The sequence below is a fragment of the Streptomyces griseicoloratus genome (genome assembly GCF_014534645.1).
Taxonomy (GTDB): domain Bacteria; phylum Actinomycetota; class Actinomycetes; order Streptomycetales; family Streptomycetaceae; genus Streptomyces; species Streptomyces griseicoloratus.
The window spans coordinates 111,978-223,116 of the sequence record NZ_JACVQF010000187.1; the positions used below are offsets into that span (position 1 = coordinate 111,978).

At 70.7% G+C, this 111,139-nt stretch carries 108 protein-coding genes and 6 pseudogenes (1 of these 114 running past the window's edge); 60 read left to right on the forward strand and 54 right to left on the reverse strand.

Annotated elements, in window-relative coordinates; genetic code table 11:
• The first annotated feature begins 189 nt into the window (after positions 1–189).
• Entirely contained in the window at positions 190–1,569 is a 1,380-nt protein-coding gene (locus H0H10_RS14250; protein ID WP_223179862.1) for an MFS transporter, read from the forward strand.
• Between the two features lie 278 nt (positions 1,570–1,847).
• Here the strand turns inward: H0H10_RS14250 and H0H10_RS14255 are convergent, their stop codons facing one another.
• The 4 genes from H0H10_RS14255 to H0H10_RS14270 form a co-directional block, all read right to left on the reverse strand.
• Positions 1,848–2,387: a GNAT family N-acetyltransferase gene (locus H0H10_RS14255; RefSeq protein ID WP_188181482.1), complete on the reverse strand. Its 540-nt coding sequence runs from the start codon at positions 2,385–2,387 to the stop codon at positions 1,848–1,850.
• 637 nt (positions 2,388–3,024) lie between these two features.
• Positions 3,025–5,184, reverse strand: a complete 2,160-nt coding sequence (locus tag H0H10_RS14260) for a SpoIIE family protein phosphatase (protein ID WP_188181290.1) — start codon at positions 5,182–5,184, stop codon at positions 3,025–3,027.
• A gap of 466 nt (positions 5,185–5,650) precedes the next feature.
• Positions 5,651–6,235, reverse strand: coding sequence for a hypothetical protein (locus H0H10_RS14265; RefSeq protein WP_188181291.1), 585 nt, complete (start codon positions 6,233–6,235; stop codon positions 5,651–5,653).
• Positions 6,236–6,508: 273 nt separating this feature from the next.
• Positions 6,509–7,366, reverse strand: coding sequence for a Rieske (2Fe-2S) protein (locus tag H0H10_RS14270; RefSeq protein WP_188181483.1), 858 nt, complete (start codon positions 7,364–7,366; stop codon positions 6,509–6,511).
• A 443-nt stretch (positions 7,367–7,809) separates the two neighbouring features.
• Here H0H10_RS14270 and H0H10_RS14275 point away from each other — a divergent pair, with 443 nt between their 5' ends.
• From H0H10_RS14275 to H0H10_RS14285, 3 genes are all read left to right on the forward strand, one after another.
• Positions 7,810–9,009, forward strand: a complete 1,200-nt coding sequence (locus H0H10_RS14275; RefSeq protein ID WP_188181292.1) for a hypothetical protein — start codon at positions 7,810–7,812, stop codon at positions 9,007–9,009.
• Between the two features lie 10 nt (positions 9,010–9,019).
• Positions 9,020–9,613 carry a hemerythrin domain-containing protein gene (locus tag H0H10_RS14280; RefSeq protein ID WP_188181293.1) on the forward strand — a complete coding sequence of 198 codons (594 nt, stop codon included), beginning with the start codon at positions 9,020–9,022 and terminating at the stop codon, positions 9,611–9,613.
• Between the two features lie 681 nt (positions 9,614–10,294).
• Complete coding sequence (locus H0H10_RS14285) at positions 10,295–10,702, forward strand: hypothetical protein (protein ID WP_188181294.1); 408 nt, start codon at positions 10,295–10,297, stop codon at positions 10,700–10,702.
• Here the strand turns inward: H0H10_RS14285 and H0H10_RS41245 are convergent.
• Complete coding sequence (locus H0H10_RS41245) at positions 10,683–11,222, reverse strand: hypothetical protein (RefSeq protein WP_188181295.1); 540 nt, start codon at positions 11,220–11,222, stop codon at positions 10,683–10,685. The two genes, H0H10_RS14285 and H0H10_RS41245, sit on opposite strands and share 20 nt — an antisense overlap.
• Here H0H10_RS41245 and H0H10_RS14295 point away from each other — a divergent pair.
• Positions 11,188–11,397: pseudogene (locus tag H0H10_RS14295) on the forward strand (LLM class flavin-dependent oxidoreductase); the annotation flags it as partial. The gene H0H10_RS41245 and the pseudogene H0H10_RS14295 overlap by 35 nt on opposite strands.
• Positions 11,398–11,602: 205 nt before the next feature.
• Here H0H10_RS14295 and H0H10_RS14300 read toward each other — a convergent pair.
• Positions 11,603–12,031: pseudogene (locus tag H0H10_RS14300) on the reverse strand (helix-turn-helix domain-containing protein); the annotation flags it as partial.
• Between the two features lie 353 nt (positions 12,032–12,384).
• On the opposite strand from H0H10_RS14300, the gene H0H10_RS14305 reads away from it, so the two are divergent.
• Positions 12,385–13,122: an SAM-dependent methyltransferase gene (locus tag H0H10_RS14305; RefSeq protein WP_188181296.1), complete on the forward strand. Its 738-nt coding sequence runs from the start codon at positions 12,385–12,387 to the stop codon at positions 13,120–13,122.
• 107 nt (positions 13,123–13,229) lie between these two features.
• On the opposite strand, the gene H0H10_RS14310 is transcribed toward H0H10_RS14305, so the two are convergent.
• From H0H10_RS14310 to H0H10_RS14325, 4 genes are all read right to left on the reverse strand, one after another.
• Positions 13,230–14,009, reverse strand: a complete 780-nt coding sequence (locus H0H10_RS14310) for a hypothetical protein (protein ID WP_188181297.1) — start codon at positions 14,007–14,009, stop codon at positions 13,230–13,232.
• Positions 14,010–14,518: 509 nt separating this feature from the next.
• A complete protein-coding gene (locus H0H10_RS14315) occupies positions 14,519–14,728 on the reverse strand; it encodes a hypothetical protein (protein WP_188181298.1) in 210 nt (69 codons plus the stop codon).
• Between the two features lie 781 nt (positions 14,729–15,509).
• Positions 15,510–15,899 carry a hypothetical protein gene (locus H0H10_RS14320; RefSeq protein ID WP_188181299.1) on the reverse strand — a complete coding sequence of 130 codons (390 nt, stop codon included), beginning with the start codon at positions 15,897–15,899 and terminating at the stop codon, positions 15,510–15,512.
• Between the two features lie 302 nt (positions 15,900–16,201).
• Positions 16,202–17,092 carry an SDR family NAD(P)-dependent oxidoreductase gene (locus tag H0H10_RS14325; protein WP_188181300.1) on the reverse strand — a complete coding sequence of 297 codons (891 nt, stop codon included), beginning with the start codon at positions 17,090–17,092 and terminating at the stop codon, positions 16,202–16,204.
• Positions 17,093–17,160: 68 nt separating this feature from the next.
• Between H0H10_RS14325 and H0H10_RS14330 the strand changes: the two genes are divergently transcribed.
• Positions 17,161–17,826: a TetR/AcrR family transcriptional regulator gene (locus H0H10_RS14330; RefSeq protein ID WP_188181301.1), complete on the forward strand. Its 666-nt coding sequence runs from the start codon at positions 17,161–17,163 to the stop codon at positions 17,824–17,826.
• A gap of 234 nt (positions 17,827–18,060) precedes the next feature.
• On the opposite strand, the pseudogene H0H10_RS14335 reads toward H0H10_RS14330, so the two are convergent.
• The 6 genes and pseudogenes from H0H10_RS14335 to H0H10_RS14360 all read right to left on the reverse strand — a co-directional run.
• A pseudogene (locus tag H0H10_RS14335) lies at positions 18,061–18,177 on the reverse strand (lamin tail domain-containing protein); the annotation flags it as partial.
• Between the two features lie 133 nt (positions 18,178–18,310).
• Positions 18,311–18,700, reverse strand: coding sequence for a hypothetical protein (locus H0H10_RS14340; RefSeq protein ID WP_223179866.1), 390 nt, complete (start codon positions 18,698–18,700; stop codon positions 18,311–18,313).
• Positions 18,701–18,866: 166 nt separating this feature from the next.
• Entirely contained in the window at positions 18,867–19,427 is a 561-nt protein-coding gene (locus H0H10_RS14345) for a hypothetical protein (protein ID WP_188181302.1), read from the reverse strand.
• Between the two features lie 152 nt (positions 19,428–19,579).
• Positions 19,580–20,524, reverse strand: a complete 945-nt coding sequence (locus H0H10_RS14350; RefSeq protein WP_188181303.1) for a hypothetical protein — start codon at positions 20,522–20,524, stop codon at positions 19,580–19,582.
• Between the two features lie 620 nt (positions 20,525–21,144).
• Positions 21,145–22,428 carry an FAD-dependent oxidoreductase gene (locus H0H10_RS14355; protein WP_188181304.1) on the reverse strand — a complete coding sequence of 428 codons (1,284 nt, stop codon included), beginning with the start codon at positions 22,426–22,428 and terminating at the stop codon, positions 21,145–21,147.
• Between the two features lie 86 nt (positions 22,429–22,514).
• Positions 22,515–22,709: a hypothetical protein gene (locus H0H10_RS14360; RefSeq protein WP_188181305.1), complete on the reverse strand. Its 195-nt coding sequence runs from the start codon at positions 22,707–22,709 to the stop codon at positions 22,515–22,517.
• 250 nt (positions 22,710–22,959) lie between these two features.
• Here H0H10_RS14360 and H0H10_RS14365 point away from each other — a divergent pair.
• Positions 22,960–23,221 (forward strand): annotated as a pseudogene (locus tag H0H10_RS14365) (transposase); the annotation flags it as partial.
• Here the strand turns inward: H0H10_RS14365 and H0H10_RS14370 are convergent.
• Together H0H10_RS14370 and H0H10_RS14375 are read right to left on the reverse strand one after the other, a co-directional pair.
• Positions 23,222–23,581, reverse strand: coding sequence for a hypothetical protein (locus H0H10_RS14370; RefSeq protein ID WP_188181501.1), 360 nt, complete (start codon positions 23,579–23,581; stop codon positions 23,222–23,224). It lies immediately after the preceding pseudogene.
• Positions 23,582–24,266: 685 nt separating this feature from the next.
• Positions 24,267–24,797 carry a hypothetical protein gene (locus H0H10_RS14375; protein WP_188181306.1) on the reverse strand — a complete coding sequence of 177 codons (531 nt, stop codon included), beginning with the start codon at positions 24,795–24,797 and terminating at the stop codon, positions 24,267–24,269.
• Positions 24,798–25,887: 1,090 nt separating this feature from the next.
• Between H0H10_RS14375 and H0H10_RS14380 the strand changes: the two genes are divergently transcribed.
• The 3 genes and pseudogenes from H0H10_RS14380 (at position 25,888) to H0H10_RS39925 (ending at position 27,443) form a co-directional block, all read left to right on the forward strand.
• Complete coding sequence (locus H0H10_RS14380; RefSeq protein WP_188181307.1) at positions 25,888–26,628, forward strand: hypothetical protein; 741 nt, start codon at positions 25,888–25,890, stop codon at positions 26,626–26,628.
• 360 nt (positions 26,629–26,988) lie between these two features.
• Positions 26,989–27,141, forward strand: a pseudogene (locus H0H10_RS39920) (P1 family peptidase); the annotation flags it as partial.
• Between the two features lie 137 nt (positions 27,142–27,278).
• Complete coding sequence (locus H0H10_RS39925; protein WP_223179935.1) at positions 27,279–27,443, forward strand: hypothetical protein; 165 nt, start codon at positions 27,279–27,281, stop codon at positions 27,441–27,443.
• Between the two features lie 210 nt (positions 27,444–27,653).
• Here the strand turns inward: H0H10_RS39925 and H0H10_RS14390 are convergent, their stop codons facing one another.
• Together H0H10_RS14390 and H0H10_RS14395 are read right to left on the reverse strand one after the other, a co-directional pair.
• A complete protein-coding gene (locus H0H10_RS14390; protein ID WP_188181308.1) occupies positions 27,654–28,013 on the reverse strand; it encodes a DoxX family protein in 360 nt (119 codons plus the stop codon).
• A gap of 190 nt (positions 28,014–28,203) precedes the next feature.
• Positions 28,204–28,698 carry a cupin domain-containing protein gene (locus H0H10_RS14395; protein WP_188181309.1) on the reverse strand — a complete coding sequence of 165 codons (495 nt, stop codon included), beginning with the start codon at positions 28,696–28,698 and terminating at the stop codon, positions 28,204–28,206.
• 81 nt (positions 28,699–28,779) lie between these two features.
• Between H0H10_RS14395 and H0H10_RS14400 the strand changes: the two genes are divergently transcribed.
• From H0H10_RS14400 to H0H10_RS14435, 8 genes are all read left to right on the forward strand, one after another.
• Positions 28,780–29,631, forward strand: coding sequence for a LysR family transcriptional regulator (locus H0H10_RS14400; RefSeq protein WP_309141794.1), 852 nt, complete (start codon positions 28,780–28,782; stop codon positions 29,629–29,631).
• A gap of 288 nt (positions 29,632–29,919) precedes the next feature.
• On the forward strand, positions 29,920–31,683 hold the full coding sequence (locus H0H10_RS14405; protein WP_188181310.1) for a pyridoxal phosphate-dependent aminotransferase: 1,764 nt from the start codon (positions 29,920–29,922) through the stop codon (positions 31,681–31,683).
• Positions 31,680–32,483 (forward strand): phosphatidate cytidylyltransferase, encoded by an 804-nt coding sequence (locus tag H0H10_RS14410; protein ID WP_188181311.1) that lies wholly within the window; start codon positions 31,680–31,682, stop codon positions 32,481–32,483. The genes H0H10_RS14405 and H0H10_RS14410 overlap by 4 nt, the downstream gene beginning before the upstream one ends.
• Before the next feature lie 565 nt (positions 32,484–33,048).
• Positions 33,049–33,555 (forward strand): RICIN domain-containing protein, encoded by a 507-nt coding sequence (locus H0H10_RS14415; protein WP_223179867.1) that lies wholly within the window; start codon positions 33,049–33,051, stop codon positions 33,553–33,555.
• Positions 33,556–34,248: 693 nt separating this feature from the next.
• Positions 34,249–34,539 carry a hypothetical protein gene (locus tag H0H10_RS14420; RefSeq protein ID WP_188181313.1) on the forward strand — a complete coding sequence of 97 codons (291 nt, stop codon included), beginning with the start codon at positions 34,249–34,251 and terminating at the stop codon, positions 34,537–34,539.
• Between the two features lie 372 nt (positions 34,540–34,911).
• Positions 34,912–35,169 (forward strand): hypothetical protein, encoded by a 258-nt coding sequence (locus H0H10_RS14425; protein ID WP_188181314.1) that lies wholly within the window; start codon positions 34,912–34,914, stop codon positions 35,167–35,169.
• Between the two features lie 95 nt (positions 35,170–35,264).
• Positions 35,265–35,609: a hypothetical protein gene (locus H0H10_RS14430; protein ID WP_188181315.1), complete on the forward strand. Its 345-nt coding sequence runs from the start codon at positions 35,265–35,267 to the stop codon at positions 35,607–35,609.
• An 88-nt stretch (positions 35,610–35,697) separates the two neighbouring features.
• Positions 35,698–36,069 (forward strand): hypothetical protein, encoded by a 372-nt coding sequence (locus tag H0H10_RS14435; RefSeq protein WP_188181316.1) that lies wholly within the window; start codon positions 35,698–35,700, stop codon positions 36,067–36,069.
• Positions 36,070–36,205: 136 nt separating this feature from the next.
• On the opposite strand, the gene H0H10_RS14440 is transcribed toward H0H10_RS14435, so the two are convergent.
• A complete protein-coding gene (locus tag H0H10_RS14440; RefSeq protein WP_309141795.1) occupies positions 36,206–36,724 on the reverse strand; it encodes a GNAT family N-acetyltransferase in 519 nt (172 codons plus the stop codon).
• A 433-nt stretch (positions 36,725–37,157) separates the two neighbouring features.
• Between H0H10_RS14440 and H0H10_RS14445 the strand changes: the two genes are divergently transcribed.
• The 4 genes from H0H10_RS14445 to H0H10_RS14460 all read left to right on the forward strand — a co-directional run bounded on the left by H0H10_RS14445 (position 37,158) and on the right by H0H10_RS14460 (position 40,735).
• The gene (locus H0H10_RS14445) at positions 37,158–37,664 is read left to right on the forward strand and encodes a DUF6624 domain-containing protein (RefSeq protein ID WP_188181318.1); all 507 of its coding nucleotides are present in this window, start codon (positions 37,158–37,160) and stop codon (positions 37,662–37,664) included.
• Positions 37,665–38,256: 592 nt separating this feature from the next.
• Positions 38,257–39,501, forward strand: a complete 1,245-nt coding sequence (locus H0H10_RS14450) for a sensor histidine kinase (RefSeq protein ID WP_188181319.1) — start codon at positions 38,257–38,259, stop codon at positions 39,499–39,501.
• Positions 39,473–40,171, forward strand: coding sequence for a response regulator transcription factor (locus tag H0H10_RS14455; RefSeq protein WP_188181320.1), 699 nt, complete (start codon positions 39,473–39,475; stop codon positions 40,169–40,171). The genes H0H10_RS14450 and H0H10_RS14455 overlap by 29 nt, the downstream gene beginning before the upstream one ends.
• A 156-nt stretch (positions 40,172–40,327) precedes the next feature.
• Positions 40,328–40,735 (forward strand): hypothetical protein, encoded by a 408-nt coding sequence (locus H0H10_RS14460; RefSeq protein WP_188181321.1) that lies wholly within the window; start codon positions 40,328–40,330, stop codon positions 40,733–40,735.
• A 902-nt stretch (positions 40,736–41,637) separates the two neighbouring features.
• Here the strand turns inward: H0H10_RS14460 and H0H10_RS14465 are convergent.
• Entirely contained in the window at positions 41,638–42,393 is a 756-nt protein-coding gene (locus tag H0H10_RS14465) for an SDR family NAD(P)-dependent oxidoreductase (protein WP_188181322.1), read from the reverse strand.
• Positions 42,394–42,520: 127 nt separating this feature from the next.
• Between H0H10_RS14465 and H0H10_RS14470 the strand changes: the two genes are divergently transcribed.
• Positions 42,521–42,955: an Rrf2 family transcriptional regulator gene (locus H0H10_RS14470; RefSeq protein WP_188181323.1), complete on the forward strand. Its 435-nt coding sequence runs from the start codon at positions 42,521–42,523 to the stop codon at positions 42,953–42,955.
• 111 nt (positions 42,956–43,066) lie between these two features.
• A complete protein-coding gene (locus tag H0H10_RS14475; protein WP_188181324.1) occupies positions 43,067–45,178 on the forward strand; it encodes a HEAT repeat domain-containing protein in 2,112 nt (703 codons plus the stop codon).
• Positions 45,179–45,580: 402 nt separating this feature from the next.
• Here H0H10_RS14475 and H0H10_RS14480 read toward each other — a convergent pair whose 3' ends face one another.
• A complete protein-coding gene (locus H0H10_RS14480) occupies positions 45,581–45,742 on the reverse strand; it encodes a hypothetical protein (RefSeq protein ID WP_188181325.1) in 162 nt (53 codons plus the stop codon).
• Between the two features lie 383 nt (positions 45,743–46,125).
• Between H0H10_RS14480 and H0H10_RS14485 the strand changes: the two genes are divergently transcribed.
• Together H0H10_RS14485 and H0H10_RS14490 are read left to right on the forward strand one after the other, a co-directional pair.
• On the forward strand, positions 46,126–46,788 hold the full coding sequence (locus H0H10_RS14485; RefSeq protein ID WP_188181326.1) for a hypothetical protein: 663 nt from the start codon (positions 46,126–46,128) through the stop codon (positions 46,786–46,788).
• A 384-nt stretch (positions 46,789–47,172) separates the two neighbouring features.
• Positions 47,173–47,652 (forward strand): gamma carbonic anhydrase family protein, encoded by a 480-nt coding sequence (locus tag H0H10_RS14490; protein WP_309141796.1) that lies wholly within the window; start codon positions 47,173–47,175, stop codon positions 47,650–47,652.
• 17 nt (positions 47,653–47,669) lie between these two features.
• On the opposite strand, the gene H0H10_RS14495 is transcribed toward H0H10_RS14490, so the two are convergent.
• The gene (locus H0H10_RS14495) at positions 47,670–48,518 is read right to left on the reverse strand and encodes a helix-turn-helix transcriptional regulator (protein WP_188181328.1); all 849 of its coding nucleotides are present in this window, start codon (positions 48,516–48,518) and stop codon (positions 47,670–47,672) included.
• A 139-nt stretch (positions 48,519–48,657) separates the two neighbouring features.
• Here H0H10_RS14495 and H0H10_RS14500 point away from each other — a divergent pair, with 139 nt between their 5' ends.
• Positions 48,658–49,437, forward strand: a complete 780-nt coding sequence (locus tag H0H10_RS14500) for an NAD(P)H-dependent oxidoreductase (protein ID WP_188181329.1) — start codon at positions 48,658–48,660, stop codon at positions 49,435–49,437.
• 34 nt (positions 49,438–49,471) lie between these two features.
• On the opposite strand, the gene H0H10_RS14505 is transcribed toward H0H10_RS14500, so the two are convergent.
• The 9 genes from H0H10_RS14505 to H0H10_RS14540 form a co-directional block, all read right to left on the reverse strand.
• Positions 49,472–50,497 (reverse strand): GlxA family transcriptional regulator, encoded by a 1,026-nt coding sequence (locus H0H10_RS14505; RefSeq protein WP_188181330.1) that lies wholly within the window; start codon positions 50,495–50,497, stop codon positions 49,472–49,474.
• Positions 50,498–50,507: 10 nt separating this feature from the next.
• A complete protein-coding gene (locus H0H10_RS14510; protein WP_188181331.1) occupies positions 50,508–51,107 on the reverse strand; it encodes a cysteine hydrolase family protein in 600 nt (199 codons plus the stop codon).
• A 78-nt stretch (positions 51,108–51,185) separates the two neighbouring features.
• Positions 51,186–51,743: a telomere-protecting terminal protein Tpg gene (gene tpg, locus H0H10_RS14515; RefSeq protein WP_188181332.1), complete on the reverse strand. Its 558-nt coding sequence runs from the start codon at positions 51,741–51,743 to the stop codon at positions 51,186–51,188.
• Between the two features lie 11 nt (positions 51,744–51,754).
• Entirely contained in the window at positions 51,755–54,025 is a 2,271-nt protein-coding gene (tap, locus tag H0H10_RS14520; RefSeq protein WP_188181333.1) for a telomere-associated protein Tap, read from the reverse strand.
• A gap of 148 nt (positions 54,026–54,173) precedes the next feature.
• A complete protein-coding gene (locus H0H10_RS14525; RefSeq protein ID WP_223179869.1) occupies positions 54,174–55,259 on the reverse strand; it encodes a thioesterase domain-containing protein in 1,086 nt (361 codons plus the stop codon).
• An 11-nt stretch (positions 55,260–55,270) separates the two neighbouring features.
• Positions 55,271–57,265, reverse strand: a complete 1,995-nt coding sequence (locus H0H10_RS39930; RefSeq protein ID WP_309141797.1) for a hypothetical protein — start codon at positions 57,263–57,265, stop codon at positions 55,271–55,273.
• Positions 57,262–58,842 carry a diaminopimelate decarboxylase family protein gene (locus tag H0H10_RS14530; protein ID WP_188181335.1) on the reverse strand — a complete coding sequence of 527 codons (1,581 nt, stop codon included), beginning with the start codon at positions 58,840–58,842 and terminating at the stop codon, positions 57,262–57,264. The genes H0H10_RS39930 and H0H10_RS14530 overlap by 4 nt, the downstream gene beginning before the upstream one ends.
• 175 nt (positions 58,843–59,017) lie before the next feature.
• Positions 59,018–59,920 (reverse strand): NlpC/P60 family protein, encoded by a 903-nt coding sequence (locus H0H10_RS14535; RefSeq protein ID WP_188181336.1) that lies wholly within the window; start codon positions 59,918–59,920, stop codon positions 59,018–59,020.
• A gap of 503 nt (positions 59,921–60,423) precedes the next feature.
• Complete coding sequence (locus H0H10_RS14540; RefSeq protein ID WP_188181337.1) at positions 60,424–60,705, reverse strand: hypothetical protein; 282 nt, start codon at positions 60,703–60,705, stop codon at positions 60,424–60,426.
• Between the two features lie 266 nt (positions 60,706–60,971).
• On the opposite strand from H0H10_RS14540, the gene H0H10_RS14545 reads away from it, so the two are divergent.
• From H0H10_RS14545 to H0H10_RS14555, 3 genes are all read left to right on the forward strand, one after another.
• Entirely contained in the window at positions 60,972–61,841 is an 870-nt protein-coding gene (locus H0H10_RS14545) for a helix-turn-helix domain-containing protein (RefSeq protein ID WP_223179870.1), read from the forward strand.
• Between the two features lie 311 nt (positions 61,842–62,152).
• Entirely contained in the window at positions 62,153–63,901 is a 1,749-nt protein-coding gene (locus H0H10_RS14550; protein WP_188181339.1) for a sigma-70 family RNA polymerase sigma factor, read from the forward strand.
• 304 nt (positions 63,902–64,205) lie between these two features.
• Complete coding sequence (locus tag H0H10_RS14555; RefSeq protein WP_188181340.1) at positions 64,206–64,715, forward strand: PASTA domain-containing protein; 510 nt, start codon at positions 64,206–64,208, stop codon at positions 64,713–64,715.
• On the opposite strand, the gene H0H10_RS14560 is transcribed toward H0H10_RS14555, so the two are convergent.
• The gene (locus tag H0H10_RS14560) at positions 64,685–64,933 is read right to left on the reverse strand and encodes a hypothetical protein (protein ID WP_188181341.1); all 249 of its coding nucleotides are present in this window, start codon (positions 64,931–64,933) and stop codon (positions 64,685–64,687) included. The two genes, H0H10_RS14555 and H0H10_RS14560, sit on opposite strands and share 31 nt — an antisense overlap.
• A gap of 202 nt (positions 64,934–65,135) precedes the next feature.
• Here H0H10_RS14560 and H0H10_RS14565 point away from each other — a divergent pair, with 202 nt between their 5' ends.
• Positions 65,136–66,170, forward strand: coding sequence for a DUF4331 family protein (locus H0H10_RS14565; RefSeq protein ID WP_188181342.1), 1,035 nt, complete (start codon positions 65,136–65,138; stop codon positions 66,168–66,170).
• Positions 66,171–66,273: 103 nt separating this feature from the next.
• Here H0H10_RS14565 and H0H10_RS14570 read toward each other — a convergent pair whose 3' ends face one another.
• A complete protein-coding gene (locus H0H10_RS14570) occupies positions 66,274–67,155 on the reverse strand; it encodes a LysR family transcriptional regulator (RefSeq protein ID WP_188181343.1) in 882 nt (293 codons plus the stop codon).
• Positions 67,156–67,634: 479 nt separating this feature from the next.
• On the opposite strand from H0H10_RS14570, the gene H0H10_RS14575 reads away from it, so the two are divergent.
• Positions 67,635–68,999, forward strand: coding sequence for a CHASE3 domain-containing protein (locus tag H0H10_RS14575; protein ID WP_309141798.1), 1,365 nt, complete (start codon positions 67,635–67,637; stop codon positions 68,997–68,999).
• A gap of 68 nt (positions 69,000–69,067) precedes the next feature.
• The gene (locus H0H10_RS14580) at positions 69,068–69,430 is read left to right on the forward strand and encodes a response regulator (protein WP_188181345.1); all 363 of its coding nucleotides are present in this window, start codon (positions 69,068–69,070) and stop codon (positions 69,428–69,430) included.
• On the opposite strand, the gene H0H10_RS14585 is transcribed toward H0H10_RS14580, so the two are convergent.
• Entirely contained in the window at positions 69,420–70,079 is a 660-nt protein-coding gene (locus H0H10_RS14585) for a response regulator transcription factor (RefSeq protein ID WP_188181346.1), read from the reverse strand. The genes H0H10_RS14580 and H0H10_RS14585 overlap by 11 nt on opposite strands.
• A gap of 225 nt (positions 70,080–70,304) precedes the next feature.
• Between H0H10_RS14585 and H0H10_RS14590 the strand changes: the two genes are divergently transcribed.
• Positions 70,305–71,273 (forward strand): alpha/beta hydrolase, encoded by a 969-nt coding sequence (locus tag H0H10_RS14590; RefSeq protein ID WP_188181347.1) that lies wholly within the window; start codon positions 70,305–70,307, stop codon positions 71,271–71,273.
• A 28-nt stretch (positions 71,274–71,301) separates the two neighbouring features.
• On the opposite strand, the gene H0H10_RS14595 is transcribed toward H0H10_RS14590, so the two are convergent.
• Positions 71,302–72,078, reverse strand: coding sequence for a TetR/AcrR family transcriptional regulator (locus H0H10_RS14595; RefSeq protein WP_188181348.1), 777 nt, complete (start codon positions 72,076–72,078; stop codon positions 71,302–71,304).
• Positions 72,079–72,232: 154 nt separating this feature from the next.
• Here H0H10_RS14595 and H0H10_RS14600 point away from each other — a divergent pair, with 154 nt between their 5' ends.
• The 4 genes from H0H10_RS14600 to H0H10_RS14615 all read left to right on the forward strand — a co-directional run bounded on the left by H0H10_RS14600 (position 72,233) and on the right by H0H10_RS14615 (position 75,701).
• The gene (locus H0H10_RS14600; protein WP_188181349.1) at positions 72,233–73,240 is read left to right on the forward strand and encodes an aldo/keto reductase; all 1,008 of its coding nucleotides are present in this window, start codon (positions 72,233–72,235) and stop codon (positions 73,238–73,240) included.
• A 67-nt stretch (positions 73,241–73,307) separates the two neighbouring features.
• Positions 73,308–74,048: an SDR family oxidoreductase gene (locus H0H10_RS14605; RefSeq protein WP_188181350.1), complete on the forward strand. Its 741-nt coding sequence runs from the start codon at positions 73,308–73,310 to the stop codon at positions 74,046–74,048.
• A gap of 36 nt (positions 74,049–74,084) precedes the next feature.
• Positions 74,085–74,987: an SDR family oxidoreductase gene (locus H0H10_RS14610; RefSeq protein ID WP_188181351.1), complete on the forward strand. Its 903-nt coding sequence runs from the start codon at positions 74,085–74,087 to the stop codon at positions 74,985–74,987.
• A gap of 429 nt (positions 74,988–75,416) precedes the next feature.
• Positions 75,417–75,701, forward strand: a complete 285-nt coding sequence (locus H0H10_RS14615) for a hypothetical protein (RefSeq protein ID WP_223179871.1) — start codon at positions 75,417–75,419, stop codon at positions 75,699–75,701.
• Positions 75,702–76,282: 581 nt separating this feature from the next.
• On the opposite strand, the pseudogene H0H10_RS41250 reads toward H0H10_RS14615, so the two are convergent.
• Both H0H10_RS41250 and H0H10_RS14620 read right to left on the reverse strand, forming a co-directional pair.
• Positions 76,283–76,393: pseudogene (locus H0H10_RS41250) on the reverse strand (IS5/IS1182 family transposase); the annotation flags it as partial.
• A gap of 40 nt (positions 76,394–76,433) precedes the next feature.
• On the reverse strand, positions 76,434–76,847 hold the full coding sequence (locus tag H0H10_RS14620) for a winged helix-turn-helix transcriptional regulator (RefSeq protein WP_188181353.1): 414 nt from the start codon (positions 76,845–76,847) through the stop codon (positions 76,434–76,436).
• Positions 76,848–76,952: 105 nt separating this feature from the next.
• Here H0H10_RS14620 and H0H10_RS14625 point away from each other — a divergent pair, with 105 nt between their 5' ends.
• The gene (locus H0H10_RS14625; RefSeq protein ID WP_188181354.1) at positions 76,953–77,804 is read left to right on the forward strand and encodes an alpha/beta fold hydrolase; all 852 of its coding nucleotides are present in this window, start codon (positions 76,953–76,955) and stop codon (positions 77,802–77,804) included.
• A gap of 39 nt (positions 77,805–77,843) precedes the next feature.
• On the opposite strand, the gene H0H10_RS14630 is transcribed toward H0H10_RS14625, so the two are convergent.
• Complete coding sequence (locus tag H0H10_RS14630; RefSeq protein ID WP_188181355.1) at positions 77,844–78,716, reverse strand: helix-turn-helix transcriptional regulator; 873 nt, start codon at positions 78,714–78,716, stop codon at positions 77,844–77,846.
• Positions 78,717–78,905: 189 nt separating this feature from the next.
• On the opposite strand from H0H10_RS14630, the gene H0H10_RS14635 reads away from it, so the two are divergent.
• Together H0H10_RS14635 and H0H10_RS14640 are read left to right on the forward strand one after the other, a co-directional pair.
• On the forward strand, positions 78,906–79,664 hold the full coding sequence (locus tag H0H10_RS14635) for an SDR family oxidoreductase (RefSeq protein ID WP_188181356.1): 759 nt from the start codon (positions 78,906–78,908) through the stop codon (positions 79,662–79,664).
• 188 nt (positions 79,665–79,852) lie between these two features.
• Positions 79,853–82,396 carry a M14 family zinc carboxypeptidase gene (locus H0H10_RS14640; RefSeq protein WP_188181357.1) on the forward strand — a complete coding sequence of 848 codons (2,544 nt, stop codon included), beginning with the start codon at positions 79,853–79,855 and terminating at the stop codon, positions 82,394–82,396.
• 148 nt (positions 82,397–82,544) lie between these two features.
• Here H0H10_RS14640 and H0H10_RS14645 read toward each other — a convergent pair whose 3' ends face one another.
• Positions 82,545–82,757 carry a hypothetical protein gene (locus H0H10_RS14645; protein ID WP_188181358.1) on the reverse strand — a complete coding sequence of 71 codons (213 nt, stop codon included), beginning with the start codon at positions 82,755–82,757 and terminating at the stop codon, positions 82,545–82,547.
• Between the two features lie 328 nt (positions 82,758–83,085).
• Here H0H10_RS14645 and H0H10_RS14650 point away from each other — a divergent pair, with 328 nt between their 5' ends.
• Both H0H10_RS14650 and H0H10_RS14655 read left to right on the forward strand, forming a co-directional pair.
• A complete protein-coding gene (locus tag H0H10_RS14650; protein WP_223179872.1) occupies positions 83,086–83,811 on the forward strand; it encodes a hypothetical protein in 726 nt (241 codons plus the stop codon).
• Positions 83,812–84,163: 352 nt separating this feature from the next.
• On the forward strand, positions 84,164–85,000 hold the full coding sequence (locus H0H10_RS14655; RefSeq protein ID WP_309141810.1) for a Sco1979 family transcriptional regulator: 837 nt from the start codon (positions 84,164–84,166) through the stop codon (positions 84,998–85,000).
• Here the strand turns inward: H0H10_RS14655 and H0H10_RS14660 are convergent.
• Both H0H10_RS14660 and H0H10_RS14665 read right to left on the reverse strand, forming a co-directional pair.
• On the reverse strand, positions 84,997–85,611 hold the full coding sequence (locus H0H10_RS14660) for a TetR/AcrR family transcriptional regulator (RefSeq protein WP_188181361.1): 615 nt from the start codon (positions 85,609–85,611) through the stop codon (positions 84,997–84,999). The two genes, H0H10_RS14655 and H0H10_RS14660, sit on opposite strands and share 4 nt — an antisense overlap.
• A 5-nt stretch (positions 85,612–85,616) precedes the next feature.
• On the reverse strand, positions 85,617–86,312 hold the full coding sequence (locus H0H10_RS14665) for a type 1 glutamine amidotransferase domain-containing protein (RefSeq protein ID WP_188181362.1): 696 nt from the start codon (positions 86,310–86,312) through the stop codon (positions 85,617–85,619).
• Positions 86,313–86,504: 192 nt separating this feature from the next.
• On the opposite strand from H0H10_RS14665, the gene H0H10_RS14670 reads away from it, so the two are divergent.
• Together H0H10_RS14670 and H0H10_RS14675 are read left to right on the forward strand one after the other, a co-directional pair.
• Positions 86,505–87,425 (forward strand): LysR family transcriptional regulator, encoded by a 921-nt coding sequence (locus tag H0H10_RS14670; RefSeq protein WP_188181363.1) that lies wholly within the window; start codon positions 86,505–86,507, stop codon positions 87,423–87,425.
• Between the two features lie 192 nt (positions 87,426–87,617).
• The gene (locus H0H10_RS14675) at positions 87,618–88,925 is read left to right on the forward strand and encodes a hypothetical protein (RefSeq protein ID WP_188181364.1); all 1,308 of its coding nucleotides are present in this window, start codon (positions 87,618–87,620) and stop codon (positions 88,923–88,925) included.
• A gap of 58 nt (positions 88,926–88,983) precedes the next feature.
• Here the strand turns inward: H0H10_RS14675 and H0H10_RS14680 are convergent, their stop codons facing one another.
• Positions 88,984–89,955 carry an SDR family NAD(P)-dependent oxidoreductase gene (locus tag H0H10_RS14680; RefSeq protein WP_188181365.1) on the reverse strand — a complete coding sequence of 324 codons (972 nt, stop codon included), beginning with the start codon at positions 89,953–89,955 and terminating at the stop codon, positions 88,984–88,986.
• A 63-nt stretch (positions 89,956–90,018) separates the two neighbouring features.
• Here H0H10_RS14680 and H0H10_RS14685 point away from each other — a divergent pair, with 63 nt between their 5' ends.
• Positions 90,019–90,591, forward strand: coding sequence for a TetR family transcriptional regulator (locus tag H0H10_RS14685; protein ID WP_373566839.1), 573 nt, complete (start codon positions 90,019–90,021; stop codon positions 90,589–90,591).
• A 217-nt stretch (positions 90,592–90,808) separates the two neighbouring features.
• Positions 90,809–91,102 (forward strand): hypothetical protein, encoded by a 294-nt coding sequence (locus tag H0H10_RS14690; protein WP_188181366.1) that lies wholly within the window; start codon positions 90,809–90,811, stop codon positions 91,100–91,102.
• 383 nt (positions 91,103–91,485) lie between these two features.
• Here the strand turns inward: H0H10_RS14690 and H0H10_RS14695 are convergent, their stop codons facing one another.
• Positions 91,486–92,436 carry an alpha/beta fold hydrolase gene (locus tag H0H10_RS14695; RefSeq protein ID WP_188181487.1) on the reverse strand — a complete coding sequence of 317 codons (951 nt, stop codon included), beginning with the start codon at positions 92,434–92,436 and terminating at the stop codon, positions 91,486–91,488.
• A 118-nt stretch (positions 92,437–92,554) separates the two neighbouring features.
• Between H0H10_RS14695 and H0H10_RS14700 the strand changes: the two genes are divergently transcribed.
• The gene (locus H0H10_RS14700) at positions 92,555–93,196 is read left to right on the forward strand and encodes a TetR/AcrR family transcriptional regulator (protein ID WP_188181488.1); all 642 of its coding nucleotides are present in this window, start codon (positions 92,555–92,557) and stop codon (positions 93,194–93,196) included.
• Between the two features lie 123 nt (positions 93,197–93,319).
• On the opposite strand, the gene H0H10_RS14705 is transcribed toward H0H10_RS14700, so the two are convergent.
• Entirely contained in the window at positions 93,320–94,036 is a 717-nt protein-coding gene (locus H0H10_RS14705) for a TetR/AcrR family transcriptional regulator (RefSeq protein ID WP_188181367.1), read from the reverse strand.
• 172 nt (positions 94,037–94,208) lie between these two features.
• Between H0H10_RS14705 and H0H10_RS14710 the strand changes: the two genes are divergently transcribed.
• A complete protein-coding gene (locus tag H0H10_RS14710; protein ID WP_223179910.1) occupies positions 94,209–95,837 on the forward strand; it encodes a CocE/NonD family hydrolase in 1,629 nt (542 codons plus the stop codon).
• A 205-nt stretch (positions 95,838–96,042) separates the two neighbouring features.
• Here the strand turns inward: H0H10_RS14710 and H0H10_RS14715 are convergent, their stop codons facing one another.
• Positions 96,043–97,005, reverse strand: coding sequence for a zinc-dependent alcohol dehydrogenase family protein (locus tag H0H10_RS14715; RefSeq protein ID WP_188181369.1), 963 nt, complete (start codon positions 97,003–97,005; stop codon positions 96,043–96,045).
• A gap of 154 nt (positions 97,006–97,159) precedes the next feature.
• Here H0H10_RS14715 and H0H10_RS14720 point away from each other — a divergent pair, with 154 nt between their 5' ends.
• A complete protein-coding gene (locus H0H10_RS14720; protein WP_188181370.1) occupies positions 97,160–97,804 on the forward strand; it encodes a TetR/AcrR family transcriptional regulator in 645 nt (214 codons plus the stop codon).
• Between the two features lie 144 nt (positions 97,805–97,948).
• Here the strand turns inward: H0H10_RS14720 and H0H10_RS14725 are convergent, their stop codons facing one another.
• Positions 97,949–98,551, reverse strand: a complete 603-nt coding sequence (locus H0H10_RS14725) for a TetR/AcrR family transcriptional regulator (protein WP_188181371.1) — start codon at positions 98,549–98,551, stop codon at positions 97,949–97,951.
• A 160-nt stretch (positions 98,552–98,711) separates the two neighbouring features.
• Here H0H10_RS14725 and H0H10_RS14730 point away from each other — a divergent pair, with 160 nt between their 5' ends.
• The gene (locus tag H0H10_RS14730; RefSeq protein WP_188181372.1) at positions 98,712–99,566 is read left to right on the forward strand and encodes an NmrA family NAD(P)-binding protein; all 855 of its coding nucleotides are present in this window, start codon (positions 98,712–98,714) and stop codon (positions 99,564–99,566) included.
• A gap of 106 nt (positions 99,567–99,672) precedes the next feature.
• On the opposite strand, the gene H0H10_RS14735 is transcribed toward H0H10_RS14730, so the two are convergent.
• Positions 99,673–100,515, reverse strand: coding sequence for a LysR family transcriptional regulator (locus H0H10_RS14735; RefSeq protein WP_188181373.1), 843 nt, complete (start codon positions 100,513–100,515; stop codon positions 99,673–99,675).
• Positions 100,516–100,586: 71 nt separating this feature from the next.
• On the opposite strand from H0H10_RS14735, the gene H0H10_RS14740 reads away from it, so the two are divergent.
• Both H0H10_RS14740 and H0H10_RS41640 read left to right on the forward strand, forming a co-directional pair.
• On the forward strand, positions 100,587–100,904 hold the full coding sequence (locus H0H10_RS14740; protein WP_188181374.1) for a hypothetical protein: 318 nt from the start codon (positions 100,587–100,589) through the stop codon (positions 100,902–100,904).
• 73 nt (positions 100,905–100,977) lie between these two features.
• On the forward strand, positions 100,978–101,268 hold the full coding sequence (locus H0H10_RS41640) for an antibiotic biosynthesis monooxygenase family protein (protein WP_188181375.1): 291 nt from the start codon (positions 100,978–100,980) through the stop codon (positions 101,266–101,268).
• A 116-nt stretch (positions 101,269–101,384) separates the two neighbouring features.
• Here the strand turns inward: H0H10_RS41640 and H0H10_RS14750 are convergent, their stop codons facing one another.
• Positions 101,385–101,942, reverse strand: coding sequence for a TetR/AcrR family transcriptional regulator (locus H0H10_RS14750; protein ID WP_188181489.1), 558 nt, complete (start codon positions 101,940–101,942; stop codon positions 101,385–101,387).
• Between the two features lie 99 nt (positions 101,943–102,041).
• Between H0H10_RS14750 and H0H10_RS14755 the strand changes: the two genes are divergently transcribed.
• The 4 genes from H0H10_RS14755 to H0H10_RS14770 all read left to right on the forward strand — a co-directional run bounded on the left by H0H10_RS14755 (position 102,042) and on the right by H0H10_RS14770 (position 106,132).
• Positions 102,042–102,914: an alpha/beta fold hydrolase gene (locus H0H10_RS14755; protein WP_188181376.1), complete on the forward strand. Its 873-nt coding sequence runs from the start codon at positions 102,042–102,044 to the stop codon at positions 102,912–102,914.
• A 442-nt stretch (positions 102,915–103,356) separates the two neighbouring features.
• Positions 103,357–104,202 carry a DUF8832 domain-containing protein gene (locus tag H0H10_RS14760; RefSeq protein WP_188181377.1) on the forward strand — a complete coding sequence of 282 codons (846 nt, stop codon included), beginning with the start codon at positions 103,357–103,359 and terminating at the stop codon, positions 104,200–104,202.
• Positions 104,203–104,245: 43 nt separating this feature from the next.
• Entirely contained in the window at positions 104,246–104,776 is a 531-nt protein-coding gene (locus H0H10_RS14765) for a carboxymuconolactone decarboxylase family protein (RefSeq protein ID WP_188181378.1), read from the forward strand.
• Between the two features lie 81 nt (positions 104,777–104,857).
• Positions 104,858–106,132, forward strand: a complete 1,275-nt coding sequence (locus tag H0H10_RS14770; protein WP_188181379.1) for an MFS transporter — start codon at positions 104,858–104,860, stop codon at positions 106,130–106,132.
• Between the two features lie 86 nt (positions 106,133–106,218).
• Here the strand turns inward: H0H10_RS14770 and H0H10_RS14775 are convergent, their stop codons facing one another.
• A complete protein-coding gene (locus tag H0H10_RS14775; RefSeq protein WP_188181380.1) occupies positions 106,219–106,725 on the reverse strand; it encodes a carboxymuconolactone decarboxylase family protein in 507 nt (168 codons plus the stop codon).
• Positions 106,726–106,998: 273 nt separating this feature from the next.
• Positions 106,999–108,027 (reverse strand): saccharopine dehydrogenase family protein, encoded by a 1,029-nt coding sequence (locus H0H10_RS14780; protein WP_188181381.1) that lies wholly within the window; start codon positions 108,025–108,027, stop codon positions 106,999–107,001.
• Positions 108,028–108,136: 109 nt separating this feature from the next.
• On the opposite strand from H0H10_RS14780, the gene H0H10_RS14785 reads away from it, so the two are divergent.
• Positions 108,137–109,120 (forward strand): helix-turn-helix domain-containing protein, encoded by a 984-nt coding sequence (locus H0H10_RS14785; protein WP_309141799.1) that lies wholly within the window; start codon positions 108,137–108,139, stop codon positions 109,118–109,120.
• 79 nt (positions 109,121–109,199) lie between these two features.
• Here the strand turns inward: H0H10_RS14785 and H0H10_RS14790 are convergent, their stop codons facing one another.
• On the reverse strand, positions 109,200–109,895 hold the full coding sequence (locus H0H10_RS14790) for an alpha/beta fold hydrolase (protein ID WP_188181383.1): 696 nt from the start codon (positions 109,893–109,895) through the stop codon (positions 109,200–109,202).
• Between the two features lie 76 nt (positions 109,896–109,971).
• Between H0H10_RS14790 and H0H10_RS14795 the strand changes: the two genes are divergently transcribed.
• Positions 109,972–110,544 carry a TetR/AcrR family transcriptional regulator gene (locus H0H10_RS14795; protein WP_188181384.1) on the forward strand — a complete coding sequence of 191 codons (573 nt, stop codon included), beginning with the start codon at positions 109,972–109,974 and terminating at the stop codon, positions 110,542–110,544.
• 64 nt (positions 110,545–110,608) lie between these two features.
• On the opposite strand, the gene H0H10_RS14800 is transcribed toward H0H10_RS14795, so the two are convergent.
• Positions 110,609–111,139: the end of a multicopper oxidase family protein gene (locus H0H10_RS14800; protein ID WP_188181385.1), read on the reverse strand. It continues 1,077 nt past the right edge of the window; 531 of the gene's 1,608 nt are visible here — the last part of the coding sequence; its start codon lies off the right edge, out of view — the gene reads right to left on this strand; its stop codon occupies positions 110,609–110,611.

The window sequence follows — 111,139 nt, forward strand, 5'->3', positions numbered from 1 at the left end:
CCTCGCGCGGACGGACCGTCCGTCGCGCTGAATGACGCCGAAGGCCCCGGCCCTGCACGGCCCCGCCAGGCGTCTGTTCGTCATGCCCGCAATTCCCGGACAAGGGACTCGGCCCCGCTCGTGCGGCCCCCCTCCTTCTCACTGCATTGACGCCGGCACCTGGTCGGCGACCTACCGAGGAGACCTTGCATGTCCACCAGCGCCACCGCCGGACGGCGAAGCGTGCTCGGCTCGAAGGACCGCGTCAAGACCGCGGTCGCCGCGGCCCTGGGCACCAGCGTCGAGAACTACGATTTCATCGCCTACGGCACCGCTTCCGCGCTCTACTTCGGCGCGGTCTTCTTCCCCGAGAGCGACCGGTTCGTCGGCACCCTGCTCTCCTTCGCCACCCTGGCCGTCGGATTCGTCATGCGCCCCCTGGGAGGCGCCGTCGGCGGCTACTTCGCCGACAGGTTCGGACGCAAGCCCGTCCTGGTCACGGCGATGATCGTCATGGGCGCCGCGACCTTCCTCATCGGCGTACTGCCCACCTACGAGCAGGTCGGGGCGCTCGCACCGGTCCTGCTCGTGGTCATCAGGATGATGCAGGGCCTGGCGTTCGGCGCCGAATGGGGCGGCGCGATCACCATGGCCTACGAGCACGCGCCCTGGCACCGCCGCGGCATGTTCGCGGCGATCCCGCAGTCCGGCAACCCCCTGGGCATCGCCCTGGCCAGCGGCGTGTTCGCCTTCAGCGACACACTGGAGGGCAACTGGCAGTGGAGGACGCCGTTCCTGCTCAGCGCCGTCCTGGTCGTCGTCGCGCTGATCGTCCGCTCCCGTCTGTCGGAATCCCCCGAGTTCCAGGAAGCCCAGGCCACCGGCAAGACCGAGAAGAACCCCCTGCTGGCTACCCTCGCCGGCGACTGGCGCGGCATCCTGCGCGTCATCGCCCTGCGCGTCGTGGAGTCCTTCGCCTACTACTCCACCGCGACCTACCTGCTCAACTACATCACCGACCGCCACCCCGCTCTCCGGCCCGTCGCCCTCGGCGCCATCACCGCCGCCAGCATCCTCGCCATCGCCGTGACCTTCCTGGCCGGCGCTCTCACCGACCGCATCGGACGCCGCCCCATCTACATCGCCGCCTGCACCGTGGCGATCCTGTTCGCCTTCCCGATGTACCTGCTCACCAACTCCGCCCAACCCGCCCTCGTGGTCACGGTGTTCATCATCGGCATCGGCCTCATCCACGCCTCGCTCACGGGAACCCAGGGAGCCTTGCTCACCGAGCAGTTCCGCACCGCGACCCGCACCTCGGGCGCCTCACTGGGCTACCAGATCGCCGCGGCCATCGGCGGCTTCGCGCCGTTGCTCGCCGCCGCGCTGGTGGGAGCCTTCGGCTGGCCGGGCGCCGCGCTGCTCTACCTGGGCGCGGCCCTGATCGGCCTTGCCGGCATCCTCTCGACGAAGGAGACCTGGGGCCGCAGCGAACGGGAGCGCGTGTGGCGCCTCGTGGCCGAGGAGAACACCGGCCGGGCGCCGTCGCAGACAGCCGTGCCCCTGCCTGCCTCGTCCGAATCGCGCTGAAGGCGCACCCGACCCGCCCGTGCGCCGGCAACCGCCCCCGCACTCACGCCTCTCGGAGCCGCTGTCCGGGTCCGGGTGCCGCCAGGTCCCGGACAGTGACGCCGCCTCAGCGTCCAGGCCGGCAGCCGGCCGAACAGGCTGGTCACATCCGGCCTGGGCCGACGCAGCGGCTGCTGCGCTACGCCCGCTGTGGACGAGACCGGCTCGTGCAGAAGGGCCGGGCTTCGGCGGGCATCCAGCGGCAGCACTCCGACAGATAGGCGCTGTCGAGCGCGAGCTCAATCGGCGGGTGTCACAGGGGACCGCATGCCGAGCCATTGCTCAGCGTCCCAGGCCCAGAACCGCTCCACCTCGGTGAACCCCAGCTTCGCCGCGAGGCGCATCGAGGCGACGTTGGCGGTCTGGGTGGCGAGCACCACCGGCTCGCCGGGAAGAACGCCGTCGAACCAGTCGAGTGCAGCGGTGCACGCCTCGGCGGCATACCCGAATCCCCATGCCTGCGGCAGGAACAGGTAGCCGAGATCGGCTTTCCCTGCGGCAGCCGGGCGACGGTGCTCCGTTGCTCTCCTGAGCAGGACGTGGCCGATCATCGCTCCGTCGAGATCGACGACGAAGCTCCCGGGCCACCGCTCGGGCACCTCGGGCAACTCACGCTCAAGCTCATCACGCGGGCGGGGTCCGCCGAGGTAGGTGTGCACGTCCGGCGACGCCAGCAGCTCGATGAACGCCGCACGGTCCCGGGTCTCGGGCCCGCGCAATACGAGCCTCTCGGTCCTGATAGGTGCAGGCGGCCAGGCAACGGGCCCGAGATCAGTCATGCCGACCAGCCAATCAGCAGGCTCAGCAGCGATCAAGACTCGCTGACTTTCTTGACTTCTCATCCCTCTGAGATGTCTTGACACGGGCCGTGGTCAAGGAGAAATGCGGCGGGTGCGAGGACAAGAAGGTTGAGGGGATCGTCGAACCTGGACCGGCTCGCCCGAGAGCTCATCCTCTCCACAGGCGGTCGTCGCGAACCGACATGGGTAGTGCGGGGATCACGGCCGCAGCAAGAGGTGCAGGAGCGTGACGACGCCGGCGCCCACTAGGAGGGCAGTGCCGAAGGCGGGGTGAAGGAAGGCAAATAACTGAGCGGGTCGGAATGCACAGCCCTCCATCAGGCTTCGCGGCACCAGGAGATCGGCGTCGCCGTCGAGCAGTTGCTCACCGGAGACATCCCCGAACCGAGCCCGCGGGGACACCGGGAGGGGCAACTGATGGGCAAGGCCAGCCGACGGCGCCAGCGGTGACGCGCGGATCGAAACCTCCAGAACGAGGACGGCACGACCCGGAAGTGCAAGCGGACGATCGCCACGCACGCACTCGGCCTTGGCGGGCTCCCATTCGGTGCCCTTCAGACCACGTTGTCGCTGGATCCCACCGGCAAGAGCCGGCGCTGCGAGGGCGGCACCCTGCTCACCGAGGGGAACCGGCCGAAACGGGAAGGGTCTGCTCGGCCCAGATGACCTTGCCGCCGTCGGCGAAGCGGACGCCCCACCGGTCGGTCAGCTGCGACACGATGTACAGGCCGCGGCCGCTCTCGTCACTGGGCCCGGCATGGCGCAGGTGCGGTGCGGCGCTGCCGTGGTCGCGGACCTCACAAGTGAGATTTCGGTCCAGGATGAGCCGCAGGCGGACGGGGGGTGCACCGTGCCGGACCGCGTTGGTGACGAGCTCGCTGACGACCAGCTCGGTGGCGAAGGCAGTCTCCTGGCCGATCCCCCAGTCGGCCAGCCGTTGAACGGCCGCTTCGCGGGCGATGGAGGCGGCTTGGTCGGAGCCGGTGAGCTCCCAGGTCGCGACGTGGTCGGCAGGGAAGGAGCAGGCGCGGGCCAGGAGGAGGGCGGCGCTGGGCCGGGTGTCCTCTGGGATGGCGCGGACGACGGCGTCGGCCTGCTCCTGCAGCGGGCGGCCCGGACGGCTGAGCTCAGCGCTCAGGACCTCCCAGGCGGTCTGGTCGTCGGCGAGGAGTGAGCCGGTGTGCAGGGCGAGAACGGTGCCCTCGGGTATCTCGAAGGTGCAGCTGCCGAAGGGGCGCTTCTCGACGCTCCCCAGGGGCGGCCCTTCCGGGATGTCGGGCGTCTCGATGCTGCCGTCGGGGCCGGCGATGATGGGGCCGGGATGGTCGGCGCGGCATATCGTGCAGGTGCCGGCGAACGGGTCGAAGAGCGCGTAGAGGCAGCTGGCCGTGAGCGCCTCACGGTGCAGAGGGTCGGCGGGCGGAAGGGCTGCCCGTTCTTGAGCCAGGGCTGTCGCGGTGGCGTCGAGACGGTGCATGAGTTCATCGGGATCCAGGTCAAGTGCCGCGAGAGTGTGGACGACAGTGCGCAGCTGTCCCATGACCATGGCAGCCTCGATGCCCTCCCCCATGACATCTCCGACGACCAGCGCAGTGCGGGCTCCGGGCAGGTCAATGGTGTCGAACCAGTATCCGGCCCGTCTCCCGGGCAGGTTGAGGTAGGCGGACTCCACCGCGGGCTGGGGCGGAGGCCTGCGGGGTAGGGCGCGGCGCTGCATGGTCGCGGCCACCAGCCGCTCGCTGGTGTAGCGACGTGCGTTGTCCAGGCACAGCGCGGCGTGGGCGGCGATCTCGCAGGCGGTGGCCCGGTCCTCGTCGTCGTAGGGCTCTGGGTCGCCGCACCGGTAGAAGTAGGCCATGCCCAGTACGGCACCGTGCACGGTCAAGGGGACGAGCATCATGCTCTGGGCTCCGGTCGCGATGAGCGCCTGGGTGGAGGGGTCGCGGATCTCCGGGTCCCAGAGCGCGTCCGGGGTGAGCGTGGTGATGCGTGGTTCGAGGTCCGAGAAGACCAGTCCGTAGGGCGTGTCACTCGCGGGAGCGCGCGTATCACCCAGCGGATAGGTCGCGAGGAGCTCGTCGCAGCCGACAGAGGCGACGTGCCGCAGTGTGACCTCCGGGTCCACGGGCGCGAGCGGAGGGTCGCCGCCGGACACGACACCGTCCACGATCTCCACGCCGGCGATGTCGGTGAAGCGGGTGGGCTCCGCTCCCGCCACCACGGTGCCGGTGAGATCGGGAAAGCGGACGGTCACCGTGTCGACCAGTTCCTGGCAGGTGGCGGTGATGTCCAGGGTCCGCCCGACCCGCTGCCGCACCGACGAGAGGAGTGCGAGCCTGTTGCGTGCTTTCTCGCGTGCGGTGACGTCCGTCGTCGTTCGAGCGAGGCCGATCACGTTCCCCTGCGGGTCCTCGAGGCGGAAGATGCTCGTGGAATGCACCTCCAGGCTGTCCGCCGAGTGGATCCCTACCAGACGGTCCAGGGCCGGGGTGCCGCTGGCCAGCACCGCGCGGCTGACCGCGACCTCCGCATCGGGGTCGGAGTACTCCATCGCGTCGGTGAAGAAGCACCCCACGATGTCCTCGGCAGACAGCTTCACCACTCTTGGCACGTGCAGTTCGGCCTGGACGATCCGCAGCTGCGTGTCCATGACAAGGAGGTCGACCAGCGGCTGGGACAGCAGCCCCTCGATCAAAGCGGCACCGACGCCGCCGATGCTGAAGTGGCTGTCCGCGTCGAGGATCAGCCCAGTGTCCTCATTGCTCTGCGAACCCACCAGCCACCTCCGTGCGCTCGCTGTGAGCATCAGGCCGGTCGTCGACCACTATAAAGCCCGGAAGTGACCTTCCGCCCGGTGAGAAGCGGTCCAGGACCGTGAGTTGGCTCAGGGTCTCCGGGGTGGCGAGCGCGACCTCCTCGGTCCGGCGGCCTGAGTCCGGGTACGCCGCGGACCCCGTGGGGCCGGATGGACCGCTTCTGCACAGGAAGCCGTGCTCAACGCACTCATCGCGAACGAGACCATGGTCGGCCGAAACGGCCACCGCTCCCCCGGCCTGCCCCACGACCGCCTGCGCGAACTGTCAAGAACAGCGGTACGTACCAGCGCACACCCGGCAGCGCGTCCGGCGGATGCCGTATGGCTGAGGAGTAGCGCCGGCGCTGTGCCGGTGCCGCGCGGGCGCCTGGACGCGCAGGAGCGTTGCGGACGGTGCGGCCGGCCGGGGAGACGCCCGCGTCACTCATCAATCGGACTGCGGCCCGTTACGGTCTGGCCGCCGGCGGCGTGCTGGGGACCACCGTCCGTGGGCGTCCTCGCGGGGCAGTGGGCCCACGTCAGGGTGACGGCCGGGGCGCAGGGCGGCATGGCGTTCACCGGGTCCGGGCCCGCCACAGGCGGCGAGGGCGTCGGCCACGGCGCCGGTGACGAAGGCGTAGACGGCCTTGTGCAGCAGGTCCACGACCAGCTCCTTGCGGGGCCAGCCGGAAGGCGGGGCGCCGACGCCGGTGGCGTTCTCCAGGATCTGGTCGTTCGTGAGGCGGACGACGGCGAACTGGGCGGAGGCGACCGGACCGCGCAGACCGGCGTTGGCCATGACCGAGCGCAACACGCCGAGGAGGGCGGCCTGGCCGTGGTGCATGGCCCAGTTGACCAGCAGTGGCTGCTTGCCGGGGCGCTCGGGCAGGCCGGTCAGGCGTTGGAGGACTCGTGCGGGCACATGGGAGTCAGGCCGGCCGGTGAGAGCCTGCTCGATCTTCTCACCGAGTGTCATCATGACACCTCCGGCTGTCCCCGCGACCAGCCCCTGCCACAGCGACTGCTTGACCATGGCACGGCGAGTACCCCTGTGCCGGCGTGAGACACCGCGCCGGGCCGCCCAGCGGACGCGCCGCCGGCGCTGGTACTGGGAGTGGCTGGTACACCGCCCGCGGCCGGGCCCGACGTACGCACCCGGAAGGCCGCACTCGTCGCGCTGTGCAGCAGGCGGTACGGCCGGCGCCTTCGCTGCGGACTTCGCCCGGCCACCTCTGCGGCACTCGGTCCCCGGGTCATGGCACGGGAGGGCGGGCGGACGGCACGCTGTGAGCGCTCGCTGCCGGTCCTACCGGCGCAGGCGCACCTCGACGTGCCCGTCGACGATGCGGGTGTCGAAGGCGGGCTGCGGTGCGGTGGCGGGGCCACGGACGTTCCAGCCGTCCGAGAGCCGGAAGACGCTGCCGTGCCAGGGACAGCGGACACACCCGTCGGCGACCGTGCCCTCGGAGAGCGGTCCCGCGAGGTGACTGCATCGCTCGGCCAGCGCGTGCAGGGTCCCGCCGAGTTCACGCACGACCAGGACCGGCACGTCGTCCACGCTGCGCCGCACGGACTGGCCGGCGGGGAACTCGTCCACGGTTCCGATCCGGTGCCAGCCGTCCGTGAGGACGTGCGGGACCTCTTCGGCATGGTTGGCACCGCAGGCCAGCCGGTAGGCGAGGTGGCCGCCCAGCATGCCGCCGAGCCCGACCGCCGACAGCCCGAGAAAGCCGTACGCCCGGCCGGCTCCCGTCCGCCCGGTGAGGCGGCAGACGAGCGAGGCACCGTACAGGACCACGGCTGCCGTGTTGGTCAGGGCGTGCACGAGTCCGACCCGCATGTGCTGCCGGTGCAGTTCCGCCCAGTCGACGGCGCCCGCCAGTGCGGCGGGCGCCGCAGCGGCCAGCCCGACGCCCACCAGGAGATCCGCCTCACGGGAGCGGCCGGGCCTCAGGTCCAGTACCGCGGCGGACAGCCAGCTGCCGATCGGCACCTGCACCATCAAGGGGTGCACCGGATGTCCCAGCCACCTGCCGTGCAACAGGTCACGCACGTCGCCGAGCGGCAGACTTCGCACGGCCCTGCCGAGAACGTCGATCACCGAGTCCGTCCGGGTGTTCCGCTCAACGGCGTCCAGCAGCCATAGGACTCTGTTCTGCCGCATCCGGCGGCGGGGCAGGGTGCTCATGGGCGCAGAGTCCCCATCAGTGCGTGGGGCAAACGGAGGCGGCAGGGCGGTGCTCCCTGGTCAGCCGTCCGGCTTATGCGCGTACGCAGCCCCGGGCAAGAAGGTACTCGGCGGACTGGCTGTACTCCTCGCCTCCACCGGTGTGGACGCCGTACCCGTGCGCAAGGCGGTGCCGGGCCGCGCACTCGCCGACGCCGCGAGGGGGCGGCACTGCCCGACGGTTGAGGCGTGAGCGGGGGGTGCGTGGGCCCGGTCAGCCGAAGACCGGTGCTCTGAGGGAGGGACCTCGCCACCGTCCGGGCGTGTGCTGTAGCTGGGCGCCGCCTGATGGCTGAAACATGGCAGGGTGCCCTGGCTCGCGGACTGAAAGACGGCGACGGGGGACTTCGCCCACCCGGACTTCCCACGAGAGAGTGCCCATGACGTTCAATCCTCTGGAGCAGCGGGGCATTCCGCTGGACCGCCAGGTGCGCAGCTGGCGTGAGCTGAATGTGGAGCCCATCGACCCGGACCGCTGTGACCCGTACACCCGGTGCCGGATCATCACGATGAACGGGATCGAGGTGGAGGCGATCCTGTTCAGCCACCAGCTCGCCCGCAACACGGTCGATCCCGAGATCAAGCGGCAGCTGGCGCGGGTGCGGTACATCGAGGCGCAGCAGCAGAAGGTGGTGAACTGGCTGCTGCCGGGTGTGTCGTCGGTGCTGGAGACGACGATCGCCTACGAGCAGGTCGCGGTCGACCTGACCGCCTGGGTCGCGCGGATGGAGCCGGATCCGTACCTGAAGCAGGCGTACCAGTTCGGTGTGCTGGAGGACTTCGACCACCTGTACCGGTACGCGAACCTGTACGAGATGATCGAGCACCGCAAGGCGGAGTCGATCGTCGACAACCTGACCGAGGTCATGCCCGGCCGGCCCACGAAGTTCCACCACCGCGACCCGGTGGACAACGTCCGCGACCCGTACGCCAAGGACGAGACCGACCCGCTGTCGAAGCTGCACGCGCTGACGATCATGTCGGCGGAACAGCAGACGATGAACTTCTACATGAACACCGGCCCCACCTACATGGAGCCGATCGCCCGCCAGCTGTACCAGGAGATCGGGCTGATCGAGGAGGAGCACGTCACCCACTACGAGTCGCTGGTCGACCCGGGTGAGACATGGTGGGAGCAGCTGGTCAACCACGAGTACAACGAGTGCTACCTCTACTACTCCTTCATGGAGCAGGAGAGCGACCCGAAGGTGAAGGCGATCTGGGAGCTGCACCTCAACATGGAGCTCGAGCACCTGCATACGGCCTGTGACCTGATGCGCCGCCACGACGGCCGTGATCCCGCCTCCGTACTGGCACCAGAGCTGCCCAACGTGCTCACCTTCGAACCGAACAAGCAGTACCTGCGCGAGCTGCTGAACACCCAGATGGACCTGACCACGCTCGGCGCGGGCTACGTGCGTGAGGCGCACGAGCGGTTCGAGCAGATGCAGGAGCAGATCCACGGCGGCGAGGAGCCGCCGAGCGAGCGGGTCATGGCCGAGCACGACGAGATGTTCGGCCGCGAGTACCGCGTCCAGTCCGAGGGTGAGCACCCCGACCCCGCCATGCGTGAGAAGTAGGGAAGCCGAGATGTCCGAGCTGCACACCCCGCAGGCCGGGGACGACCAGGCCCAGGACACCGACGTGGTGGCGTTGCTGATGCGCCAGCACGGCGACATCCGCAACCTCTTCGACGAGGTCGAGGCCACCACCGGTGAGGAGCGCCGCGACGCGTTCCGCCGCCTGGTGCGGCTGCTGGCCGTGCACGAGACCGCCGAGGAGGAAGTCGTCCACCCCTTCGCCCGACGCGGCTTCCCCGGCGGCGAGCAGGTCGTCGAAGACCGGCTCGCCGAAGAGCGCGCCGCGAAGGAGACCCTCGCCGCCCTGGACGAGATGGACACCGACGGCCCCGAGTTCATGCCGCAGCTGATGCAGCTGCGCACCGACGTCCAGCAACACGCCCGAGCGGAAGAACGCTACGAGTTCACCCACATCCGCCGCAGCGCCGATGCCACCGCTCTCGCCGCCATGGCCAAGGCCGTCAAGGCCGCCGAAGCCATGGCTCCCACACATCCCCACCCCGGTGTGGAGTCCGGTGCGGCGAACGTGGCACTCGGCCCGATTGCCGCACTGATGGACCGCACCAAGGACACGGTGCGCAAAGCCATGGGCGACAACGGCTGACCGGAAGGAGCGGGCCAGGGCGTCGCCCACCGCCGAGAGCGAACGGTTCTGGACTAAGGAGCGAATGCGTCAGGCAGACGGTCTGTGACGCGACTGGCGCCGCCCGATGAAGCATCGGGCGGCGCCGGCGAACAGGAGACCGCCGCCCGCGTGGGTGATCTCGGACGGTGCGTTCGTGGCCGCACCCCACACGTTGCCGTGGCGGGGTGAAGGAGTCCGCACCCGTACCGGCGGCGTTCGTGCGGGCGTCGTAGCCCCGCTGGTCGGTCGCCTGAGAGGGGTCCCACACGCCCTGCACCGCATTGCTGTACATGTCCGAGAAGTCGACGACCACGACCTGCCGCCCGACCGGGATGCCGTCGCCGGAGGGCGCTTTCATCCCCCGATGCACCGCTTGCCCCTGGCCGGGGCTAGCGTTGTCACACCTTGGACACGTCCGAAATGACAGCTACATGGGCAGTCATTACGTTCATCGCAAGTCGGTCGCTCGGCCGATGTCCGTGAGACGAGAGACGTGACATGCCCACGCATACATTTGCTCTGGCCACTGCCGGCGTTGGCACGGCGGTCCTTGCAGTCACCGGTATCACTTACGCCTCGACCTCCGATGCCACCTCGGCGTCACCCTCTGTGCACCACGCGGCCGCCCCTGTCCAGCGTCCGGCTCAGCCCGCCCAACGTGTGACCAAGCCTGCCCAACGAGCCGCCCCTACTGGGGTTACCGAGGGCGACGGCCACTCAGGCAGCGAAAAGGAGGACGAGGGCCGCGACCGCGAGGGCGGCGAAGAGGGCTACAGCCATGAGGAAGAGGGAAGGATCTACTTCAACGAACGTACGTACTCGGCCTCCGCCGACGGCTGCATCTCCGCGGCCAGCGGACTGGGTTCCAGCAGCTTCAGTATTTTCAATGACAGCCGGAAGACCGTCGAGGTCTTCCGCGGCTTCACCTGTGACAACGGCGCTCCGGTCGCCACCGTGGGTCCTCACGGCTCCACCCACGGCGTTGTGACTCGTACCGTCCAGGGGAGCCTGTTCGGTGACGACGGCGTCGCGGGCAGCTTCCGGGTGATCAGCGACGAGGAGTGGTGACAGCGTTGCTCGGAGCACAGGAATGATCCCGGCACCGACGTGATCGGGCCGATGTTACCGACGTCCTGGTCGCGCTCGCTGGACCGCTCAGGACCGGCGCACGGCCCGCTCCGGATCGGCGGCCGCGGTGACGGCGACGCGGCAGATCCTGGCCGAGGCGGTCCGCGAGGGCGAGCGCCCGGCGATGGTCGCGGCCCCAGACGTGGAGCTGGCGGACCGGGCGTACGAGGGTGAGGGCGCGGGCCTGGAGTTCGGCCTGCCTGCCGGTGCCGAGGACGGTCGCGCGGGTCGCGTCCGGGCCGGACAGCGCGCGGGCGCAGACAGCTCCGGCGGCGGCCGTGCGGAGGTCGGAGAGGTGGCGTTCGTCCTCCAGCACGGTGGAGACGGCGCCGGTCGACGCGTCGAAGAGCGCGCGCCCACCCTGCGCGGCGCCGCACCAGCCGCGCCCGGCGGGCCGAGCTGCGCGAACAGCTCGACGCCTGATCTTGCCCTCCCCCTCCTCACAGACAGGAACCGCCATGACCCGCACGATCCAACTCGCGCTGCACCCCTACGGTGTGGGCGGCCCCGGCCGGCACGGCCTGTGGAAGGACCCGCGCGCCGCGAAGAACGCCAGCATCGACATCGACTACTACATCAAGCAGGCGCAGGCCGCCGAACACGCCCTGTTCGACGCGCTGTTCATCGTCGAGACGCCGGCGCGCCTTCGACGGCATCAACCTCGCCTTCCGCGCCCACGAGGAGCTTGACCTCTTCGTCGACGGCCTTGTGCCGGTTTCCGCCGGTCAGCGACACCGCGAGTGGGATGCCCTGGCCGTGGGCGAGGAATGGGATGGACGCCGTCGCCTTTGAGACGGCCGCACTTGTGCTCAAGTCTCGTCGGTGATCACCTGCCTGCGATCACTTGCGAAGTCGGGAACGGTACTCGCCCGGGGGCATGCCTCGGGCGCGTCGGAAGGCACGGCTGAAAGCGTGCGGAGAGGCGTAGCCGACCGCGCCGGAGATCGACTCGACCGGCTCGTCGGTGTCGCGGAGCCGGACGGACGCCAGGTCCATGCGCCACTGCGTCAGGTACGCGCCCGGCGTCTGTCCGAGGGCGGACCGGAAGTGCCTGGACAGCGTCGTCCGGGAGACCGCCGTGGCGGCCGCCAGGGACTCGGTGGTCCAGGGGTGTTCCGGTCGGGCGTGGACACATACCAGGGCGTCGCGCACGACCGGATCACGCATCGCGCCCAGCCATGAGCCGGACTGCCTCTCCGGGTGGCGGGCCGACCAGACGCGTATGAACTGGATGAGCAGAAGGTCGACGATGCTGTGGGATGCGCCTGAACACTCGGCGCGGCAGTGGAGGGAGTGCGCGGATGCCGCACTGCCGCCTCCTTGAGACCCTACGCAGGACCAGCGCAGCGACCAGCCCCGTGAGACCGATCAGTTGACGATCTGTGTCAGTGCGGCTCGCGCGCGGCGACCAACTCTGCACGCATTCGGTTCCGGGACTCAGGTCGCGTACGAAGCAGTTCGTATGTCTCCATAGGGGTCATCGGTCCGCATTCCGTACAACACCTGCCGGTCGGGCAACGGGGTGGTTGTCGAATCCTGTGGATCGGTGGTTGCCTGTGCGGCGTTCCGGCTCTGGAGGAAAAGCAGGTGCGTGCCGCCTCAGCCCATGGCAGGCTCCGCCGGTGAACCGTGAACAGATCTCCAGGCTTGCCCATGCGGATCATCCGATTGCGGCCCCGCTCGACGACGACTCCGTGCGCCGACTGCTGGAACACGGCATCCCACGCGGCGACGAGCGCATACTCGACCTCGGCTGCGGCGGCGGAGAGTGGCTCGTGCGTGCCCTGACCACGCATCCGCAGCTGCGGGCCGAGGGCGTCGACGTCTCCGAGAGCGCGCTGGCCCATGCCCGTAAAACCGCGCGCACCCTCGGCGTTCACGAGCGCCTCGTCCTCCACCACGAGGACGCCGCAGACTTCGCCGCCTCCCACGCGTTCGACCTGGTGCTCAGCGTCGGGGCCACGCACGCCTTCGGTGGCCTGCTCGCCACCCTCACGGCGGCACGCAAGCACCTGGCCCCCGGGGGACGCGTCCTGATCGGTGACGGCTTCTGGGCCCGCGAGCCCTCCTCCGAGGCCGTCGACATGCTCGGGAACCTCTCCGATCTGCCGACCACCATGGACCGCGTCATCGCCGATGGGTGGACACCCGTCCACGGGCACATCAGCACACGCCGAGAGCTCGACGACTACGAATGGGCCTGGACGGGCGCACTGGCCTCATGGGCCCTGGACCACCCCAACGATCCGGACAGTACCCAGGCGCTCGCAGCAGCCACCACCCACCGCGACCAATGGCTGCGCGTCTACCGGGACGCCTTTGGCTTCCTCTGCCTGATCCTGCGCCGGACGTCCGGCTGAACCGGAGTGGACCGCCCCACCACCTCAGCCCGGCTCCCGGCACATGGCCGGCACCTGCCGGGCCGAGGCGGAGGCGGGGTGCAGGCGGCGGTGCCGGTCGCACCCGATCAGCCGGCCGAAGTGTTCTGTGTCGCCTCGTGTGCTTCGGCGAGCGCTCGCTGCCTGAGGTTGCTGCCGAACAACTGAATCGTGGTGGCGGTCAGGATGTCATCCCTGCCGATGGTCCGCCCGTCCCCCTTGTGGGTGGACAGGGCCTGGAGGGAATCCTTGAGGAACGGAGGTGAGGCCGGTTCGCCCGACATCACTGGGGTGACCGTACCGAAACGTCTGGCCCCGCCCTCGCGGACGACCACGGCCGCGTCTCGGGCGAGGTCCGTCAGGAACACGCTCGCGATTCCGTCAAGGTCGCGGACCATCGCTGGGACGGCCGTCACCCCCTGGCTCCGCAGCAGCTTCTTGACTCCGGCCTCGAACCTGTGGGCGCCGACCACAGCACTCGTTTTGCGTGACCTGCTGCGCTTACGGGAAGGCACGATGACACCCGCGGTGTCGTACAGGACCCCGGTCAGGTCTCGGAACGTCGGGCTGTGGTCGTACCACTTGCTCCCCACCTCGAGCTCGACGTTCCGGTCGATCGCCGAGAGAAGGTCCCCGGGAATCAGCTTCTTCCGAGCCTCCTCCGCCGCCGCTCTCCTCGCACCGTCGATGATCTCCGTCAACACTGTCCGAGTCACCGACGCGGCGGCCCACGCGGCCGACCGGGAAACGTGCATCGAGGTCACGTCCCTGAACACCGCTTTGACGAGAGAAGGCTTGAACGGCGAGACATCCATGACCGAGGCGGTCCTGGGACCGCCGCGCTCAGGGCGTGCGGGCTGTATGGTCATCGGAGGAAACGCTCCTTGCTGCCGGAGTTACCAGAGACCCACACTTCACCACGCAGCCCCGCTCTCTTCCCCATCCTCCGTCGAAGCGGCACCCGGTCAAGGCTGAGCACCTCGGCGGCCTTCCGGGGCAGAGCCCCCGCCAGCCCTTGAACCGGGGGCTGCCGGCGTTCTCGCCCGATGCCGGCTCGGCGCCGGGTCCGCAGACTGCCCCGACCACAAGCCCCACCATGTCGTCGTCTGCACCGGCCACGCCACCGTCTTCGACACCAAACGGCACCGCTCCCTCGCCGTCGCCCACGCCGGCACTCTCCTCATCCCCGGCCCAGTTCGCCGGCCAGGAGACAGAGAAGACAGCTGATGCCCAGCCGAACCCGAAGAAGGCCGACAAAGTCGGAGGCAGGGGAAAGCATTGACCGATGCGGTTGGGCTTCCGCACAGCCCGAATCCGCCAACAGCGCGCCCTCACCGTCGGGCCGGCAGGGGCGCGCCGGCTGGCTTTCAGACTGTCATCAGACGGAGACGCTGACGCCGGCGTGGTTGTACTGGCCGGCGGTGGTCAGGACCTCGTTCTTGACGGCGTCGATCTGGGCCAGGACATCCGCGTCGCTGACCGCCGTGGGGCCGACTACGAGGCTGGCGTGCGGGTCCAGGCCGCCGGAGACGTTGTCGAGCTCGGCGTCGGAGATCTCGACGGTCTCGACCTGGGGAGCGGAGTGCATGATGAAACTTCCCTTCGTATGGGTGATCCACAGGGGGTGGCCCCGCTGGCGACAGACCGCGGGCCTCGGCCGCAGGCGCGCGGCACCCGTTTCCGGAGCCTGTCGCACAGCCCTCGCGGCGCAGTGGATCAAAGCACGGAGCACGTCCGGTATCCAGCCAACCTGGCCTGAATGCCTGCCAAGTTGAGGGACAGGCAACGCATCCGTGCAGGTAGGCGTACGGGTCGGGGACAGCATCTCCACACGCCGCGCAGCACCGGTCCCCGGCATGTGCTGCGACCACGGTCGCGAACGGGACACTCCACACAAACAGAGCTCCATGCGGCAGACCCTGGCGCAGATCCCTCTCGCCCTGTGCCCTGGCTGCGGATTCGCTGTGCAGATTCACTGAACCCGGAGCTCCGCCACGGGGCAGCGTCCCCCGTTCAGCCCTCCGCCGCGACTTACTGGCTCCAACAAAGGCTGTTGATGATATGGCTGTCGGCTTGTCCGCTCGCTGGTCTGATCGTGGGGAGAGACAGCGGCGGCCGTGGATCGTGTCGGATGAACTGTGGTCGCTGATCGAGCCGTTGCTGCCGGAACCGGTGCCGAAGCAGGTCGAAGGACGGCCTCGAGTGCCGGATCGACAGGCCCAGTGGCAGGTCCCCGCCGGCCCCGGTCCGGCCACGGCAGGACACCCCCTCGGCCCGGAACGGGAAAGCCCCGGCCAGTGGTCCGGGGCGCTGCTCAGGTGCTCGGGAGGTACCTGCCCGTGCCATGCGGTTTTCGCGTGCCATCACGGTCACGCCGACGCCGGTGGCAGAGGCCATGACAGCCCCTTGGGATCCCGTCCCCGCCACCCCGGCCGGGACCACCGGCGACTGGGAGGCAGCCGGAAAGCGGGGCAGACCTCCGGGTCGCCGTCCGCGTAGAGGCAGGTGCGCCCGTCGCCCTGGGCGATCGTCAGGGAGTCGAGGGTGTCCCCGTTCAGGAAGCGCTCCGGGGCGGTGAAGGAGAGGGACAGGTGCGCGAACTCGATGGCCGAGGTGCCGCCCTGCACCACGGACCAGGTGCCGGACCCGTCGAAGGTCTCGCCGAGTTCGCTCCGGTACCAGTCACCGGTCGGCCAGTCGTACACGGTGACCGTGCCGCTGTCCGGCTTGTTCTTGGACCCCTTCAGGGTGAGCGTCACGCCCTCCGCGTCGCCCTCTCCCCGGTAGGCGCCGACGAGTTGCCCGGAGGCCGCGCCGACAGCCGTCGGGGTCCTGGCCCTTGACCGTGTAGTTCAGGTTGTACGAGCCGGTGAACGCCTCGCCCAGATGGTCCTCGTCGCCGGTGGCGATCGTCGGCAGGTCCGTGGTGACGAGCTTCTTGGACGCGCCCAGCTTGCCGCTCTCCGAGATCGAGTACGCCACACTGCCCTGGGGCTGACCGGTGGAGCCACTGCTCCAGTGTGTCCAGACCGCGCGTTGGGTTTCATCAGCGTCAACCTGTTCAGGTCTCCTGCGGCGGCAGTTCCACGGGGTACGGCTCGGCGAAGTCGGCCGAGCGGCTCACCTTCTCCCAGGCGCTCGCCTCGGCCAGTTGGCGGCGGGAGTAGTCGAGTGCCATGGTCACTGCGTTCACGCCGAGCAGCAGATGGCTCGGGACCGGGCCGCGCCGCACCGTGCGCACGATGATCTCGGCGGCCCGCTCCGGGTCGCCGGCGCCGCCGGACGTCCCCTGGCGGACCAGTCGGTTCATCGCGCCCACGGTTTCGTCGTAGGCCTCCGGGACGGGGTGGACGGTCATGGACGAGCCGGCCCAGTCGGTGGCGAAGCCGCTCGGCTCGACGACCATGACCCGCACTCCGAACGGCGCGGTCTCCGCGGCCAGCGACCGGCTGAAGCCGTCGACCGCGAACTTGGCCGCCTGGTACGAGGCGATACCCGGGGATCCGCCGACGCGCCCGCCGATCGAGGAGAACTGCACCACGGTGCCCGACCCCTGCCGGCGCAGGGTGGGCAGCGCCGCCTTGGTCACGTTGTAGACGCCCCAGAAGTTGGTCTCGAACTGGGCGCGGAAGTCGTCGTCGTCCGAGGTCTCGACCGGAGACACGTTCGCATATCCCGCGTTGTTCACGAGGACGTCGATACGGCCGAAACGGGCGAGCGCGGCGTCGATCGCTGCGTGTGCCGCGTCGGGGCTGGTGACGTCCAGCGGCAGGGTGAGGACCCGGCCGGCGTACTCCTCCAGTTCCCTGGCGAGGGCCTCGGGGCGGCGGGCGGTGGCGACGACGAGATCGCCTGCGTCGAGGGCGGCGGTGACGAGGGCGCGGCCGAATCCGCGGGACGAACCGGTGATGAACCAGACCTGCTGCTGCGTGCTGCGTACGTCTTCACTCATGCATTTAGTACAACACCGTTCTCTAAATAACGCAACACCGTTCTGTTAAGTGTTCCTATGATGACTCCATGAGCCAGCCAGCCTTCCAACGAGCGCGCAGCGCCGAGGCCAAACAGGCGCGTGAAGTGGCGATCCTGGACGCAGCACGGGCGCTCGGCCGGGGACGCGGCATCCGCGAGGTCACCCTCACCGACATCGCCACCGAAGTGGGCATGCACAAGTCGGCGCTGCTGCGGTACTTCGAGACGAGGGAGCAGATCTTCCTCGAGCTCACCGCGGAGGGCTGGCGGGAGTGGTCCGCATCGCTCCGCGCCGACCTGGAGGCGAGGGCGGAGGCCACCCCCGCGGATGTCGCCGAGGTCTTCGCCGCGACGCTGGCGGCACGCCCCCTGTTCTGCGACCTGCTCGCGCAGGCCCCGCTCAACCTCGAGCGCAACGTGTCGCTGGAGGCGGCGCGCGCGTTCAAGCTCGTCACGCTGCACGAAGTCGCTTTGATCGGCGGTGAGTTGAGCCGCCTGCTGGGCCTCACCGAGCAGCAGGTCCTCGACATGATCGCCACCGCCACCGGCATGGCCGGCGCGCTGTGGCAGATGGCCAGCCCGGGCCCCCGCCTGCGGGAGCTGTACACCAGCGACCCCCGGCTCGGGCACGCGATCGTCGAGGTCGAGCCCCGCCTGCGCCGCATCCTCACCGCGTTCCTGACAGGAACGGGAGTCGGAGTTCCGGCCCCTTGAGGTACCGCAGGAACCGAGCCGAACCAGACGGCTCTCCGTGCACGGCCGGCGTCGGAGAGCAGAGCATCGTCAAGGCTTCCAGGCGTGCAACACGGCGGCAATCCCACAGGCGGTGCACCTCGGGTCAGCTACCGCGGCTGACCCTACGGAAGGAGGGGCCGGCCGGCCTCTCCCCGGGACGATCCGCTGCGTGCCGGGTCCTGGGGCCTGGGTCACCGGCACGGCCTGCTGGTGTCAGCGGTGGTCTCCGTGGCGGTGGTGGCCCCAGGAGTGGTCGTCGACGGAGCGGTCGCGGTGGTTGCGGAGGGTGGCGGTGTCGGAGCGGTTGTCCCAGACGTAGTGGCCGCGGTCCATTCCCCTATACGGGTTGCGGGCGCAGCCGGGTGCGCGGCTCATCGAGACCGGCACCGACTCCTACCGCCTCGCCACGGCCCGGGCCCGGGGCGAACACCAGCCTGCCGGCTGAACTGAGACGGACCAGCACTCACTGAGCGCCTCCGCAGACCCCGAAGACACGAGCGACCCACTGATTCATCCGGGTCTCGAAGTCCGAAGCAGAGGCGATGTCCGAGGCCGGGAGGGAACCCGCGTCGTCGAGGCCGGCGATGAAGTCCACATCGGCCCAGCCACCCCGGAACAGCACAACCGACAGCTCGGCCTCTCCCGGACCAGAGATGACCACGCCGACCGAGTCGGGGTCATGCACCCGAGCCCTGTCGGTCTCCAGAGGCTGGGGCCACGACGCCTCGGCATCCGTCCAGGTCGCCTGGCCCACTTCGAGGCCGGCCGACCTCCAGCCCACCGTCCGGACAGCCAGAACCGCAGCCACCTCATCAAGATCAACAACCCTGCCCATGAGGGGATCATCCTTCATGGACGAACCCGGCCGCCCGGGAATCCGGTCACCGAGAGCGCGAGACAAGGGCGCCAGCCGGTTCCTCCTTCTCACCGACATCTTCAGGGCTGCCTGCCGCGGACGTTCTCGGAATCCACCGACAACCGTTCCTGCTTCTGACCTACGCAGCCAGGCCGGGCGTCGCTCAGCGTCCCTGCCCGGGCCGCCGGGGCCGGGAGCGCCGGGAGCGCCGCACGGGAGCCGGGTCGCCGGCGCCCAGGGCGGCGGGCGAGGAGAAGCCGCCCGCGATGGACGGCCGCGCGGGGGCAGGCGTCTGCGTGGTGGGGCGTTCGGGGGTGCGGCGGGGTCGTTCGGCGCGGGCCAGGACGGTGGCGTTCGGGATCAGCGGGGCGCAGGTTTCGCAGACTTCTTCGACGCTCCAGACGCGGCGCATGACCGGGTCGTGGCGCAGGATCATCAGGACGGCGCCGGCGCAGTGCGTCTTGACGTCGGGGTGGGCGCCGCACCTCTGGGAGCGGCAGTGGCACCAGGCGTTGGGGCGGACGGTGGCCGCCTTCGCGTGGGCTGCGGCGTGCCGGGCGGCGAAAGCGCGCAGCACGGCGAGGTCCTCGGAGCGGGGCGGCATCCGGCACGCCGCGGTGCTGCAGGTGACCGACGCGGAGGACCGGCCGTGGCCGACGATGCGGACGGTCCAGGCCCGCCCGGGGATGCGCTCGGTGGAAGGTTCGCTGTGCACGGTCGTCACGGCCGCTCACTCCAGGATGCTCAGGTGATCAGTGCTGTGTGGCTCCACTATGTGCTACCCGCAATGGCGTTGGGCAGCAGATTTCGCCCCCCGGGGGCTTCGCGGATCCAAGCGGTGAGCCGGCCATGGGCGGCATTCTCTCCGCTGCGGCATCACTGCGGCTCCTGGCGCCACGGATCAGCAACGCGTTTCAGGATGTAGAGGTCCCAGCTGTCGGGGTCGCCGATGTAGACGAACAGCTTCGGGTGCTCCGAGGTTCCGAATACCTCCCAGGTGTCCAAGGGGCAGTCGTCGACGGACACAGCCACCTCCTGGGACCACGGCCCGGTGCCGGGGTCGTACTCCCACGTCCCGGTGCCAGTGCACGTGTGCACCACAGTTTCGAAGGCGTCGTCGAGCTCGAACGTCTCGACGCGGGTCGCCGTGGCCTTGCCGTCCGTCGTGAGGGTGAGTGTGCCGCCCTTTCCGTCGGACCAGGTCCCGGCCACTCCTTCCGCGCCCAGCCGCGGAGGCTCGTATCCGATTCCGGCGTACAGGCTGATCCCGGCGAGCGCGCCGGCGGTGATGACAGCGAGCGTTCCGTACAGCGCCACCCGCCAGAACATCACGCCCCCGGACAGATGCGGACGGCCGGGGAGCAGCAGCCTGCGGGCGACCAGCGCCGTGGCAGCGAGCGCGGCCGACACCACGAGCCAACCACCGAGGCACGCCAGGACATCCGCCTCCACGAGCACCACCGCGGCCAGGACCGATGGGGAAGTGAAAACGGCCGCCAGCACCGGAACCCACCACCACGCCTCGCGCCCGGAGAACCGGCGGCCGAACCATCCGGCCACGCCCACCAGCGGCATCACCACGCCGATCGAGAGCAGCGCGGCGAAAACAGCTCCAACCGCCGCCATGACCGGCGCCATCAGGACCAGGAGGAAGATCCCCAACCCGCTGTAGGGAAGACCCGGGCTCTCCTGCGTCTGCCCCCAGAGGAAGAGCGCGATGCCCCCGAGCACCGCCTCGACGGACAGCACCGACATCGAAGCCGTCAGCACCGCCCCGAACCGATCCCGCACGCGCGCCTGCGACTGCACCGGCTCCCGCATTTTTGAACGCATTCAAATCCTCTCCCGTCACGCATCCTCCCCCATGCCGTCCGAGCCCCGTAACGCGGCCCCGGCGGGCGCTCTCCCGACACCGGCGTGGGACCGCTCCGGCCGGGTGACAGGACACGGCCGACAGCTACCGGCGCAGTGAAGGAGCGTCTCCGTCAGGACTCAGCCAGCGAGGAAGCTCCCCTGTCGTCACTCATCGCCCTCCCCGGGCTACCGATCAGCCGTGGGCAGTCCGCCCGGGAAAGGTTCAGCGGACCGGCGGACGGTGGCCTGTCTGGCTGCTGTCAGGCGCGGGCTGCCTGCGCAGCGGTGAGGTGGGTGGCAGGAGGGCGGCGCGTTCGGCGGTGGTTGCGGGCCCAGGACGTCGGGGCCCGCGCGCTGGTGGCGGCGCCGGTAGTCGCCGTGCCATACAGGCTTCCGCTCTGCCGGAGGCGCCCAAAGGTTCCTGGCCGCGTCAGCCAGACCTCACCGCACTTCCGCCGCCGGTGCCACCGGCCCAGCGCCACCGGCTACCGGCTACCGGCTACCGGCTACCGAGAAGAGGCGATCACCCGCTTCGCCGCCTTGCCGGGCTGAATCGCGCCCAGGATGCCGCCGGCCCCGTCGGCAGCTCAGGAGGCCTGCGGCGTCTTGACGTGTTCAGGCCGTACGCCGATGCCGACGACGCGGGCCACAACGCGGCGCAGCGCCGGGAACCGGTCGAGCAGCCTGAGCGGCAGCGCCAGCTCGGCCGACGCCGGGTCCCGTACCACCTCTCCACTCAGCACCGCGCCGATCACCCTGTTCTGGATCAGGACCTGGCCGGCCTGCGTGACCCGGGTCGGGAACTGGCGACGCCGCTGCACCCGCGCCAGATCCGCGGTGCTCAGCCGGCCCGCGCGCAGGCGCGGAGCCAGGATGTTGGCGGCCGCGACCGCGTCCTGGATGGCCAGGTTGATACCCACCCCGCCGACCGGCGACATGGCATGGGCGGCGTCGCCGATGCACAGCAGGCCCCTGCGGTACCAGCGGCGCAGCCGGTCCACCCGTACCGTCAGCAGCTTGACGTCGTCCCAGGCGGCGATCTCGGCGACCCGGTCCGCGAGGAACGGCACCAGTTCGGCGACGTCCGAGCGGAACGCGTCGAGCCCGCGCGCCTCGATCTCCTCGCGGGTCCCCTTGTTGATCACATACCCGAGCTGCCAGTGCTCGCCGCGGTTGATCACCACGAAGATCCGCCCCAGATCGAACCGCCCGGTGCTCCGGACCGGGTCGTCCGGCTTACGGGACAGCCGGAACCACAGCACATCCATCGGCGAGCCGAGCTCCCGGATGGCGAGGCCCGCGCGCTTCCGTACCACTGAAGAGCGACCGTCGGCGCCGACGACGAGTCCGGCCCGCACCTCGAGCGGCCCGTCCGGGGTGCTCGCCCGTACGCCGATCACCCGCCCGGCGTCCTCGACGAGGTCGGTGACCCCGGCCTGCCTGATCAACCGGAACCCGGGGTAGGCCGCGGCGCGGGCGGCGAGGAAGTCGAGGAAGTCCCACTGCGGAATCATCGCCACGAAGCGGCACCGGGTCGGCAGGTGACTGAAGTCGGCTACCTCGACCTCGACACCGCCGACCACCGCCGCCAGCTTGGGGACCTCCTGGTGCGGCAGCTTCAGGAACTCCTGCAGCACCCCGAGCTCGCTCATCAGCTCCAGCGTGGAGGGGTGGATGGTGTCCCCGCGGAAGTCCCGCAGAAAGTCCGCGTGCTTCTCCAGCACCACCACGTCCACGCCCGCCCTGGCCAGGAGCAGGCCGAGCATCATCCCGGCCGGGCCGCCGCCGACGACGCAGCAGGTGGTGCCGAGCGTCGCCGCCGCTCCCACCTGGATTGCCGGTGTGCGTGCCGTGCCTGTCTCGTCCGCCATCACGCCCTCCCGAACGTTTGTTTCGCTTTTGGGCGAGCATCGGCTCCGCCGGTGCCTTCATCACCACTGCGCGCCCAGGCCGTGGGTCAGCCGACGTGGTCCTCGGGGTGCGCCGGCTTCTGCAGCGTCCAGAATTCGCCGGAGCAGCCGGATGGCAGGGGTGGGAAGCGGTGGCTCTTCACGTCCGTGCTCCAGTGGTGTTCTCCGCCGCAGTCGCATTCGTAGATCCCGCTGGCAGGCACGATCTCACCGGGATGCCACGACGTCTTCTCCTCGCTCATGGCTTCTGTCTACGACGACACCACGCACTGCGCGACCCGGTTGGTCCCCCGGAGTCCGCACGCTCGGACCGCGCACTCGATGTCTCAGCAAACCGCAACACACCAGATCAGCCGGCACCCCGCACACCAACAAGCCCCCTCCGAGCGTCAGCCCGCGCCCTGGCCGCCATCGCCCCCTGGTGAGACCCGCCCCGGGCATGGCCTGGCAGCACGCCTGCCAACGGACCCGCGCCGAATCCCAAGTCCTCACAACCGGCTCGTCCTGGCGGTCGACGTGACCAACTGGCTGCTCGGACGCCCCGTGCAGTCCCGAGCGGCTGTTCTGCCACGTCTACGGCCGGAACGGACGCTCCAGCGACCAGTTCATTCCCGGCCGGCCGTACTCGTTCGTCGCGGTCCTGGAGACCGGCCGCGCCTCGTGGTGCCAGCTGCTGGACGCGGTCCGGCTCGGCCCGAACGACGATGCCGCCGAGGCCACCGCCGTCCAGGTTCGTCGCGTCGTAGCCGACCTGTCAGTCGATGTGCAGATGCTTGATGTACACGTACGGAGCGGTGCCCGTCTGCCCCTTGGTGAAGTACACCCGCTGCTCCACACCGTTGGCGTCGTCGTAGCTGAACCAGCCGGTGTTCTGCCCGGCGCCCCAGGGGCCCGGCTTCCACATGGGCAGCGTCATCGGAGAGTCGAGGTCACCGTGGCCCTTGAAACAGGTGGTGCCGCTGAACGGGGCGACGAAGTAGAACTGGGTGCCGTTGGCCTCGCAGGCGGCCCGCTGCAGGGTACTCGTCGCGGCACCCGACGGAGCGGCACCGAGCGCGAGCACGGCGCACGCCGCGGCAGCGACGGCCCCGCCCTTGGCGATGGACATGCGCATGAAGGACTCCTCACTACGATCCGGTACTTACCGGATCAGTCTGGCCACGCCGCCACTGCCCCGAACGCCTCCGGACAGCAAGCTGTCAGCGCGGAACCGCCCCCGTCCTGGGATCGGGGGGCCAGGACGGCGGCGGTTGTCAGGAGGCGGACACTCAGCCTCGGTGCAGCCGCCTCTCCCGTGGTCGGACTGTTCGGCGCCCAAAGCCCAGCGCCCATAACAGCCGTGATGGCTGTCTCCCTCACCCTGGGCACCCTGGCGGCGATCGCACCCAGAGCGGCGGGGGACCGGTGATCAGGGCATCTACGCCGTGACTCCGAAGACGCGTGAATCGCCCGCCGCCTCGGCCTGGACCGCAAGACGGACCGCCGCCACCGCGACACCGTCGGGGCGGGTCCGGGGTCGGGCCCGTCTCCGGTGCCGACGACGGGGGTGTCGAGGGAGTCCCGGGCTCGTCCGCCGTCCCCGACTCCGACGCCTCCCTGGACGATGCCGACGCCGACACCGTTGGCCAGGCGGTCTCGCAACCAAGGGCAGCTCTCAAGCACGACGACGCCGTCACGCACGCCCAGGACGCCCGCGACACGAAAGCTGCACGGCCTCACCGGACCCGACCCCGAGCGAAACGTGCGACCGCTCCCCGCGTAGTGCACCTCAGGCGTCTGCCCTCGCTGGCCGGGCGGGTTCACCGGCCGACGAGCACCCGCACCAACTGCACGGGCACCAGGACGACACCGGCGGTGAGGAACACGCAGGTGACGACGGCCATGCCCCCGGTTTCCAGTACGCGGACCAGCAAGGGCAGCGGTGAGACGACCCGCTGCGGATCGTGCGGATCGTACGTGACCTCGATCTGCGCGGCCACGTGCTGGCGGCTGCGGAACTCGCGCACGGCGCCTCGGGCGTCCGTGAACGTGTACCGCCGCGCTTTCCCGCTGTGCCCGGCGAAACGCGCGGTGACCGTGTGACCGCGGCGCCGCAGAACGACCCGGTCCCGCAGGTCGCGCACCAGGATCCTGACCATCAGGACGCCGGGAATGAGGGGCAGGACACCGAGAGCGGGGGCCATCCACTGCATGGGCCGGCCCAGAACGGCGACCGTGACGACGGTCGCGAGGTACGCGAGGGTCAGGACGACGAACAGCGCGCCGGGAGCGGGAGGTCTGTGCGAGCGGGTCGCGGCGTCGCGGCCGGTGTGGTTCGACGATGAGCGCATGATCGTATGACACCCGGGCCGGGGCGGAAGTTGCCCCGTCGGCCGACGGAGGCGGAGTCGGCCGTGGGAATCGGGGCCGGTCGAGGAGCACGCCCGGCTAGGCACCCGCGCCCAGCATCCTTTGCAGCGCATCCGGCAGAGCGACCCGCTCCCCCTCCGCGCCGGTTTTCGCATCGGCAGCGGCTCCAGCGACAGCAGGCTGAGCAGCTTGGCCTGCGCCAACCACGCCAGGCGAATCGACCGGGTACACGTCGAGCTTGGGCTCCGACGGCGCGGCGGCGGACGGGATCGACGACGCGCTCGGCACCCCGAACGCGATCGGTGAGAAGGCGAACGTGACGGCCTTCGTGGTTCCGGTTCGTCGATCGGGGGGCTGATGGTCGACCTGAGCGCAGTCCGGACAGGACGTGGCACCAACCCGGCCAGGTAGCGGAGGTCTGCGCGCGGGAGGACCTGGCCGAACTGGTCGCCGCCGACACCCTCTCGGGCCCGAGCAGGTCCTTGTGGGCCCTGGACCACCCCAACGATCCGGACAGTACCCAGGCACTCGCAGCAGCCACCACCCACCGCGACCAATGGCTGCGCATCTACCGGAACGCCTTTGGCTTCCTCTGCCTGATCCTGCGCCGGACGTCCGGCTGAACCGGAGTGGACCGCCCCACCACCTCAGCCCGGCTCCCGGCACATGGCCGACACCTGCCGGGCCGGGGCGTGGCTCCCGGGCTTGAGTCCTCACTTTCTGGCTGCCGTGTCAAATCGAGTCAGTTCGGTCAACAGGCCTGCCGATGGTCTTGAGCGGTACTGGCGCAGAGCACCTATTCCGTTGCCGTCGTATTCCTGCGGGCGGTGGCAGTTCTTACCTCTGCGCGCTGAACTGCACGTTGATCTGGCGGGGTTCAAAGACCGTCGTGTGAGCTCGCGGCGCTCCGAGGCTGCCGATGGCGGGACATGTCGGCTTGCCGGCCGGTAGTGTCTGCATGTGCGTTGATCTTCCGGGCGGCGGCCAAGCCCGCTGCAGACGGTGAGCGGCCCGATGCGTTCGGGACCGCGTGGCCGGCATTCCCATCATCACCACACCCGGAGCTCAACCATGACTGCTCAGAAGGCCCTCACCTACGACGCGTTCGTTGAACTCGCGACCGCTGACCCGGCTGTCGTCGGTCTCGTCCTGAAAGGTTCTCGGGCCCACCAGGGCATGACCACCGAGCACTCCGACCATGACCTGTACGTCGTTCTCGACGATGACAGGAAGACGCACCTCTCCCGGTTCGCTGGTCACCGCACCACAGAACTCGACCTCGTGATCGTCTCCCTGGACGAGTTCCGCGGCACCGCTGGAATGCCCGGCTTCGACCGCTACGCACTCGCGCGTGGCAAGGTCGTACTCGACCGGCTCGACGGCGGTATCGCCCGGATCCTCGCTGATAAGGCACGGCTCGGCGCCGATGAAGCCTTCCAAGAGGCGGACAAATGGCTCGATGCCTACTCCAACTCCCTCTACCGGTCGGTCAAGAACGCGCGGGACGGCCATGCGTTTGCATCCAAGCTCGATGCCGCCGACAGCATCCGATTCCTGTTCGAGTTGCTTTTCGCTCTCGATCGTCGGCCCCGCCCGTTTAACAAGTATTTGGAATGGGAGCTTGCCCGGTTTCCACTGCCCGGCTGGGACACCGCCGAGCTACTCGACGCCGCGGACAGCATCTCGGCAACAGGTGATGTGTCAACCCAGCGTGGCCTCTTCGCCCAGGTTGAGGCGGTGGCCCGGCGATGCGGGCACAGCGCGGTGCTGGATGCATGGGGTGAGGACTTGCACCTGATGCGACCGCAGTAGGGGCGCGACCGGCCGACCTCATGGCGGGGACCAGTTGTTGTGCGTCTGACGGCCAGCAGGGGCGGGGTGCCGGGCACACCGAGTTCCGTACCGCTCCCGCTCCCACCCGTTCCAGTGCCTTCTCCCTGGTCGGTGCCATCACCACCGGCGCGCAGGCCGCCGGGGGGCAGCTACCGCAACGACTTCTCCCTTCCGGGGGCGGACTCGCAGGCCGCCGCCGACCTGCTCACGGAGCACCGCGCCGCACAGGCCGGCGACAGCATCCAGATTCTCTTCAAGGACGAAGACGGCCTGGCAGGCGCCCGGCCCGTCGTGGCGGCGCTGCTCGAGAAGGCGGAGCGCCTGCCGTCCGCCGCCGGCGTGCGCAGCCCCTACGACGATGCGGCCGCCATCTCCGACGACGGCACCGGCTCCGGCTCGGTCATCGTCATCCTGGGCACCGACGCTCCGCTCCTGCCCGGCCAGTGCAAGGTACTCGCCCGTCGCGCGGCGATCGGCCTCGGCCGCACCGGCACCGCCGGCGGGCACTTCTCCGGCGACATCTTCCTGGCCTTCTCCACCGCCAACGCCGGAACGCTGAGCAGCGAGTTCCCCCGGCCGAGCCGTCCGCCGACGAGTACGAGACGCTGCGCTTCATCCCGTGGGGCCGGATGGACCGCTTCTACACGGTGGCCGTGCAGGCGATCGAGGAAGCCGTGCTCAACGCCCTCATCGCGAACGAGACCATGGTCAGCCGAAACGGCCACCGCTCCCCCGGCCCTCCCCACGACCGCGCCCGCACGCGGCAGCACGTCCGGCGGATGCCGTGTCGCTGAGGAGGGCGTCCGGCGCTGTGCCGGTGCCGCGCAAGCGTCTGGGTGCGAGCCGGGCAGTCCCGGCTCGGGCCGCCGGTTCTTCTCGCCGATGGTCAAGTGGCAGTTCCCAGCGGTTGCGTTGGCCAGTTGGGAGAGTTGGTCCACCATGGGTGGATGGAAGAAACGAGTTAGTGATCACTGACGGTTTCTCCGGTCGAGGACTGTGCTCGATCACAGACTGGTGGCCAGCCAGATGGTCACGGCCGCGGTGGCGGTGAGCACGACGTTGAGTGCGATCCGGCGGTCTCCGCCGGTCAGGTGAACGGCGATCGCACCGGTCTGCAGGAGGACGAATCCGATGGCCGCGGCCGGCGCCAGCGAGGGCGCGATGCCGGTCAGCGGTGGCAGGACCAGGCCGGTCGCGCCGAGTATTTCGACCGTCCCCAGCGCCCTGAGGGCGGGCAAGGGTATGCGGTCGACCCAGGCCATCATCGGGCGGAGTTGATCGCGGCTGCGGATCACCTTCAGCGTGCCTGCGTAGCAGTAGAAGAGGGCGAGCAGTCCGGCGACGATCCAGTAGGCGATGTTCATCGTTCCTGTCCATGGGCCACCGGTTCGCGGGGCCGTGTCGATTGCGTTGATTACGTCGATTGCGTCGATTGCCAGGGAAGCCCTGGAGAAGGCCCGGTCCGTCGTCCGAGGGGGCCAGGCGCCGAAGGGCGGCAGCGCCACGGCCTCACCGGTCGGACGAAGGGTGGCCGGGCCGTTCCGTCCCGTCGCTTCAGGCGGGGTCGGTGGCGGGCTCGGTCGCGTAGCGGCTCATCGCATCGATGTTGGCCTGTCGCGTCAGCGGCCGGCCGTCGGCGAGCACCGCCTGGAGGTCTCGGAAGTACTGCACGTACAGGTCGGGGGTGAAGGTGCTGAGCAGGACGGCGGGCTGGTCGGTCGGGTTGGCGAAGGTGTGCGGGGTGCCTGGCGGAACCATCACCAGCGTGCCCGCGGTGGCGTCGTAGTCCTCGTCCCCGACGGTGAACCGCACGGTGCCGGAGAGGACGTAGAAGCCCTCGTCGTGTCGGGCGTGGCGGTGCTGCGGCGGTCCCTGGGTGTGCGGGGCGAGGACGGACTCGGCGATCGCGAGGCGGTGCCCGGTGTGGCTGCCGTCCTCCAGAACGCGCATGCGCGTGGTGCCCAGAATGATCGTCTCGCCGTCGCCGGGACCCACCACCGATACGGCGGGGTCGGTCTGCGGCTCGCTGGTCCTGGCTTCTTCGGTCATGGTCACGAGTGCACCGCCGGGACCCCGCCGGTGTCCAAGACTCATTCCGCAGTGCCGATACCTCATGGGTATCGTTGCAGCGTGGAGCTACGGACCTTGCGCTACTTCGTGGCGGTCGCCGAGGAACTCCACTTCGGCCGGGCCGCCACCCGACTGCACATGAGCCAGCCGCCGCTGAGCCGGGCGATCAAGCAGTTGGAAGCCGATGTCGGGGCCCTGCTCTTCGCCCGCTCGCCCACCGGCGTCACGCTCACGCCGGTGGGCACAGTGCTGCTCGACGAGGCGCGCGCCCTGCTCGACCATGCCGACCGCGTCCGTGTACGCGTCAGCGCGGCGGCCGGCGCCGCGACCCTCACCGTCGGCATCCTGGGCGACGGCACCGACCCGGGGGTGTCCAGGCTGGCCGCCGCCTACCGGCGAACCCACCCCGGCATCGACATCCGCATCCGCGACACGGACCTGACCGACCCGACGTGCGGGCTGCGCGCCGGACTGGTCGACGTCGCCCTCACCCGGGCGCCGTTCGACGAGACCGCCCTGACGGTGCGGGCGCTGCGGACCGATCCGGTCGGGGTGGTCCTGCGCGCCGACGATCCGCTGGCCCGCCGCGAGCGGCTGCGGCTGGCCGAGCTGAGCGACCGCCGCTGGTTCCAGTTCCCGCAGGGCACCGACCCCGTCTGGCAGTCGTACTGGAACGGCGGCAGACCGCGTGAGGGACCCATCGTGCGCGCCGTCCAGGAATGTCTGCAGGCCGTGCTGTGGAACGGCACGGTCGGCCTGGCTCCGCTCGGACACGACCTGCCCGCGGAGTTGGCCGTGGTACCGCTGACCGACATGGCGCCGAGCCGAGTGGTGGCGGTGTGGAACGAAGGTGACACCAACCCGTTGGTCCGATCCTTCGTCGACATCGCGGCAGCCGCGTACCGCCACTGAGCGCATCTGCTGCCCCTTCTCGGGCTCTGGCACGACTTCTGTGACGCCATCACTGCCCGTCACAACAACGGGGCTCATTTCCGAAGGAGTTGGAAGCCGGCGTGGCCGAACCTCTGTGCCGGTGCACGGCACGGCGCCGGGGGTTCGGCACCTGTCCGTGGGCTCGGCCCTGACCTGGTCCGCTTCCAACTCCTCCGCTGTCCGGCTGAGTACGCGTACTCAGGTGCCGTCTGCCGGACTCCTCCATGCTGGGGCGCGAACGCCGGACCGTCTCAGGGGAACATACGCATGGACCATGCCCTGCAGCTGCGCACTGCCACGCCTCGGGATCACGACTGGATCCACGAACTGCGCCACCGCGTGTACGCGGAGGAGCTCGGCCAGCATCCGGTGGATCCGTCGGGAAGGCTGATGGACGGACTCGACGGCGACAGTGTCTGTCTCGTGGCCGCGCGCGGCGAGACGCGGATCGGCTTCGTCAGCCTCACCCCGCCGTGGGTCGGCCGCTACTCCCTCGACAAGTACCTGACGCGCGAGGAGCTGCCGGTCCTGACCGAGGAGGCGCCGTTCGAGATCCGCATCCTGACCGTCGAGGAGCACTGGCGGTCCACCGCGGCGGCGCCACTCCTCATGTACGCGGCGCTGCGCTGGGTCGCGGCGCGGGGCGGCCGCCGGGTGGTGGCGATGGGACGCACAAAGCTGCTCGACATGTACCTCGCCACCGGGCTGCGGCCGGTGGGGCGCACGGTCCGCTCGGGCGCGGTCTCGTTCGAGGTCCTCAGCGGCTCCGTGGCCGAGCTGACAAGAACGGTCGCGGAGCGCCACGGCCGGATCCTGGAGCGGCTGCGGTCGGGCCTCGACTGGCGGCTCGACGTGCCCTTCGCGCCGCGTGCGGACGGCTGTGAGCACGGCGGGGCGTTCTTCTCGGCGATCGGCACCGACTTCCGGACCCTGTCCCGCCGTCACGAGGTGGTCGCGGCGGATGTGCTGGACGCCTGGTTCCCGCCGTCCCCAGGGGTCCGCGCGGTCCTCTCGGAGGATCCGGGGTGGGCGGCCCGGACCTCGCCGCCGACGGGCGCGGAGGGACTGCTCGCGGAGATCGCCAAGGCCCGCGGGCTGCCGGTGGAGTCGCTGGTCGTCGGGGCGGGCTCGTCCGATCTGATCTTCCGCGCGTTCGGCCGGTGGCTGACGCCGGGGAGCCGGGTGCTCCTGCTCGATCCGGGCTACGGGGAGTACGCCCATGTCACCGAGCGGGTGATCGGCTGCCGGGTCGACCGGCTCCGACTGCGCCGGGAGGACGGCTGGCTGCTCGACCCGGCCCGGCTCGCCGCCGCGACCGGCGACGGACGGTACGACCTCGTGGTGGTGGTCAACCCGAACAACCCGACCGGCCGGCACGCCCCGGCCGACGCGCTGCGCGCGGTGATCGAGGCCTCGCCCGTGCGGACCCGGTGGTGGATCGACGAGGCGTACCTGGGGTATGCCGATCCGGCGGACTCACTTGCCGGGCTCGCCTCGGTCGACGCCCGGGTCGTGGTCTGCACCTCGCTGTCGAAGATGTACGCGCTGTCGGGGATGCGGGCCGCGTACCTGGTGGCCGGCCCGGAGACGGCCGGGGAGCTGCGACGCTGGACGCCCCCGTGGCCCGTGAGCCTGCCGGCCCAGCTGGCTGCCGTGACGGCGCTGCGCGACCCCGCGTACTACGCGGAGCGCTGGGCCCGCACCCATGTGCTGCGCCGGGGACTGGCGTACGACCTAGAGAAGTTGAACGGGTTCTCCTCGGTCGACGAGGGGGTGGCGAACTTCCTCACGGTGACCCTGCCGCCGGACGGACCGAGCGCGGCGCGGCTGGTGCGCGAGTGCCGGCGGCACGACGTTTTCCTGCGTGACCTGTCGCCGATGTCCCCGGCGTACGAGGGGCGGACCGTCCGGATCGCCGTCCGCGACACGGCGGAGAACGCGCGGATCGTGGCGGCGTGCCAGAGCGCCCTGGACGCGCTGCGCACGCCGGCCGCAGTGGTCTCGGGCGCGTCGGGACGGGCCGCCCGGTGACGACAGTCGCCGGTCTCGTGCCGTACCTCGGCGGGGCACTGGCGGTCGGAGGCGTCGCGGTAGCGGCGACCCGGCGCCGTGAACTGATGGTCCGCTGGTGCGTGTGGGCGCTCGGAGTGCCCCTGGTGACCGCCGCGTTCTGGCTCGGTCCACCGGGGATCGCGGTCCTCGCGGCCGTGGTCGGTGTGGTCGCGGTGGCGGAGTTCGGCGGGCTGCTCCGGCTGGGTCCGGTGGACCGGGCGGTGCTGGGCGCGGCAATCGCCGGACTCGTCCTGACCGCCTGGCTGGCCCCCGGGGAGGTGCTCCGGGTGGCGGCGGCCGGGGCGCTTGCGATCGCCGGGGTGCCGTTGCTCTCGGGCGACGCGGAGCACGGACTCCGCCGCCTGGGGGCGGGCCTGCTGGGGCTCGTGTGGCTGGGCGTCCTGGCCGGCCTCGTATCGTCCGGCGCCCTCGGCCTCGTCCTGTTCGTGGCCGTGTCGATCGCCGACATCGTCGCGTACGCGGCGGGCCGCCGTCTCGGCGGCCCCCGGCTCTCCCCGCTGTCGCCCGCCAAGCGGTGGAGCGGCACGCTGGCCGGGGCCGCGGCCGGTCTCCTCACGCTGGCCGTGCTGTCCTCCCTGACGTGGCAGACGGCGGTGGCCGTGGCGGTCGGCGGCCCGCTCGGGGACCTGCTGGAGTCGATGGTCAAGCGGGGCGCCCACGCCAAGGACGCCGGCCGGTGGCTGCCCGGCTCCGGCGGCATCCTCGACCGGATCGACTCCCTCCTCGTCGCTCTGGCGGTGCTGTTGGTCCTGGCGTGAGCCTCGGGGCGGTCGCTTCCTACGCGGCAAGCGGCTTTGGCTCAACTTCTGTGACGCGGCCACTCTGGGAGTGCGCATCATCTCCCCCGGCGGCGGGCAACGCAGTTTATGGTGCGCACCGTGCGCGCACCCACGAGTTGTACGGAGGCCAGGACGTCGACGGCGGCCGGGCGGTCGGGCGGTCGGGCGGTCGGGCGGTCGGGCGGTCGGGCGGTCGGCTACGAACCTACGCAGCCGCTCCGCCTGGAGGCGGAGCGGGACCCCTGCGCCGCGTCGGCCCAGCCGCTGGTCCTCGACCTGGACGACTCGGTGACCCTGGTCCCCCGCCGGCCAACACCGCCCCGCTCCAGGACTTCCAGACCGCCTCCATGCCCACCACGTACGCGGTGCTCTGACACCGCGCGTCGCCCGTTCGACGCATACCTCCGTTCGAGTAGTCCGACGGCAAAAGCCCCATAACCTACCATTTCGCGGCAAAGATCACATCACGAAGACGAGGAGGCCAGACGGCGAAGCGGGAGGCCGCCGCCGGCCGGCCCGGTCGAAGAGAGTGAGGGAAGCTTCCATGAAAAGGACCAGGGGAGCCGCGGTAACCGCTCTGATCCCCGCGGTTTTCCTTGCCGCGAGCGTCCTGACGGGTTCGGGCCAGGCGGTAGCGGAGAGCCGGCTGGTGCTGGAGAACGTCGCCCGCCCGGGCTTCGTCCTCGACAACGACGCCGGCGGCGGGCAGGACTCGAGCGTTCTCGCCCACGACCGGAACGGCGGGGCGAACCAGCTGTGGGAGGTGAGCCCCGACGGCGGTAACCCCGTTCAGATCAAGCAGCGGATCGGCGGACAGGAACTGTGCGCGGCCGCCGTGTTCAACGGCGTCGCCGACGTCTCCATGCAGCCCTGCGACGGCTCGGGCGGCGTCGTACGCTGGCACGAGATCCGGGTGGGTGAGAACCGGTACGTCTACCGGAACGTCTCCCAGGGAACGTGTATCGCCGCCACTCGGGCGAACGGGCCCGTGGACCTCGTCGAGTGCGCGTTCGGCGACCAGGACCAGCAGTGGGTCAAACGGGTCGGCTGACCCGACCATCCACGCTGCGCGCGTCCGTCAGCCCTGCCGGTCCACGGCCTCCTCGGCGGCGGCGAGCACCAGGTGCCAGGGGTGGGCCTCGGGCCTGCCCTGGCTGGGCGGGGTCGGGTCGGAAGCCGCCGGGCCCGCAGAGCACCCGGTCGCCGGCGTCGCCCACCCCCCAGTGAGCGAGCGACCTGGGGGTGTGGGCCGAATCCCGTAAGTCCGCAGGCCCGATGGCCGGTCCGGCACCGACGCCCGAGCCGGCCCGGCCCGGGAGCGGATCGCCCGGCCGCCTCACAGGACGCGCCGGATCTCCCGCAGCCGTCGGGGCGTACGACGTAGCGCCAGGCGGAAGACTGTGACATGCGGTGCGGGCCTGCTTTCGGGGTGGAGCGTGATGCGAACGGCCACGACCGCCCGTCTGCTGATCAGCTGTCGACGGTCAAGGAGTTCCCCACCTCAAGTGGGTTCGGCATCAGATAATTCCCCACCCTCGCGGTCACGTTTCCCCCAGAGGGATGACGGTCGCGCCGGGCGACGTAGCGGCCTCCGCTGTCAGCCGCCGGCTGACTTCTCAGGGGCAAGGCATCGCCTGTGCGCCAGGCACATCGTCAGAACGGCGATCTTCGCTCCAAGCGATGGCGGTCGAGGGCTGTGGCGGACGAGGCCTGTCCTGGTGAAGGACGGCCACGGCCTCTCGGGGTGAGCTCGGGCCTGCTCAATCGATTCGTCAACTCCGTCGCAGGCGGCCATCAGCGGAAGTCGTATCCGGAAGAGGACCCAGTCCTCCTCACCCCCGCGGGCGGCGGCGAGGGCGTCGAGGTGCGCCAGGCCGTCCTCGGGGCGGCCCTGGTCGAGGTACAGGTCGGACAGATTATGGAGGATCCAGTCGTCCCCGTTGCAGGCGTCGGCCTGGTGGCTCATCACCTCGATCGCTTCGTTCCTCCGGCCGTGCAGGGCCGGCAGATCGGCCAGCTGCTCCCCGGCCGTTGACGGAAGTGACGTCCCGGGTGCGGAGCAGGGCGATCCTCGTCGATGCGGCAGGAAAGGCCATGCTGCCCCGGACGATGTAGCCACTCGGCCCACTTCTGAGCGACGGGTGGTTCGGATGGTTCACGCCGGCCATCCGGTGTCCGGACAGAAACCCGGACAAGGACCTGACCAGGTCGGACAGCCCGAGGCCTGTCCGGGACAAGCGGCGGATCTTGTACTCGTCCGGCGAACGGAGCATCTTTCCTCACGGCGACCGAGCAGCCGTGGGGCGGCCGGCGCCGGTCAGTGGTCCCGGGGCGCATGGTGTCCGGCCTTGCGAGGCGACGGAACTTGTCTGCCCGGGCGTCCAGTTCACGGATGAGGAGCCAGGCTGTGCGTATTCGTCGTGCTCTCACAGGCATTGCCCTCGGAGGGGCTCTCGCTCTCGGGGCCTCCGCCGCCCCGGTCCAGGCCCAGCCCCAGGCACAGGCCCAGGCCCAGGCCGCGGACCCGTACGTCATCTACGGCACGTACTCCACCTACGCCCAGTGCGAGGACGTGGGCAGCACCGGTGAGTTCCACGGGCGGTGGATCAGCTGGATGTGCCCCAGGGTGAGCGGGGGTTACCAGCTCTGGGTCCAGTACCGATGAGTCATGACCTGCCGGCTGTTGCCGGCGGTCGACGGTCTGTCCGTCCGGCCATCGCAGGGGCGGAGCACGAGGCAATTCCGGAGGGGGAAGTGAACATGAGGAACTGGCGAGGGCGCACACTCATGACCGCGGTCGCGGGAGCGAGCGCCGCCGTTCTGGCGACGGCCGTTCCCGCGCACGCCGACTCGATCGTCTACAACGGCTACGCCGAGGGCGGATTCATCAGCTACGGGGACAAGGTCTGGGTGGAGCACTACGAGGGCTCCTACAGCTACGTGGAGTGGTACACGAACTACGGCCGCGAGGGTGAGTGCTCGGTGGGCGCCGCCACGGGAGGCACGACCTGCAACTACGACATGCGCGAGAACAGCACGATCACCCTGCGCGTCTGCACCATGCCCGCCGGGGTGTGCAGCACGTGGGTCAGCGACGACACGTAGCGACACGTCGTCCGCAGGCCGGTTAGCCGGTCAGCCGGTCAGGCCGGTTCAGGACCACACCCGCCCAGGGGAAACGAGGGGAAACCGAATGAGATTGCGACGTTCCGTTCTCGGTGCCACCGCGGCCGCCGTTCTCGGCGCCGGCCTTGCCGTCGCGCCCGCGTCCGCCTCCACGTCCGCCGTCACCTGCAGCGGATGGCAGAACGAGGGCACGTTCGAGAGCTACGACCAGGTCAAGGAAGACGGCCGGACGGCGCCCATCCGCACGGGGCCCTACGGCGAGTGCGCCCCTGTCATCACGCTGCAGGGCGGGTACTTCGTCTACATCGACTGCTACGTGACGAACGACTACGGCAACACCTGGACGTACGTGTCCTTCAAGAGCGTCAACGAGCGCCGCTACTACGGGTGGATCTACGACGACCACCTGGTGGACGGGGGCAGCTACGAACGCTGCTGACCGCCTCGCCGGTGAGCCGCCGGGGCCGGTGGGGGGCCGTCGGGCGGGCTGGTACCCGCGCGTGTGGTTCGCGGGTACGAGCCCGCTCGTCCCGTGGCTGTCGACTGCCTCACCTCCAACAGCACCAGTCTCATGCCTACTGCACGAGACTGAGGCGATAGCGCGTGTACTCCTCGAAATCGGCCACCGGCTCGAAGCCCAAGCGCCTGAGCAGGGCGACGCTTTTGTCATTGCCGTGGGTGACGCCGGCGAAGATGTCGGTGGCCCCGAGTTCGCGTGCCGCGTAGACGTACAGGGCGGCGCACGCGGCTGTCGCGTGACCTGCACCGACGTGGGACTCACAAAGCCAGTAGCCCGTGCCATAGCGCGGGGGGTCAACGGCAATCAGATCGACCCGGCCGATGAGTTCGCCGTTCAGTCGGATCCCATAACGTCGGCTGAGGCCCGGGTCCTCGCTCAGGTGTTCGCGAACCCAGGCCGGGGTGGCCTCACTCTCCGCCTGGTAGTTGCCCAGTCGGCTCAGGTGCTTACGGTTTCTGTCCAGCAGTGCGTAGTAGACGTCTGCATCTTGGAGCGTCAACTCACGCAGAACCAGACCCGGGACGTGGGTCGGAATGTCCGGAGCCGGGCCTTGGGGCACCGCGGATGCAGCCACGGCACAGAACTTAAGGCAGGACCTCAGGACGATCAACAGCGTTGGGAGCAGGCCCTGGGGAGACCACGCTGACGTCATTTCCCACGGCCATCCGCGAGTCCGCAGGCCGACGCGGGCACAGAACAGCACGCGGCGCAGCCCGCGGCCTGACCTCCGTCCCACCGTCGTGCCCGGCCGGCGCACGCATTCTCCGTCTCCCTGGGAGGCTCTGTCGCGGCAAGGATGCGGCGCATGATGTCGGCCCTGTTCGGCCCGGACACCGCGTACAGCACCTTGTGGCCGTCGCGGCGATCCGGCTCTGGCTTGGAGGGTAGATCCATTATCCCCGCGCGGGCGGGTGTCTGTCACCGTTCGCCGGAATGATCTTTAACCGGACTTACGTCTCTAGGATTGCAGGCCGGACACAGAGCACGGATCCGACCGGGGAGTTTGAGTGGCGCACGACGTTGCCGCGCTGGCGGTGGAACTCACGGACATGGCTGCGGCCGATCACCAGTGCGCAGTCCGCGCGAACAGCGATGACCCCGCCGAGCAGCTGGCGTGGCGGCGGCTGACCGCACGGCACGGTGACCGGCTCAGCGAGATCATGGATGAGTACGGCTGGCCGACGGCGGAACTGGTCGGTGAGGAGGCCGCACGCGCGGCATGGCTGATCGCTCAGCACGCCGACCGGCAGCTCGAGGTGCAGCGTCGTGCCCTCCAGTTGATGCAGCAGGCGGTGGCGGCAGGCTCGGCCGGCCCGCGCGAGCTGGCCTTTCTGCGCGACCGCACGCTGGTCAATGAGGGCCGTAAGCAGGTCTACGGCACTCAGATCGCCGGTGTGAAGGACGGGGCACCGGTTCCGTGGCCGTGCGAAGAGCCCGAGCGCATGGACGAACTCCGTGCGGAAGTCGGCATCGAGCCCTTCGACGAGTACGTCGCCAAGTTCTCCGTGGCCTGACGCCCCGTTCCCAGCCTCGTCCGGTGGATCATTGCCCGGGCTTCACCCGCCGCGCAGTGATCCGCCGGACAGTCCGGCGCCACCGGCTACCTCCTCGGGAGACACTCACATCGCCGGCCCGTTGCGGTGCAGTACGCCGCACGAGCGCACCGTCGCCACCATGCGCCGCTGCGCGGTGCGCACCTGCGGGGACACTGCCTCTGCCATCGCCCCCGCCCGCCTTCCGCCCCGGCGCCCCGGCGGGCACCGTCCGTGCTGGTCAACGACCGGCGCCACGAGGCCGTCCGGTGCGGCTTTTCCCCGGCAAGCGCCCCGCCGGTCCGGGCGTACGGTCACGGCACGGCCGGGCAGGTGGCGCCGCTGCGCGTACGTCTTCTGCTCCCGGCCGCTGCCGGTGCGTTCCCGGAGCGGGAGGCGGTTGTGCTCCGCGCGGTGCAAGGCCGGCACGAGGCGGTGGCGGCACCACGTACAGCCCCGTCGGACTCTTCGCTTTCCAGGACGCGGCCGAGGGCACCACCCGGGACCCGGGTCATAGTCTGGCGACCGTGGGCGCGGCGATGCCCGATCCAGCCGTCGACCCTACGGTTGTGCCATGGCGGTGATCAACGGTTGGAGGCTGGCAACGCGAGCCCGGGTCCGCGTAGTGGACGCTCTGGGCGCGGCCGTGCTGTTCGTACTGTCGGTTGTGGCTGCGTCGATCGATCCGGACCAGGACCAGTTCTTGTTGCGGTGGTCCGCCGTGGTGCTTGCGGCCGTCGGCTGCTCCGCGCTGGTGTGGCGGCGTCGCCACCCGTTCGGCGCACTCGCCGTCACCGTTGGCTGCGGCGTCGTTTTTCAGGTGCTCGGGTTTCGAGACAGCCCGCTGGTGATCAATCCGGTTCTGGTGTCGGTCTACAACATCGCGGTGCGGACCGACCGGCGTACCGCCTGGACCGCGGCCACTGCCTCGGCTGCCGTTCTGGTGGGGGCCGCCACCGTGCTCGCCTCGAAGTCGTTGCTGGACCCGGACATGGTGGCGACGGTCGCGTGGACGGCTCTGCCCGCCGCCATCGGGGACGGGGTCCGCTCCCGCCGCGCCTATGTGGCGGCCGTCGAGGAGCGGGCGGAGTACGCAGAACGCACCCGCGAGCAGGAGGCCCGGCAGCGCGTGGAGGCCGAACGCGTCCGGATCGCACGCGAGCTGCACGACATCGTTGCGCACCACATCACCTTGATCAACGCGCAGGCAGGCGTGGCCGTCCATCTCGTGGAGCAACGGCCGGAACAAATCCTCACGGCTCTGGAGGACATCAGGGATACCAGCCGGTCCGTGCTGGACGAGCTGCGGGTGACCGTGGGCCTGCTGCGGCAGTCCGACGATCCGGCGCAGCCACGGGACCCGATGCCAGGTCTCGCGCAGGTACCGGCTCTTCTGGCGTCGTTCGAACGCGCAGGGCTCGCGGTGAGCCAGACCCGGTGCGGCGCGGTTCGACCGCTTGAGCCGGCAGTCGACCTGGCTGCGTACCGCATCGTGCAGGAGTCCCTGACCAACGTGCGTAAGCACGCCGGGACGGACACCGCCCGGCTGTTCCTGCACTACGACCGTGAACGACTGGTGATCACCGTCGAGGACGACGGCTCGGCCAGGCCGCATCATGCCTCCTTGGGAACTGGCCTCGGGCTGATCGGGATGCGTGAGCGGGCGGTCACGATCGGAGGCAGGCTGTGTGCGGGACCGCGCCCCGAGGGCGGTTTCACCGTGACCGCGGAACTGCCGCTGCGGCCCAGCCAGGCACGGGATCGGAGAGAACGGGATCGGAGAGAAGGGCATGACGATTCGCGTACTGCTTGCCGATGACCAGGCCCTGCTGCGGGGTACGTTCAGGATGCTGTTCGACGCCACGGACGACATGGAGACCGTGGGCGAGGCGTCCGACGGGCGCGAGGCGGTGGAACTGGCCAGTGCACAGCACCCGGATGTGGTTCTGATGGACATCCGCATGCCCGAGATGGACGGCCTCGAAGCGACACGGCTCATCAGCGAGTCGGAGGACCTCGCCCATGTGAAGGTGCTGATTCTGACCACCTTCGAGGATGACGAGCATGTCGCCGAGGCACTGCGCGCGGGTGCGAGCGGCTTTCTCGGCAAGGGCGCGCGACCCGAAGAGCTCCTCGATGCCGTCCGCACGGTCGCAGGCGGGGAGGCGCTGTTGTCCCCGTCGGCGACGCGAGCGTTGATCACCCGGTTCCTGGCGCAGCCTGATCCGCGTCGTCCGGCAGCCGTGCACGAGCGGCTGCAGTGCCTGACGGCTCGAGAAAGCGACATCACGAGGCTCGTCGCACTGGGCCTGTCCAACGACGAGATCGCCGAGCAGCTGTTCATCAGCCCCCTGACCGCCAAGACCCACGTCAACCGGGCCATGACCAAGCTGGGCGCTCGTGACCGGGCCCAGCTCGTGGTCATCGCCTACCAGTGCGGACTGGTCAGTCCGGCGACGGAACCGGGTCGGTCCCACATATCCGCCTAGCGGCTGCGGCGCACCCGGTTCTGTCGCCCGGTTCTGTCGCCGCGGTAGAGCGGCGGGCCGCATACCGCGGCCGTGGTAGCGGGGAATCGCTGCGCGGGGACGACGCGCCAGGGGCCGTTCCTGGGCGATGGTGGAACCCGGAACGGAGGTTTCGCCATGATCGGAAAAGAAGCCCAGTGCCTGACCAGGAAGCACAGTGACAAGGCAGCCGTCGAGGATCTGTCCTTCACCGTCCGCCCCGGCACCGTGACGGGGTTCCGCAGCCCCAGCGGTCCTCACCGGACGGGTACGGTGCGGCCCCGTCATCTGACGTCCTGCGACGCGCCCCGGGATGAGCACGACTGCCTTGCCGCCGTGGCACCCCACCTGTCTCTTCTCCGCGATGCCCTGGCCCACGGCACCGGTCAGGACCAGCAGAAGCACGGCAACGGCGGAACCGTGCACGGCCACGTGCCACCGCGGCGGAACAGCGCAGCCCGCGTAGCCCTGGCCAGACAGCTCACTCTGGCCGAATGGGTCAGCAGGACCGCGAGCATCGAGCGACTTGATGGTCGTGCCGCGTGATCGGTGACCGGCGGTGCGTCGTGCGTCCTTTCCGGGGGACGCCGTGGTGCCCCGTGTTGCCGAGGACCGGGTACCGCTCACCGGGCCGACCGCTGCTGATCTGGGTGCAGCGGTACCCGCGGTCCCTGCGGCACGAGGTGATCGACAAGCGAAAGCGGAGCCGTCGCTCGTACGCGGCTGCCCGAGTCGATCACACGGGGGTGTGCGGGATGCGGTACGGCGATGCAGTACGGCGTGGTCGTGGAGGAAAACGCGGTCGAGGTCATGGCGGAGCTGCCGCACGGCGGCGGACCGAGCCGGTGCGGTAGCCGTCCGGCAGCGCGGTCAGGGCCCGCGCGGCCGCCGCGGGCTGCGGCAGTCGCGGGGCGGGCCGGGCCCGGTTCCAGCGCCAGGCCGACCACGCGGCGGCGGCGTCGGCGAACGGGCTGGAGTGCTCCCTACCTCGACAGCCCAGGCGCCCGTACGTGAGGAGCCGTCATGCCCGACACCACCATGCCGCTTGCCGCGATGGCCCCGGGCTCGGCCAGCAGCGCGTTCAGCTACCTCCGGCCGCCCAGGCCGACGACGTAGACGCCGCCCGCGAGTTCGTCGGCGCCGAGCCACGGATGCCCGAGCTGCTCGTCGACGTCGCCCAGCAGATGCTCACCGCGCACAGTCTTCGAGCCGTACGTCTTGTCGCCCAGGGATTGGGTGCTCGGTCGTGATGACGTGCAGCGTGGTGTCCTTGCCGTCGCAGGTCAGCTGGTGGTTGCTGCCCGTCTTCCGCCGGTCGGCCGGCGACGGACCGGTCGCGGCTCCCCCTCTTTCGCGCGCGTGGGAGCCGTCCACGCACGCGACGGGTCGTCGGCGGTGCGCACCCCGAAGGCGCGATGTCCTTCGGGGCGCGCGGGAGGGGTTGCGGTTCAGGCGTTGTAGCCGCCGTGGGCGTCCAGGACCGCGCCCGTGACGTACGACGCGGCGGGGCTCGCCAGAAAGGCGATCGCCACGGCGATTTCTTCGGGGTGGCCCATGCGTTGCAGGGACAGCGAGCTGACCAGGGCCTTGAGGGTCTCGGGGTCCGGCCCTTCCATGCCGCCCTCCATCAGTCCGGCCTCCACGACGTTGGCCGTGATGTTCCGGGGCCCGAGGTCCCGTGCGACCCCCATGGTGTACCTCTCGATCCCTGACTTGGTCGCCGAGTAGTCGGCAAGGCCCGGGGCACCGACCCGGGAGCCCAGTCCGGAACTCACCGTGATGATGCGGCCGCCCGCGCGCAGCACGCGGGCGGCGGCCCGGATGACGGCGATCACGCCGAGGTAGTTGGTGGCGTGCATCCGGTCCAGTGCGGCGGTGTCGGCGTCCGGGTCGTCCACCGTGCGGCCCTGCTCCACCGAGATCGCCGCGTTGTTGACGAGGATGTCCAGGCCGCCGAAGTGCGCGACCACGTCGTCGATCAGCGCCGGCGCCCGACTCATGTCCGCCTGGTCGGACTGGAAGGCTACGGCCTTCGTCCCCTTGCCGCGCACCTCGTCGACGACAGCCTGCGCCTGCTTCTCGGAGCTGACGTAGGTGAAGGCGACGTCGGCGCCCTGCTCGGCCAGCAGTCGTACGGTCGCGGCTCCCAGTCCCCGCGACCCCCCGGTGACCAGGGCGACCTTGCCCGTGAGTGGCTTGCTCATGCTTCTCACCTCGTTGTTTGACCTTCCCGACAGTCGCAACGCTAATTGTTACGACAGCCTGTTGCAACCTTCGCTGTTACGACTGCGCTGTCGTAACATAAAGCGTTGCGGCCGAGAGGAGGGGTTCATGAGCGCCAACAGCAGGTTGACCATTGCCGCCCACGCGCTGGCCTGGATCGGCCTCTACCAGCGCCAGGGCCATGAGGTCGCCACCTCCGAGCAGATCGCGACCAGCGCGAACACCAACCCCGTGGTGATCAGGCGGCTGCTCGGCGAGCTGCGCAGGGCCGGGCTCGTGGAGTCCCGCCGGGGCGTGGGCGCGGGCTGGTCGCTGGCGCGCGAGCTGGGGTCGATAACCCTGCTCGACGTGTACGAGGCAGTGGAGCCCGGCCCGCTGTTCGCGATGCACCGCACCACCCCGGACCAGGGATGCGTGGTGGGTTACGGCATCCAGCCGGCGATGCAGGGCATCTACGAGGGCATCGAGAAGACCCTGAGACACGAGCTGGCCCGCGTCACGCTCGAGAACGTACTCCGGGACGTACTCGCGGCACCTCGCTAGTCGGCCGGTGTGAGCGCGCATGGCCCGCAGCCTTCGTACACGCTCGCGCCTGCGTGTTCTGCCTGCGCAGCATGGGCCCCGGTGTCAGTGCCCTGCGCCATAGTGCCGTCCATGATCAACGAACTTGAGGCCATCGACTGGTCGTCGATGAGCCACGCATACGGTCCGGCCGACGACGTCCCGGTATGGCTGCGGGAGATGGTTTCGACGGACCCCGAGGCACGGGAGACGGCGTTCCGGAACTTCTACGGTGCGGCCCACCACCAAGGGGACGTCTACCCGTGCACCGTGGCGAGCCTGCCGTTCCTGTTCGCCCTGGCCGAGGACCCGGCAACGCCCGACCGTGCCTCAGTCGTCGAGCTGCTGCTCAGCATTGGACGTGCGTCTTCGGAGCGTGACATCGACGCCGTCTACTTCTCGCCCGACGGCACCGAGTCGAGGGCCCACGCGGATGCCGTCGCGCAGATGCGCGAGCGCGCCGACGTCTTCGTCCGCTACGCGGCTGACCCGGACCGGCTGGTGCGCCGGGCGGCGATCGAGGGCCTCGGTCTCTTTCTGGACGACGCCGACCGCGCGCTCGGGGTACTGCGCGGCAGGCTGCCGGCCGAGCACGAAGCCGTGGAACGGCTGCTGGTCGTCCGGACGGCGGCCGACCTCGCACTTCGGCTTCCTGCCGCGCATGCCGCCGCCACGGCGTGGCTCGATGCCCTGGCCGGCGAGACGACATCGCCCCCCGACATCCGGCTGGCTGCCCTCGTCCACCGAGCCCGCTGCACCCCACAGGGCATCGGGAGCGACATCGTGCCGCAGGCGATCGAACTGCTCCGGCAGGCCACGCCCACGCCGCAACGCGCACCCGGCGACGACGCGCGCGGGGCCCGTGCCGGTGGGTGCGCGTGCACGTCGGCCTCCCCACCACCGGCGGCCCAGAACGTCCCACCGCAGATAGCCGCCGCCTTCGAGGACCTCGAACGGCACAACCGCGTCCACGCACCGACCACGTCGCTGCTGAGCGCCTTCCATGAGGTGCTGGACGCCCGCGTACCCGAGCGTACGGCTCTGCTCACCGAGCAGCTGCGCAGTTCGGACCCCGCTACCCGCTACGACGCGATCCGCATGACCCGGGACCTGATCCAGGCCTGGCGCGGTGATCACACCAGCCTCGTCCTCCTCCTCGCAGCCTGCCTGCTGCCCGAGGACCCCTACACCGCTGCCGCGGCCGCCGAGGCCCTCAGATCCCTGACCCCCGTGTCCGAACCTGCCCGGGAAGCCCTGGCCTCCTACGTCGTCACGCACCGCACGGCGCACGGCCCCAACGTGTGGGCGACGCCGCAGCCACTGCTGCGCCGAGCCCACCAGGAAGCCGTCCTGGCGCTGGCCCGCCTCGGTGACCTGCGGGCTCTGCCCAGTCTGCTGACCGCTCTGGACGACGATGCCGACGCCTGGCGCGCCCTGCAGGTCGTCGGGCACCTGCGCCCAGCCGCCGGTGAACTCGTGCCCCGGCTGACCCGGCGCCTTGCCGACGCCGACCTCTCCCAGGAGGGGTTCGGGACGAGCGCAGACGCCCTGATCTCCGCTCTTGCCGCGCTGCGTGACCCGGCGGCCGTTCCCGCGATCACGAACGCCGTCACCGCCGCGGTCCGTCACAAGAACTGGCGCACTGCCGCCTCCGCCTTGGATGCCCTTGCCTCCTTCGGTGCCGCGGCCGCATCTGCCCTGGAAGTCGTCCGCCCGCTCGTCGACGCGGAGGACATCGGCCTCCGCACAGCCGCCACCGCCGCTCTGTGGGAGCTCGAACGCAGCCCCGAGACCGTTGTGCCGAAGTTGTACGACCTGCTCGACAGCCACCAGAACCATGCGGCGGCCGGCGTCCTCGGCCGGATCGGCCCACCCGCGGCGATGGTGCTGCCGCGCCTGAGGACCATGCTGACGGCCGACTGCGAGTGGACCCGGGTCCACGCCGCGGCCGCGCTGTGGGACATCGGCGGCGAGGCCGAGGCCCCCACTGTCGTACAGACGCTGCTTGGCGCCTGGGAGAGGAACGAGGCGACCTCCAACCACGTCGTGGCCTGCCTGAACCGCATGGGCCCAGCGGCTGCCCCTGCCCTCTCCCGGGTCCTGGCGGAACTCGCACTCTCCCGCCGCAGCGGCCGCTTCCGAGGCACCGCCGACGACGAGGAGTTGCAGGCAACCTGCCGCGCCATCGTGACTCGCCTCGCCTGATCCACGGAGCACCTCGTCGAATCCCCGCGGCCGGCATCCCACCGAGCCCGTATTCGGCCGGACCGGCCAGCTACAGCGCTCAGTCACAGCCCATCTTCACCGTCCACGCCGCAGTCGCAGCACCGCCGGGCGGATCGCGCACGAGGTCTACGACCAGGCCGCCGCCGCGCAGCAGACCGGACTCGAGATCCCGGCCAAGCGGCCGAACGGCTGGGAGCTCGACTGGAAGGATGCGACCGCCGGCCGCTGCGCCCGTCCCCACCCACCGCCCCGCGCCGGCCGGGCCGGCCTGTCCGGTTCCGGCTGCGGCGCCGGACGGATTGGTGGGGCAGCAGCCCCCGCTGCGTACCCCTCAGCGGGGGCTTGATCGTGTGCCCGGGAGGCGTGGCTGCTGCCCAGCGGTCAGTTCGCGGTCGACGCGAAGCCGGGCGGGCAACCGATCCCGAACATGAGGCAGCCGAGCGGTACGACGTCGGCGGGTTTGGCGGGGGCGGCGTTCGCCGGGCCGGCGAGGAGCCCGACGAGAGCGAAGGCACCAAGGGCCAGGGTCACGATGCGGCGCATGCTGTTCCTTGAGGGGGGTCGAGCCATTTCTGTGGCTGGGTGCTTCGCAGAGTAAGAGAGCCCTGGTGCAGACGAGGCGAGGTCGGGGATCACATCACCCGAATGGGCCGTCGCGCGCCTTCGCCGATGGCAGCGGCGTCGTTCAGCCTGCGGCCGGGCAGGGCCGCCTCTCCTGCCCGGCCGTCGCCACGGCCGTCAGGCGCCGCCGTACTGGTGGGAGGGCCGGTGCACGACGACCGGTGTGCTGGTCACGCCTCCCAGCCTGCCCCGGGGCCGGTTCGAGGGGCGAGCCGGCCGGAGGGCGGCAAGGAGTGTGCGTGCAGAAACTGAGTCCTCGTGGGGCCCTTGCGGCCGCGACGTAACCCGGAACCGGAAGGAGCCGCATGAGTGAGGGAATCGTCTGGATGGGCGCACACAGCACCACAGGGAGCTCAGCCGGCCTGCCCGGCATGCTCGGAGGGATATCGCTCACCTGCGCCCGCGGCGTCGATGTGGACGAGTTCCTCATCGCGCTGGGCGCCGACATCGACGAGCTCGCCGGGCCTACTCCCTGCAAGGACCTCGTCGTGCCGGCGAGGCGACGAGGCGACCAGTCGCCTCACGTGAATCGAGCGATGTACGGGACGTGCGGCGACTGGGTGTACGTGCTGGAGGACTGGGGCATGGCGACGTGGGCCACCGGCTACCGAACGGTGGAGTCGATGCGGCCCGCACCGGACGAGGAGATCGTCTGCGTGACGATGAACTCGTGGAGCCCACCGCAGAGGATCATCCATGCGCCGGGTGACGGGCGCGCCTGGCAGGCCGAGTTCGGGGAGGACACCGGGGAGAACTCGTCCCTCGACGCCGCGCTTCACTCGGCCGGCGCGGTGTTCCCGTCCATCGGAGAGGTGGGTGAGGCCGCCGTGGTGGCGTACTACGAGGAGCACGGGCCCCGACTGCCCGTAGCGGTGTTCACAGCCGTCGGCAACTACTGCGGCCTGTCCATCGATCAGGAAGCCGTTCAGGCCGGTGATCTTCCCGCAGTCCTGCTTCCCATGGTCTGACCGCCGTTGCGGGGAGATGTACGAGAGCCGGTTCATCGTGCTCGGTGGCCCGGCGGGCCGCGGCAAGGCCCTGCTGGTCTGCTGGTTCACCGCGGTCCTCGCGTGCCGGCGCACCGCGCATGCGTGTTCCTTGGCCTCGGGCGGCGGGAGGAAGCCCTGTTGGCAGGCAGGTGGGGGCCGTACGGCGTCGGGGGGCCGCCCCGACCGGGTGTCCGTGCATCGTGCCCGCAGCGTTTGCTCGCATTCGGTGTCTAGACTCCGGCCATGTTGCTCGAACATCGCGGCAAAAGTCCTGTTGTTCCTGATTCCGCCTATGTCTCCCCCGCGGCAGTCCTCTGCGGTGGGGTCGTCCTGGGCGAACACACACGGGTTCTGCATGGCGCGGTGCTCACCGCCGAGGACGGTGAGGTGCGGACGGGGGCGAACGTGGTCGTCATGGAGAACGCCCTGATCCGCGGTCGCGGCCGGCATCCGGCGGTGCTGGGTGACGCGGTGCTGATCGGTCCCCACGCTCACATCAACGGGGCGACCGTCGAGGACGAGGTCTTCGTGGCGACCGGTGTTTCGATGTTCCCCGGTGCCGTGGCCGGGACGGGCTCCGAGCTGCGGATCAACAGTGTGCTGCACGTCAACTCAAGGCTGCTGCCCGGCGTCGTCGTACCGATCGGCTGGGTCGCGGTCGGGGATCCGGCCGAGTTGTACTCTCCCGACCGGCACGCGGAGATCTGGGAGATCCAGCGTGCTCTCGACTTCGAGGGCACCGTCTACGGCGTCCCGGCCGACACCCCGATGCGCACCATCATGGCCCGTCAGGCGGACTACTACGCGGCTCACCTGTACGACCGGCGGCACGCCGGCCGTTGACCCACCTGCGCGGTGAGTTACTCGCGGGCGTGAGCCTTCGCTGCGGGATGGGGGTCACCGCTGTCCGCGCCCAGGCGCGCGAGCAGGCGCAGCCCGTCCTCGGCGGGGCTGCCGGGGGCCGCGGACAGCACCAGCAGCTCCATGCCTGATTCGTCCGGCAGCGTGAAGTTCTCCTGGTGCAGTTCCAGCAGTCCGACCAGCGGGTGCCGGTACGCCTTGCGTCCATGGGTGCGGGCGCGCACGTCCGCGCGGGCCCAGAGGCGGCGGAAGCGCTCGCTGCCCATCGCCAGTTCGCCGATGAGCGAGGCCAGTCGGGGGTCGTCGGGGTATTTGCCGGCGGCCAGGCGCAGGTGCCCGACCGCGTCGAGGGTGCATTTCTCCCAGTCCGCGTAGAGGCCGCGCTCGGCCTCCTCGAGGAAGATGTGCCGGGCGGTGTTCAGGCCCGGCATCGGCCGGCCGTAGAGGAGCGCGGCGAGGCGGTTTCCGGCGAGCACGTCCATGCGGTGGTCCATGAGGAGCGCGGGTGCGTCGGCGACCAGGTCGAGGACGCGCAGCAGCTCCGGCCGGACCCGCCCGGCCGGCGTCTTCGCGCGGCGGCGGCGCTGCCGGGCGAGCCGGTAGAGGTGTCCGCGTTCGGTCTCGTCGAGGCCGAGGACGCGGGCGAGCGCGTCGAGGACCTGCTCGGAGGGCTGGGTCGCGCGGCCCTGCTCCAGGCGTACGTAGTAGTCGACGCTGACTCCGGACAGGTGCGCGACCTCTTCTCGGCGCAGTCCTTCGACCCGGCGGCGGCTGTCGGTGGGGATGCCGACGGCTGCCGGGTCGACCCGGGAACGCCGGGTCCGGAGGAAGCCCGCAAGATCGTCCATGTGTCCCAGTATGGCCTCGGTGGTGCCTGTGAAGGTGGTCCTGCCGTTACCAGGAAGTCCCGTCCGACGGAAGAGGCGCCCCTGAACGCCGGGCGCCGCGGCGCCCAGGATCGAAGGCATCCGATCCGGAGGAGTTCCCATGAAGACGCTGATCGTCTACGCCCACCCGGAGCCGAAGTCGCTCAACGGCTCGCTGAAGGACCTCGCGGTGTCCACATTGGAGACCGCCGGGCACGAGGTACGGGTGAGCGATCTGTACGCGATGAACTGGAAGGCGGTCGTGGACGCCGCGGACTACGGCCCCGACGCCTCGAGTCCGCTGAGGGTCGCCCTGGACTCGGGCCGGGCCTTCGACGCCGGGACGCTCACCCCGGACGTCCTCGCCGAGCAGGAGAAGCTGCTGTGGGCCGACACGGTCGTCTTCCAGTTCCCGCTGTGGTGGTACACGATGCCCGCGATCCTCAAGGGCTGGGTGGACCGGGTGTTCACCTACCACTTCGCGTACGGCGTCGGCGAGCACAGCGACACCCGGTACGGCGAGCGCTTCGGTGAAGGGACCCTCGCGGGCAGGAGGGCTCTGCTGTCCGTGACCGTCGGCGGCCCGGAGCCGCACTACGCCGCTCGCGGGATCAACGGACCCATCGACGATCTGCTGTTCCCGATCCACCACGGCATCCTCTACTACCCGGGCATCGAGGTGCTGCCGCCGTTCGTGCTGTACGGCGCCGACCGGATGACCGGCGATGACTACCCGGACGTCGCCAAGGCATGGGAGCAGCGCCTGCTCACCCTGGAGTCGACCGAGCCGATCGCGTTCCGGCGGCAGAACTTCGGTGACTACGAGATCCCCTCGCTGCACCTCAAGGAGGGGCTGGAGCCCGCGGGCCGCACGGGTTTCGGGCTGCACGTGCGCGGCTGACCGCCGGCGCTGGACGGGTGCTGTTCGTCGGAGATCAGCTCGGGTGGCACGCAGCGGCTGGACCGGTGACCCGTGTCTTCGTGCGAGTGGGCGCGGAAGGAGCGTCGGCTGTGGTGCGGTCCGAGCGGTGTGAGTGTGTCGGGCGTTGCTGGGTGGCTCGTGCCCGTAGCCGGCGCAGCATCCGGGCGTCCTCGAAGCCGACCGCGCGGGCCGCGGCCTCGACCGTGGCTCCGTGGCCGATGAGGTGCTCGGCGCGCTCCAGACGCAGCGTCTGCTGGTAGCGCAGCGGCGTGAGGCCATCGGTGGCGCGGGCGAACAACCGGGTGAGGGTGCGTTCGCTCACGCCCACGGCCGCGGCCAGGCCCGACAGCGGCAGCGGCTCGTCGAAGCGGGCGTCCAGCAGGTCCTGGACGCGGTGCACCGTGTCGTCGAGGTGCGAGCGGTGCCGGAGCATCGCGCTGGCCTGCGGCTCGTGGCCGTTGCGCCGCGCGTAGACGACCATGTCGCGGGCCACCTGGGCGGCGAGTGCGGGGCCGTGCCGGGCGGCCAGCAGATGCAGGGCCAGATCGATACCGCTGGCGATGCCGGCCGAGGTGACCACGCGGTCGTCCGTGGTGTACAGGACGTCGCGCATCACGACCGCCCGCGGATGGCGGCGGGCGAGCTCGTCCTGGACGGCGTGGTGCGTGGTGCAGCGACGCCCGTCGAGCAGCCCCGCCCGGCCGAGGGCTTCGGCCCCGGCGCAGACGCTGGCCACGGTCCCGCCCCGTTCGTGGTGCTCCCGCAGGGCGCCAAGGGCCGCCGCCCCGATGGCAGGACGGCCGGCGGGCCCGCCCACCCGCCAGCCGGGCACCACGATCAGGTCGTCGGGGCCGAGCGGCGGCCAGTCCTGCCGGGCCGCCAGCGGCAGGCCCTGCGCGCTTGGGACCTGCTCCCGTTCGGCGACGTAGGTGAGCGTGTAGGGATGCCCGAAGTCGGCCGCGGTGGAGAACACCTGCGCGGGTCCCGCCAGATCCAGCAGATGGACTTCAGGCACCAGGAAGAAGACGACGTGGCTCACGATCCGGTCATCATGCCTCAGCCCCGGCCGCGGCTTCCAGCTCGGCCACGGTGGCGAGGGTGGCGAACCGTCCGGCGAGGACGTACTCGGTGCGTCGGATGATCTCCTGCGCGCTCAGGGTGCGAGGGTCGGCGAGCAGCTCGGCGGCGCTCAGCCCGGCCGGGGCGTCGCGGTGCGGGATCGGGTTCGTCGCGGTGGCGTCGACGACGAAGGTGACCCCGTAGCCGAGATCACTGGCCACACGGGTGGTGGTCTCCACGCACTGCTCGGTGCGGATGCCGCAGACGGTGAGCTCGCGGATACCGCGCTCGGTGAGGAGCTGCTGCAGGTTGGTGGTGGTGAAGGCGTTGTGCGCGGTCTTGTGGATCAAAGGCTCGCCCTCCTCGCGCCGCAGTTCGTCCATCACCCTGACGTGGCCGAGAGCCGGGTCGAAGGCGTTCCCGCTGCCCGGCTCGGAGTGCAGCACCCACACCACGAGGTCACCGGCCCGGCGCGCGAGACGGACCAGCCGGTCCACCCGGTCGGTGATCTTCGGGTCGGAAATGGTCTCCCACAGCCCTCCGGCGCGGAAGGACTCCTGGACGTCGATGACGATCAGTGCTCGGTTCATGCCCCAAGCCTGGGCGCCGGACGCCTGTGGCGGGAGTCCGCATCGGGTCCGGGGGCGGACCGATCCGGTCAGAGGCCTCTACAGGTCGAACTCCACGTGCTCGACGTCCGTGAAGCGGACTTCCTCCAGCTGGCCGGCGCGGCGGCCGTTGTCCTGGAAGTAGACCTCCTTGAGCGCTTCGGCGGTGATCTGCTGCAGTTGCTGGTCAGTGGCTCCGGTCTGCTGGGCGTCGAAGAGGCGGGCGGCGTACTGCGGCGGCAGGGCGACGGTCAGGTGCCGGATGCGGGCGTCGTCGGTCGTACCGGCCGGTGCGGTGTAGCCGATCCGGGCGCGGGTGTCGATGACGATGCCGCCGGTCGTCGCCGCCCTCTCCTTGGCCTGTGCCCGGATCTGCGGCTGCCACCGGGCCTTCACCTCGCGCTCCAAGCGCGCGGCGAGGTCCGGGCGTGGTTTCCTGATCTGGTTCTTGACGTAGCGTTCGACGGTGCGCTGGGAGATGCGGAGCGTCTGGGCGACCGGTCTGGTGCCCTTGAGCTGCCTGACCAGGTAGCGCATCTGCGCGGGTGCGCTCTTGGGTGCCGGGCGGGTGAACGATTTCTGCACCGCGGCGTCCAGGCCGTCCCCGAAGAGGGTCATGGGTTCCTCTCCTATTCGCCGTTGTCGGTGACGGTGACGGTGCCGTCCTTGATGTAGCGGGCGAGGTTGAGGTCCGGGGCGTCGAAGCGCTCGCGGACCTCCTCGCCCCACAGGACGGTCTGGGTGCCCTCGTGCTTGACCAGGCCCGGGTTGACGCCGAGTTTGAAGCCGCCGGGCAGCGGCTTGCCGTCCCGGTAGGGCAGGAAGTCCAGAGGTGACGTGCCGTCGGCGGCGTAGACGACGCAGTCGGAGAGGATCGCGACCGGGTACTGGCCGGTGAACGCCGCGTGCTTGACGATCTTGCGGTGGAGGTTGACGCGGGTGCGGGAGATGACCGCCGCGCGGATGTCCGGCCGCCACGTCGGCCGGGACAGCGCCCGCCACGGCTCGCCCGGGCGCCAGCCCTCCCCGCGCGGGCGTTCGCGCAGCTTGCCCAGGCCGCCCTTGACCGTCGCCTTGATCGCCGAGACGACGATCGCCAGCTGAGGATCGCGCTGCCTGTAGCCGTCCATGGCCGCGAGGAAGTCGGCCGGCGCCATGTCGGCGTGGACGCCGAGGTCGGCCATCGTGGCAAGGTAGGCGTCGCGGAGCCGCTGGTACCAGGCGTCCAGGTAGCGGCCGTTGTCGTAGCGGACGTACGCCTCGATGGGGCGCACCTCGTAGCCGAGCTCCACCGCGTAGGCGACGGTGGGCGTGGCGTACCAGGCCGGGCCCTGGGGGTGCTCGCCGTTCGGTGTGAACGGGCTGGGCAGCAGCGAGCCGTCCAGCTCCGCCCACTTGTCCTTGCCGGCCTTCACGCGGGACAGGTCGACGTGGGAGAGGTCGACCAGCCACGAGCCGGGCAGCTTCGGGTCGAACGCCGGGTTCGTGACGCGCGTCGGCGCGCCGAGGCCGACGACCAGACCGTTGGCGCCGGCGGCGAAGGCCATGTTCACGTCGATGCCGACGAGGTGACGGTGGCGGCACTCGTCGTCGGTCATGGGCCGCGCCCAGTCGTACGCCTCCTCGAAGAGCTTCTCGCCGGGGCCGCGGACGTGGAAGCGGGGCAGGTCCGCCAGCAGCGGGTGCCCGTCGGGGGCCTCGCACGGTGCGCAGTCCACCGGGTCCTTGCCCAGCGAGCCGGGGTTGTGCTCGGAGTGCCGCTTGCCGTCGGCGTCGGGCTCGGAGGCGCGGGTCGGCGGGTGCAGCGCGGTCATCAGCTCCAGGCCGGTGACGGCGGTGGATCCGCGCGGTGTCATCACCCGGGCCGCGTACACGCCCAGGAGCCGGGCGAGTTCCGCCGGCGGGAGCCGGTCGGCGTCGCCCCAGTGGCGCGAGTCGAGCGCGTGCCAGGACGGGATGCACAGCTGCACGCAGGCCCGCTCCGCACCGGTGGCGGGGCGGTAGATCCGCGCCCACGGCCCGAGGCCGCGCTTCGTCAGCTTCCACTGTGCGCGGGCCAGCTGCTTGACGACCTTGTGGCCCTCCGGGATCCGCCCGGCCAGGCGCTCCTCGTCCGTGAGGGCGACGGGCAGGCCGTAGCGTTCCAGCGCGGCCTCGGTGAGCACGATCAGCGGGTCGGCGTCCTTGCCCGGACCGGACAGCTTCGGCTGGCCGAGCTTCGCCTCGCCCAGTGTCCAGTCGACCAGGGCCGGGAGGGACTTGGCGGGCACGTCCAGGACCAGGCCGCCGGGGCAGTACGCCAGCGCCTGGCCGTCGGGGTCGACGTCGACGACGGCGAGCGGCCCGTTCTCGAAGCGCGGGTCGGTGCCGCCCGTCGCGGCGCCGGCCGGGGCCGCCTTGCGCGCGGCTGGGCGGCGTGACGTCGGCGTACTCCGGGCAGAGCGCTCCGGACGCGGCGCAGCGGCGGTGGGAGCGGCCTGGACATCCGCGTCCTCTGGGACCGGGCCGGCGGGCGGAGCCTGCTCCACCGGGGCAGGCGCGCCGGCAAGCACGGCGGGCACCGCGACGGCCGCGGGCTCGGGCGTGGGCACAGGAGCCGCCGCCGGCTCGGGCGTGGGCACAGGAGCCGCCGCCGGCTCCTGCGTCGGAACAGGAGCGGGATAGAGCTCCGCGAGTCTGTTCAGCAGCCGTGCATACGCCTCGCGTTCCGGGCCGCGCGGCTCGGTCGGTTTCTTGGACGACTCCCAGCCGGACACCGTGGCCCGGCGCACCTTCAGCGCGGCGGCCACTTCGTCCAGCGTCAGACCGTGGGCCTGGCGCAGCCGCTTGCGCTCCCCCGCCGGCGGCAGCGGCGCGCGGGACGCGACCAGCGCGTCGACCGCGTCGAACAACTCGGACACGAAAGCACCTCCTGACCGGCACCCTACTCCGGGAACCGTACGGATCGTGCACATTCACCGTACGCATCGCGTACGAGCAGCGTTCCGGGGAAGGCTCGGGGTGAGACGCTGAGGCACGTCATCGTCCTCGCGTGCTTCGGACGGGGAATCACATCTGCGACTCCGCGATCGTCGCCCGGAGTTCGCGTGCCAGGCGGTCGACGTGGGGCTCGATGAAGAGGGTGACGTGGTCGCCGGGGAGCTCCCGGACGCGCGGCGGCTGCGTCGAGACTTCTTCCCAGCCTCCCGTGGCGGTCTCGCAGAGCGCGGAGTCGTAGGCACGGAAGAACGAGACGGGGCCCGTGTAGACACCCTTGGGTTCGTACCCGGCGCGGCAGATGCGGGCGGCGAGATCCACGAGACGGCTCACGCGGTCGTCGGGCTCGTCCGGTGGGAACATGCTGCGCTCCCTGGCGAGCTCCGTGATGTACGCCGATCGTCGCTCCGGCTCGACCGCGCGCAGCCTCTCGCGCCTCAGCGGGAGCGCCTGGCCGAACCAGGACATGAACCCTCTCCCGAAGAACATCATGGCCTCGAAGGGGTCCTGGACGATTTCCGTGATCTCGTCGCGGAAGAACGGGGCGGGCGCAAGGCCGTCCATGGCGGCGAGCAGGGCCACGCGCTCCCCGCGGCGCTGCAGCTGCAGGGCCATCTCCAGCGCGACCATGGCGCCGACGCAGTGACCTCCCAGGAGATACGGCCCGTGCGGCTGCACGGAGCGCATGGACTCGATGTGGTCCGCCGCCATGTCCTCCACGTGGTCGAACGGCGGTTCGGCACCATGGAGCCCTCGGGTCTGGAGGGCGTGGAAGGGCTGGTCCGGCGCCATCCGGCGCGCGAGCGCGTGGAAGTAGTACACGTTTCCCTCCCCACTCGGCAGGAAGAAGAACGGCCGTTTCGAGCCGTGCGGCTGGAGTGGCACGACGGGCTGCTCGCAGAGCTTCCTCGATCGCGCACGCAGGCGGCAGCCGATGCGCTCGATCGTCGGCGCCTCGAGGAACATCTGCATCGAGAGCGGCGGAGCGTCGAACTGAGCCGCGATCGTGTCGAGGACGGCCTCCGCCTCGGCGTGGTCGCCGCCGAGGGCGAAGAAGTCGTCCTTCACCCCGATGTCGTCCACGTGGAGGAGGTCTGAGCAGATCTGCCAGAGCCGCAGTTCGTAGATGTCCCGGGGGGTAACGGGTCGCGGGGGCATGTCCTTCTTCCTCAGCCGTGCCCGGGAATGGGGGCGCGTGCACGTCGCTCGTGCTCGCGCCGGCCCGGACGCTTTCCACCGGGGCGTCCTTGGCTCGTGCCGGACGGTTCGCGACGGAGCAGGAGTTCCTGGTCGCGCATCCGGCGCTTGACCTGCACCGGCAGCGCGCCGGAGACGGCCTCGCGCGCGAGCACGCTCGCGATGAGGTGCGCGACGCGCGACCAGTCGCAGTAGCCGTCGATCGCTGCCCGCTGGCGCGACTGGATGTCCGGCTCCACCGCACGGCGCAGCGTGTTCAGTGCCTTCTGCGGATCGTCGCCGAGCGTGTCCACGAGGACCGGCAGCGGCGGGTCGGGGTGCTCGGCGCACTGGGTGGCGTAGAGCCGTTCGAGCTGGAACGCGTAGACCGCGCGTTCCATGGCCACCTCCGCCGTGATCGGGTCCACGGTTCCGTCCGGGCCCGCCAGTGGATCGGGCGACATGAGGAGCGGGGGGATGCCGTTCGCAAGCGCGGCGCCGATGCTGCTCAGGCCCGGGCGGCAGACGAAAGTCGCCCGTGGTGTGGCGCGGAGGGCCCGCAGGAACGTGCTCCAGTGCTCGTTGATCCATCCGAGGAGCGTCACGTTCGCGCGGGGCCGGTGCTCGAGCTCGCGGGCCAGCCACGCGCGGTCGTCCGCGCTGCCGCCCGCGAACAGGAACTGCGTCTCCTCCATCCGCGCCGCCAACGCCAGCATCGTGCGCCAGTGCCGGCGGCTGTGGGCGGAGAAGCCGTTGCCCTGCGAGACGAGCGCGACGCCGCGTGCATCCCGGGTGGTGAAGAGGTACCGGAGCGCCGGCCGGCGCCGGGCCAGGACGGCGCCGGCCCGCTCTGCGGCCTGTTCCGGGCAGAGCTCGCTGGCTTGGCCGAGCGGCGGGACGACCACATAGGGCTGCTCGCCCGACTCCAGCGACAGCCAGTCACGCCAGTTGACGGCTTGGTACCAGATCGTTCCGCTCTGAGGCATGCGGGCCATGATCTCCCGGCTGGCGGCCTCGAAGTCGGCCGAGGGATTGCGCCGCGGATCGGTCCCTGACGCGTGCAGCGCGTTCCAGAGTTCGCGTCGCGTGTGGATGGCCGGGGCGGACGCGGCCAGGAGCTCGGCCACTGCCGTCACCGGCTGCGACGCCCGGGCCCGGCCCGCCAGCTTCCTCAGGCACGAGAACTCCTCGAACGCGTAGCGCACGGCATGCAGCGGTACTTCCTTCTGCTGCGCGTGCTCGGCGAGCTGGTGCAGGATCCAGGTCTCCGGCCGGCAGTCGTTGACGATGGCGGCCGCGCCCGCGCCGGCCTGGGCGAGCTCGAGGTTGTCCGCGATCCAGAGGAGAGCGGCCTCGCGGTTCAGGAGCTCCGGTCGCGAGAGGTTGGCGACATCGGCGGGTGTGATCGTCGCCGACTCCGAGTCGCTGTAGTGGAGGGGGATCACATGGAGCCGCGCTGAGTTCTCGGCCTTGCGGCGAGCGTGGGCCGCGTCCTCCTGCCGCCGGATCGCTGCGGTGAAGGGGATCGGTTCCGGGAGCCCGGCGAGGGCTCCGTGCACGGCTGGTACCCAGCCCGTCGTGTGCCCGAAGGCTTGGGCGACGTACAGCGCACCCGTACGGGCGGACGCGCCGTGGACCGTCACACGGAAGTGGCCCGCGCGCCGGGGGTCCGGTCCGGTGGCGTAGAGCGAGGCCTGCGCCTTTGGCAGCGACGAGCCGTCGCATGGGACGAGCACCGCCAGCCTCTCGTCGCGGTCCGAGACAAGGATGCTGTCCGGTCCGGCCGCCAGGGCGAACGCCGCCTGGTCCTGGTCCGGCGGCGCGTCCCCGATCGGCAGCGACTGCCCGGCGACGGTGATCCGCGGTAGTTGTCCGGAGACGAGGTACGTCACCTCGACGCGCCCGAGCGAGAGCGTCACGGCGTTGCCTCGGAGGGCGCGGAACGGCTCGTCCGGCGGCGGATACGCGCACATTGCAGAGGCTGTCACCGGGAGGTCTCGTTCGCGTGGAGGTCCCTGGCGATCATGTCCTCGTAGGTCTCCGGGCGCCGGACGAGCGTCTCGCGGCCGTGGTCCAGGACCACGATGCCCGGCTGGGGAAAGCAGAAAGAGTTGGAGAAGGAGACCAGGTAGGCCCCCGCGTCCATGACCGCGAGCGTGTCTCCGACCCGGAGTGGGGGGAGTTCGACCGTTTGACGCAGGCAGTCCATCGGGCTGCAGGTGGGGCCGTCGAGGGTGTAGGTCTCGCTCCGGGAGTCGCCCCACCGCTCGGCATGGAAGATCTCGTGATACTCGCGGTGCAGGATGTGGGCGATGTTCTCGCCGGCATCCAGGATCGCGTGGGCGGGCCCCGCTCCGGGCGCGTTGAGGCTGTTGACCCGGCAGAGCAGTATCTGGGTGTTCCCGGTCAGCGCGCGTCCGGGCTCCAGCAGGACGCGAGGCGCCGGCCGGCCGGCGCGACGGAAGTGATCCTCGACCTGCTCGACGAGCAACGCCAGGTAGCGTTCGACGGAAAGCCTGCGGCCCACCCGCTCGGCAAGCGGCAGCGGCGAGGCATCGAGCGGAAGCGACGACGCATCGAGCGGCAGCACCGTCGGGACCGCCAGGCTCCCACCGAGGTCGAGCAGCCCCACGCCGAGGCCGAGCCGGGCGTGGAGCGCATCGCAGAACTCCAGCACCTCGCGGACGAAGCGCTCCAGCGTGTCCGCGTCCTCGATGGCCACGCCGCGGTGCGCGTGCAACCCGACGACGCGCAGCGAGGGATGCGACAGGGCCTCCTCGTAGGCTGCCAGCGCCTGCCCTCCGGCGATCGGGATGCCGAACTTGCCCGACCAGCTGTCGGAGGTGGCCACGCGCAGGCCCACGTCGGTGCGCTTGCCGAGCTCCGCGGCGGCCTGTGCGACGAGCGCGATCTCCTCACGATGGTTCAGGTGAGTGAGCAGCAGATCGCTCTGGACCAACGTGCGCGCGACACCCGGGGTCTTGCCCGGGCCGTTGTAGATGATCCTTCCGGGCTCGACCCCGAGCCGCAGGGCGAGCCACAGCTCGTACGGAGAGACCACCTCGGCTCCGACGCCGAGCTGCGAGAGCCTCTGGAGCACGGCCGGAACCGGATTGGTCTTGTAGGAGTAGAAGACGTCGACCCTCAGCGACCGGCCCGGCGGCACCTGCTGGAAGCGCCGGACGTTCTCGGCGAGCCGAGCGCCGTGGACGACGAAGAGAGGGCTCCCCCAGCGATCCGCCAGGCTCGACAGCGACTTCCCCTCCAGGCACAGCCCTCCTTCGGCGCGTGTCAGGCCCCATGTCTCGGGAGGAAGGGACTGCGAAGCTCCGGCCGCTGGGTTCGGGCCCCCTTCGGGAGCGATGACGGAGTGAGCGGACGACGCCGCGCTGCCGGAGCCGGTCCCGGATTCCTTGAGGGCCGCATTCGGTTCGGCGTCGTCGGCGGTGGCCGTACCGGGAAGCCGGCCGGTGTCGATCAGCTCCTGGCGCCGCCACGTGCAGATCGTCTGGTCGCTGATGTCGAGCACCTTCCGCCGGAACGCCGGCGGGTATTGCCTGGGCATGGTCCTCCGTGCAACTGGGATCAGTAATCCTCCAGCACCGTGACTGCGAGCAACAGCGGGAACATCCGTTTGGCGCCGGCACCGGCGGCCGCCGGTACGCCCAGTGCGCCGGCGCCGCCTGCTGAATCTGCCGGTCATCCGACTGACGCACGCAGCGGATTCGTCCTGCCGGATGTCAGTTTCCGTACTGCAGCGGGCGGTAGGCCTTGTACTCGCTGCCCGCCGCCAGTCCGTAGGTCAGTGAGCGGTGGCTGGTGCCGTGAACGCTGCGCTGTTCGTACGCCGTGTAGGAGCGGTGGGCGGCGTCGTTCCACTTCTCGAAGATGACGACGTGGCGGGTGTTGTTGTTGCCGATGGCGTCGATGACGAGGTCACCGGGCTGGAGCTCGCTCATGGCGATGGGCCGGGTGTGCCGGCGGTTCGCCAGCCCCACGGTGTTCGTGCCGGGTGTGGGCAGGCCCAGTGCCATGGAGGCGTAACCGGAGCAGTCCTGCCGGTAGCCGTCCCGCCAGTACGAGCCCTGGTGGTAGGGCACCGGGCGTCCGTTGTCGGCGGTGAGCCAGGTCGCGGCGCGTTGCAGGGTCTGCTGCCGTGAGGCGGGCTGAGGGTCGGGCCGGCCGCCGGCCTGTACGGGGACGCCCGGCAACCGGTCTTCGGGGATGTCCACCGCGACGACGGTGAGGAAGCCGGTGACGGGCTGGGTGATGTGTGCCATGAAGGTGGAGCAGGCGCTGCCCTCGCACACCCTGCGGCCGGTGTCGACCTGGTAGTCGGCGGTGACGCGGTCCTGGCCGGGGGAAGACTGGTTGATCATTCCCACGGCGGGTGAGTCGATGTCCGGCGTGGTGTGCACGACCCAGCGCGTCCCCCAGGTGGGGAAGGATGCGGCGGCCTGCGCGGCGGCGGACCGGGCCTGCGTCGTGCCGGCCTGTGCGGGGGCCGCCGTGGCCGTCGCGTGGGTGGGTGGCGCGAGGCTGCCCGCGGCAAGGCCGGCCAGGGCGAGTGCGGGCAGCACCCGGCGCAGCACGGCGGGGCTCGGTGCGCGGAACAGGGGCGTGCGGTGGGGGAGGATGGACATGGAGTTCCTCTTTCGGGGGCGTGGTGAACGCTTTTTGACGGGTAGGCAGGTCAGGGCTCTCTGTGGCACCTCCGCTCCGGGGCTGCCGCGTCGCGTACGGGTGTGTACTCCGCGGCCGCGGCGCAGCGTGCCGCGGCCGGAGAGAACTGTGCGATGGGACTCGCTCGCGCGCCCGGTACTGCCGGTGCCGGCGGTCCAGACGTGTACGGGGGTCGATCCGGCCGCAGCCGTCCAAGTCCGCACCGATTCCGGGCCGTCGTCCGGCTCGGGGCCTTACGGCGCGCGGGCCGGTCGCCGTCAGCCGCACGGCGACCGGGTGCCTGCGGGGCGGTGCGGCGGTGCGGCTGTGCGCGGCCGCGGGGCCTGCGCCACCGGGCAGACCGCCTGCCGGTGGCTGCGGAAGAGCGGACGGGCAGGCGGTGGACGGCGTGGGCGGGTGCCGGCAGCCGGTGGCCTCCGCGCGAAGTGGTCGCGTGGCGGAGGCCACCGGCGGCGCTAGGTATTCAGCGGTTGGTCCACAGGTTCCACGTCCAGGGCCACATCTTGCCCTCGGCGCACTGGTAGCGGTCCCAGTGGCCGCGGTCGATGCCCTGCTGGCCGGCCGTCTGGCAGCCGCCCAGGGTCATGTACTTGCCGCGGTGGACGTCGAGGCTGTCGGCCGCCTGGACGGCAGCGGCCCGGTGGGACGCCGCGCCGGGGACGGCGACGGCAGGAGCCGCCGCGCCCAGGCCCAGACCGACCACGGCGATCGCTGCGAAGGAGGACAGTGCGGTGCGTACACGCATGGTGAAGATCCTTTCGGTAGGGGTTCGACGTCGGTCCGAGCGGCGTCCGCGGCGCGGTGACGACCACCGGGACGCTCACCCTCGGGGGTGATCTGCTCGGCCGGTATGCAGAGTTTGCGCAGGAAGCTCCGGCGTCACAACCAGATCCCGCTTGCTTCACCGATGTCGGGATAAATACAGTCCTGACCTGCTGGGACGCGTCCGTCCCGGGACATGGGACAGCCGGCGGGACGCCATTTGCCCGCCCTGCGGAAAGGCCCCGATCGATGACCGGCCAACGACCAGACCGTCGCGCGGCAGCCAGGGAGCTGGGAGCCGCGCTGCGGAGCCTGCAGCAGCGTTCGGGGTGCACCCTGCGCAGCCTGGAGGCTCAGGTCCGGATCAGCGACTCGTCCCTCTCCCGCTACTTCCGCGGCGAGACCGTGCCGGCCTGGCCCGTGGTGCGGGACCTGTGCCGGGCGTTGGGCGCGGACCCGTCCGAGTACCGCGCGCTGTGGGAAGCAGCCGGACCGGCACGCCCCGACGAACCGGCCCGGAGCGAGGAGCCGGCCCTCACCGGCGGCTTCGACGGTGCCGACTCCGGCGAAGCCGCCGGTCCCTCACCCCACGCCCGCCCCGCCCGCCGGCGCCTCCTCAACGGGATCCGGTCCCGGCGTCGGGTCCTCGCCGCGGCCATCGCCGCTGCCGCGGTCGCTGCGGGCGGACTCGTGACGGGGCTGCTTGTCCTGTATTCCCCACAGGGCGTGCCCGGTGACGCGCCCGCGCAGGGAGCAGAGGGCGGCGCGGGCACGAGCGCCGAAGCCGGCGTGCTCGTCCACAACGTCGAGAAGGCATGCCAGAAACCGCGCACGAACCATTGCGCGCTGTCCCTGGCCTACAGCCCCTACCGCCCCTACGTCACCTCCAACTCCGCCGACCGTGTCTGGCACCACGACCTGCTCCGCGCCCGCTGCACCGTCGCCAACGGCGTCACCGTGACCGACGAGAACCACAAGCACACCAGCATCTGGGTCCAGGTCGTACGCGACGGAAAGCACCTCTGGCTCCCCGGAATCCGCGTCCGCCCCGACCACCTGGACCAGCTCACCACCGTCCTGCCCGCATGCCCTGTGGGCACCGGCCGGCCGAGCCGGTAGGGGTTGCCCCCAACTACCGCTCACCGGATCGGACCCGACGGCGCCCACCCGCCCCGCACGCAGGGACCTGTGCGAAACTCGCCCCGCGATGGCCGAACACGCGTACGCACGCGTGGGTCCGCACGACGGAGTGGGAGTGACCCGGGCCGTTCTCTGCGTTCGTGAACTCCCGCGGGACGGCCGCCGCGGTTCACCGCGCTGCCCGGCGCGGACACACCGGCGAGGGCTTTTCTGTTATCCGGCCCTGTGCGGCGGCTCTCCTCTTGTGACAGGGCAGAGCGGTCCAGGACCGAGAAGGAGCGTGTACGAGCGTGGCAGTGAGCAGCGGACCCGGCAGGGAGACGGTCGAGGCGGCACAGCGTGGCGATGTGCGAGCCCAGGACGAACTCGTCGCCGGCTGCCTCCCGTTGGTCTACAACATCGTGGGCCGGGCCCTGAACGGGCACCCCGACGTCGACGACGTGGTGCAGGAGACCATGCTCCGCGTCCTCGGCTCGCTCGGTTCGTTGAACGACCCTGCCTCCTTCCGGTCCTGGCTGGTGGCCGTCACCATGAACCAGATCCGCCACTACTGGCGCGATCACCGTACGGATCGGGCCAGTTCGGGCCTGCACGACGCGTACGACGTCGCCGACCCGGGGGCGGACTTCGTGGACCTGACGATCGTGCGGCTCGGTCTGGAAGGCCAGCGGCGTGAGGTCGCCGAGGCCACGCGCTGGCTGGACCCCGACGACCAGGCGCTGCTGTCGCTGTGGTGGCTGGAGGCGACGGGCGAGCTGACGCGGGCGGAGGTGGCGGCCGCGCTGGAGCTGTCACCGCAGCACACGGCGGTGCGCGTGCAGCGGATGAAGGCTCAGCTGGAGACGGCCCGGCTGGTGGTGCGGGCACTGTCCGCGCAGCCGCGCTGCGTGCTGCTGGACGACGTGGTCGCGACCTGGGACGCCGCCCCCTCGGCCCTGTGGCGCAAGCGCATCGCGCGCCACGCCCGGGACTGCACGGTCTGCGCGGGCTTCCAGGCGGAGCTGGTGCCGGCGGAGGGCCTGCTGGTCGGGCTGGGGCTGGTGCCGGTGGGGGCCGGCCTGCTCGGCGGCCTCGGTGCCGGGACGGCGGACGCGACGCCGCTGTCCTACGCCGGGAGCGCGGCGGCCGAACCGGGCACGGCTCCGGGGGGCATGACATCCGGGAACACGGCATTCGGGAACACGGCATTCGGAGCCACGAGGTCCAAAGACACGGGACCGACGCCTGCCGATCCCCTCACCGCGTCCCACGGGCCGGTGGCGGTGGTGGGCCCCCGTACGAGCCGCCGCGCGCGGGGCCGGGAGCGGAAGCGGTCGGGCAGGACCGTAGCGGCCGCGGCCGCGGTGCTGCTGGTCACCGGCGGTGTGATAGCCGGGATCGCCGTCCTGACGCCGGACGGCGAGGGGGACACGGGACGGCCGGCGTCCGCGGGCGGTTCGGAGTCCGCCGTGCCCACCACGCCCGCGGCGCCGGCTCCGTCCGCCTCCTCCCCTTCGTCCTCACCGTCGTCCGGCGCCTCGGCCGACGCGTCCCGCAAGCCGAAGCCCTCGGCCACACCGCGCCCGGACAACTCCGACGCGAAGCCCTCCCCCGCACGCACCTCGACGCCCGCGAAGACACCGGCGCGGCCGGAGGCGGCGCGGCCGTCCGCGCCCGCCGCCCCCGCGGCCGGGGGTCCCGCCGCCCAGGTCCTGGCCGTCACCAACACCGAACGGGCCAAGGCAGGGTGCGCTCCCGTGACACTCGACGACCGTCTGGGCAGGGCGGCCCAGCTGCACAGCGAGGACATGTCCGCCCACGACTACTTCTCCCACACCGGCCGGAACGGCAGCAGCTTCGCCGACCGGGCCGAGGCCCAGGGTTATCCGAGTCCGGGCGCCGAGAACATCGCCCAGGGCCAGAACTCCGCCGCGAGCGTCATGCAGGCCTGGATGGACTCTCCGGGCCACCGCGCGAACATCCTCAACTGCTCGCTCAAGACGCTGGGCGTCGGCGTGGTCACGAACGACTGGACGTGGACCCAGGTGTTCGGCTACTGATCGGCCGACGGATGGTCAGCCGACGGGCAGCACGGCCGGGAGCCTTGCCTCTGCGGGATGGACGACGGCAACGGGCTGGTGCGGCTGGCCATCTTCACCGGAAGTGGTGCCGGTCAGCATGCGCTCGCCCCGCCGTTCATCACGTCGGCGGCGGCGCACTGGCGCACCCCCCTCTCCGTCTCCACATCTCCTTCACCGCACAAGCATGCGATGATCACTTTCCGGTATGCTCCGGGACGCTCCATTCGCACCGCTGAGGGGGGATTCCTCATGCGACGCACCACCACGACATACCCAGGTGATCATGAACGACCTGCACACCCCGCCGCCCGCGCCGCAGCCCAAGAGCAAGAGCAAGAAGGTCTACCGGCGTAAGGGCTTCTGGATCTTCGTTGCCGGTCTCGTTGTCGTCGGCGCGGTGGCCAACGCCACCGCCGAGGACCCCGGCCTCGACAACGAGGCCGCCCCGCAACCGACCGTCACCGTCACCAAGACCAGCCCGGCCGCCCCGGCCGAGGAGGACGCGCCCGCCCGCGAGACCACACCGGAGGCCGCCCCGACCGCTGAGGAGACCTCCGAGGAACCCGCCTCCGAGCCCGCCGTGGTCCCCGACGTCGTGGGCATGAACCACCGTGACGCGATGGGCCTGCTGCACGAGCGGGGCTTCATGGTCAACGAGGAGGACGCGTCGCCCGAGGGCCGCATGATCATCCTGAACAGCGGCTGGAAGGTGTGCCGGCAGGACCCGGCACCCGGCGCCACGGACGTCCTTCGCGTCGCGATCTACTCCGTGAAGCACGACGAGTCCTGCTGACCACCCATCCCGACGGCCGTCTCCCGCGCCGGCACCGCCGTCAGGCGCGTGCACAGGGAGGCGTTGACGTGCTCGTCGACGCAGGCGTTGCCGGAACCGGCCACCCTCAACCACCGGGCCGGCGCCTTCCCCGGCTCGTCGTCCGGACGGTCGGACCGCTGCCGCCAGGCGTCATCGGCGGACGAAGCCGGCGTGGAGTTGACCCCACTGCTGGGCATGGGGCTGGCAGGTGGCGGTTGTAGGGGCCTCTCGACAGCCTTCCCCGGCACCTGTTCAGCAGACTGGGACCACGGAAGAGCGAGGCGCGCGGAGGCCGGCCCGAGGTCCGAGCACCGGAAGCCCTCGTCTCGGTGGTCGGGGCTCCCCGTCGACCGTGGTCTTTCGTGTCTGCCGTTCCCCCGAGAGAGATGCGAGCACGCCATGTCCCACCACCTCGACTCCCCCATCGCTCGCCAGGACCCGCGCCTGGACATCACCGATCTCTACGTCTTCCGTGGCGAGCAGGGGACGGTCTTCGTGACGAACCACAGCCACTCGCTCGCCGGGGAAGACATTCCGCGCGGCCTGCACCCCGAGGGCCGGTACGAGTTCAAGATCGACGGCAATGGTGACGCCGTGGAGGATCTGACCTACCGCTTCACGTTCTCGGACGCCGGCGCGGACGGGGTGCAGGGCTACGAGTTGCGACGCCTGGCGGGGCCGGAGGCCCGCGACGCCTTCGCGGCGGGCACGGTGATCGCCGAGGGCCGCACCGGCGAGACCGTCGAGCTCGCCGGCGGTGGCAGGATCTGGGTCGGCGAGGCGGGCGACCCGTTCTGGATCGAGCCGGATGTGCTGCACGCCGTCGGCCACGCCTTTCAGGACGGCACGACCGTCGACCTCTCGTCCTGGAAACCGGCGGAGGCGAAGAACCTGTTCGCCGGGCACACGGTCTACTCGATCGTCCTGGAGATCGCCGACGAGGAGCTGTTGCCGGTCGCGGGTGAGGACCGCCGGATCGGCGTGTGGGGCCTGGCCTCGCTGGCCACGGACGCCGGCGGGTGGCGTCCGGTCAACCGGGCCGCCCTGCCGATGATCCACCCGCTGTTCACCCAGTTCGACGAGGACCTCGGCGACCGACTCAACGAGAACACGCCGGCCAACGATGTCCAGACCCACGGCAAGCTGCTCACCGGCATGGTGGCGGGCGTGGTGCGCGCCTACGGCACCGCCGAGGACCCGGAGTCCTACGCCCGGACCGTCGTCGACCGGATCCTGCCCAATGTCCTGCCCTACACCGTTGGCACGCCGGCCGCCTACGGCTTCGCGGGGTGGAACGGCCGTTCGCTGACGGACAACGCCCCGGACGTCATGTTCTCCTTCGCCGCCAACACACCCGTCACCCTCGGCATCGGCAAGGAGTCCGTCACGGCCAAGCCGTCCTCGGTGTTCCCCTACGTGCCCTCCGCCTCGTGACGGGAACGTCCCCATGTCCGCGGCCGGCCGGCGGCGTCTCGCAACGCCGCCGGCCGCGCACGCCCGGCCCGCGGTCCGCGAAGCCGGTCGTCGGCACCCGGGTCTACTCCCCCGGCCGCAACGTACTCCGGGCGGCCTCGACGAAGTCGGTGACGAGCGTGGACCGCCGTGTGCCGTCCCAGGCGAGGGCCACGCGGCCCGGCGATACGCCGGTCACGGGGACGTAGGCGATATCGGGGCGCGGGAAGACGGCGGCGACCGGCTCCGGCACGAGAACGACGCCGCGCCCCGCTCTCACGTAGCCGAGGAGTTCCTCCATGTCGTGGAAGGCGGGCCCTCGTGGCGGCTGGGTGCCGTCGGGGCGCGGTACGGCGTTCCAGACGGCCGTCCAGGCGGGCGTCGCGTCGGCGTACTGCAGGACCGGTTCGCCGGCGAGGGCGGTGACGTGCATGCCGGCCTCGTCGGCCAAGGGGTGACGGGCGGGCAGGACCGCGCTGAGCCGCTCCGGATACAGCGGCAGGACGTCCAGCCCGTCGGAGTCGACGGGCAGCCGTACGAAGGCGATGTCGACGGTGCCGTCCAGGAGTGACCGTGCCTGGTTCCACCAGCGGATGCGAACGAGTTCGATCGCCACATCGGGGTGGTTGGCGGAGAACGCGTTCAGGGCGGCGGTGACGTCCGTGCCGAGCATGAAGCCGACGGTGAGCGTGTGCCGGCCGGCGCCTATGCGGCCGGCCCTCTCCTGGGCGGCCTGCGCCGCGGCCAGCAGCGCCCTGGCGTCGTGCAGGAGCTGCTCCCCGGCGGGGGTGAGCGTCACCTCGCGGCTGGTGCGGCTGAAGAGCACGGCCCCGAGGTCGTGCTCCAGCTGCCGTACCTGGCGGGACAGTGCGGGCTGTGTGACGTGCAGGGCGAGGGCCGCCCGGCCGAAGTGCAGCCGCTCGGCCACGGCCACGAAGTACCGCAGCTTGCGCAGATCGAGATCCATCGGGCCATCAGGCATCCCACTCCCGACCCTTCCTGTGCCGATGCCCTGTGGTTATCGAAAGCACCGCATGAGGCATTGGACACGCGTGTGACGACGGCTGAATACTCCCATTGAGCTTCTGTCCCCGGCACGGTAAACGGGCGGCCGTCACCTATGATCCGTCTCCCCTCGAAGGCCTCTGCCACTGGCCGCGCCCGCGGACTCGCTCCGTGTCCGGCCGGTGGGCGCCGTGCCGTCCGGACGGCACGGCACACGGGCCTTCGGCGGAGCGTGCGGCTCCGGTCCCGCCCCGGCCCGTCGGTTCGCTGCCGGCGCTCAACAGAGCGCCCAAGCTGGGGGCGTCTCCCTGGACCTGACCGGTTCTGTCCTTCTTCGAACTTTTCTCTCCGTACCCGGATACCTTCCCCGTCAGGGGAGTCTCGGTCTTTTCCATCGCTGGGCGGAGCATGAGGGTACGCAGACGGTACGGGGGTCCGCGAGTGGGGCTGACGAGCCTCACGATCGCGGCGAGCGGCCTGCTTGCCCTGCTGATAGGTGTCGCGTTCGCCGTCCTGCTGTGGGCGATCGCTGACGCGAACAGCTCCGCATCGGCGAGACGCGCTTCTCGGACGGCCCTCGTCGAAGCCGGAAACCTGGAGCAGCTGGTCCTCGACCTCGAGACGGGACAGCGCGGCTTCGTGATCACCAAGCGGGAGGAGTTCCTCGAGCCGTGGCAGGAGGCGCGGATGAAGATCCCTGCGGAGGCGCGGAGGTTCAGGGAGACCGCTACCTCTGACGGACAGCGGCGCGTCGCCGCACAGATCACGCAGGGCCTCGACTCTTTGGTGAATGACTACTCGGTTCCGCTGGTGGAGGCGGTCCGGCGAGGTGATCCCGCCGCATCCGGTCTGGCGGCGACGGCCGAGGGCAAGCGCCGCGTCGATGTCCTGCGGGCCCGGTTCGACCAGTACACGGCGGACGAACGCGCCAAGCTCGCGGCGCGCGAAGACGCCGCGGGGGCCAACGGGCGGCGGGCGGTGATCGCGGCGGGGGTGGGGCTGGCGGCGTCGACTGCGCTGGTGGCTGCTTTCACCGTGCTCCAGCACCGTGCCGTCGTGCGGCCCGTCCGCGGGGCGGCGGCTGCCGCGGGGCGGTTCGCCGCCGGTGACCTCGGAGTGCGGATCGCCCCCAGCACGGTGGCGGAGATCGGTGCGCTGGGTGCGTCCTTCAACACGATGGCGGCCTCGTTGCAGGACAGCCGCAGGCGCGTCATGGAGAGCGTCGAGGCAGTGCACCGGCGCACGGCTCGGGACCTGCACGACGGGGCGCAGCAACGACTCGTCAGCCTGATGATCGGGCTGCGACTCGCACGGGAGCTGGTCCCCGATACGGAATCGTCCGCCACCGAGCTGCTGGACCAGTCGATCGCCAACGCACAGACGGCGATCGACGAGCTGAGGGAACTGGCGTCGGGGATCTACCCGCTCGTGCTGACGGTGAAGGGGCTGGTGGCGGCGGTGCGGGACCTGGCGTCCCGCTGTCCGATTCCCGCCGTCGTCGAGAGCAACTGTGACCAGCGGATTCCCGCTGCCGTTGAGTCGAACGCCTATTTCGTGGTGGCCGAGGCCGTGACGAACGCGGTCAAACACGCCCGGGCGTCCCGGGTCGACATCTCCCTCGATCTCGGGGAGATCCTGCAGATCCAGGTCGTCGACGACGGGGTCGGCGGTGTGGACGTCACCACGGCCGGCAGTGGTCTGACCGGGCTGGCCGAGCGTGTGGCCGCCTTCGACGGCACGTTGACCATCGCGTCGCCCCCGGGCGGCGGCACCACGGTCCTCGTGAGGATCCCCATACCGGCCTGAGCCCCCTGCGGTGGACGTGGGGTTGGCCCCATGGCCTGCACGTCGCCCCGTCGGAGATGCTGGTCCCCATGTCAGTCAACGTGGTGGTCGTCGACGACGACCCGGGCTTCCGTCGTATCGCCAGGGCACTGCTGGCTGCGCGGGGGCTGCACGTCGTCGCCGAGTCGTCGGACGGGGCGTCGGCGGTCGCGGCGGTCCGTGAGCACCGCCCCGACGGCGTGCTGCTCGATCTTCACCTTCCGGACGAGGACGGTCTCTCCGTCGCCCGGGCGCTCGCGCAGGAGGGACAACCGCTGAGGGTTGTCCTGACCTCCACCGATCCCTGGGCGTGGTCGGCCGAGGAACTCGCCGGTGCCGGCATCGTGAGCTTCGTGGCGAAGGACCGGCTGTTCGACACCGACCTGAAAGCCCTTTTCTCGCCTACCGCTTGAGGTAGTGGAGCACGGCGAGAACGCGGCGGTGCTGTGAGGATTCGGCCTGCTGCAGGCCCAGTTTGAGGAAGATCCCGGTGACGTGCCGCTCCACCGCGGGGACCGTCACGACGAGCTTTTCCGCGATGCCCGAGTTGGAGTGTCCCTCGGCCATCAGCGCCAGAACCTCTCTCTCGCGGGGGGTCAGTCCGTCCAGCGGATCGGCTCTGCGCCCCCGGCCGACGAGCGTGGAGATGACGTCCGGGTCGAGTGCCGAACCTCCGGCCACGACCCGCTGCACCGCGTCTGTGAGGATCTGCGAGCTGGCGACCTTCTCCTTCAGCAGATAACCGACTCCACTCGCATCGTCTCCGACGAGGTCGAGTGCGAACGAGGCGTCGAGGAACTGGGACAGCACGATCACGGGGGTGCCGGGCTGCTCCGCCCGGATCCGCCGCGCCGCCTGAAGGCCGTCGTCGGCGAGGTTCGGCGGCATCTGGATGTCGGTGATCACTACGTCGGGCCTGTGCTCCGCGGCCGCCCTGACCAGTTCCGGAGCATGGGAGACGGCCGCTACGACCTCGATGCCGGACCGCTCCAGCATGACCGTGATGCCCTCACGGGCGATCGGCTGGTCTTCTCCGAGCACCGCACGCAGAGGTTCACCCATGAACGCATCCTAATCGGCGGCGCCGAGCCGGCCGGAGCGTGCGCGGCGACGGCTGCCCGAGGTGGACCGTGGGGTTTTCCCCACATGCGGCCTCAGGGCTGCCGACCCGGGCTGTGCAGTGGGCTCGACAGCGGTCCGGGCGGCCCGTGACCAGACTGGAAGACGTCGCAGGCGGCTCCCCGCCGAGTCGCCGGTCAAGCCCCCGCCCCTTAGTGGAGGAGCATCATGCCCGAGAGGTCGACACCGGTCAGCCCCGTCCTGGAAGCGCCCGCGGCGGCGTTCGCCGAGGCCACGGCCAAGCCGCCGTTCCTGTACCAGATGCCCCCGGCCGAAGGCCGCAAGGCGGTCGACGAGGTCCAGTCGGGCGAGATCGCGAAGCCCGCCGTGGACGAGGAGTGGATCACCGTACAGGGCGGTCCGACGGGCAGCGTCCGCACCCGCATCGTCAAGCCGGCCGGGGCCGTCGGCACCCTCCCGGTCGTGCTCTACCTCCACGGCGCGGGCTGGGTGTTCGGCAACGCCCACACCCACGACCGCCTGGTCCGCGAGCTCGTTGCGGGCACGGGGGCCGCCGTGGTCTTCCCCGAGTACGACCTGTCGCCCGAGGCGCGCTACCCGGTCGCCATCGAGCAGAACTACGCGGTGGCCCGGTGGGTCGTCACCGACGGTGCGGGCAAGGGGCTCGACGCCTCCCGGATGGCCGTCGCGGGCGACTCGGTCGGCGGCAACATGACGGCCGCGATGACTTTGATGGCCAAGGAGCGCGGCGATGTGCCGCTGAGGTTCCAGGTGCTGTTCTACCCGGTCACCGACGCGAGTTTCGACACCGGCTCCTACCGCCGGTTCGCCGAGGGATACTTCCTGACCCGCGAGGCCATGAAGTGGTTCTGGGACCAGTACACGACCGACGAACGGCAGCGCGCCGAGATCACGGCCTCGCCGCTGCGGGCCACCACCGGGCAACTCGCCGGGCTGCCGCCGGCGCTCGTCATCACCGGCGAGGCGGACGTCCTGCGCGACGAGGGCGAGGCGTACGCGAACAAGCTGCGCGAGGCGGGTGTCGCGGTGACCGCGGTCCGCTACCAGGGCGTCATCCACGACTTCGTCATGCTGAACGCCCTGCGCGAGACCCACGCCGCCGAGGCCGCGATCCACCAGGCCGTCGCCGCTCTGCGCACGGCACTTGCCGCGTGATCAGGACGCCACCGCCGCTGCACGGGGTCTACGCCCGGCCCGGCCCGTCGGTGCCGACATCGGCGTCGGCACCGTCCCCGGCGGCGATGCGGTCCAGCAACTCGCCGAGCAGGGCGCGCTCCCCGAAGGTCAGGGACCGCTCCCCGTCGCGCATCAGGGACTTGAGGGCAACGGCGTGCACGGCCGCGTGGTGGGCTCCGGTGCCCGGCCGGGCGTCGACGTGGCCGGCGGGGGCGAGCACGGAGCCGAGCACGGCTTCCCGGACGTTCTCGGACAGATCTTCATAGTGGGAAAGCCTGCCGTCGGCCTGCGCGGCGATGAGGGTGAGCGTCACCCCCATGCCCGAGGAGTGGATCATCGTCGCGGCCGGCTCGACGCCCGTCCGCAGCCGACCGGCCCTGGCCACCCGTTCGACGATGCGCAGCAGCACCTGGTGGGCCTCACCCGTGACCGCGAACTGCTGGCCGGGCCGCGGTTCGGTGTACAGCAGCCTGTACAACGCGGGATTGGCCAGTCCGAACGCCACGTGCATGTCCCAGCCGCGCCGCAGCTGGGCCACCGGGTCGCCGTCCTCGTCCTGAGCCTGCTTGGCGGCCAGATAGGACGCGTACCCCCGCCGGGCCACCTCGTCGAGCAGTCCCTGCATGTCACCGAAGTGCCGGTAGATCGTCTGCGCCTGCACGCCGGCGGCCGCGCTGACCGCGCGCGTGGACACCGCTTCTCGTCCGCCCTCGGCGAGCAGGTCTGCGGCGGCCTGCAGGATCCGCTCGCGGGGCTGCGCCGTCTTCGTCTCGACCGTCGTCATGAATCAACGATAACACTTGCACTACATCGATGATGTGTTAGCGTTGATGCATCAGAGCGGTTATCGCTGATGCGGTGACCGGCAGTGCCGTGCACTTCCCCCTTTCTCTCTCGTCTTCTCTCTCGTCGAACAACTCGTCCCAAGGAGAACCGCCATGGCCATCGCCACCCGCAAGCTCGGCGTGAGCGGCCCCGAGGTGTCCGCCATCGGCCTGGGCGCCATGGGCATGTCCGACCTGTACGGACCCGCCGACGACGCCGAGAGCATCGCCACCCTGCACTCCGCACTCGACGCGGGCCTGAACCTCATCGACACCGCGGATTTCTACGGCTCGGGCGCCAACGAGATGCTCATCGCGCGGGCACTGAAGGAGCGCAGGCGCGACGAGGTCGTCCTGAGCGTCAAGTTCGGCTCCCGCCGCACCCCCGACGGCGGCTTCCAGCCGGTGCCCTACGACGTCTCCCCGGCCGCGGTCAAGGACCGCCTCGCCTACTCCCTGCGCCGGCTGGGCACCGACCACATCGACATCTACCGCCCCGCCCGCCTCAACCCCGACATCCCCGTCGAGGAGACCGTCGGCGCGCTCGCGGAGATGCGGCAGGCCGGCTTCATCCGGCACATCGGCCTGTCCGAGGTCGGGCCGGACACCATCCGCCGCGCCGCGGCCGTCGCACCCATCAGCGACGTACAGATCGAGTACTCACTGCTCTCCCGCGGCCCGGAAGCCTCCATCATCCCGACGCTGCGCGAGCTCGGCATCGGCCTGACCGCCTACGGCGTGCTCTCCCGCGGCCTGCTCAGCGGCCACTGGACCGCCGCGCGCAACCTGGGCGCCGACGACTTCCGCGCCCACAGCCCACGCTTCCAGGGCGAGAACCTCGAGGCCAACCTGCGCCTGGTCGAGGCACTGGGGCGCGTGGCCGAGCGCCTGGGCGCCACCACCGGCCAGGTCGCCATCGCCTGGGTGGCCGCCCAGGGCCAGGACATCGTCCCTCTGGTCGGTGCCCGCCGACGGGAGCGCCTGGCCGAATCCCTCGGCGCGGCCGGCCTCGTCCTCGACGCCGACACACTCGCCGAGATCGAAGCCGCGGTTCCCGCCGGGGCCGCCGCCGGTGAGCGCTACGCGGCCCCTCTCATGGCCACCCTCGACAGCGAACGCTGACCTGCCCCCCGCAACCGACACCAGGCCCACCCGGGTCACAAGACACTTCACCGAAGGACGGATCACCATGACCGACAACTCCACCACCCGCGTCGCCCTGATCACCGGCGGCTCCGGCGGCATCGGCCGCGCCGTCGTCGAGCGCCTCGCCAAGGACGGCATCGCCGTCGGCGTGCACTACGCCGGCAACAAGGCCCGCGCCGAGGACACGGTCGCTGCTGTCACCGCGGCGGGCGGCCGGGCGATCGCGGTCGGCGGTGACATCGCCGACGAGCACGCCATGGCGGAGGCGTTCGACACCGTGGAGCGGGAGTTCGGCGGCATCGACGTCGTCGTCAACACAGCGGGAATCATGCTGCTGTCGCCGATCGCCACGCTGGACCTGGACGACCTGGACCGGATGCACCGCACCAACATCCGCGGCACCTTCGTGGTCTCCCAACAGGCGGCCCGGCGGGTACGCGCCGGTGGCGCGATCATCAACTTCTCGACCTCGGTCACCCGCCTGCAGTTCCCGGCCTACGGCGCCTACGCGGCGAGCAAGGGCGCCGTCGAGGCCATGACTCCCATCCTGGCTCGCGAACTGCGCGGCAAGGACATCACCGTCAACGCCGTGGCCCCCGGCCCCACGGCCACGCCCCTGTTCCTGGAAGGCAAGGACCAGGCCGCGATCGACAAGCTGTCCAAGGCGGCTCCGCTGGAGCGCCTGGGCACGCCCGAGGACATCGCCGAAACGGTCTCGTTCCTCGCCGGCCCGGCGCGCTGGATCAACGGCCAGGTCCTGTACGCCAACGGCGGCGTGGCCTGACCGCCTTCCCCACCGATTCCCCAGGAGAGACCTCCCATGAAGAACATCGTCGTCATCACCGGCGCCTCCAGCGGCTTCGGTGCCCTGACCGCCCGCGCCCTCGCCGACGCCGGCAACATCGTCTACGCCGGCATGCGCCAGACCGACACCCGCAACGCGCCACAGGTCCGGGCCGCCGCCGACTACAGTGCCCAGCACCGCGTCGACCTGCGCGCCATCGAACTCGACGTCAACTCCCAGGAGTCCGTGGACGCCGCGATCGACCGCGTCATCACCGAGCACGGCCGTATCGACGTCCTGATCCACAACGCGGGGCACATGGTCACCGGCCCGGCCGAGGCGTTCACCCCTGAACAGCTCGCCGAGCTGTACGACGTCAACGTGCTCTCCACCCAGCGCGTCAACCGCGCCGCCCTGCCGCACCTGCGCGCGGCAGGCAAGGGCTTGGTGGTCTGGGTGTCCAGCTCGAGCGTCAAGGGCGGAACCCCGCCGTACCTGGCGCCCTACTTCGCCGCCAAGGCCGCCATGGACTCCCTCGCCGTCAGCTACGCCGCCGAGCTCGCCCGCTGGGGCGTGGAGACCTCGATCGTGGTCCCCGGTTCGTTCACCAGCGGCACCAACCACTTCGCCCACTCCGGCCACCCCGCCGACACTGCGACCGAGGCGGCGTACGAGAGCAAGTACCCCGGCCTGATGGAGCAGGTCGCCCAGAAGCTGGCCGCGCTGGCCCCCGAGGACGCGGACGCCTCGATGGTCTCCGACGAGATAGCCCGCATCGTCGCGCTCCCCGCCGGACAGCGCCCGTACCGCGTCCACATCGACCCCGCCGACGACGGCTCCGCAGAGGTCTCGAACGTCGCCGACCGCATCCGCCGCGAGTTCCTCACCCGGGTCGGCCTCTCCGACCTCCTCACCGTGCACCCCGGCGAGCACGCCTGAGGCGGAGGAGGCGGTCGCGAGGCGGTTGTGAACGCTGCATGAGACCGGACAGCAGGCCCCAGGCCGCCGGCCTGGGGCCTCATGCACTCTGCGGACAGCACCGGACGCGGCACCACCGGCGCGAGCGCCTGCACGTTTGCCGGGTTCGACATCGGCAGCAGCAGCGAAGCCGTGTTCGACAGAACACCGCCGGCCATCAGCAGCACCACCGTGGCGTCCCGTCGGCCCTGGCGACGAAGCCCTCCTCCCCGCTGCCACCGTGATCACGACCGCTCTCAAGGACAGCGAGATCATCTCCTGTGGGAAGGCGGCCGTCTCCGCACCGACGACGACCTCGCCCCACGCGCCCACGAGGGGCCTCCCCGGAGTCGGGAGCGGAGGCTGCGGAGGGGCGTTGGGTGCGCAGGCGAACTGATTATGATCTTGGTCATGTCTGTGCAGAGTTCTGACAAGACCCTTTCCCGTAAGCAGAGGCTTCAGGAGAAGCAGCGCCGCCAGTTGGCGGTGGTCGATACCGTGGACAAGACCGAGGCGAAGGTCCGCAAGGCAGAGGTCGAACTGGCTGTGGCCGTCGCCGAGGCTGTGCAGGTGTTCGGCGACGAGCAGTCCGCGTCCGAGGGGCTCGACATGCCGGTCGAGGCGATCCGGCGCTTCCTCGGCATGGCGCAGGATGAAGCGGCCGGCGCAGCCGGCGACGTCGCCGGCGCATCCTGAGCCTGGTCCGCCGCAGGGCGGCCGCGTGCGTGGCCTCATTCTCACGGTGTCGCTGGACGCGGGCCGTCTCGATCGAGGCCGGCGCACCGCAGGTCCTCCACGACAAGTACCTCGGCCTGCGGGTGGCGAACGTTCGTCGAGCAGGTCTCGGGGCTGACTCATCGCTACGGGCAGCGGGCCGCGACGGACTGCGGTCGGCGCTGACCGAGCCCGGTCTCGCCCTGGCCGGCCGCGCCGGTACCCGCCTGGCCGGCGTCTTCGGGGCGAGGGCCGGCCGGAGCATGGCCCTGCGCCTGGTCGATGTGCTTGCGGAGCCTCAACCGAGAATCCCTCGGGTGGTCGGCGTCGACGAGTACGCGATGCGCGATGCCGGTCGGCGTCGAGAGCCGTAGACCGGTAGATCCACCGCCGGATCGCGAGGCGGGCACGCTCGCGGCCTGGCTGACCGGGCGCCCGGGGATCGAGGTCGTCTGCCGGGACCGCGGCCCGTTCTTCGCCGAAGGCGCCCGCATCGGGGACCCACCGCCGTCCAGGTCGCCGACCGGTTCCCTCTGTGGCGCAACCTCGGCGAGGCATCCGCACCCCTCGCCACCGCGTTCCCGGGCCGCCTTCGGCAGCCGCCCGAACTGAGCCACCCGCAGCCCGGTGACCGTCTCCACCCGCACCCGCTCGGCCCTCAACACCCCAGCCATACTGCGCAGATGGCCTGTTCACGGCCTTCTGCAACACCCTTCAGTGGGCGGGTGACTCGTCGGCGAGCTGGTTGTTGCGGTCGATCTCCGGCATGTGTGTCTCGGCCCAGACCCGCAGGGCGGAGAGCGGTCCTTCGAGGGACAGGCCGAGCGGGGTGAGCCGGTAGTGGACGGCAGGCGGCACGGTGGGTTCCACGCGGCGCGCGACCAGGCCGTCGCGGACCAGGCTCTGCAGGGTGGCGGACAGCATCTTCTGTGAGATGCCCGGGGCACGGCGCCGCAGTTCCGCGAATCGGATCTCGTCCGGAGCCTCTTCGGCCAGCACCTTGACCACCATCGACGTCCACTTGGTGCCGATGCGGTCGAGGAGCCGGCGGGTCGGGCAGCGCGGATCCAGCACGTCACCGCGCTCACCGGGCCGCCAGTCGCGTCCTCTGGGCCTCGACGTGGTCACCCGGGGCTCACCACCTGATGCGAAAGTGCCGTCTTGGGCGGACCAGGTTAGTTCCCTAGCGTGACCTTGTCACCATCGTTCACCATGCACCTGGAAGGTCCCCCTATGCCCGAGCTGCGACGCATCCCCGTCAACGGTGTCGAACTGAACGTCGCCCTCGCCGGATCCGGCCCGGCCGTCCTGCTGCTGCACGGCTTCCCGCACACCTGGGAGCTGTGGACGGACGTCATGGCCGATCTGTCCGACCGCTACCGCGTCATCGCACCGGACCTGCGCGGCTTCGGCGCGAGCAGCCGGGCCGCCTCCGGGTACGACGCGGGCACCCTGGCCGAGGACGCCGCGGCCCTTCTCACCACGCTCGGCGTGTCCTCGGCCGCGGTGGTGGGCATCGACGCGGGCACCCCGCCGGCCTTCCTCCTCGCCCTGCGCCGCCCCGATCTCGTCCGGCGCCTGGTCGTCATGGAGTCCCTGCTGGGCAGGCTGCCCGGCGCCGAGGACTTCCTCGCCGACGGGCCACCGTGGTGGTTCGGCTTCCATGCCGCCGCGTCCGGCCTCGCCGAGACCGTGCTGGAGGGCCACGAGTCCGCTTACGTCGACTGGTTCCTGCGCGCCGGCACGCTCGGCGACGGAGTGCGCCCCGCCGTCCGGGACGCCTTCGTCCGCGCATACACCGGCCGGCAGGCGTTGACCTGCGCGTTCTCGTACTACCGGGCCCTGCCCGAGAGCGCGCTGCAGATCGAGCGGGCAGTCACCACTGCCCGCCTGACCGTGCCGACGATGGCGCTGGGCGCCCGGCCTGTCGGCGCCGCACTGGAACGCCAGCTCCGCCCGGTCACCGACGATCTCACCGGACACGTCATAGAAGACTGCGGCCACATCATCCCGCTGCACCGGCCGCGCGCCCTGCTCACGCTGCTGCGTCCGTTCCTGGCCGGCGAGGGCGCCGGAGCGGCCTGACCCGAGCGAGGGGCCGAGGACCGCAACGGCGTTTGTGCGTCAAGGTGCCTTCGGGGATGTGGCACCGGCCGGCCTGTCATGTGCCGTGCCGGCGGTCTCGGACGTGGAGAGTGCGGCGAGGAGCCGCAGTTTCTCGTCGCTGTCGCTGTCCTTGTCGGGGTAGTAGACGACGAGGATGACCTCGTCGACAGGGAGTTTGTCCCGGTGGAGACGTAGGTCACCGACGACGGGGTGGTGGACCGTGGTCGTGCCTCCGTCGAGCCTGCGCACGTCGTGGCGGGCCCACAGGGTGCGGAACCGCTGACTGGACAGTGCGAGTTCTCCGACGAGCTCGACGAAGCGGGGGTCGTCGGTGTCGTCGCCGATGGTGGTGCGAAGGGCGGCGACGAAGTCGGCGGTGGCTTTCGTCCAGTCCTGGTGGAAGGCTCGTTCCTCGGGGTCGAGGAGGAGGGAACGGAGCCGGTTGTGGCCGGGCCGCAGACGCGGGGAGAGCGCGACGGCCATCGGGTTGGAGGCCAGGACGTCGAAGGCGCGGCCTTCGACGAACGCGGGAATCTGAAGGTGGGCGAGCAGCTCGTGCACGCGCGCCGGTACGTGCTCGGGCCGCTTGCGGCGGGGTGTCCTGGGGCGTGCTGACGTGAGGCCGAGCAGATACGCCTGCTCGACGTCGTCGAGCTGCAGGACGCGCGCCAGTGATTCGAGGACCTGAGGTGAGGGGTTCCTGTCACGGCCCCGCTCCAGGCGCAGGTAGTAGTCGGGACTGATACCGGCGAGCAGGGCGACTTCCTCACGGCGCAGGCCCGGCACACGGCGGGTGCCACCCGGCGGGAGCCCCGCCTGCTCCGGGGAGACCAGCTCACGCCGGGCGCGAAGGTAGCTGCCGAGCCGGTTGCCCGGTTCCTCATCCTTCATACCGACACCGTAACGCCAGGCGCGCGTCGCAGAGGGGGCCCTGCCAGGACCAGGGAGGACGGGGGCCCTGCCAGGGCCGGCGGATTCCGTCAAGACTGCGGTGACACCGATTCGAGAAGGACAGCGAACATCACTGTCCGCGCCGCAGGCCTGAACGCCGCCGGCGCCCTGGACCGAAGGGAAGATCTCATGGATCTGTCCGACCGCACCGTCCTCGTCGTCGGCGGGACCTCGGGTATCGGGCGAGAGCTGGCCCGCCGGTTCGCCGCAGCGGGCAGCACCGTGACCGTCGGCGGCCGCAGCGCGCAGGCACTCGCGGAACTCGCCGCAGAAGGCTTCGGCACCGTCGGTATCGACGTCACCGACAGCGCCTCCGTCTCCTCTGCCCGCGACGCCGTACTCGCCCGGTACCCCGAGCTGGACACCGTGGTGACCATGTCGGGCGTCATGCTCCTGGAGGACCTGCGCGACCCCGCGCACTTCGAGGCGGCCAGGACGACGATCGACACCAACCTGGTCGGCACCATCCGGGTCATCGACGCCTTCACCCCCCACCTCATCCGGCGGGGTGCCGGCACCTTCATCACCGTCACCTCCGGCATCGCCTTCCTGCCGTTCCCGCCCATGCCCACCTACGCCGCCTCCAAGGCCGCGGTGCACGCCTACTCCGAGGCACTGCGCGCGCAGCTCGACGGCACCGGCGTCGGCGTCGTCGAGCTCGTCCCCCCGGCCGTCGCCACAGCAGGCCAGGAAAAGGTGAACCCGCACGCACTGCCGCTCGACGACTTCGCCACCGAGGTCATGCACCTGCTCTCGCAGGACCCCACCCCTCACGAAATCCTCGTGAAGGGCGTCCTCATGCACCGCTGGGCCGAACGCGACGGCACCTACGACGACCTCGTCGCACAACGCTCCCAGGCCCTGAACATGCTCGGCCGCCAAGGCTGACCCGTTCCCTGGCTCGGCTTCGCCCTCGAGCCGACCCACCGCCGGGGCCTTGAGCGACTCATCCGCCTCGCCGGACAGGACACGGTCTTGTGGGGCGCATGTGTCACAGGAGACCCTCTTGTTGAGTACGGAATTAACCGGTAGACCTGCGTTTCCGCTCACTTCCGATCATCGGAGGCACGAAACGCATGGGAATGCCCAGACCCGTTCTCATCGCCACCGCAACGCTGGCCGGCGCGCTGCTGCTGGCACCACCGCCGGCGACCGCCGCTCCCCAGAAGCCACAGCCCCCGGTACGTGAAGGCGGCGGCCTGGACAGGGCCGTCGGCGTCGCGCCGGCCGCCGCGGCCAGCCGTGCGCTCGGCGCGCCGACGCCGGTGCTGCGCCACGACACCGGCTATCCGCGCCGCACCGTGCTCGTCCCGCCCCCGGTGAACCCGGCGGACAAGTCGGTCAAGCTGGGCCTGACGCCGTATCACGCCATCGCGCCGAAGCTGAACGAGCTTCAGAAGTCGAGCGACCGGGTCAGCGTCGAGGTGGCGGGGCGTTCGGCGGGAGGGCACGAGCTGTACCTGGTGACGGTCACCGCGCCGGAGACCGCGGCGCAGGCCCGTGAACAGGAGCGGATGCGGGAACGCATCGAGCACTCCCCCGCGGCCGCCGCCAAGGACCGAAGGATCAAGTCGGCGTACAAGGCGCCGTTGTTCATCAACAACAACATCCACGGCAACGAGTGGGAGGGCACCGACGCCGCGCTGAAGCTCATCGAGCGGCTGGCGACGGCGAACGACGCCCGCACGACCGAGCTCCTGTCGAAGAGCCGCATCCATCTCAACGTCACGGCCAATCCGGACGGGAGGATCGCCGGCACCCGCGCCAACGCAGGCGGTTTCGACCTCAACCGGGACTTCATCACCGCCAGCCAGCCCGAGACCCGCGCCATCCGGCAGATCGCCATCGACAAGCAGCCCGTGATGATGCTGGACCTGCACGGATACGTCAACGGCACCCTGATCGAGCCGACCACCCCGCCGCACGGTGAGAACTACGAGTACGACCTCTTCCTCAAGAACTCCTACGCCAACGCGCTGGGCATGGAGGCCGCCGTCAACGGCCTCGGCTACACCCCGCAGAAGGACGGCGTGCAGCCCGCCGTCATCCCCTTCCGCGACCAGCAGGAGGGCTGGGACGACTGGCCGCCGATCTTCACCCCGCAGTACATGCCGTTCCACGGCACGGTCGTGGCCCACACCGTCGAGTTCCCGATGCGGGTCAACGGGCGGGACTACGAAACCCAGCCGGTCGCCGAGCTGCGGCGCAGGTCGGCGATCAACACCGCCATCGCGGGCGCCGCGATGCGGGCCACGCTCGACTACGCCCTGGACCACCGCGCCACGGTGATCGCCGACCAGATCGAGATCTTCCGGCGCGGCGCGGCGGGCGAGGCTCAGAGGCCGGTGTCGGAGGAGACCGTTCCGGGTGTGCCGGGCATCGGCCCCGAGGACGTCTACACCGCCGAGTTCCCCCGGGCGTATGTGATCCCGGCCGGAAGCGGACAGCGGTCCGCGACGGCCGCGGCCCGGCTGGTGGACCATCTGACCGCCAACGACGTGCGGGTCGTACGGGCGGACGAACGCTTCCGGCTGGACGGACGGACGTATCCGGCCGGCTCGTACGTCGTCGACATGCACCAGCCCAAGCGCGGTCTGGCCAATGTGATCCTGGCCGACGGCCGGGACATCAGCGCGGACGTGTCCGCGATGTACGACATCTCGGGCTGGAGCCTCGGGCTGCTGTGGGGCGCGACGGTGGACCGGGTCGAGGACGGCCGGCTGCGTGTCGAGGGACGTACGGTCCAGGCGGCGGCGCCGGCCGGCCATGTCGCGCCGCACGGGGACCTGGCGCTGCGGCTGGACGACCCGAACGAGCTGAAGGCGGCCAACTCCCTGCTGGCACAGGGCGTCCGGGTACGCCGTACGGACGACGGGACGGCGATCGTGCCCGGCTCGGCGCGCGAGCGGGCACGGGTCCTCGCCGACCGGTACGGCGTCGCCTTCCGGGCGACGGAGCGGCGCGGCACGGCGGATCTGCACCGCACCCGGGTCGCCGCGGCGGTGACACCCGGCGAGCTGTTCTCGCTGCGCGAGATGGGCTTCGACGTGGTGCCGGTCTCGACGGACGTACTGGGCGCGGGCTTCGACTGGTCCGCCGTCGACGTCCTGTACGTGTCCACCGGACTGTCGTACAAGGCTCTCGACCCGGCGGCGCGCGCCGCGCTCGACGGCTTCCTGAAGGGCGGCGGTGGCGTGGTCGGCCTCGGCTCGACCGGCGCGGCCTTCAACGCCGACGCGGGGCTTCTCGCCGCCACGGCGGTGGAGGGCCACGGCGACGCCAACGGCGTGGTGCGGGTGGTGAACGCGAGCAGCCCGGTCACCGGCGGCGCCCCCGGGCACAGCTTCGTCTACTCCCCCCTGTGGTTCACCGCTCTGGGCGCGGGCGTTCGCGCCGACCAGTCGTACGGAAGCGGCAATCCGCTGGTCTCCGGCCACTGGCGGGCCCTGGAGAACGGCTCGGGCGGTCCCCTGGACGCGGCGGACCGCGCCTCGGTCGTCAGCGGTACGTCCGCGCAGGGCTCCCCGGTCGTGCTGTTCGGCACCCAGCCGCTGTTCCGCGCTCACCCGAAGGGGATGTTCACGCAGGTCGGGCGCGCGCTGCTGACCACTGGGGAGTGATTGCCGGCTGAACCCCCGGGCCGGGCCCCGGGTACGGCGGAGGGCCGCCCCCGACTGTTCGGGGTGCGGCCCTTCGCACGGACGGCATCCGGCCGCGGCGACGTCGGCCTTGTCGCTGCCGCGGGTTGCGCCGGAGTAGCCCGCGGCATCACTGGATGAGGTGATGAAGTACCGGGACGCTGCCTCCGGCGATCAGCAGGCCCGAGAGGATCGATCCTGCCACGGGCGTGCCGCTGAGATAGGACAGGCCGGCGACGAGTGAGCCGATGACGAACGCCAGCAGCAGCAAGAGAGCCGTGCGCAGTGTCAGAAGCGGCCCGGGACCCTGGGGGTCCGGCGGCGTGGAAGGGGCGGAACTCACGTGCAACTCCTGTGTGTTGGTGCGTCAGGTGGTTGCCTTCTACGTCCGCCTTAGTCCCGTGTCCCACGAAGTCGTTCCCTCCTCTCGGTCCGGGAAAAATCTTCGGAGGAATCCGTGGGGTGCCGCACCGGACGGCACCTACAAGGGGACGACGTAGGCGACCCCCCGTCCAGGTGGGGGCGGGCCGGAGACAACCGAAGGGGGAGGGATGCAGGGCGACGTTGCGGGCGAGCAGTCCGCCGCCACGTCCGCCCGGGACCTACAACCTCCGGACCACGTCGGGAAAAGCGATTTACGCGCGCCGGTGTCCGAGGACGACGTGCGTCAGATGGACGCGCGGCATGAACGGGCGACCCGGCGGTTGAAGGCGAACGTCGAACGGAGGGTGCGGGACCGGCAGCTCGTCCTGGCGTTGGCTCGCGACGGCTTCCAGGGACAGCAGTACGAGCACTTCGTGGAGGAGCTCGCCCGATACGGCATCTCGGTCTTACGCGGCTGGATGCACTCCGGGTACATCTTCCGGCTGACCGCCGAGCGCGGCTTCGGCCTGAGCCCGCACGAGCTGGAGCTGGAGGACCTGTCCCAGGACAGCGAACTTCGTGAGGAGCTGGCGACGATGACCGTGGCAAGCGCACTGCCGTCCTTCCGGCAACGGGCGCTCGTCGAGGGCCGCTGGTCCCACGAGGGCGGTGCGAGCATCACCACCTACTTCATGGGCGCCTGCCTGTACGCCTTCCCCAACGAGTTCCGCCGGCACCGCGCCGCCGAGGAGCGGCACCGCAGGGCCCTGCAGCGGCAGCGGGCCGTCCACGAGGATGTGGTCCACCCCCTCAGCACGTGCGAGGACGTCGCGGGGCGGGAGCGTGTGCTCGAGGAGCTGCGGAGCATCAGGGACCCACGGGCGCGGGCGGCGGTCGCCCTGACCATCGACGGCTACACCCAGGAGGAGATCAGACAGCTCCTCGACGAGAGGTCGGCTCGGGCCATCGAGGGCCTGCTCTACCGGTGGAGAGGAAAGGCACGGCGGCGCCATGGAGGCGAGCAGCGTGGGTGAGCGTGACCGCGACTTCGAAGTCCTGCTGGAGAGCTCGTCCCTGGGCGCAGTGGGCGCCCAGCTCCTGCGCGAACGGACGTCCGTCCACCAGGCCCGTGTCGTTCGCAGGATCGGCGAACTGCGCGACAGGATCAGGACCTCGGACAGCTCCCGCGATGAAACCCTCAGGGATGTCCGCGAGCTGCTCACGCTGCTCGGCTCCCTCGGACACGCCGCGCAGCGTCAGAGCCCGGGAGGGCCACAGACGTCCGCCGCGGACGCGGCCGGCGCCGGGAACCCGTCTTCGGGTGCGGCGACGGCCCGCTCGGGCCGCACGCGCTCCGAGAGGCCCGGCGCGGGAGCGCCCGGACCGGTGGTACGGCGCATTCAGCTCGGCTCGCAGCTGAGACGGCTGCGCCAGGCCCAGGGGATCACGCTCCAGGAGGCGAGCCGCGAGGTCCGCGCGTCCGAGACGAAGGTCAGCCGGATGGAGCTCGGCCGGGTCGGGTTCAAGCGGAGGGACGTCGCGGACCTGCTGACGCTGTACGGCGTCACAGGCGAGGAGGAGCGCGCCGGGCTGCTGGCGCTGACCGAAGAGGCCAACGCCCCGGGCTGGTGGCAGCAGTATGCCGACGTCCTGCCCGCCTGGTGGTCCACCTACCTGGGACTGGAGGGCGCGGCGTCACAGGTCCACGCGTACGAAGTGCAGTTCGTCCACGGCCTGCTGCAGACCGAGGACTACGCGCGCACCGTGTGCCGCCTCGGCGCCCCGGGCGCCCGGCCGGCCGACGTGGAGCGGCGTGTGGCGCTGCGCCTGCAGCGGCAGCAAGTCCTGGTCTCGGACGGCGCACCCGAGCTGCACGTCGTCCTGGACGAGGCCGTCCTGCGACGCCCGTACGGCAGCCGGGCGACGTTGCGCGGGCAGCTCCAGCACCTGCTCGACGTCTCCGAGCGCCCCAACGTGCGGCTGCAGGTCATGCCGTTCCAGTCGAGCGGGCACCCGGTCACGACCGGTCCCTTCACCCTGCTCAGCTTCCCGCAGGCCGAGGTGCCGGACGTCGTGTACGTGGAGCATCTCACCAGCGCGCTCTACCTCGACAAGCCCCAGGACGTCGTAGAGTACACGGCAGTCCTCGAAGGCCTGCGACAGGACAGCCATACGCCGGAGAGAAGCCGGGACCTGCTGCACAGGCTTCTGCTGGCGGCCTAGCGCGCCGCCCGGGCGCCCGGCGGACCAGCGGTGGCTTCGGCGCCCAGGCGCGCTGCACCCAGCAGTCCGGCCACGAGGGCGTCTGTCGCCGGCGGCAGCAAGTGCTGGGCGTCCGTCGCGTTCTCCAGGCCGGCCACGAGGGCGATGCAGATGTCCGCGGCCTCGGCGGGCCCGACCCCGGCGACGGTGCCCGCCTCGGTGAACAGGCCGGTGAACAGGCCGGTGAGCAGGCGGCGCAGGTCGGCGGTGAAGGCGGAACATATCCCGCCGAAGAGGCGGGTCCTGTCGTCGAGGAGTTCGGCCGTGTGGGGGGAGTCCCCGGACAGTTGGAGGACGAGATCGAGTCTGGCGGCGAGGACGCCCTGGATGCGGGCGGCGTACGGGGTGCCGGTGTCGGCCGCCGCCCGGCGGGCCCGCGCGAGCGCCTGGTCGTGCAGGCGCCCGGCGAGCCGCCGGAAGGCGTCGTCCTTGCTGCGGACGTACTGGTAGACCGCGGACCGGGACACGCCCATCGTGCCGGCGATGTCGTCCATCGTGGTGCGCCGCACGCCGTACCTGGTCAGGCAGTCGTACGTCGCGTCGAGGACCTCGTCGAGCCGGTCGGTGCCCATCGGGGTCAGGCCAGCTTCTTGAGCAGCTCGGCGGCGAGCGGTGCGGAGGAGGCCGGGTTCTGGCCGGTGACCAGGTTGCGGTCGACGACCACGTTCGGCGCCCACGGCTCGCCGGCCCTGACGTTCACACCGGCCTCGGTGAGGCGGTCCTGCAGCAGCCACTTCGCCTTGTCGGCGAAGCCGCCCTGGGTCTCCTCCTCGTTGGTGAACGCGGCGACGTCGTAGCCCTTGAAGGAGTTCGAGCCGTCGTCCTTGGTCGCGGCGAGCAGCGCGGCCGGACCGTGGCACACCACACCGAGCGGCTTGCCCAACTCCAGGGCCAGGGTGAGGACCTCACCGGACGTGGCGTCGACGGCCAGGTCCTCCATCGGGCCGTGGCCGCCGGGGTAGAAGACGGCGGCGTAGTCGTCGAGGTTCACGTCCTCCAGCTTGACCGGGGACTGCAGCTCGGTCATCGAGGCCAGGGTGTTCGCGATCTTGTCGGCGCCCTCCTGGCCGCCGTTGACCTGGGGGGCGAGGCTTGCCTTGTCGACGGTGGGGACGACGCCGCCCGGGGTGGCGACGACGATCTCGTGGCCCGCCGCCTTGAATGCCTCGTACGGGGCGACGGCCTCCTCCGCCCAGAAACCGGTGGGGTGCTTGGTGCCGTCGGCCAGCGTCCAGTGGTCGGCGCCGGTGACAACGAAGAGGATCTTCGACATGAGGTGGTTTCTCCGGGGGTGCGGATCCCGTACGGGATCGGGGACGGTGCATCGCGCTGACGTTCTTGAGGTTCTGACACTTCGCACTCGGTCCGTCAGTGCGGTGATGTCCTCGAAGGTAGGACTCCTCCCCCATTGGAATCCAATAGGCTCGTACATGTGAGAGATAGAGGAACCAATGGGAGGCCGGGAATGGCCGCGCCCCAGGGGAGCGGCCTTCCCGACCTGAATCTGCTGCGCACGTTCCTCGCGGTGTACCGGGCCGGCGCCTTCACTGCAGGCGCCCGCATGCTGGGCCTGTCGCAGCCCACGGTCACCACCCAGATCCGCTCGTTGGAGAACCAGCTGGGCCGGGAGCTGTTCGAGCGGCTCCCGCGTGGCGTCGCCCCGACCCCGTTCGCGGACGAACTCGCCGCGCGCGTCATGGAGCCGCTGGACGCGCTCGGCACGGTCGGCGGCTTCGGCGGGCTTTTCGGCGAGGGCGACGCGGACCCCGTTCACCTGGCGGGCCCGGCCGAGTACCTCTCGCACTGCGTGCTGCCGACGCTTGCCCCGCTCATCGACAAGGGTGTGCGCCTTCGCTTCACGTTCGGCCTCACCGACGATCTCCTGGAGGCACTGCGTGCGGGACGGCACGACCTGGTGGTGGCCACGCTGCGCCCCCGCGGCCGCAGCCTCGCCTCGGTTCCCCTGACGGACGAGGAGTTCGTGCTGGTCGCCGCTCCGCCGTGGGCCGACCGCATCGGTTCGCGCCTCGCGACCGAGGGCCCCGCGGCGCTGCACGGCGTCCCCCTCATCTCGTACGCCGAGGATGTGCCGATCGTCCGCCGCTACTGGCGGCACGTCTTCGGCAAGCGCCTGACCTGCACCCCCGCCGTCACGGTGCCGGACCTGCGCGCGGTCAAGAGCGCCGTGGCGGGCGGCGCCGGATACAGCGTGCTCCCCCGCTACCTGTGCGCCGACGAGCTGGCCTCCGGCGCCCTGGTCCTCCTGAACGACCCGGACGATGCCCCCATCAACACCGGTTTCCTCGTCCAGCGCCCCGGCTCATCGACGAACCCGCACGTCGCCCTCGTACGCGACCATCTTCTCCGGTCCGCCCGCGGGACATGAGGCGGACGGGCAGGGGCCCGGCACGGCAGCCGCGTTGTCTCGTGCCCGCCGGGTCGGTCGTCGCCGGGGGAAGACAAGGGCCGCTGCCGTCCGTTGAGCCGGCGGTGGCATTGATCCGTTCACCCGAAATGCGTTGGGGCCCAGGCCTACAATCGGCCGGGATGTCGAGTCCGGTCGAGGGGACTGCACGAAGTGTCGCTGAGGGATGAGCCCCAAGAGGTCGTCGTCTGTGTGGCGGAGGATCACGCCGTCGTGATCGGTGCTCCTTCACGGGCGAAGCGTTCACGTTGGGGGCGCTGGGTTGCCGACCTCACCCCCAGCGAATGGACGGCTCTCGCAAAGACACTGGACCCTGCGGTGCGGGCCTTCATCGAGGCTCGGCGTCTGACCGGCCACCTGGTCGAAGTCGACCAGGTCTCTCGCAAAATGATGAAGGCCGGCAGGGTGATCGCCGAGGAGGGCGGCTGGATCCAGAGCACCATCCGGAACAACCAGGGCCGAGTGACGCGCCTGATGCGTGTCCGTCCCGCCACGGGTGTCGCCGCCGTGTCAGGTGGGGCAGCCGTCCTGGGTGCCATCGCGGCTCAGGCTCAGGCTGCCGAGATGGCCCGCGACATCAAGGCCATCCGACAGCGGCTGGCCGAGCTCTACGACCATCTGCAGTCCGACCACATCGGTGCTGTCGAGAACGCCGTCGAGCAGGTCGAGGATCTGGTGGCGCGGCTGCGTACCCATGGTGAGCGTGGCGTCGAGGCAAGCGACTTCTCGGTCATGAGGAACAGCCTGGGTGACACGAGACGCAAGTGCCTTCGCCATCTTCAGGATGCGGTCACGCGACTGGAAAACGCCGGACAGAGGTCCCTGCGTCAGGCGGAGAAGAGCCTGAGCGAGGGGGCTGTGGAAGAGGTAATGCTGCACCTCGACCTGATGGCGAAGTGCTATGCAGCCACGGTCCAGTTCGGACTCGCCCAGATCGCCTTCGATTACCACGAGGGCAAGCCTGACGTCGCCAGGACCCGAGCTGAGCGGATCACCAGGTCCGTCTCCGAGCTCCGTGCCGAGATCGAGAACATCCACGGCCGGCTCGGCCGGCTCGACGAGGACGTCCGAGCCCGGTTCCGGACCCCGAAGCACATGAACTTGCTGTCTTCGGCATCATCGGTGATCACGGCCGCCACGTCTGCCGCCGCGAAACAGCTGGCAGGGAAATCCGTGCCCCTGGGGCAGTTTCGTGGAACCCCGGTCTCGCTCCCCGCGGCTCCATTCGCCGTCGGTGGCGGCGCACTGCTCCTGGGAGGCCTCGGCGCCATGACGCAGCCCCATGCGGAGAAGAAGCTGGTCGAACGTCTGGGGCAGCTGTCAGGAGCCACGGGCAGAAGCTCCCGGACCCTCCGCCAAGCGGCACCGAACCTCGAGGTGCTCCGAGCCCTGCCCGAAGCCCTTGCCGGACCTGAGGACACGCGAACAGGCGAGCGCGGCGGCGGGCCACCAGGAACGTGAGCCGGCCGATGTCCCGGCATGCGAAGGCGGTGGCGCCGCTTGCTGCGGCGTTGACGGGTCAGGCGCGGAGCAGGTCGGTCGAGACGGTCCAGAGACGCTTGGCGGTGGCGGGATCGAGCGCCCATTCCTTGACACCGTGCGGGTGCTGCGCGAGGTCGGCGTCGTTCGGCACCGTGTAGGCCTCTTGCGCATCGTCGAGGTAGTGGCCTCCGGAGTGGGCGAACTGAGGGGCGACGGCCGCGACGATGCTGGTGGCGGCCCCCTGCTCGACCGTTTTGTACGTGAAGACTCCGGCGGCCTCGGCCGCGTCGAGCGACTCCCGCTGTTCTGGTGTGAAGTTCCGCTGCAGTCCCGTCGCGATACCACCGGGGTTCACCGCGTTGGCGACGATGCCGTCGGACGCCCAGAGGCGGGTCGCCTCGACGGCGAAGAGGGAGTTCGCCGTCTTCGACTGGGCGTAAGCAATCTGCGGGTCGTAGCTGCGGCGCTCGAAGTGGAGGTCGTCGAAGTCGATGCCGGAACGCATGTGTGCCGTCGAACTGACCGAGACGATCCGTGCTCCGTCGCGGTCTGCCGCTCCCAGCGCCAGGGCACCGTGAAGGCCGGTGGCCAGCGCGAAGTGGCCGAGGTGGTTCGTCGCGAACTGCAGCTCCCAGCCCTCATGCGTTCGTTCGAGGCCACCGGTGACCACGCCGGCGTTGTTGATGAGCAGGTGGAGCGGGCCGGCCCACGCGTCGACGAATCGCGTGACGGAGGCTCTGTCGGCAAGGTCGAGCCGGACGACTCGGGGCCGGATCCCTCCGGTCGACTTCGCGATCCTGTCGGCAACGGCGTCACCCGCAGTCGTGTTCCGTACGGCGAGCGTCGTTTCCGCCCCGGCGGCGGTCAGCGCACGAGCCGTCTCGATTCCGAGTCCGGAGGAAGCTCCCGTCACGATCGCGCGGACACCGGCAAGGCCGACGCCCCGCAGTACTTCGTCCGCGGTGCTGGAGGCGGTGAAGGGGGTGGTGATGAGGGTGCGAGTGACCATGACACGGACTATACGCACTGTACTTGATTTGTATAGTTCGTTTCTCGCTCGTATGCTCGCTCCATGAGCAGTCCCGATGCCGGCCATCCGCTGTCGACAGCCGCCGATGCCGACCGCCGAACCCTGGTTCTGGACTCCGCCATGGCCACGTTCGCGCGATTCGGATACCGGAAGACCTCGATGGAGGAGGTGGCACGGGCGGCGCACATCTCCCGGCCCGGTCTCTACTTCCTCTTCTCTTCGAAGGAGGCCCTGTTCCGTGCCGCGGTCACCCAGGCCCTGGAGCGGGACATCACAGCAGTCGAACACGTCCTGGCCGACACCGGCCGCCCCCTTCCGGAGCGCCTCGTGGAAGCGTTCGACCAGTGGGCGGGCCGCTACATCGGCCCGCTGTCGCGCGATGTCGCGGCGGTCATCGAGGACAACCCCGGCCTCCTCGGAGAGATCGTCGAAACCACGCCGCGGCGTTTCGAGGAACTGATCACGAACGCGATCGCCCTCGAGTCGGGGCAAGAGGCGGCCGCCTCCATCGCGCAGACGATGATCAGCACATCTATCGGTCTCAAGCATCAGGCTGCATCACGGGAGTTCTACCTCGACCGGCTGAAGGTCGCCATCGCTCTACTGGTGCGCTGAAGAGGTTCCCGGCATTGGCGCAGGAGAACGGGGCGGCGATGCCTGCGTGGGCGAACGTGGCCGGCGGCGGCGTACAACCCTTCGTGACACCAGGCCCTGCCCCCCGGGAGCGTCCCGCGCGTCTCTGCCGTTGTGCCAGAAGATGACATGGACCGGTCGGACGCCGTCGCCCTCGCAATACGGCGACAGCCCGGCGCAGCGCTCGTAGGATGCCTGGATGCCCAAGCCGATACGGATGAGCCGCCGCGCCTCGGTTGCCGCGTGGGTGGTGCTGTGCGCAGGCGGTATCGCCGCCACCGCCGGACCGAACGCCTCCTCGGCAGCGGACCCGCAGCCCGAGGAGCCTGTCAGCGCCGAGTGCGCCGAGTACATCGCGGACATCGAGAGCCGGCTGGCCAAGGCCGAGCAGGAAGGCAAGGGAGACGGAGTGCTGGCCTTCTCGCGAGTCCGGGTCGGCACCGAGGACGACTGCCGCGACGAGCTCCGCAACCATTTGCGTGGCGATCGGTGAGCCGCCGTACATGGCTCGCCGCGATGGCAGGGCCGGCCTGCGTCGGTGCCGGGGTGATCATCGCCGTGGGCGCCGCATCGGAACCGGAGCCGCGGCCCACGCCGCCGCGGGTGTACTCCTCCTGCCTGGCGGCCGACACGAAGCCGGTGCCTGCGAACGACGAGCCGTGCGACGGCCGTTGAAGACCGGCTACGACCACTGACCGTGGAATCCATCATCCAGGCGCCCGCGCCCGGGGCGATCAGCCCCGTCTCGCAGGCGAAGACGACGGCCTGGACGGGGTCTGCGGTAATCGGTCAGCAGGCGCCTCCCGTGGTCGGCTTGCGGACGCCGGTACGTGCTGCCCGTCCCGCCGCTTGCCGGGTGCTGCGGGGCCGCGTTCCCTAGGACTTGCGTTCGCCGGTCTTCGGCTGGTCGTGTCCGGCGGACTCCATGAAGTCCAGCATGAGGTGGTTCACCTTTTCGGCGTGGTCTATTTGCGGTCCGTGGCCCGTGCCGGCGACGACCTCGACCCGGGCGCCCGGTATCAGCCGGGGAATGCGCTCGGCCTGCCGCTGCGGATGCAGTATCAGGCTGCGCTGTCCGAGTACCAGGTACAGCGGCGTGCGGATGCCGGCCAGTTCGGCGTCGGACAGGGGCAGTGGCGCCGGGCGGCGGATGCGGAAGGCGCTTCTGCTCGCGTGAACCATGGCGCGCAGTTCTGGTACGACCAGTACGGGCTGGTCGAGCCAGGCCGCGAGCCGGGGTCGCAGCGCTCTGGGGGCAAAGGTCGCGAAGAGACTGATGAAGATCCAGGTGAAGAAGCGCAGCCCCACTTTCTCCAGGCCGCCGGGGTCGAGGAGCGTGGCCGAGGCGAGGCGTTCGGGTTTGCGGTGTGCCTGGTTGAGGGCGAGCCAGCCGCCGTAGGAGGAGCCGACGAGGTGCACGTGGTCGAGTCCGAGCGCGGCCAGGGTCTCGTCCAGCCACTGTGCGGCGTGCTCGGGCTGGTGGATCGGGGCGCGCTGCTCGCTGCGGCCGGGGTCGCCCGGAGTGTCGAGTGCGTAGACGGGGCGCACGGCACTCAGTGCGCGGGTGTTCGGGTACCACATGGCGGAGCAGGAGCCCGCGCCGTGCAGGAGGACGACGGGTGTGCGATCGCGGGCGGCCGCATCGGCGGGGTCGTACCGGTAGACGTGCGTGGTACCGAAGGACGTTTCCACGTCCTGCTCCGCGGACGCGGTTGCTCCCAGCGCATAGACCGCGTCGCAGGCTGCAAAGTAGCGCTCACGTCGGACGTCACTGACGTAGCGGCCGACATCAGCCGGGGGACGCGGTACGGACTCGGGCACGGCCACCTCCGAGGGGCTGGATCGTTCGTGATACGAACGTATCACGACTATGGTACGACCGTATCAACAACGAGGCTGTGTGCAGCCTCGGCAGCGTCGGCTCAGGGAAGTGGAGAAGCGGATCGTGCCCAAGCGGGTGGACCATGCGGAACGGCGAACCGAGATCGCGGAGGCCCTGGTCCGCGCCTCCGGGCGGCTCGGCCTCCATGCGGTGGGGATGCGTGACGTGGCGGCGGAAGCAGGGGTGTCCCTACGGCTGGTGCAGTACTACTTCGAGTCCAAGGAGAAGCTGCTCCTGTTCGGGCTGCGGCACGTTGCGGAACGCTTCGGGCAGCGGGTGGCCGCCCGCGTCCGGGCGGCCGGGGACGATCCGGGACCGCGCGCGGTCGTCGAGGCCCTGCTCTGGGCAGCGCTGCCCACCGACGAGGAGAGCCGCGTGTTCCACCACCTGTACACCGCCTACGCGGTCCTGGCGGTCACCGACGAGACGCTTGCGGCCCAGCCGTACATCAAGGAACCCGACACCGCCGAGGCCACCGTCACGAAGCTGCTCACGCGGGCGGCGACGGACGGGCAGCTGCGGCCCGGAGCGGATCCGCAGGCGGAGGCGATCAGCTTGCTGGCCATGTCCGCAGGACTGGGCACCAGCGTCCTGGTGGGCCAACGCAGCGCAGAGTCCGCGGCCGCGGTCCTCTCCTACCACCTCGACCGGATCTTCCTCACCCCCGCGGGCCGGGCCCGGACGCAGCCCGCGCAGAAACCATGAGCCACCTGTGCGCCGGACAGGTGGGCCAGGCCGCCCGCTTGAGGCATCCCGCTAAGACATCCCGTGAGGCGGGCGCAGGCATTCGGCGCTTCGCGGTGCTCATCTGCTCGGGGATGGCCTGGATCAGCCGGTGTCGAGGCCGTCGATCAGGCGGTTGAGGAACCGGGTGAAGGTGGCTTCGGGGGTGAGGGGGCGCCCGGGGGCGGAGAGGGCTTCGGCGAGTTCCGGGTGGTGGCCGTCCGCGGCGACAGCGGCGAGGTAGCGGGCTTCGGCGGCGGCCCGGTCGGGGGACTGCGAGGCTGCGGCCTGCGCGATCTCATGGGCGACGTGTCCGGCCACGAATGCTGTGAGCTGGGCGAAGATCTCCAGCTTCGCCCTGCCGTCCAGTCCGGTGGGCCGCAGGGCGGCGAGCGCGTGTTCCAGGAAGGCCAGGGTGTTGGGTCCAGGGATGCGGCGGGCGGACAGGGCGGCGGGCAGCCAGGGGTGTCGCAGCATGAGGGCGCGCTGAAGGTGGGCGAGGGCCTTCAGGTCGGCGCGCCAGTCGCCGGTGAGCGTGGTGGTGGTCGGCAGTTCGCCGCTGACCTGGTCGACCATCAGATTCAGCAACGTCTCCTTGTCGGGGGCGTAGCTGTAGAGCGACATGACGCCGGCTCCGACCCGTGCGGCGACTTTCCGCATGGTGACCGCGTCGAGCCCTTCGGTGTCCGCCAGGGTGACGGCCGCCGCGGTGATCGCCTCTCGGCTGTAGGCAGGCTTGCGGCCCCTGCGGGGCTGGACGGGGGTCAGCCAGAGTTGCTGAGGGTCGACGCCCGGGGCGCCGGCTCCTCCGTCACGGGACATGGTCACGTTCCTTCTTGATCGGCGGCCCTTGCGGGCCCCAGTCAAGCATCCTCTATTCTCGTACATCGTACGGAAATGCAGGAGGGGAACGATGACATCACGCACGCACGGTCCTGTGCCGAGGCCGGCCTGGGCACCGCCCGCGGGGAAACCGCCCCTTGCCTCACGGATGATGAGGGCGACATGGCGCCGTCTCCCGGCCCGACTGCACGATGCCGGGTGGGAGCCGGGGCTGGTGGTACCGGCCGCCGATGGCAGCCCGCTGATCACGGACCACTACTTCCCTCGCGCAGAGGGTGACTTCCCCACCCTCCTGGTCCGCTCGCCGTACGGCCGAGGCGTGCCGTGGTCCCCCATGTACGGCCTGCTCTTCGCCGAACAGGGCTTTCACGTGGTCCTGCAGAGCTGCCGCGGCACCGGCGGGTCGGGGGGCGCGTTCGACTTGTGGCGCAACGAGGCCGCCGACGGCCGGGCCACGGTGTCCTGGCTGCGCGAGCAGCCCTGGTTCAACGGAACACTGGGGACCGTCGGCCCCAGTTACCTGGGCTACGTGCAATGGGCCCTCGCCATGGACCCGCCGCCGGAACTGAAGGCGATGGTGGTGCAGGTGGGCCTGCATGATCCCTACGCCCTGTTCCACGCGCACGGTGCGCTGCGCCTGGAGACCGCCCTCGCCGTCGGTGTAGGCATGACCTACCAGCACCAGGGCATGGCACCGTTCCTGAGGGCGACGCTGCGCCTGCAACGACGCCTGCGTGATGTCATCACCGCGCAGCCGCTGCGCGGGGCGTACGCGTCGGCCCTCGGGGGCGAAGTGCCCTGGCTGGACGATGTGATGACGCACCCGGACGCCGAGGACCCGTACTGGCGCGGCGCGTCCCTGGCCGAGGCGGCGGAACGACTCGGCGTGCCCACGAGTCTGATCACCGGATGGCACGACACACTGGCCGACCAGACCTTCGAGCAGTACGACCGGCTGCGTCGGGCCGGATGCGAGACCGCCCTGCTCGTCGGCCCCTGGACCCACACCTCCGCTCTGCAGCAGGGATGGCCCGAGGTGTTCGCCGAGAGCCTCGCCTGGCTGCGCGCTCACCTGTGCGCCGATCCCTCCGGCCTGCGTCCCACAAGGGTGCGCGTGCACGTCGGCGGCGAGAACGCCTGGCGGAACCTCGACGACTGGCCGCCGGCCACGGCCGTCAGCCCGTGGTTTCCCACCGCGCAGGGACATCTCACCCGGCAGGCTCCCACGGACTCCGCACCCTTGACGTCCTTCTGCTACGACCCCGGCGACCCCACCCCGTCCCTGGGCGGCCCCCTGCTCTCCCGTACCGCCGGTCCTCGCGACAACAGCAGCCTGGAGGCTCGGGAAGACGTACTGACGTTCACCGGTCCTCCGCTGACCGAGCCCGTGGACATTCTCGGGCCGGTCTCGGCGCGGTTGAGCATCTCCACGGACACCGGTCATGCCGACGTCTTCACCCGCCTGTGCGACGTGGACACACAGGGCCGCTCCGTCAACATCTGTGACGGGCTGGGCCGGCTGCGGACGGATGGGCAGGAGCCGTCGCAGATCACCGTGCCGATGAGCTCGACCGCCCACAGATTTGCCGTCGGTCACCGCATACGCTGGCAGATCAGCGGAGGCGCCCATCCGCGCTTCGCCCGCAGTACCGGCAACGGGGAGTCGCCGGTGGACGCCACCGCCTTCACTCCGGTACGCATCACGGTTCACGCGGATTCGGCGCTGGTGCTTGCGATGCACGCCCGCGGTTCCGGTCTCGGCCCTGCGGGGAACGGCTGACCGGCCGGACCCGACGGCCCGGCCCGGCTCACTCCTCGGCGCGGTCTACGTCGTCCGGGCCGACCGTCTCCGGGTTGCAGCGGCAGCCGGGCACGCCACGCACGTGCCCGGCGCCGGCGGTGGTGACCGTCGGCGCCGGGCGTCAGCTACGAGCTGAGCGGGTCCTGTTTCACTGCCCGGGCCGTGAACGCCGTCCCTGCCCGGTTCAGGGTGCCAGCACGACCCTGCCGAACACCTTGCCCGCGTCCATCTGGTGGTGGGCCAGCGCCGCCTGGTCCAGAGGCAGCACCTCGTGCACGACCGTGCGCAGGTCCCCGTGCGCAGCATCGGCGAACTGGGTCGCCCGCACGGCCTGCCGGTCGGGGCCGGGCACGGTGTCGGAGCTGAAGGTGGCGAACGACAGGGACCTGCGGAAGGCGTTCATCAGCCGCATGCCGAAGTCCGCCGGCGGCTGCCCGCCGACCACACCGACAGCCACGTACCGCCCGTTGGGGTTCAACTTGTCCAGGAAAAGGGGAAGCTGGGGACCTCCCACGACATCGATCACCACGTCGAAGCCCGCCGGTGCGTCCGGGCCGCCCTCGCCGGAGCGGTCGAGGACATGGGTCGCGCCCAGGTCGCGCAGGCGGGCGCCGCGCTCCGCCGACGAGGTGGTGACCGCCACCGCGCCCGCGCCGCCCCTGGCTGCGAGCTGGACCGCGGTGATTCCGATGCTGCCCGCCGCACCGCGCACGAGCACCGTCTCACCGGGCGTGCAACCGGCCCGGTCCAGGGCGAAGTGGGCGACCACGCCGGAGCTGCCGAGGGTCACCGCGTCGGCGCCGGTCAGGCCGTCGGGCAGTGCAAGGACGTCCTCGACCGCGGCGACGGCCCGCTCGGCGTACCCACCGGACAGGCCGGTGAACGCCCACACCCGCCGCCCGATCCACGAGGCGTCCACGCCCTCCCCCACCGCGGTGACCCTTCCCGCGACCTCGCTGCCGAGGAGATGGCCCTCCCGGAAGCCGTAGGCGGGGAGCGTTCCCCGGCGGATCACGGCGTCCACGCCGCCCACCCCGACCGCCTCCGTGGCGATCAGCACCTGCCCCGGGGCGGGGACGGGGGCGGGCAAGTCGACGACCTCCAGACCATCGGGGTTGCCGAACTCCCTGATCACGACGGCTTTCATCTCTGCTCCTCGGGTCGGTGGAGGGACGGATCGCGGTTGCTGCGGTCATGGGCGTCGAGCCGGTCTCCCACAGCGCGCGGTGCCGGCACGGGGCGGTGTCACCGCCATCGGACCGTAACGGACGCCCCCGTCCGTTTGGCTAAAGTGAGAGGCCATGACCGACCGTTTGCCTCACGCCGTGCGCTCCGACGCCCGCGACAACCGTGCCCGCATCCTGGAGGCCGCCCGCGCGGTGTTCGGCGAGGAGGGCCTGAGTGCGCCCATGCGCGAGGTCGCCCGGCATGCGGGCGTCGGCCCCGCCACGCTGTACCGGCACTTCGCGACCAAGCAGGCACTGATCGTGGAGACCTTCGCCGAGCAGCGGCGAGCCTGCCATGCCGCCGTCCGCGACGCCCTTGCGGACCCGGACCCGTGGCACGGGTTCCGGAGCCTGGTCGAGCGGATCTGCGAACTCCACGCGCACAGCCGGGGATTCGCCGACGCCTTCATGACGGCCTTCCCCGAGGCCATGGACTTCGCCGCCGACCGGGAGCAGACGCTGCGCGCGGTCAGCGAACTGGCCCGCCGTGCCCAGGAGACCGGCCGGCTGCGCCCCGGCTTCGTCGTCGACGACCTGGTCCTCATGCTCATGGCCCACCGGGGCCTCCAGGACACGCCGCGCGCGGCCCGGGTCGCGGCCTCCCGCCGCTTCGCCGCCTACGTGATCGAGGCGTTCCGCACCGTACCGGGGACGGGAGCGCCCACGCCGCTGCCGCCGGCACCCCGCCTGCAGCTCACCCACTCCCCCGGCACGCAATGAATCCGGGGCTCGGGTCGCGGTGGTCGCCGCGCACTCCGAGGTCGACTGGGACCATCCAACCGTCACCCGGCTGCACGGATCTCGCGCTGCGCCGGAGCGGGACGAGCCCGCAGGGCGACGCGGGACGCCAGGGCGAGGAAGCTGTCATCGTCCGCCGGAAGCGGAGGAGCGCCCGCGGATTCCGTCCAGGAGGTACATGGTGCGGCGGTCGTAGTCGTCCCGAGGGGGCCGCTCGCCGTGCTTGAGGGCGAGGGCGCTGTCGACGACGAGTGCGTGGAGATCGCCCGCCGTGAACTCCGGCCGCAGCGCATCGGAGGCCCGTGCCGCTGCGATGAGCTCTTCGTTGGCCTCGCTTCCGACCCGGCAGATCTCCATGAGCTGCTGCGAGTGCGGATATGTCTGCAGCAGGACGTCGTTGAAGGCGGGCTGGCGGTACTGGAGGTCGCGGATCGCGGTGATGTAGTACGCGATCCGCTCGCCGGCGTCGTCGATGGTCCGCGTGTGCTCGATGACGGCGAACAGCTCACGCGCCACGACCTCTTCGATGACGGCTTCGATGAGGCCGATACGCCCGCCGAACCGGTTGAAGATCGTGGCCTTGCTCACCCCTGCCGCCTTGGCGACCTCCTCCAGCGGCACCGTCAGGCCCTGCCCCTGGAAGGCGCCGATCGCGGCAGAGCGGATCTGCTCGGAATTGCGCCGGGCGTCGGCGCGCAGCCGGGATTCCGAAGGCACCGCACCGGCCATGGCCCTCACCGTCTCTTCCTGTCGCCCGTCGCCGTAATTTGACTCGCCGGGTCAGCTTACCTACGGTCGCAGATCACAAGAGAACTTGACTCGCGTGGTCAACTTACGATTCCGCCCACCACCAAGTCGGACACCGTGGGCGCTCAGGAAGGTCAAGAACATGATCGTTGTCACCGGCGCCACCGGTGGGCTGGGCGGCGCCACCGTCGAGCACCTCCTCAAGCGCGTACCGGCCGGCCAGGTCGGTGTCAGTGTCCGCGACACCGCCAAGGCGCAGCACTTCGCCGACCGCGGCGTGCGCGTGCGGCAGGGCTCCTACGAGGACCCGGCCACGCTGCGTGACTCATTCGCCGGTGCCGAGCAGGTCCTTCTGGTGTCCGGCAACGACCCGGCCGCCGACATGGTCGGCCTGCACCGCAATGCCGTCGAAGCCGCGGTGGCGGCCGGCGCCCGGCGGATCCTCTACACGAGCCAGCAGGGCGCCGTCCCCGGCAACCCGTACCGGCCGTCGGACATCCACATCGCCACCGAGGCGATCCTCGGCGACTGCGGAGTCGCCTGGACCGCACTGCGCAACGGCGCGTACGGCCCGCTCGATCAGGTTCTCGGCCCGTGGCAGCGGACCGGCGTGATCGCCCAGCCGGAAGACGGCCCCGTACCGTATACCGACCGTGCCGACATAGCCGAGGCCACTGCGGTCGTCCTCGCCGGTGACCGCTCCTTCGACGGCCCCGTCACCCTCACCGCGCCGACCGCCGTCACCTTCGACGACTTCACCAAGATCGCCTCAGACCTCACCGGTCGCACCATCAAGCGCGTCGTCCTGGACGACGAACAGTGGGTCGCCGACCAGATCACGATCGGTGTGCCGGAGCAGATGGCCCGGCTCATGCTCACCTGGTACCAGGCAGCCCGCGCGGGCTACTTCGCCGAAGCCGGCCCTCTGCTGGCCGAACTCCTCGGCCGCGAGCCCCGCACCGCCGCAGACCGGCTCGCAGCCCACATCGCCACCTGAACCGAGCTGCTCTCCGATCGCCTGGTTGTCGATCTGGGCACGCCCTTGCCTGAAACGCAGTGGGCGCGGATCGAGCCACTCCTACGCCGGCCAAGGAGACAGAACCTCAGACCCTGCCGTTCGCCGTTGCTGCCGCTTCCATGAGGGCGGCGAGGGAGTCGCGGTGGTCGTGCTCGTTGCACCCGATGACGATGGAGCTCGGCTCGGCGTCGGCGACGGGGACACAGGCCGTACCGGGCGGTGTCGGGGTGACCAGTGAGCGAGGAAGGACTGCGACGACTCGTCCGATCCTGACCATCGGAATCAGTTCGGCGACATCGTTCAGCTCCGGCCCGTCGGATTTCTCATCGGATACGCCACGCCAACGGGGGAAGGTCTCTCCTTCGAGATCCGCGTAGCCGATGCTGGGGAGTTCGGCCAGGCGATGGTCTTCGGGCAGCACCGCGACACGGTCCTCGACGTGGAGCGTTCTGGTCGTGAGGCCGGTGAGGTCGTCGAAGGGTGCGTACAGCAAAGCGGCGTCGGCTCGGCCGTCACGCACGAGGTCTGCTCGTTCTCGACCGGCGTGGAACATGATGTCCACCTGTCTGGCGTCAGGAGTGTTCGCGTACTCCGCGAGCAATCCGGAGAGCAGCCCGGCGTCACCTCCCGGCTTCATGACGAGGCGCAGCGGCCCGGACTCGGCCGCCTGCCGGGTGCTCTGCACGGCGACGGCCATGGCGTTCAACGCGTGCCGGCCCTGCTCGAGCAGGACCGCACCGGCGTCTGTGAGCTTGACGCTCCGGCTGGTCCGGATGAACAACTGCACGCCCAGGCGACCCTCGACGCGCTGGATCGCCTTCGACAGCGCGGGCTGCGCGATGCGCAGGCGCGATGCCGCGCGGCCGAAGTGAAGCTCTTCTGCGACGGCCACGAAGTATCTCAGCTCTCGCACTTCCAGCAGATCCATGCCTTCAGGTTATCAGTTTGCGTTCGGGTGGGTATTGGACGACGTAATCCGGAGCGTGCTTGAGTTGAAGCATGTTCACGCACACCATGCTCGTGTCCTTCGAGAACCGGATCTCAGACGCGGACCTCGATCAGTTCCTGTCCGATATTGAAAAGTCCATGAAAGAGACGGGAGTCGTGCGGAGGTACTCCGCACGGCGCCATGTCCCGGTCGCCGGCGAAGAGGCGATCCCGGCGTTCATCGCAACCGCGGTGCTGGAGTTCGGTGTCGACACCGTCGAAGACCTCGCGACCATGTTCGCCGCGCCGGGCGCCGGCGAGGTGATCCACACCTGGCAGGCACGTCACCCCTACAAGGTGGCGTGGGTGAACCACGAGACCGAGGCATGACGCGACGCGTTCGGCGAGCAGGCACCCGGCGCCCGCTCGGGGACGCCCCGCGAGGCAGAAGGCCGTTGTGCCCATGAGGAGACCACGGACTCACCTCACGGGCGCTCCTCGCCTTGGGGCAGGGGCGAGTCCTCCCCGGTACAAGCTCGCCATCGTCAACTGGCTGGCGATCTATCCGCTGATCACCGTGTTGCTCTGGGTGGCAGCACCCCTGGTGGAACGCCTTCCGGTCTTCGTCACGACCCTGGTGCTTTCGGCCACGCTGGTATCCCTCATGACGTTCGTGGTCATGCCGTTCATGACGCGCCTGTTCGCCCCCTGGCTCGCGCGGACCGGCGGGCGGCAGCGCACCGACAGGTCCTGATCCGCACACTCCCACAGGACTCGTGACGACGCCTGAGCGGACCCCCGGGAGCCGGACCTGCATTCCTCGGTCCGCCTCCCGGGGGTCCGCTCGTTCACAGCACGCGGCCCTCCGGGTCAGCGCACGGTGTCGAGAAGGACGCGGGCGGCGGCCTTCGCCTGGGCGGCCGGTTCGGGGGAGCCGGTGATGCCCGCGACGGCCATGGCGCCGTTGGCGAGCAGGGACAACTGGTCGGCGAGGACGGGCGGGGCACCGAGGGCGTCGGTCTGCTCGGCGAAGTACGCCCGCAGGGCCTCCTTGTGGTCGCGGGAGATCGCGGCGACCGCCGGGGAGACCCCACCGAGCTCCCCGAAGCCGTTGATGAAGGCACAGCCACGGAACCCGGGCTCCGCGAACCAGTCGGCGAGCCAGTCGAAGACCGCGAGGGCCCGCTCGTACGGCCCCTCGGCGGTCCGCGCGCCGTGCGCGGTGAGTGAACTCCGTACGGCCTCGTCGCGGCGCCGCAGGACGGCCTCGACCAGGAGGTCCTTGGAGGGGAAGAGCTGGTAGAGCCGTTTGAGCGAGACCCCCGAGGCGCTGCGGATGGCGTCCATGCCGACCGCCTGGATCCCGCGTGCGCCGAAGAGCCGCTCGGCGGTGTCGAGCACCTTCAGTTCCGCGGTTTCCGCGTCCAGCATCCCTCACCCCTTGCGCAGAGAACCATCGTTCTCCTACTCTACAGGGCATCGGGAGAACGATCGTTCTCCCGGCCGGTCACGGAACGGGGAGCACCCATGCCCACCTTCGCCGCACGCGCCCGCACCACCACCGTCGACGGCCTCGACGTCTTCTACCGGGAGGCCGGCGACCCGGCCAACCCCACCCTCGTCCTGCTGCACGGCTTCCCGTCCAGCTCGCACATGTACCGCGGACTGATGGCCGACCTCGCCGACTCGTACCACCTGATCGCACCCGACCACATCGGCTTCGGCTTCTCGGCCGCACCCTCCGTCGAGGACTTCGCCTACAGCTTCGAGAAGCTCACCGAGATCACCCTCGGCCTCGTCGACCAGCTGGGCATCGACCGCTTCGCCCTCTACATCCAGGACTACGGCGCCCCCATCGGCCTCCGCATCGCCTCCCGCCGGCCCGAGCGGATCACCGCGATCGTCACCCAGAGCGGCAACGCCTACCTGGAGGGCTTCACCCCCTTCTGGGACGTCCTCTTCGCCCACGCCAAGGACCGGGAGGCCAACGAGGCCGCCGTCCGCGAACTCCTCACCGCCGAGGCCACCCGCTGGCAGTACACCCACGGCGTCCCCGCCGACCGGCTCGACCGGATCGGCCCCGAGACCTGGACCCTCGACCAGGCCGGCCTCGACCGGCCCGGCAACAAGGAGATCCAGCTCCAGCTCTTCTGGGACTACCAGTTCAACCTGGACGGCTACCCGGTCTTCCAGGAGTACTTCCGCACCCACCGGCCCCCGCTGCTCGCCGCCTGGGGACGCGGGGACGAGATCTTCGGCCCCGCGGGCGCCGAAGCCTTCGCCCGGGACCTGCCGGACGCCGAGATCCACCTCCTGGACGCCGGGCACTTCGCCCTGGAGACGCACGGCCCGGAAATCGCCGCGCTGGTCAGGGACTTCCTCGGCCGCCACGTGAAGTGAGGCGGGGCCGCCGGGACATACACACAGCGCGACACCGTCGAGCGGCGCATCAACCTGGCCGGAAGGCATGGAGGTACACGTCCGTGGCCGTGTCCCTCCTCGAAGCCCGCGCCACGCCGCCCGTCACCGACCCTGCCCCGAGACAACCGACCGCGGTCCAAATCGGCAGCGGATACATGCAGCAGCTCTACGTCTGCCCGACTTCGCCGGAGCGTCCCCATACCGAACTGATGCAGTAGCGCACCGACCACCAGAACACTCGAGGCCGCTCGCACCGGTGTCCGTCTCGCCGCCGCGCCCGCGGAGCGGTTCGTCCCGGGAGCCGTGCCCTCTCGCAAGATTCCGCCTCCGAGGTACCGGAATACCCCCGGGGGGTATATGGTTGCGATCAACGTCCTGAACGGACAACGCCACAAGGCGCATCGCACCCATGGGAGATGTCATGAGGAATTCCTCCGGCCACGGCCAGACCAACCACGGTGTCCACGGCGTCCACGGCGGAGGCCGGCCCGGTGGGCTGTCGGTCTCCGAGCACGGGTACACCCTTGAGCTCGACTCGACGATCCTCACCGCCGGCGTGCAGCCGGTCAGCTTCCGGGTGACCGGACCCGACGGGCAGGCAGTGACCGAGTTCGTGCCCGAGCACGAGAAGGAACTGCACTTCATCGCCGTCCGGCGCGACACGGCCGGGTTCCAGCACGTACACCCGGTGAGGGACGAGAAGGGCACCTGGAGCGTCGAACTGGCCCTGGAACCAGGGGACTGGAGGTTCTTCGCCGACGTCCACCCGGCCGGCCACGACGGGGCCATGACGCTGGGCATCGACGCCGCGGTCGCCGGGCCGTACGAGCCGCGGCCGCTCCCCGAGGCCACCGGGACCGCACAGATCGGCGAGTACACCGTCGCGCTCGACGGCGCACTGCTGCCCGGTGAGGCGAGCGAGCTGACCCTCACCGTCAGCCGGAACGGCCGCCCCGTCACCGACCTGCAGCCCTACCTGGCCGCGTACGGGCACCTGGTGGCACTGCGGGTCGGCGACCTGGGCTACCTCCACGTCCACCCGGAGGGCGAACCCGGTGACGGCACCACCGCACCGGGACCCGAGATCGCCTTCATGGCGGTCGCGCCTTCGGCCGGCACCTACCGCCTGTTCCTGGACTTCCAGCACAACGACGTCGTCCGGACGTCCGAGTTCACGGTGCGGACCACCGCGACCGCACCCCGCCCGGACGCGGCATCCCAGGCCGCACACGAGCACAAGAGCCACCGCCACCACGCACACCACTGACCGTACGAACGCCGCTGATCAGCTGCTTCGGAAAAGGAGCGTCATGCCCCGCCTGACCCCACTCACGCCCGACACGGCGGTCGGCGCCTCGCGCGGCCTCCTCGCCGACCTGGTCTCCCGCCATGGCCAGATCGGTGACATGGTTTCCACGATGGCGCACTCGCCGGCCGTACTGGGCGGCTACCTCCAGCTCAGCCGGGCCATGGGACGAGCCAAGCTCGACCGCAGGATCAGCGAGCGGATCTCGATCGCCGTCCAGGTCCTGCAGGGATGCGGGCTGTGCCTCGACGCGCATGTCGGTGCCGCCCGCGCCATGGGGGTGGACGAGGAAGAGATCGAGCAAGCCCGCGCGGGTACCTCGGCCGATCCCGCGATCGCGGCGATCATCACCCTCGCCCTCCAGGTCTACCGCGAGCCGACGTCGATCACGGACGAACAGGTCATCGCGCTGCGTGAGCACGGCTACAGCGACCGCGCGATAGCCGATGTCGTCGGCGTCGTCGCACTCAACATCCTCACCGGCGCCTTCAACCTGCTCGCCGGCCTCACACCGGAGAGTGACACCGGTGCCTAGAGACACACCCGCCTGTACTCGCGGGGCACGGCCTCCACCCGGGGCCCGTGCCCCGCCGCATGGACACGGAAGGAACCCGCCATGCGTCTGTTCGCCATCCGCGACTACCGCCACCTGTTCGGTGCCCAGGTCATCGCCCTGTTCGGTACCGGGCTGACCACAGTGGCCCTCGGCCTGCTCGCCTACGACCTCGCCGGTCCGCGCGCCGGTATGGTCCTCGGTACGGCCCTGACCATCAAGATGGTCATGTACGTGGTCATAGCCCCGCTGGCCGCCGCGTACGTCGACAGACTCCCCAGGAGAACTCTCCTGGTCCTCCTCGACGTGGTCCGCGGTGCGGTAGTCCTGGCCCTGCCGCTGGTCACCGAGGTCTGGCACATCTACGTCCTGATCGGCCTGCTCCAGTCCGCCTCCGCGGCGTTCACACCGACGTTCCAGGCAGTCATCCCCGACATCGTCGCCGACGAGTCCGACTACACGCGCGCCCTGTCCGCCTCCCAGGTCGCCTACACCATGGAAAGCCTGCTCAGCCCCGTACTGGCAGCCCTCGCCCTGACGTTCATGAGCTTCGACCGGCTGTTCCTCGGCACCTCCGCCGGATTCCTCGTCTCCGCCCTGCTCGTCCTGTCGGCGCGCGTCCCCGACGCCCGCCCCAGTGTCCACACCAGGGCATGGGACAAGGCGGCAGCGGGGATCAGGACCTTCCTCGCGACGCCGCGGCTGCGCGGCGTCATGGCGCTCAATCTCGTGGTCGCGGCGGCAGGGTCGATCGTCGTCGTCAACACCGTCAACTACGTCCGTGACGAACTCGGCGGCTCCCAGTCGGACGTCGCCTGGATGCTCGCCGCCTCCGGCACCGGAACCCTCGTGGCCGCCCTCGTACTGCCCCGCGTTCTCGACCGGATAGCTGCCCGCACCGTCATGATGACCGGCGCCGGAGTCCTCGTCGGCGGCACCACCGCCGCGGTGACGCTCATCGCGGCCGGTCTCACCGCCTGGACCGGTACGGCGATCATCTGGACCGTGATCGGCATCGGCATGGCACTGGTCATCACACCGACCGGCAAGGTCCTGCGCGACTCCATCGGACGGAACGCGATCCCCGAGGCGTTCGCGGCCCAGTTCTCCCTGTCGCACCTGGCCTGGCTGATCACCTATCCCGTCGCAGGGTGGCTCGGCACGAACGCCGGCTTCACCCTCGCCTGGTCCGTCCTCGCGGTCCTTGCCGGGGCGGGAGCGACCGGTGCCCTCCTCCTGTGGCCGCGCCACGATGGACGAGGAACCATGACCGGACCTGCGGCACACGCCCGGCACGCGCCCGGCACGGACCGGTCAACCCTGGCCAAGGCCGCGTGAAGCGCCACGGCCTCCTCTCGTGCGAGACCGGACACGGGAAGCGGGCATCGAGCCTTCCCGGGGTGCCCTCACTTCCCCGGGTGGCCTCACTTCCACGGGTCGGTGAACGACCGGCCGGGCACCGGCTTGGCGATGAGCGCCACGGGGATGAAGAAGTTGACCTGGCCGATCGCAAACATCAGCGTGGCGAGCGCCTTGGCCTCATAGTGCTCGGCTGCCTTCGCATACAGCTCGTCGGAGACCCTCTCTCCGTCGGCGGACGGCTGAAGCACCGCTTCCACCAGTGCCAGCGCGGCACGCTCGGCACCGGTGAAGTACGGAGAGTCCTGCCAGGACGCCACCGACGTGATCCGCTCCTCCGACTCCCCTGCCTTGCGCAGGAAGCCCGTGTGCAGAACGGTCAGGTAGGTGCTGCCGACGATCTGACCGGCGCGCAGCTGGACCAGGCTGATCGTGGAGCGCGGTACCGAACCGTTGCCGGTGACCTTGAACAGCGCCGCCGACACCTCGGCCAGCTCGGGAACGAGCTCCGCGGGGTCTTCGGACATCCGCGGAGCCATCGGGACCTCAGCCGCGATCGAACGTGTTTCCATCACCGTCTCCTTCGGGCTTTCATGCTCTTGTCACTGCCCTGACGGATCGCCACACAGAAATGTGACAGGCGGAAGATCTGCCACCGTGAGGTGAGCCTCGGTCCGGCCCGGTGGGTTCCTGAGCGCTGAAGGGGGTGAGGTGATGGAGGTGGTAGGCCAGGCCTTGCGCGAGGTTGCCCGGGGACGTGCGCAAGCCGGACCTTGTCGGCGCCGATGGCCTCGGCGACGGCCTGGCGGTCTCCGTCTGGGCATGTCGCGTCAGTGGCCTGCTTGCTACGGGCGCAGTTCCAGGGCGATGTGCGGGGACAGCGCGCGGAGGAAGTCGGGGGCGTCGAAGATCTCGCCGGCGGAGGCGACTCCGGTCGTTCTGGTGCGTCCCGTGAGGATGCGGTCGAGCGCTTCCACGACCAGCGGCGCGGTGACGGCGTAGATGTCCCGGCCCCTCGCCACGGCACGCCGTTCACTCGTGCCGGAGCGCACGACCGCGTCGACGAGGAAGGTCTGCCCGGACCGTCCGCGCTCGTCGGCCGCGGCCGGTGCCGGCGTGTCCGGGGCCGCGATGTCCCGGGCCGCCTCGACCGCCATGTAGGTGCGTACTTCGGGGATGGACAGGTGGCTGGGAACGGTGACGACGTCGGCCATGGTGAACTCCCCGATGACGGCACGGGGGCCCATCGGGGCGGGGAAGGGCCATTGCAGGGTGGGCAGGTCGTCCTGGTGGTACTCCAGCCGTCCGTTCCGGTGGCGGACGCTCCGGCCGTCGCGCCGCTGCCGGGACACCACGCCCGCGGCACGCGTCCCGGCGGTGGGGTGCCAATTGCTCAGCCCGTAGGCGATGTGCGCCTCGTCGGCCGCCGTCCAGTCGCCCATCGCCGTGGTGACCAGCAGGTCGCCGAGGCCGCCGTAGAAGGCCATCGCAGGAACGATCACCGCTGCGGCCTCTCGTGCCCGGTCGGCGAAGTGCGCGAAGGTGTCGGCGTTGGCCTCGATCTCGGCCGCCACGTCCACATACGGGATCCCGGCCCGCAGGGCCGCCTCGATCACCGGGACGGCCGTCGTGGCGAAGGGCCCGGCGCAGTTGACCACGGCCGCCGCACCGGCCAGCGCCCGGTCGAGCGAAGCCGGGTCGTCGGCCGACGCCGGGCGGGCGTCCAGCCCGGTTGCGGAGGCCAGTGCCTTCAGCTTGCCGGCGTCGCGACCGGAGAGCACCGGGGTGAACCCGCGCTCCCGCAGCTCCGCCACCACGAAGCGTCCGGTGTGTCCGTACGCGCCGTACACCGCGACCCTGGGCCTCGTCGTCATGGGTGCTTCCCCCGCTCGAATGATCCGTTCGGCTCCGTCGCGACCATCCTGGCGGGGGCAGGGTGCGCGCACGAGTGTCCGGAACGACATGACCCGTACACTTCCGGACGTGGACACTGTCGCGCTGGCCGTCACCGACGGGATGCTTCACTTCGAACTGGCCCTGGCGTACGAGGTCTTCGACGCCGCCCCGGACGGCGTGGCGGGTCCCTGGTACCGCCTCGTCGTCTGCGGGCCCGGTCCGGTACGGGCCGGCCGGTTCCTGCTCGAGCCCGATCACGGACTCGACTGGCTCCCCCACGCCGACACCGTGATCGTCCCGGGCTGGGCCGACGTCGACGAGGACCCGCCCGCCGAGCTGGTCGACGCGGTGCGCGCGGCCCATGAGGCGGGCGCACGCCTGGTCTCCCTGTGCACGGGCGCCTTCGTCCTGGCCTCCGCCGGCCTGCTGGACGGCCTGCGCGCGACCACGCACTGGGCGCACACCCGGGCCCTGGCCGACCGCCATCCGAAGGTCGAGGTGGACCCGGACGTCCTCTACGTGGACAACGGCAGCGTGCTCACCTCCGCCGGCAAGGCCGCCGCCATGGACCTGTGCCTGCACCTCATCCGCCTCGACCGGGGCTCGGCGACCGCCAACGCCGTCGCCCGCCGCCTGGTCGTGCCGCCGCACCGGGACGGCGGGCAGGCCCAGTTCGTCACTGCCCCGGTGCCCGCCCCGGACCATCAGCCCCTCGCCGAACTGCTCCCCTGGGTGCTGGAACGGCTCGACCAGCCGCTGACGGTGGAGGATCTGGCCCGCCGGGCGCGGATGAGCTCGCGCCACCTGGGCCGCCACTTCAGGGCCGCGACCGGTACCACTCCCCTGCAGTGGCTGCTCATCCAACGGATCCGCCGCGCCCAGGAGTTGCTGGAGACGACCGACGACAGCGTCGACGCCGTCGCGGCGGCCACCGGCATGGGCACCGCCACAACGCTGCGCCGGCACTTCAACCGCACGGTCGGCCTGCCCCCGAACACCTACCGCCGCACGTTCCGCAGGCGGAACCGGTCCGGCCGCGACGACGGCCGGCAGCAGCACCAACGGCCCTGAGCCGGCCGCTCACTGGGATCCGGTCCCGGACCGGCGGCGTGCCGTGATGGTGGCCGCCCCGGCTCGTCCGCGGCTGCCGTCACAGGCTCAGCAGCAGGTCCCGGACGGCGGCGGGCTGGGACAGGAACGGGTGGTGGCCGGCGTCGAGTTCGACGACGCTGCCGGCCCGGCGGGCGAACTCGCGCTGCAGGCGCGGCGGGGTGCCGCGGTCCTGGGCGCAGACGAGATACGTCGAGGGCACCTGCTGCCATGCGGCCGCTTTGACCGGCTGCCCGGTCACCTGCACGCTCTGCCGGGCGAGGTGGTCCGCCGCCTGTGTCCGGACCGCGGGGTCGCAGTCCTGCAGGAACGTGTCCACGAGCAGTTCGGGGCGAACCCCGAAGGTGCCGGCGTCGGGGTCGACGTCGAGGAACGGGGCGGGGCCGGCGTCCCCGAAATCCGACAGGCTCTGCCCTACCTCGGGCAGGTAGCTGGAGACCAGCAGCAGGTGGCGTACCGACCCGATTCCCGCGGCGGCTTCCGCGGTGACGATGCCGCCGTAGCTGTGGGCGACCACGACGGTCGGCTCGTCGCCGGCCTGCAGCACCTGCCGCACCGCGGCGACGTCCTCGGGCAGCCCCGGACCGCCGGCGCCGCCGGGCAGGCCCGTCTCGCCGCAGCTCGGCAGCGCCGGTGCCGCGCTCGGCACTCCTCGCTCCTGCAGCAGTTCGGCGGTGCGGTGCCACCACCATGACCCGTCCCGCACGCAGGCCCCATGCACGAACACGACCCTCATCGCTGCCTCCACGTCCGCCTCGACCGCCTTTCGGTCAACGGTAGACGTAGCTGCCGTTACGTGAAAAAGTGAGGCCGTGGGCAGACGACCGCAACCGCACATCAAGGAGAGGCTGCTCGATGCCTGCGCTGATCACGCTCTCGCGCACGGCCTCCCCGACCGGCTCGAGCCGCTGGCCACCGCCACCGGCACCTCGGCCCGCATGCTGATCTATCACTTCGGCACCCGCGACGCCCTGCTGCGGGCCGTCCTCGGGCGTGCGCGGCAACGCCAGCTCGACACCTTCGGTGACCTCCTGCGGGCGCGCCCCGACGAGCCCTACACGGCCACCCTGGAGCGCGCCTGGACCTCCATCACCGGCCCGGACGGGCGGCCGTACCTGCGCATGTTCGGTCAGCTGCGCGAGAGTGCCGAGCAGCAGTTGTGGCCCGGCTTCCGGCGCACCGCGACGACCGACTGGCTCGGGCCGCTCGAGGACGGTCTGCGCAGCATCGGCCGGCCGGATCTCGCGACGCTCGCTCTCGCCGTCATCCGCGGACTCCTCATGGACCTCGATGCCACCGGCGACACCGCGCGCACCGACCAGGCCTTCCGTGACTTCCTCGGCGCAGTGGAGCGCCTGTCGGGCGTCGGGCAGTCCACGCAGTAGGCCGGACGGGCAGGGGTGGCTGCCGTGAACCGCTCGTCGTCCGTGTCTGTCGTCGTCCATCACGTCAGTGCCCTGCGTGCGCGTCGTCCCGGACGGCCGGCCGGCCGGCTCGCTCGCCCTTCTCGACCACGACGAACTGGCCCATCATGCCCAGGTCCTCGTGGTACAGGAGGTGGCAGTGGTACATGTACGGGGTGTCCGGATCGGGCGGCCCGTCGAAGCGCATCGCCAGCTTCATGGTCGTGCCGTTCGGCAGGAAGACGGTGTCCTTGGCGCCGCGCAGGTGTGCCGGCGGGGTTTGTCCGTTCACCTCCAGGACGCGGAACTGTACGTCGTGGACGTGGAAGTTGTGCGGCATGCCGTTGGTGTTGCGGACGGTCCAGGTCTCGGTGGTGCCGCGGGTGACCGTCTCGTCGACTCGGTCCATGGCCATCTTGCGCCCGTTGATGCCGGACATCTTCAGGTCGAAGTGGCGGGCGCGGACCGCGTCCGAGGCGTCCGGCACCTCCAGTTCGCCCATACGGCCGGGCAGTTCGGGCGAGGGGCGGAGCGTCGTCGCCGCCCGCAGTTGCAGGACGTCGAACGAGTCGTCGCC

Excerpts from the sequence above, each read along its gene's own strand:
- H0H10_RS14495 (WP_188181328.1), bottom strand. The coding sequence starts at position 48,518 with ATGGACGATCTTGCGGGCTTCCTCCGGACCCGGCGTTCCCGGGTCGAC.
- H0H10_RS14570 (WP_188181343.1), bottom strand. The coding sequence starts at position 67,155 with ATGGATCTCGATCTGCGCAAGCTGCGGTACTTCGTGGCCGTGGCCGAG.
- tpg (WP_188181332.1), bottom strand. The coding sequence starts at position 51,743 with ATGACCCTCTTCGGGGACGGCCTGGACGCCGCGGTGCAGAAATCGTTC.
- H0H10_RS14270 (WP_188181483.1), bottom strand. The coding sequence starts at position 7,366 with ATGCGGCAGAACAGAGTCCTATGGCTGCTGGACGCCGTTGAGCGGAAC.
- H0H10_RS14350 (WP_188181303.1), bottom strand. The coding sequence starts at position 20,524 with ATGCGGGAGCCGGTGCAGTCGCAGGCGCGCGTGCGGGATCGGTTCGGG.
- H0H10_RS14585 (WP_188181346.1), bottom strand. The coding sequence starts at position 70,079 with ATGGGTGAACCTCTGCGTGCGGTGCTCGGAGAAGACCAGCCGATCGCC.
- H0H10_RS14465 (WP_188181322.1), bottom strand. The coding sequence starts at position 42,393 with ATGAGCAAGCCACTCACGGGCAAGGTCGCCCTGGTCACCGGGGGGTCG.
- H0H10_RS14565 (WP_188181342.1), top strand. The coding sequence starts at position 65,136 with ATGTCCCACCACCTCGACTCCCCCATCGCTCGCCAGGACCCGCGCCTG.
- H0H10_RS14715 (WP_188181369.1), bottom strand. The coding sequence starts at position 97,005 with ATGAAAGCCGTCGTGATCAGGGAGTTCGGCAACCCCGATGGTCTGGAG.
- H0H10_RS14780 (WP_188181381.1), bottom strand. The coding sequence starts at position 108,027 with ATGACGACGAGGCCCAGGGTCGCGGTGTACGGCGCGTACGGACACACC.
- H0H10_RS14510 (WP_188181331.1), bottom strand. The coding sequence starts at position 51,107 with ATGAACCGAGCACTGATCGTCATCGACGTCCAGGAGTCCTTCCGCGCC.
- H0H10_RS14325 (WP_188181300.1), bottom strand. The coding sequence starts at position 17,092 with ATGAGTGAAGACGTACGCAGCACGCAGCAGCAGGTCTGGTTCATCACC.
- H0H10_RS14540 (WP_188181337.1), bottom strand. The coding sequence starts at position 60,705 with ATGCGTGTACGCACCGCACTGTCCTCCTTCGCAGCGATCGCCGTGGTC.
- H0H10_RS14480 (WP_188181325.1), bottom strand. The coding sequence starts at position 45,742 with ATGCGCCGCATCGTGACCCTGGCCCTTGGTGCCTTCGCTCTCGTCGGG.
- H0H10_RS14545 (WP_223179870.1), top strand. The coding sequence starts at position 60,972 with ATGACCGGCCAACGACCAGACCGTCGCGCGGCAGCCAGGGAGCTGGGA.
- H0H10_RS14340 (WP_223179866.1), bottom strand. The coding sequence starts at position 18,700 with ATGAAGGATGATCCCCTCATGGGCAGGGTTGTTGATCTTGATGAGGTG.
- H0H10_RS14775 (WP_188181380.1), bottom strand. The coding sequence starts at position 106,725 with ATGGAAACACGTTCGATCGCGGCTGAGGTCCCGATGGCTCCGCGGATG.
- H0H10_RS14430 (WP_188181315.1), top strand. The coding sequence starts at position 35,265 with ATGAGGAACTGGCGAGGGCGCACACTCATGACCGCGGTCGCGGGAGCG.
- H0H10_RS41245 (WP_188181295.1), bottom strand. The coding sequence starts at position 11,222 with ATGGCGGTTCCTGTCTGTGAGGAGGGGGAGGGCAAGATCAGGCGTCGA.
- H0H10_RS14690 (WP_188181366.1), top strand. The coding sequence starts at position 90,809 with ATGCCCAAGCCGATACGGATGAGCCGCCGCGCCTCGGTTGCCGCGTGG.
- H0H10_RS14450 (WP_188181319.1), top strand. The coding sequence starts at position 38,257 with ATGGCGGTGATCAACGGTTGGAGGCTGGCAACGCGAGCCCGGGTCCGC.
- H0H10_RS14310 (WP_188181297.1), bottom strand. The coding sequence starts at position 14,009 with ATGACCATACAGCCCGCACGCCCTGAGCGCGGCGGTCCCAGGACCGCC.
- H0H10_RS14580 (WP_188181345.1), top strand. The coding sequence starts at position 69,068 with ATGTCAGTCAACGTGGTGGTCGTCGACGACGACCCGGGCTTCCGTCGT.
- H0H10_RS14555 (WP_188181340.1), top strand. The coding sequence starts at position 64,206 with ATGAACGACCTGCACACCCCGCCGCCCGCGCCGCAGCCCAAGAGCAAG.
- H0H10_RS14455 (WP_188181320.1), top strand. The coding sequence starts at position 39,473 with ATGACGATTCGCGTACTGCTTGCCGATGACCAGGCCCTGCTGCGGGGT.
- H0H10_RS14685 (WP_373566839.1), top strand. The coding sequence starts at position 90,019 with ATGAGCAGTCCCGATGCCGGCCATCCGCTGTCGACAGCCGCCGATGCC.
- H0H10_RS14710 (WP_223179910.1), top strand. The coding sequence starts at position 94,209 with ATGAGGGCGACATGGCGCCGTCTCCCGGCCCGACTGCACGATGCCGGG.
- H0H10_RS39925 (WP_223179935.1), top strand. The coding sequence starts at position 27,279 with ATGGACCGCTTCTACACGGTGGCCGTGCAGGCGATCGAGGAAGCCGTG.
- H0H10_RS14560 (WP_188181341.1), bottom strand. The coding sequence starts at position 64,933 with ATGCCCAGCAGTGGGGTCAACTCCACGCCGGCTTCGTCCGCCGATGAC.
- H0H10_RS14265 (WP_188181291.1), bottom strand. The coding sequence starts at position 6,235 with ATGGTCAAGCAGTCGCTGTGGCAGGGGCTGGTCGCGGGGACAGCCGGA.
- H0H10_RS14360 (WP_188181305.1), bottom strand. The coding sequence starts at position 22,709 with ATGAGCGAGGAGAAGACGTCGTGGCATCCCGGTGAGATCGTGCCTGCC.
- H0H10_RS14705 (WP_188181367.1), bottom strand. The coding sequence starts at position 94,036 with ATGTCCCGTGACGGAGGAGCCGGCGCCCCGGGCGTCGACCCTCAGCAA.
- H0H10_RS14595 (WP_188181348.1), bottom strand. The coding sequence starts at position 72,078 with ATGACGACGGTCGAGACGAAGACGGCGCAGCCCCGCGAGCGGATCCTG.
- H0H10_RS14610 (WP_188181351.1), top strand. The coding sequence starts at position 74,085 with ATGAAGAACATCGTCGTCATCACCGGCGCCTCCAGCGGCTTCGGTGCC.
- H0H10_RS14485 (WP_188181326.1), top strand. The coding sequence starts at position 46,126 with ATGAGTGAGGGAATCGTCTGGATGGGCGCACACAGCACCACAGGGAGC.
- H0H10_RS14765 (WP_188181378.1), top strand. The coding sequence starts at position 104,246 with ATGCCCCGCCTGACCCCACTCACGCCCGACACGGCGGTCGGCGCCTCG.
- H0H10_RS14415 (WP_223179867.1), top strand. The coding sequence starts at position 33,049 with ATGAAAAGGACCAGGGGAGCCGCGGTAACCGCTCTGATCCCCGCGGTT.
- H0H10_RS14355 (WP_188181304.1), bottom strand. The coding sequence starts at position 22,428 with ATGGCGGACGAGACAGGCACGGCACGCACACCGGCAATCCAGGTGGGA.
- H0H10_RS14735 (WP_188181373.1), bottom strand. The coding sequence starts at position 100,515 with ATGGATCTGCTGGAAGTGCGAGAGCTGAGATACTTCGTGGCCGTCGCA.
- H0H10_RS14740 (WP_188181374.1), top strand. The coding sequence starts at position 100,587 with ATGTTCACGCACACCATGCTCGTGTCCTTCGAGAACCGGATCTCAGAC.
- H0H10_RS14535 (WP_188181336.1), bottom strand. The coding sequence starts at position 59,920 with ATGTCCATCCTCCCCCACCGCACGCCCCTGTTCCGCGCACCGAGCCCC.
- H0H10_RS14280 (WP_188181293.1), top strand. The coding sequence starts at position 9,020 with ATGTCCGAGCTGCACACCCCGCAGGCCGGGGACGACCAGGCCCAGGAC.
- H0H10_RS14375 (WP_188181306.1), bottom strand. The coding sequence starts at position 24,797 with ATGCGCTCATCGTCGAACCACACCGGCCGCGACGCCGCGACCCGCTCG.
- H0H10_RS14500 (WP_188181329.1), top strand. The coding sequence starts at position 48,658 with ATGAAGACGCTGATCGTCTACGCCCACCCGGAGCCGAAGTCGCTCAAC.
- H0H10_RS14390 (WP_188181308.1), bottom strand. The coding sequence starts at position 28,013 with ATGAACATCGCCTACTGGATCGTCGCCGGACTGCTCGCCCTCTTCTAC.
- H0H10_RS14470 (WP_188181323.1), top strand. The coding sequence starts at position 42,521 with ATGAGCGCCAACAGCAGGTTGACCATTGCCGCCCACGCGCTGGCCTGG.
- H0H10_RS14380 (WP_188181307.1), top strand. The coding sequence starts at position 25,888 with ATGACTGCTCAGAAGGCCCTCACCTACGACGCGTTCGTTGAACTCGCG.
- H0H10_RS14640 (WP_188181357.1), top strand. The coding sequence starts at position 79,853 with ATGGGAATGCCCAGACCCGTTCTCATCGCCACCGCAACGCTGGCCGGC.
- H0H10_RS14460 (WP_188181321.1), top strand. The coding sequence starts at position 40,328 with ATGATCGGAAAAGAAGCCCAGTGCCTGACCAGGAAGCACAGTGACAAG.
- H0H10_RS14625 (WP_188181354.1), top strand. The coding sequence starts at position 76,953 with ATGCCCGAGCTGCGACGCATCCCCGTCAACGGTGTCGAACTGAACGTC.
- H0H10_RS14435 (WP_188181316.1), top strand. The coding sequence starts at position 35,698 with ATGAGATTGCGACGTTCCGTTCTCGGTGCCACCGCGGCCGCCGTTCTC.
- H0H10_RS14680 (WP_188181365.1), bottom strand. The coding sequence starts at position 89,955 with ATGGTCACTCGCACCCTCATCACCACCCCCTTCACCGCCTCCAGCACC.
- H0H10_RS14725 (WP_188181371.1), bottom strand. The coding sequence starts at position 98,551 with ATGGCCGGTGCGGTGCCTTCGGAATCCCGGCTGCGCGCCGACGCCCGG.
- H0H10_RS14255 (WP_188181482.1), bottom strand. The coding sequence starts at position 2,387 with ATGACTGATCTCGGGCCCGTTGCCTGGCCGCCTGCACCTATCAGGACC.
- H0H10_RS14760 (WP_188181377.1), top strand. The coding sequence starts at position 103,357 with ATGAGGAATTCCTCCGGCCACGGCCAGACCAACCACGGTGTCCACGGC.
- H0H10_RS14530 (WP_188181335.1), bottom strand. The coding sequence starts at position 58,842 with ATGCCCAGGCAATACCCGCCGGCGTTCCGGCGGAAGGTGCTCGACATC.
- H0H10_RS14590 (WP_188181347.1), top strand. The coding sequence starts at position 70,305 with ATGCCCGAGAGGTCGACACCGGTCAGCCCCGTCCTGGAAGCGCCCGCG.
- H0H10_RS14630 (WP_188181355.1), bottom strand. The coding sequence starts at position 78,716 with ATGAAGGATGAGGAACCGGGCAACCGGCTCGGCAGCTACCTTCGCGCC.
- H0H10_RS14720 (WP_188181370.1), top strand. The coding sequence starts at position 97,160 with ATGACCGACCGTTTGCCTCACGCCGTGCGCTCCGACGCCCGCGACAAC.
- H0H10_RS14475 (WP_188181324.1), top strand. The coding sequence starts at position 43,067 with ATGATCAACGAACTTGAGGCCATCGACTGGTCGTCGATGAGCCACGCA.
- H0H10_RS14770 (WP_188181379.1), top strand. The coding sequence starts at position 104,858 with ATGCGTCTGTTCGCCATCCGCGACTACCGCCACCTGTTCGGTGCCCAG.
- H0H10_RS14650 (WP_223179872.1), top strand. The coding sequence starts at position 83,086 with ATGGACGCGCGGCATGAACGGGCGACCCGGCGGTTGAAGGCGAACGTC.
- H0H10_RS14670 (WP_188181363.1), top strand. The coding sequence starts at position 86,505 with ATGGCCGCGCCCCAGGGGAGCGGCCTTCCCGACCTGAATCTGCTGCGC.
- H0H10_RS14330 (WP_188181301.1), top strand. The coding sequence starts at position 17,161 with ATGAGCCAGCCAGCCTTCCAACGAGCGCGCAGCGCCGAGGCCAAACAG.
- H0H10_RS14755 (WP_188181376.1), top strand. The coding sequence starts at position 102,042 with ATGCCCACCTTCGCCGCACGCGCCCGCACCACCACCGTCGACGGCCTC.
- H0H10_RS14635 (WP_188181356.1), top strand. The coding sequence starts at position 78,906 with ATGGATCTGTCCGACCGCACCGTCCTCGTCGTCGGCGGGACCTCGGGT.
- H0H10_RS14525 (WP_223179869.1), bottom strand. The coding sequence starts at position 55,259 with ATGCCCCCGCGACCCGTTACCCCCCGGGACATCTACGAACTGCGGCTC.
- H0H10_RS14395 (WP_188181309.1), bottom strand. The coding sequence starts at position 28,698 with ATGACCGAAGAAGCCAGGACCAGCGAGCCGCAGACCGACCCCGCCGTA.
- H0H10_RS14665 (WP_188181362.1), bottom strand. The coding sequence starts at position 86,312 with ATGTCGAAGATCCTCTTCGTTGTCACCGGCGCCGACCACTGGACGCTG.
- H0H10_RS41640 (WP_188181375.1), top strand. The coding sequence starts at position 100,978 with ATGAGGAGACCACGGACTCACCTCACGGGCGCTCCTCGCCTTGGGGCA.
- H0H10_RS14790 (WP_188181383.1), bottom strand. The coding sequence starts at position 109,895 with ATGAGGGTCGTGTTCGTGCATGGGGCCTGCGTGCGGGACGGGTCATGG.
- H0H10_RS14275 (WP_188181292.1), top strand. The coding sequence starts at position 7,810 with ATGACGTTCAATCCTCTGGAGCAGCGGGGCATTCCGCTGGACCGCCAG.
- H0H10_RS14615 (WP_223179871.1), top strand. The coding sequence starts at position 75,417 with ATGTCTGTGCAGAGTTCTGACAAGACCCTTTCCCGTAAGCAGAGGCTT.
- H0H10_RS14600 (WP_188181349.1), top strand. The coding sequence starts at position 72,233 with ATGGCCATCGCCACCCGCAAGCTCGGCGTGAGCGGCCCCGAGGTGTCC.
- H0H10_RS14730 (WP_188181372.1), top strand. The coding sequence starts at position 98,712 with ATGATCGTTGTCACCGGCGCCACCGGTGGGCTGGGCGGCGCCACCGTC.
- H0H10_RS14605 (WP_188181350.1), top strand. The coding sequence starts at position 73,308 with ATGACCGACAACTCCACCACCCGCGTCGCCCTGATCACCGGCGGCTCC.
- H0H10_RS14370 (WP_188181501.1), bottom strand. The coding sequence starts at position 23,581 with ATGCGCATGTCCATCGCCAAGGGCGGGGCCGTCGCTGCCGCGGCGTGC.
- H0H10_RS14250 (WP_223179862.1), top strand. The coding sequence starts at position 190 with ATGTCCACCAGCGCCACCGCCGGACGGCGAAGCGTGCTCGGCTCGAAG.
- H0H10_RS14405 (WP_188181310.1), top strand. The coding sequence starts at position 29,920 with ATGGACCATGCCCTGCAGCTGCGCACTGCCACGCCTCGGGATCACGAC.
- H0H10_RS14660 (WP_188181361.1), bottom strand. The coding sequence starts at position 85,611 with ATGGGCACCGACCGGCTCGACGAGGTCCTCGACGCGACGTACGACTGC.
- H0H10_RS14315 (WP_188181298.1), bottom strand. The coding sequence starts at position 14,728 with ATGCACTCCGCTCCCCAGGTCGAGACCGTCGAGATCTCCGACGCCGAG.